The 114,755-nt window shown below is 61.6% G+C and carries 102 protein-coding genes, 1 tRNA gene, 1 pseudogene and 1 riboswitch (1 of these 105 cut by a window edge); of the genes and pseudogenes, 43 read left to right on the forward strand and 61 right to left on the reverse strand.

What is annotated here, in order from left to right; genetic code table 11:
• The first annotated feature begins 49 nt into the window (after positions 1 to 49).
• Entirely contained in the window at positions 50 to 271 is a 222-nt protein-coding gene (locus D1223_RS15460; protein ID WP_119377348.1) for a helix-turn-helix domain-containing protein, read from the forward strand.
• Entirely contained in the window at positions 264 to 638 is a 375-nt protein-coding gene (locus D1223_RS18765; protein WP_147372873.1) for a hypothetical protein, read from the forward strand. The genes D1223_RS15460 and D1223_RS18765 overlap by 8 nt, the downstream gene beginning before the upstream one ends.
• 591 nt (positions 639 to 1,229) lie before the next feature.
• Here the strand turns inward: D1223_RS18765 and D1223_RS15465 are convergent.
• The 12 genes from D1223_RS15465 to ccoN form a co-directional block, all read right to left on the reverse strand.
• Positions 1,230 to 1,721: a hypothetical protein gene (locus tag D1223_RS15465; protein ID WP_147372874.1), complete on the reverse strand. Its 492-nt coding sequence runs from the start codon at positions 1,719 to 1,721 to the stop codon at positions 1,230 to 1,232.
• A complete protein-coding gene (locus D1223_RS15470) occupies positions 1,714 to 2,916 on the reverse strand; it encodes a ParA family protein (RefSeq protein WP_119377350.1) in 1,203 nt (400 codons plus the stop codon). The genes D1223_RS15465 and D1223_RS15470 overlap by 8 nt, the downstream gene beginning before the upstream one ends.
• Before the next feature lie 297 nt (positions 2,917 to 3,213).
• Positions 3,214 to 3,304, reverse strand: a tRNA-Ser gene (locus D1223_RS15475).
• A gap of 71 nt (positions 3,305 to 3,375) precedes the next feature.
• On the reverse strand, positions 3,376 to 5,358 hold the full coding sequence (locus D1223_RS15480; protein WP_119377351.1) for an alkyl/aryl-sulfatase: 1,983 nt from the start codon (positions 5,356 to 5,358) through the stop codon (positions 3,376 to 3,378).
• A gap of 105 nt (positions 5,359 to 5,463) precedes the next feature.
• Entirely contained in the window at positions 5,464 to 5,613 is a 150-nt protein-coding gene (gene ccoS, locus D1223_RS15485) for a cbb3-type cytochrome oxidase assembly protein CcoS (RefSeq protein ID WP_119377352.1), read from the reverse strand.
• On the reverse strand, positions 5,610 to 7,835 hold the full coding sequence (locus D1223_RS15490) for a heavy metal translocating P-type ATPase (RefSeq protein WP_119377353.1): 2,226 nt from the start codon (positions 7,833 to 7,835) through the stop codon (positions 5,610 to 5,612). The genes ccoS and D1223_RS15490 overlap by 4 nt, the downstream gene beginning before the upstream one ends.
• Positions 7,832 to 8,347, reverse strand: coding sequence for a FixH family protein (locus D1223_RS15495; protein WP_119377354.1), 516 nt, complete (start codon positions 8,345 to 8,347; stop codon positions 7,832 to 7,834). The genes D1223_RS15490 and D1223_RS15495 overlap by 4 nt, the downstream gene beginning before the upstream one ends.
• Before the next feature lie 2 nt (positions 8,348 to 8,349).
• Positions 8,350 to 9,807: a cytochrome c oxidase accessory protein CcoG gene (gene ccoG, locus D1223_RS15500; RefSeq protein WP_119377355.1), complete on the reverse strand. Its 1,458-nt coding sequence runs from the start codon at positions 9,805 to 9,807 to the stop codon at positions 8,350 to 8,352.
• A gap of 12 nt (positions 9,808 to 9,819) precedes the next feature.
• Entirely contained in the window at positions 9,820 to 10,707 is an 888-nt protein-coding gene (gene ccoP, locus D1223_RS15505) for a cytochrome-c oxidase, cbb3-type subunit III (RefSeq protein WP_119377356.1), read from the reverse strand.
• Positions 10,700 to 10,861 carry a cbb3-type cytochrome c oxidase subunit 3 gene (locus tag D1223_RS15510; protein ID WP_119377357.1) on the reverse strand — a complete coding sequence of 54 codons (162 nt, stop codon included), beginning with the start codon at positions 10,859 to 10,861 and terminating at the stop codon, positions 10,700 to 10,702. The genes ccoP and D1223_RS15510 overlap by 8 nt, the downstream gene beginning before the upstream one ends.
• Positions 10,862 to 10,870: 9 nt before the next feature.
• Positions 10,871 to 11,638: a cytochrome-c oxidase, cbb3-type subunit II gene (gene ccoO, locus D1223_RS15515; protein ID WP_119377358.1), complete on the reverse strand. Its 768-nt coding sequence runs from the start codon at positions 11,636 to 11,638 to the stop codon at positions 10,871 to 10,873.
• A 12-nt stretch (positions 11,639 to 11,650) separates the two neighbouring features.
• Entirely contained in the window at positions 11,651 to 13,300 is a 1,650-nt protein-coding gene (ccoN, locus tag D1223_RS15520; RefSeq protein WP_119377359.1) for a cytochrome-c oxidase, cbb3-type subunit I, read from the reverse strand.
• Positions 13,301 to 13,495: 195 nt separating this feature from the next.
• Here ccoN and D1223_RS15525 point away from each other — a divergent pair, with 195 nt between their 5' ends.
• The 4 genes from D1223_RS15525 to D1223_RS15540 all read left to right on the forward strand — a co-directional run bounded on the left by D1223_RS15525 (position 13,496) and on the right by D1223_RS15540 (position 16,701).
• Positions 13,496 to 13,759, forward strand: coding sequence for a hypothetical protein (locus D1223_RS15525; RefSeq protein WP_119377360.1), 264 nt, complete (start codon positions 13,496 to 13,498; stop codon positions 13,757 to 13,759).
• A 111-nt stretch (positions 13,760 to 13,870) separates the two neighbouring features.
• Positions 13,871 to 14,998 carry a sensor histidine kinase gene (locus D1223_RS15530; RefSeq protein ID WP_119377361.1) on the forward strand — a complete coding sequence of 376 codons (1,128 nt, stop codon included), beginning with the start codon at positions 13,871 to 13,873 and terminating at the stop codon, positions 14,996 to 14,998.
• Positions 14,991 to 15,623, forward strand: coding sequence for a response regulator transcription factor (locus D1223_RS15535; RefSeq protein WP_119377362.1), 633 nt, complete (start codon positions 14,991 to 14,993; stop codon positions 15,621 to 15,623). The genes D1223_RS15530 and D1223_RS15535 overlap by 8 nt, the downstream gene beginning before the upstream one ends.
• 253 nt (positions 15,624 to 15,876) lie before the next feature.
• The gene (locus D1223_RS15540) at positions 15,877 to 16,701 is read left to right on the forward strand and encodes an alpha/beta fold hydrolase (RefSeq protein WP_158588515.1); all 825 of its coding nucleotides are present in this window, start codon (positions 15,877 to 15,879) and stop codon (positions 16,699 to 16,701) included.
• Positions 16,702 to 16,715: 14 nt separating this feature from the next.
• On the opposite strand, the gene D1223_RS15545 is transcribed toward D1223_RS15540, so the two are convergent.
• From D1223_RS15545 to D1223_RS15565, 5 genes are all read right to left on the reverse strand, one after another.
• Complete coding sequence (locus D1223_RS15545) at positions 16,716 to 17,306, reverse strand: ATP-dependent Clp protease proteolytic subunit (protein WP_119377845.1); 591 nt, start codon at positions 17,304 to 17,306, stop codon at positions 16,716 to 16,718.
• Between the two features lie 94 nt (positions 17,307 to 17,400).
• Positions 17,401 to 19,383: a hypothetical protein gene (locus tag D1223_RS15550; RefSeq protein ID WP_119377364.1), complete on the reverse strand. Its 1,983-nt coding sequence runs from the start codon at positions 19,381 to 19,383 to the stop codon at positions 17,401 to 17,403.
• 20 nt (positions 19,384 to 19,403) lie between these two features.
• Positions 19,404 to 19,931, reverse strand: coding sequence for an adenine phosphoribosyltransferase (locus D1223_RS15555; RefSeq protein ID WP_119377846.1), 528 nt, complete (start codon positions 19,929 to 19,931; stop codon positions 19,404 to 19,406).
• The gene (locus D1223_RS15560) at positions 19,931 to 21,055 is read right to left on the reverse strand and encodes a hypothetical protein (protein WP_119377365.1); all 1,125 of its coding nucleotides are present in this window, start codon (positions 21,053 to 21,055) and stop codon (positions 19,931 to 19,933) included. Before D1223_RS15560 ends, D1223_RS15555 begins: the two co-directional genes overlap by 1 nt.
• Positions 21,056 to 21,157: 102 nt before the next feature.
• Positions 21,158 to 22,030 carry an S-methyl-5'-thioadenosine phosphorylase gene (locus D1223_RS15565; RefSeq protein WP_119377366.1) on the reverse strand — a complete coding sequence of 291 codons (873 nt, stop codon included), beginning with the start codon at positions 22,028 to 22,030 and terminating at the stop codon, positions 21,158 to 21,160.
• Positions 22,031 to 22,149: 119 nt separating this feature from the next.
• On the opposite strand from D1223_RS15565, the gene D1223_RS15570 reads away from it, so the two are divergent.
• Entirely contained in the window at positions 22,150 to 22,950 is an 801-nt protein-coding gene (locus D1223_RS15570; protein WP_119377367.1) for a DUF1206 domain-containing protein, read from the forward strand.
• 89 nt (positions 22,951 to 23,039) lie between these two features.
• Here D1223_RS15570 and D1223_RS15575 read toward each other — a convergent pair whose 3' ends face one another.
• Genes D1223_RS15575 through petA form a run of 3 tightly spaced genes read right to left on the reverse strand, consistent with a single transcriptional unit; the run spans position 23,040 to position 26,070 of the window.
• Complete coding sequence (locus D1223_RS15575; protein ID WP_119377368.1) at positions 23,040 to 24,014, reverse strand: cytochrome c1; 975 nt, start codon at positions 24,012 to 24,014, stop codon at positions 23,040 to 23,042.
• Positions 24,015 to 24,025: 11 nt separating this feature from the next.
• The gene (locus D1223_RS15580) at positions 24,026 to 25,483 is read right to left on the reverse strand and encodes a cytochrome b (RefSeq protein WP_119377369.1); all 1,458 of its coding nucleotides are present in this window, start codon (positions 25,481 to 25,483) and stop codon (positions 24,026 to 24,028) included.
• A gap of 17 nt (positions 25,484 to 25,500) precedes the next feature.
• On the reverse strand, positions 25,501 to 26,070 hold the full coding sequence (petA, locus tag D1223_RS15585; protein WP_119377370.1) for a ubiquinol-cytochrome c reductase iron-sulfur subunit: 570 nt from the start codon (positions 26,068 to 26,070) through the stop codon (positions 25,501 to 25,503).
• A gap of 305 nt (positions 26,071 to 26,375) precedes the next feature.
• Here petA and hemF point away from each other — a divergent pair, with 305 nt between their 5' ends.
• A complete protein-coding gene (gene hemF, locus D1223_RS15590; protein ID WP_119377847.1) occupies positions 26,376 to 27,248 on the forward strand; it encodes an oxygen-dependent coproporphyrinogen oxidase in 873 nt (290 codons plus the stop codon).
• Between the two features lie 4 nt (positions 27,249 to 27,252).
• Here the strand turns inward: hemF and D1223_RS15595 are convergent, their stop codons facing one another.
• Genes D1223_RS15595 through D1223_RS15620 form a run of 6 tightly spaced genes read right to left on the reverse strand, consistent with a single transcriptional unit; the run spans position 27,253 to position 30,860 of the window.
• Positions 27,253 to 27,639 (reverse strand): type II toxin-antitoxin system death-on-curing family toxin, encoded by a 387-nt coding sequence (locus tag D1223_RS15595; protein ID WP_119377371.1) that lies wholly within the window; start codon positions 27,637 to 27,639, stop codon positions 27,253 to 27,255.
• Positions 27,636 to 27,929 carry an AbrB/MazE/SpoVT family DNA-binding domain-containing protein gene (locus D1223_RS15600; protein WP_407646990.1) on the reverse strand — a complete coding sequence of 98 codons (294 nt, stop codon included), beginning with the start codon at positions 27,927 to 27,929 and terminating at the stop codon, positions 27,636 to 27,638. Before D1223_RS15600 ends, D1223_RS15595 begins: the two co-directional genes overlap by 4 nt.
• Before the next feature lie 56 nt (positions 27,930 to 27,985).
• Positions 27,986 to 29,182: a CCA tRNA nucleotidyltransferase gene (locus D1223_RS15605; protein ID WP_233350080.1), complete on the reverse strand. Its 1,197-nt coding sequence runs from the start codon at positions 29,180 to 29,182 to the stop codon at positions 27,986 to 27,988.
• Positions 29,179 to 29,619 carry a DUF6111 family protein gene (locus tag D1223_RS15610; RefSeq protein WP_119377372.1) on the reverse strand — a complete coding sequence of 147 codons (441 nt, stop codon included), beginning with the start codon at positions 29,617 to 29,619 and terminating at the stop codon, positions 29,179 to 29,181. Before D1223_RS15610 ends, D1223_RS15605 begins: the two co-directional genes overlap by 4 nt.
• Complete coding sequence (locus D1223_RS15615) at positions 29,616 to 30,254, reverse strand: CoA pyrophosphatase (RefSeq protein ID WP_119377373.1); 639 nt, start codon at positions 30,252 to 30,254, stop codon at positions 29,616 to 29,618. The genes D1223_RS15610 and D1223_RS15615 overlap by 4 nt, the downstream gene beginning before the upstream one ends.
• Before the next feature lie 6 nt (positions 30,255 to 30,260).
• Positions 30,261 to 30,860 carry a DUF1285 domain-containing protein gene (locus tag D1223_RS15620; protein WP_119377374.1) on the reverse strand — a complete coding sequence of 200 codons (600 nt, stop codon included), beginning with the start codon at positions 30,858 to 30,860 and terminating at the stop codon, positions 30,261 to 30,263.
• Between the two features lie 111 nt (positions 30,861 to 30,971).
• On the opposite strand from D1223_RS15620, the gene D1223_RS15625 reads away from it, so the two are divergent.
• The 5 genes from D1223_RS15625 to D1223_RS15645 all read left to right on the forward strand — a co-directional run bounded on the left by D1223_RS15625 (position 30,972) and on the right by D1223_RS15645 (position 38,167).
• Positions 30,972 to 31,961 carry an AAA family ATPase gene (locus tag D1223_RS15625; protein ID WP_119377375.1) on the forward strand — a complete coding sequence of 330 codons (990 nt, stop codon included), beginning with the start codon at positions 30,972 to 30,974 and terminating at the stop codon, positions 31,959 to 31,961.
• A 2-nt stretch (positions 31,962 to 31,963) separates the two neighbouring features.
• Entirely contained in the window at positions 31,964 to 32,413 is a 450-nt protein-coding gene (locus D1223_RS15630) for a hypothetical protein (protein ID WP_119377376.1), read from the forward strand.
• On the forward strand, positions 32,410 to 33,276 hold the full coding sequence (locus tag D1223_RS15635) for a DUF58 domain-containing protein (RefSeq protein ID WP_233353204.1): 867 nt from the start codon (positions 32,410 to 32,412) through the stop codon (positions 33,274 to 33,276). The genes D1223_RS15630 and D1223_RS15635 overlap by 4 nt, the downstream gene beginning before the upstream one ends.
• Positions 33,273 to 36,131 (forward strand): DUF4159 domain-containing protein, encoded by a 2,859-nt coding sequence (locus D1223_RS15640; RefSeq protein WP_119377377.1) that lies wholly within the window; start codon positions 33,273 to 33,275, stop codon positions 36,129 to 36,131. Before D1223_RS15635 ends, D1223_RS15640 begins: the two co-directional genes overlap by 4 nt.
• Before the next feature lie 62 nt (positions 36,132 to 36,193).
• A complete protein-coding gene (locus tag D1223_RS15645) occupies positions 36,194 to 38,167 on the forward strand; it encodes a DUF7408 domain-containing protein (RefSeq protein ID WP_233353205.1) in 1,974 nt (657 codons plus the stop codon).
• Between the two features lie 126 nt (positions 38,168 to 38,293).
• Here D1223_RS15645 and D1223_RS15650 read toward each other — a convergent pair.
• The 3 genes from D1223_RS15650 to D1223_RS15660 all read right to left on the reverse strand — a co-directional run bounded on the left by D1223_RS15650 (position 38,294) and on the right by D1223_RS15660 (position 41,350).
• Positions 38,294 to 39,474, reverse strand: a protein-coding gene (locus D1223_RS15650) for an IS3 family transposase (RefSeq protein WP_112074356.1) whose coding sequence is annotated in 2 segments (ribosomal slippage) — positions 38,294 to 39,225 and positions 39,225 to 39,474 — 1,182 coding nt in all. Because the reading frame shifts where the segments join, the coding sequence is not laid out codon by codon here.
• Between the two features lie 34 nt (positions 39,475 to 39,508).
• The gene (locus tag D1223_RS15655; protein WP_119377379.1) at positions 39,509 to 40,807 is read right to left on the reverse strand and encodes a Shedu anti-phage system protein SduA domain-containing protein; all 1,299 of its coding nucleotides are present in this window, start codon (positions 40,805 to 40,807) and stop codon (positions 39,509 to 39,511) included.
• Positions 40,808 to 41,092: 285 nt separating this feature from the next.
• The gene (locus tag D1223_RS15660; RefSeq protein ID WP_119377380.1) at positions 41,093 to 41,350 is read right to left on the reverse strand and encodes a hypothetical protein; all 258 of its coding nucleotides are present in this window, start codon (positions 41,348 to 41,350) and stop codon (positions 41,093 to 41,095) included.
• Positions 41,351 to 41,671: 321 nt separating this feature from the next.
• Here D1223_RS15660 and D1223_RS15665 point away from each other — a divergent pair, with 321 nt between their 5' ends.
• Positions 41,672 to 42,412, forward strand: coding sequence for a hypothetical protein (locus D1223_RS15665; RefSeq protein ID WP_199288224.1), 741 nt, complete (start codon positions 41,672 to 41,674; stop codon positions 42,410 to 42,412).
• A gap of 78 nt (positions 42,413 to 42,490) precedes the next feature.
• A complete protein-coding gene (locus tag D1223_RS15670) occupies positions 42,491 to 42,856 on the forward strand; it encodes a hypothetical protein (RefSeq protein WP_147372875.1) in 366 nt (121 codons plus the stop codon).
• An 84-nt stretch (positions 42,857 to 42,940) separates the two neighbouring features.
• Here the strand turns inward: D1223_RS15670 and arsB are convergent, their stop codons facing one another.
• From arsB to D1223_RS15685, 3 genes are read right to left on the reverse strand one after another with little or no spacing between them, the layout of a single operon-like run.
• Positions 42,941 to 43,966 (reverse strand): ACR3 family arsenite efflux transporter, encoded by a 1,026-nt coding sequence (arsB, locus tag D1223_RS15675; protein WP_119377382.1) that lies wholly within the window; start codon positions 43,964 to 43,966, stop codon positions 42,941 to 42,943.
• Between the two features lie 6 nt (positions 43,967 to 43,972).
• Positions 43,973 to 44,422 carry an ArsI/CadI family heavy metal resistance metalloenzyme gene (locus D1223_RS15680; protein WP_119377383.1) on the reverse strand — a complete coding sequence of 150 codons (450 nt, stop codon included), beginning with the start codon at positions 44,420 to 44,422 and terminating at the stop codon, positions 43,973 to 43,975.
• Entirely contained in the window at positions 44,419 to 44,781 is a 363-nt protein-coding gene (locus tag D1223_RS15685; protein ID WP_119377384.1) for an ArsR/SmtB family transcription factor, read from the reverse strand. The genes D1223_RS15680 and D1223_RS15685 overlap by 4 nt, the downstream gene beginning before the upstream one ends.
• A gap of 151 nt (positions 44,782 to 44,932) precedes the next feature.
• Between D1223_RS15685 and D1223_RS15690 the strand changes: the two genes are divergently transcribed.
• Positions 44,933 to 46,069: an Acg family FMN-binding oxidoreductase gene (locus D1223_RS15690; RefSeq protein WP_147372876.1), complete on the forward strand. Its 1,137-nt coding sequence runs from the start codon at positions 44,933 to 44,935 to the stop codon at positions 46,067 to 46,069.
• Positions 46,062 to 46,553, forward strand: a complete 492-nt coding sequence (locus tag D1223_RS15695; RefSeq protein WP_233350091.1) for a MarR family winged helix-turn-helix transcriptional regulator — start codon at positions 46,062 to 46,064, stop codon at positions 46,551 to 46,553. Before D1223_RS15690 ends, D1223_RS15695 begins: the two co-directional genes overlap by 8 nt.
• Here the strand turns inward: D1223_RS15695 and D1223_RS15700 are convergent.
• The 6 genes from D1223_RS15700 to D1223_RS15725 form a co-directional block, all read right to left on the reverse strand.
• On the reverse strand, positions 46,550 to 47,041 hold the full coding sequence (locus D1223_RS15700) for a GNAT family N-acetyltransferase (protein ID WP_119377387.1): 492 nt from the start codon (positions 47,039 to 47,041) through the stop codon (positions 46,550 to 46,552). The two genes, D1223_RS15695 and D1223_RS15700, sit on opposite strands and share 4 nt — an antisense overlap.
• A gap of 48 nt (positions 47,042 to 47,089) precedes the next feature.
• Complete coding sequence (locus tag D1223_RS15705) at positions 47,090 to 48,073, reverse strand: alpha/beta fold hydrolase (protein ID WP_119377388.1); 984 nt, start codon at positions 48,071 to 48,073, stop codon at positions 47,090 to 47,092.
• On the reverse strand, positions 48,073 to 48,519 hold the full coding sequence (locus D1223_RS15710; protein WP_119377389.1) for a PaaI family thioesterase: 447 nt from the start codon (positions 48,517 to 48,519) through the stop codon (positions 48,073 to 48,075). Before D1223_RS15710 ends, D1223_RS15705 begins: the two co-directional genes overlap by 1 nt.
• 76 nt (positions 48,520 to 48,595) lie before the next feature.
• Positions 48,596 to 49,339 carry a CPBP family intramembrane glutamic endopeptidase gene (locus tag D1223_RS15715; RefSeq protein WP_119377390.1) on the reverse strand — a complete coding sequence of 248 codons (744 nt, stop codon included), beginning with the start codon at positions 49,337 to 49,339 and terminating at the stop codon, positions 48,596 to 48,598.
• A 57-nt stretch (positions 49,340 to 49,396) separates the two neighbouring features.
• Positions 49,397 to 49,576 carry a rubredoxin gene (locus D1223_RS15720; RefSeq protein ID WP_119377391.1) on the reverse strand — a complete coding sequence of 60 codons (180 nt, stop codon included), beginning with the start codon at positions 49,574 to 49,576 and terminating at the stop codon, positions 49,397 to 49,399.
• A gap of 10 nt (positions 49,577 to 49,586) precedes the next feature.
• Positions 49,587 to 50,225 (reverse strand): TetR/AcrR family transcriptional regulator, encoded by a 639-nt coding sequence (locus D1223_RS15725; protein WP_119377392.1) that lies wholly within the window; start codon positions 50,223 to 50,225, stop codon positions 49,587 to 49,589.
• Positions 50,226 to 50,320: 95 nt separating this feature from the next.
• On the opposite strand from D1223_RS15725, the gene D1223_RS15730 reads away from it, so the two are divergent.
• Positions 50,321 to 51,595 (forward strand): cytochrome P450, encoded by a 1,275-nt coding sequence (locus tag D1223_RS15730; RefSeq protein ID WP_119377393.1) that lies wholly within the window; start codon positions 50,321 to 50,323, stop codon positions 51,593 to 51,595.
• Here D1223_RS15730 and D1223_RS15735 read toward each other — a convergent pair.
• The 5 genes from D1223_RS15735 to D1223_RS15755 form a co-directional block, all read right to left on the reverse strand.
• Positions 51,592 to 52,956: an ABC1 kinase family protein gene (locus D1223_RS15735; RefSeq protein ID WP_119377394.1), complete on the reverse strand. Its 1,365-nt coding sequence runs from the start codon at positions 52,954 to 52,956 to the stop codon at positions 51,592 to 51,594. The two genes, D1223_RS15730 and D1223_RS15735, sit on opposite strands and share 4 nt — an antisense overlap.
• 10 nt (positions 52,957 to 52,966) lie before the next feature.
• Positions 52,967 to 53,440 (reverse strand): VOC family protein, encoded by a 474-nt coding sequence (locus D1223_RS15740; protein ID WP_119377395.1) that lies wholly within the window; start codon positions 53,438 to 53,440, stop codon positions 52,967 to 52,969.
• The gene (locus D1223_RS15745; RefSeq protein ID WP_119404558.1) at positions 53,437 to 53,904 is read right to left on the reverse strand and encodes a hypothetical protein; all 468 of its coding nucleotides are present in this window, start codon (positions 53,902 to 53,904) and stop codon (positions 53,437 to 53,439) included. Before D1223_RS15745 ends, D1223_RS15740 begins: the two co-directional genes overlap by 4 nt.
• A gap of 53 nt (positions 53,905 to 53,957) precedes the next feature.
• Positions 53,958 to 54,842 carry a methylated-DNA--[protein]-cysteine S-methyltransferase gene (locus D1223_RS15750; RefSeq protein WP_119377397.1) on the reverse strand — a complete coding sequence of 295 codons (885 nt, stop codon included), beginning with the start codon at positions 54,840 to 54,842 and terminating at the stop codon, positions 53,958 to 53,960.
• A 128-nt stretch (positions 54,843 to 54,970) separates the two neighbouring features.
• Positions 54,971 to 56,419 (reverse strand): sigma-54-dependent transcriptional regulator, encoded by a 1,449-nt coding sequence (locus tag D1223_RS15755; protein ID WP_119377398.1) that lies wholly within the window; start codon positions 56,417 to 56,419, stop codon positions 54,971 to 54,973.
• A gap of 189 nt (positions 56,420 to 56,608) precedes the next feature.
• A riboswitch (cobalamin riboswitch) is annotated at positions 56,609 to 56,800 on the forward strand.
• A gap of 163 nt (positions 56,801 to 56,963) precedes the next feature.
• Between D1223_RS15755 and D1223_RS15760 the strand changes: the two genes are divergently transcribed.
• The 5 genes from D1223_RS15760 (at position 56,964) to D1223_RS15780 (ending at position 62,223) form a co-directional block, all read left to right on the forward strand.
• Positions 56,964 to 58,808: a TonB-dependent receptor plug domain-containing protein gene (locus tag D1223_RS15760; RefSeq protein ID WP_233350093.1), complete on the forward strand. Its 1,845-nt coding sequence runs from the start codon at positions 56,964 to 56,966 to the stop codon at positions 58,806 to 58,808.
• Between the two features lie 3 nt (positions 58,809 to 58,811).
• Positions 58,812 to 59,657, forward strand: coding sequence for an ABC transporter substrate-binding protein (locus tag D1223_RS15765; RefSeq protein ID WP_119377400.1), 846 nt, complete (start codon positions 58,812 to 58,814; stop codon positions 59,655 to 59,657).
• The gene (locus D1223_RS15770) at positions 59,654 to 60,646 is read left to right on the forward strand and encodes a FecCD family ABC transporter permease (RefSeq protein WP_119377401.1); all 993 of its coding nucleotides are present in this window, start codon (positions 59,654 to 59,656) and stop codon (positions 60,644 to 60,646) included. Before D1223_RS15765 ends, D1223_RS15770 begins: the two co-directional genes overlap by 4 nt.
• On the forward strand, positions 60,639 to 61,400 hold the full coding sequence (locus tag D1223_RS15775; protein WP_119377402.1) for an ABC transporter ATP-binding protein: 762 nt from the start codon (positions 60,639 to 60,641) through the stop codon (positions 61,398 to 61,400). The genes D1223_RS15770 and D1223_RS15775 overlap by 8 nt, the downstream gene beginning before the upstream one ends.
• An 85-nt stretch (positions 61,401 to 61,485) precedes the next feature.
• Positions 61,486 to 62,223 carry an SDR family NAD(P)-dependent oxidoreductase gene (locus D1223_RS15780; RefSeq protein ID WP_119377403.1) on the forward strand — a complete coding sequence of 246 codons (738 nt, stop codon included), beginning with the start codon at positions 61,486 to 61,488 and terminating at the stop codon, positions 62,221 to 62,223.
• Here the strand turns inward: D1223_RS15780 and D1223_RS15785 are convergent.
• Together D1223_RS15785 and D1223_RS15790 are read right to left on the reverse strand one after the other, a co-directional pair.
• On the reverse strand, positions 62,220 to 62,753 hold the full coding sequence (locus tag D1223_RS15785; RefSeq protein WP_119377404.1) for a VOC family protein: 534 nt from the start codon (positions 62,751 to 62,753) through the stop codon (positions 62,220 to 62,222). The genes D1223_RS15780 and D1223_RS15785 overlap by 4 nt on opposite strands.
• Position 62,754: 1 nt before the next feature.
• Positions 62,755 to 63,405 carry a carboxymuconolactone decarboxylase family protein gene (locus D1223_RS15790; protein ID WP_119377405.1) on the reverse strand — a complete coding sequence of 217 codons (651 nt, stop codon included), beginning with the start codon at positions 63,403 to 63,405 and terminating at the stop codon, positions 62,755 to 62,757.
• A 265-nt stretch (positions 63,406 to 63,670) separates the two neighbouring features.
• Between D1223_RS15790 and D1223_RS15795 the strand changes: the two genes are divergently transcribed.
• The 6 genes from D1223_RS15795 to D1223_RS15825 all read left to right on the forward strand — a co-directional run bounded on the left by D1223_RS15795 (position 63,671) and on the right by D1223_RS15825 (position 81,528).
• On the forward strand, positions 63,671 to 66,508 hold the full coding sequence (locus D1223_RS15795) for a phosphoenolpyruvate carboxylase (protein WP_119377406.1): 2,838 nt from the start codon (positions 63,671 to 63,673) through the stop codon (positions 66,506 to 66,508).
• 283 nt (positions 66,509 to 66,791) lie between these two features.
• Positions 66,792 to 68,210, forward strand: coding sequence for a PfaD family polyunsaturated fatty acid/polyketide biosynthesis protein (locus D1223_RS15800; RefSeq protein ID WP_119377407.1), 1,419 nt, complete (start codon positions 66,792 to 66,794; stop codon positions 68,208 to 68,210).
• A 36-nt stretch (positions 68,211 to 68,246) separates the two neighbouring features.
• Positions 68,247 to 72,215 carry a type I polyketide synthase gene (locus D1223_RS15805; RefSeq protein WP_158588516.1) on the forward strand — a complete coding sequence of 1,323 codons (3,969 nt, stop codon included), beginning with the start codon at positions 68,247 to 68,249 and terminating at the stop codon, positions 72,213 to 72,215.
• 194 nt (positions 72,216 to 72,409) lie between these two features.
• Complete coding sequence (locus D1223_RS15815) at positions 72,410 to 73,705, forward strand: SDR family NAD(P)-dependent oxidoreductase (RefSeq protein ID WP_147372877.1); 1,296 nt, start codon at positions 72,410 to 72,412, stop codon at positions 73,703 to 73,705.
• Complete coding sequence (locus D1223_RS15820; RefSeq protein ID WP_119377411.1) at positions 73,698 to 80,951, forward strand: beta-ketoacyl synthase N-terminal-like domain-containing protein; 7,254 nt, start codon at positions 73,698 to 73,700, stop codon at positions 80,949 to 80,951. The genes D1223_RS15815 and D1223_RS15820 overlap by 8 nt, the downstream gene beginning before the upstream one ends.
• Positions 80,944 to 81,528: an N-acyl amino acid synthase FeeM domain-containing protein gene (locus D1223_RS15825; RefSeq protein WP_119377412.1), complete on the forward strand. Its 585-nt coding sequence runs from the start codon at positions 80,944 to 80,946 to the stop codon at positions 81,526 to 81,528. Before D1223_RS15820 ends, D1223_RS15825 begins: the two co-directional genes overlap by 8 nt.
• On the opposite strand, the gene D1223_RS15830 is transcribed toward D1223_RS15825, so the two are convergent.
• Entirely contained in the window at positions 81,518 to 82,153 is a 636-nt protein-coding gene (locus D1223_RS15830) for a 4'-phosphopantetheinyl transferase family protein (protein ID WP_119377413.1), read from the reverse strand. The two genes, D1223_RS15825 and D1223_RS15830, sit on opposite strands and share 11 nt — an antisense overlap.
• Before the next feature lie 268 nt (positions 82,154 to 82,421).
• Between D1223_RS15830 and D1223_RS15835 the strand changes: the two genes are divergently transcribed.
• The gene (locus D1223_RS15835; RefSeq protein ID WP_233353206.1) at positions 82,422 to 84,266 is read left to right on the forward strand and encodes an autotransporter assembly complex protein TamA; all 1,845 of its coding nucleotides are present in this window, start codon (positions 82,422 to 82,424) and stop codon (positions 84,264 to 84,266) included.
• Positions 84,266 to 88,558, forward strand: a complete 4,293-nt coding sequence (locus D1223_RS15840; RefSeq protein WP_119377414.1) for a translocation/assembly module TamB domain-containing protein — start codon at positions 84,266 to 84,268, stop codon at positions 88,556 to 88,558. The genes D1223_RS15835 and D1223_RS15840 overlap by 1 nt, the downstream gene beginning before the upstream one ends.
• A 12-nt stretch (positions 88,559 to 88,570) precedes the next feature.
• Here the strand turns inward: D1223_RS15840 and D1223_RS15845 are convergent, their stop codons facing one another.
• The 3 genes from D1223_RS15845 to D1223_RS15855 form a co-directional block, all read right to left on the reverse strand.
• On the reverse strand, positions 88,571 to 89,773 hold the full coding sequence (locus tag D1223_RS15845) for an acyl-CoA dehydrogenase family protein (RefSeq protein ID WP_119377415.1): 1,203 nt from the start codon (positions 89,771 to 89,773) through the stop codon (positions 88,571 to 88,573).
• 208 nt (positions 89,774 to 89,981) lie between these two features.
• On the reverse strand, positions 89,982 to 90,923 hold the full coding sequence (locus D1223_RS15850; protein ID WP_119377416.1) for a nucleotidyl transferase AbiEii/AbiGii toxin family protein: 942 nt from the start codon (positions 90,921 to 90,923) through the stop codon (positions 89,982 to 89,984).
• Positions 90,920 to 91,513, reverse strand: coding sequence for a hypothetical protein (locus tag D1223_RS15855; protein ID WP_084394437.1), 594 nt, complete (start codon positions 91,511 to 91,513; stop codon positions 90,920 to 90,922). The genes D1223_RS15850 and D1223_RS15855 overlap by 4 nt, the downstream gene beginning before the upstream one ends.
• Before the next feature lie 173 nt (positions 91,514 to 91,686).
• Here D1223_RS15855 and D1223_RS15860 point away from each other — a divergent pair.
• Positions 91,687 to 93,035 (forward strand): IS3 family transposase gene (locus D1223_RS15860; RefSeq protein ID WP_112073798.1). Its coding sequence is split into 2 segments (ribosomal slippage): positions 91,687 to 92,020 and positions 92,020 to 93,035, totalling 1,350 coding nucleotides; the frame shifts between segments, so codons are not numbered across the junction.
• A gap of 73 nt (positions 93,036 to 93,108) precedes the next feature.
• Here the strand turns inward: D1223_RS15860 and D1223_RS15865 are convergent.
• A pseudogene (locus D1223_RS15865) lies at positions 93,109 to 93,354 on the reverse strand (MerR family transcriptional regulator); the annotation flags it as partial.
• Positions 93,355 to 93,491: 137 nt separating this feature from the next.
• Between D1223_RS15865 and D1223_RS15870 the strand changes: the two are divergent.
• Together D1223_RS15870 and lspA are read left to right on the forward strand one after the other, a co-directional pair.
• On the forward strand, positions 93,492 to 94,151 hold the full coding sequence (locus D1223_RS15870) for a cation diffusion facilitator family transporter (protein WP_084391393.1): 660 nt from the start codon (positions 93,492 to 93,494) through the stop codon (positions 94,149 to 94,151).
• On the forward strand, positions 94,148 to 94,651 hold the full coding sequence (lspA, locus tag D1223_RS15875; protein ID WP_084391394.1) for a signal peptidase II: 504 nt from the start codon (positions 94,148 to 94,150) through the stop codon (positions 94,649 to 94,651). The genes D1223_RS15870 and lspA overlap by 4 nt, the downstream gene beginning before the upstream one ends.
• Positions 94,652 to 94,739: 88 nt before the next feature.
• Here the strand turns inward: lspA and D1223_RS15880 are convergent, their stop codons facing one another.
• Together D1223_RS15880 and D1223_RS15885 are read right to left on the reverse strand one after the other, a co-directional pair.
• Positions 94,740 to 96,116 (reverse strand): multicopper oxidase family protein, encoded by a 1,377-nt coding sequence (locus D1223_RS15880; RefSeq protein ID WP_198943683.1) that lies wholly within the window; start codon positions 96,114 to 96,116, stop codon positions 94,740 to 94,742.
• Positions 96,117 to 96,629: 513 nt separating this feature from the next.
• Positions 96,630 to 96,956 carry an ArsR/SmtB family transcription factor gene (locus D1223_RS15885; protein ID WP_119377418.1) on the reverse strand — a complete coding sequence of 109 codons (327 nt, stop codon included), beginning with the start codon at positions 96,954 to 96,956 and terminating at the stop codon, positions 96,630 to 96,632.
• 68 nt (positions 96,957 to 97,024) lie between these two features.
• On the opposite strand from D1223_RS15885, the gene D1223_RS15890 reads away from it, so the two are divergent.
• A complete protein-coding gene (locus tag D1223_RS15890; RefSeq protein ID WP_119377419.1) occupies positions 97,025 to 97,879 on the forward strand; it encodes an MBL fold metallo-hydrolase in 855 nt (284 codons plus the stop codon).
• A 305-nt stretch (positions 97,880 to 98,184) separates the two neighbouring features.
• On the opposite strand, the gene D1223_RS15895 is transcribed toward D1223_RS15890, so the two are convergent.
• From D1223_RS15895 to D1223_RS15935, 9 genes are all read right to left on the reverse strand, one after another.
• Positions 98,185 to 99,063 carry a sterol desaturase family protein gene (locus tag D1223_RS15895; protein ID WP_119377420.1) on the reverse strand — a complete coding sequence of 293 codons (879 nt, stop codon included), beginning with the start codon at positions 99,061 to 99,063 and terminating at the stop codon, positions 98,185 to 98,187.
• Positions 99,064 to 99,195: 132 nt separating this feature from the next.
• Entirely contained in the window at positions 99,196 to 99,906 is a 711-nt protein-coding gene (locus D1223_RS15900; RefSeq protein ID WP_119377421.1) for a helix-turn-helix transcriptional regulator, read from the reverse strand.
• On the reverse strand, positions 99,906 to 100,547 hold the full coding sequence (locus D1223_RS15905; protein ID WP_158588518.1) for a class I SAM-dependent methyltransferase: 642 nt from the start codon (positions 100,545 to 100,547) through the stop codon (positions 99,906 to 99,908). The genes D1223_RS15900 and D1223_RS15905 overlap by 1 nt, the downstream gene beginning before the upstream one ends.
• Positions 100,548 to 100,699: 152 nt before the next feature.
• Positions 100,700 to 101,701 (reverse strand): MBL fold metallo-hydrolase, encoded by a 1,002-nt coding sequence (locus D1223_RS15910; RefSeq protein WP_119377423.1) that lies wholly within the window; start codon positions 101,699 to 101,701, stop codon positions 100,700 to 100,702.
• 22 nt (positions 101,702 to 101,723) lie between these two features.
• Entirely contained in the window at positions 101,724 to 102,710 is a 987-nt protein-coding gene (locus D1223_RS15915) for a YeiH family protein (RefSeq protein WP_158588519.1), read from the reverse strand.
• Positions 102,711 to 102,771: 61 nt separating this feature from the next.
• Positions 102,772 to 104,214, reverse strand: a complete 1,443-nt coding sequence (locus D1223_RS15920) for a DUF3703 domain-containing protein (protein ID WP_119377425.1) — start codon at positions 104,212 to 104,214, stop codon at positions 102,772 to 102,774.
• A 52-nt stretch (positions 104,215 to 104,266) separates the two neighbouring features.
• Positions 104,267 to 105,019, reverse strand: a complete 753-nt coding sequence (locus D1223_RS15925; RefSeq protein ID WP_112063340.1) for a transglutaminase-like domain-containing protein — start codon at positions 105,017 to 105,019, stop codon at positions 104,267 to 104,269.
• Between the two features lie 81 nt (positions 105,020 to 105,100).
• Positions 105,101 to 105,832: a helix-turn-helix domain-containing protein gene (locus D1223_RS15930; RefSeq protein ID WP_051594923.1), complete on the reverse strand. Its 732-nt coding sequence runs from the start codon at positions 105,830 to 105,832 to the stop codon at positions 105,101 to 105,103.
• A 68-nt stretch (positions 105,833 to 105,900) separates the two neighbouring features.
• Entirely contained in the window at positions 105,901 to 107,289 is a 1,389-nt protein-coding gene (locus D1223_RS15935) for a tyrosine-type recombinase/integrase (protein WP_034827484.1), read from the reverse strand.
• Between the two features lie 454 nt (positions 107,290 to 107,743).
• On the opposite strand from D1223_RS15935, the gene D1223_RS15940 reads away from it, so the two are divergent.
• The 8 genes from D1223_RS15940 to D1223_RS15975 all read left to right on the forward strand — a co-directional run.
• Entirely contained in the window at positions 107,744 to 108,130 is a 387-nt protein-coding gene (locus tag D1223_RS15940) for a hypothetical protein (protein WP_034813575.1), read from the forward strand.
• Between the two features lie 58 nt (positions 108,131 to 108,188).
• On the forward strand, positions 108,189 to 110,030 hold the full coding sequence (locus D1223_RS15945; protein ID WP_034827486.1) for a copper resistance system multicopper oxidase: 1,842 nt from the start codon (positions 108,189 to 108,191) through the stop codon (positions 110,028 to 110,030).
• Positions 110,027 to 110,830, forward strand: coding sequence for a copper resistance protein B (locus tag D1223_RS15950; protein WP_034813580.1), 804 nt, complete (start codon positions 110,027 to 110,029; stop codon positions 110,828 to 110,830). The genes D1223_RS15945 and D1223_RS15950 overlap by 4 nt, the downstream gene beginning before the upstream one ends.
• A gap of 9 nt (positions 110,831 to 110,839) precedes the next feature.
• Positions 110,840 to 111,934, forward strand: coding sequence for a DUF2231 domain-containing protein (locus tag D1223_RS15955; protein WP_034827457.1), 1,095 nt, complete (start codon positions 110,840 to 110,842; stop codon positions 111,932 to 111,934).
• Between the two features lie 92 nt (positions 111,935 to 112,026).
• On the forward strand, positions 112,027 to 112,431 hold the full coding sequence (locus D1223_RS15960; RefSeq protein WP_084397004.1) for a copper resistance protein B: 405 nt from the start codon (positions 112,027 to 112,029) through the stop codon (positions 112,429 to 112,431).
• A 27-nt stretch (positions 112,432 to 112,458) separates the two neighbouring features.
• Positions 112,459 to 112,665, forward strand: a complete 207-nt coding sequence (locus tag D1223_RS15965; RefSeq protein ID WP_084397002.1) for an SHOCT domain-containing protein — start codon at positions 112,459 to 112,461, stop codon at positions 112,663 to 112,665.
• Between the two features lie 40 nt (positions 112,666 to 112,705).
• On the forward strand, positions 112,706 to 113,821 hold the full coding sequence (locus D1223_RS15970) for a nuclear transport factor 2 family protein (RefSeq protein WP_143435347.1): 1,116 nt from the start codon (positions 112,706 to 112,708) through the stop codon (positions 113,819 to 113,821).
• Positions 113,822 to 113,863: 42 nt separating this feature from the next.
• Positions 113,864 to 114,755 carry the 5' portion of an acyltransferase family protein gene (locus tag D1223_RS15975; protein WP_233350154.1) on the forward strand. Its footprint extends 143 nt past the window's final position, so the window shows 892 of its 1,035 coding nt (coding positions 1-892); the start codon lies at positions 113,864 to 113,866; its stop codon lies beyond the right edge, outside the window.

The raw sequence follows: 114,755 nt of genomic DNA on the forward strand, positions 1-114,755 counted from the left end.
AAAAAAATTAGTGTACTAGGCTCCTTCGGCACTAACCGAAGGAGATCCCATGTCGGATGACGAAGATAAAGAATATTTTGACCTTCTCACGCCGGACCAGGTCTCAGAAATACTCGGGGTGAAGAAGCAGCGCCTGTCTGAATGGAGAATCGGACGTGGAAACGTCACGATCCCTTACATCAAGGTCGGAAAATACGTTCGATACCGCAGGCGGGACGTGCTCGACTTTCTCAAGTCGCAGAAGAAAAACTACACCATCGAAAATGACTGATTGGCTGCCTGGGTCTTATCTGGGTCTTGGACCTGAATTTGCGCTGGAGCAGAGGAAACTGACCTCAGCGACATCACGTCAATTCATCGAAAGTCTGCCTCATCAGCATGATTTTGGGAGCACAAAGTTTGCCGATAATCAGAAAAAATGGGGTGAAATTGCGGGTCAAATTCGGGGCAAGAGAACTTTCAAGGACCAAATTCCTAATTCACAGCAATCGCTGTGGAGCTTGCAAATCGTTGATTTTATTAGGAAAAAGAGTGGCACACCCGAGAGGATTCGAACCTCTGACCCCCAGATTCGTAGTCTTAGGATAAAACCAGATATGCAGGCTGGGTTGCCGCCAGATATTCTGGAAGGATGTTAGCCTCCCTTCTAATTTGTAAGCCTGACAAACGACTGAAAACGATAAGATGTCCCATTAGTCAGCACTATCCACGGACGCTACCTTCGCTTCATCAACTCACTGATGGAGATAACAAATAAACCTCGATTTTAGAAAATACGCCGGTCGCCGGCTGCGGAGCGGGATCGACCACATGCCGCTTATCGCTGAGTTTCGGTTCCAGTAATTATGGTCACATTAGCTGGCGCCGCACTTCGAAGATCTGAAACCGACACAAACAGAGTTTGTGGGGCTCAGGAACACCGCGTGAATTGAATTTCGCATACGCTGAACGCATTCTCGCTGCGCGGTGCTTAGTCACACAGCACTTCTTAAAGATCGCGCTGGACAGCGTTCTGAATTGATCCTGGCCTTAGTAAGATGCCAAATGAGAGCCAATTCCACGAAGCAGATATAGAACCCTCGGTGTCGGTAATTTCACACCGCATTATTTCGAAGTGCGCTTGATAACCCGTCTCTACGAATAACACTCTGAGGAACTGAAGATAGCCTTCATTCATCGCTGGATCCGGCGAAATATGAAGGTCGTTTGGAACGCCATGGTTGGCGAACTCACCATGGTGTCACCTGACCTGATTCTTTCATCTTACGTTCGGTCCTGATCCTATTTGCACGCTCACCCCTCAGAAGCTCGATAGCATCTGCTTTTGTTTTCGGGATGCTTGAGGCCGCGTACTCCGAGGCCACCGACTTAATGGTCTTGGCGGTGCACGCCTTATCGAATTTCTTTAAAACGGCATCAAAGGCCGACTCATCGTTCTCTGCCGTTTTGAGCTCTTCAATGATCTCTTCAACAAGCGCTGCAGTGTGAGGCCGTTTAGTCGACCTGCTAGGTTGGGATGAGCGGCTTTTGCTTTTTGGTTTGGGTGGAGATGAGATGAAGTTGATTAGATCGTCTAGCTTGTTGCCTTCGAACCCCTTGGCACGCTCCAAAATACGTTTGACCCCATTGTGTAATGCGGCCGGCTTGCTCGATTTAGTCTGATCACGAAGGCGCTCTAATGCCTTCAGAAACTGTTTTGAGTTCATCGATGATTCAAACAACCGCCTTGCTCCTTATCCCAATTTCTCGAGCTACGAAGTTTCCAAAGTCCCTCAATACCGACTTGATTGTTTTGCTCGCGACGTTGTCGTCCAACATGTACGCGAGCGTTTGCTGTGAAAGTGCCTTGCTGAATGCCACCCGGTTCGGAATGTTCTGAGGAATGATTTTCAGGATGCCATTCCACCTCTCTGCATCCGTTATGGCGCGGGCTATCAGTCTCTGTTCGTTTGGAGTTAACTCTGTGCGATCCGAACGATTTACTGCGATCAAGAGCTTTTGAAGAGCTGGGTTCAGTGTCGGTCCCAGTGAGTTTAGCTGGCTAACGAAGTTCCCAACCGCTTCGGTAGACATCAAGTCCGGTACGGTCGGAATAATCAAATGACGGCAGGCGGTAATTGCATTGATCGCGCCGAGACTTAGTCGCGGCGGCGCATCGATAATCACGACATCGAATTGATCGCAAAACTCCTTCGAATACAACACTGCGGCGAGGCAGTATCGTGGGTCATAGCTTAGCTCCTGAAACAACCATGAAACCATTTGCCGGTTTTCCAGCGCCGCGAATTCATAGCTGCATGGCGTCAGGAAGGTACGAGGAAGATGGGGTCTGAGTGCTAGAGCCAGTTCAGGAGGCGACGGAATGTCGTTGGTTGAAGTGAATATCCGCTTTGCATGCTGATAGGGTAGCTCTTCATATTGCGACATCCGCATGAGCGCGGCCGATGCAGATCCCTGATAGTCCAAATCAACAAGTAAAACTCGCTGCTTGAGTTCGAGGTCGAAGTGAGCCGCCAGGTTGGCTGCAATCGTTGTTTTGCCAACCCCACCTTTCAAGTTCATCACAGTCAGAACTTTAATATCATTTTGTTGAATAGCTTTATCGTATCCCTCGAAGGGCACAGCGTCATGTGAATTCCACAATGCTCGCTCGCCATTGAGGAGCGCTTCCTTAAGCTTCATGTATCGGCGAATATCACTCGAATGCTGAGCGTTCTTGGCTCGAGCTTCGTCGCGCTCGGTTTCAGCCTGCTCTGCTAGCTTTTTATAGTTCTTAACCTCAACGGCCGCTGGGCTCTTCCCCTCACCTATTCGTTGGCCAATGTTAAAACCTAAACCAAACAAGCCGATTAGCACCGACAAAGCGCCAAAAGCGATCGGGAATATCCATAAGTTGTTTTCGATGAATTCGATCACTTCACCCCCAGCACAATTCTAATTGAATGCAGAACCAGCAGATCGATTCAACCAAAATCTGAAACCGACCGATTGGAGCTGAAATCGAGGCTTTCAAATTGGAGGCGTACTCGGTCGCCAACACGATCCGTCATTTCAGTCCCTGTTGCATTGTAGGGAATCCTAGAAATTCAGCCTGACGCAAAATTTTGCTAGCATCAAATTTCACACATTTTTTCACACATGCGTATTACTGAAAAAAGCCATTTTCAAATTTTAATGTGTAAATTCAATGCGCTGGCTCGGGAGCAAAATGGCTGGCGGAGAGGAAGGGATTCGAACCCTCGATACGCGATTAACGTATACTCCCTTAGCAGGGGAGCGCCTTCAGCCACTCGGCCACCTCTCCGCGCAATTGTGCTGACTAACCGCATGCTCGCGCCCGGGCAAGAGGCCAATCTCCTCTGATCGCAGATCGCCTCAGGGCGTGACCACCGGGAACCAGAAGGCCGGCTGGTCGAGCGCACCCAGGAAGGCCGCCGGCGCCGTCATCTGCCCTTCCAGCGTCATCGCCTCGGACTCGATCAGCGCGCGGGCGCTTGTCTGCCCCAGGATCAGCCGGTTGAAGTCGCCCCGTGTCAGCGACAGGCGGGCCGCGCCCTCCCCGTCTGCAAGCCGCGGCACAGCGACATCGCGGCCGACCTCAACCGTCACGACCTCGCCGGTATCGGTGAACGCGAAGACAAGCGAGAACGGGTCGATGGCGAGCTTCTCCGGATTGTAGCGGCTGGCCAGCGCATCGAAGAGGTCGAGCGTGGGGACCGCCTTCAGGAAGTCCGCATTGCCGAGATTGGGCGCGCCGGCATCCGGCACGCCATTGCGCAATTCGGAAGCGGCCGTCAGATAATAGCTGCGCCAGGCGCCGCTCTCGGCCTGGAAACCGAGCTGCTCATAGGCGCCCGCCAGCCAGTCCTTTGCCGGCTGGCTTTCCGGCGCAGCGAAGACAGCCTGGTTGAACAGCTCTGCCGCCCAGCGATAGTCGCCGTCTTCGAAGGCTTCAGCTCCGCGCGACAGGACCGCGTCCAGTCCGCCCATCGCCTCGACATAGCGGCTCGCCGTCTCCTCGCGCGGCAGGGCGTGATAGTCGGCCGGCACCCCGCTCCACCAGCCATAATAGAACTGGTAGACCGCCTTGGAATTGTGGTTCAGCGTGCCGTAATAGCCGCGCGTGGAGAAGTCCTCGGTGCTGAAGCCCGGCTCGGGGATGGTCTCGGCGGCTTCCGTCATTGTCGCCCCGGCATTGGCGCGCCGCAGGGTCTGGTCATGGACATAGCGGTAGACGTCGCGCTGGTGCTTGAGGAACTGCTGGACATTCGCCTGCCCCCAGGTCGGCCAGTGGTGGGAGGCGAAGACGAGGTCGGACCGGTCGCCATAATCGGCGAGCGCGCGGTCGATGACCCGGCTCCACTTGCGCGCATCGCGGACCTTCGCGCCGCGCGGGGTCAGCACATTGTGGAAGGTCGCTGTCGCCACTTCGGCAGAGCAGAGCGCGCGCTTTTCCGGCAGGTAGAACATGAATTCGGCGGGCGCCTCGGTGCCGCCCGCATCCATGAATTCGAAGGTCACCCCGTCAATCACGCGCACCGTGCCCCAGCCGCCGACTTCCTCGGTCGGCAGGACGAGGCCGGTCGTGCCCTGCGGCAGGCCGGGGCCAAGCCCGGTGCCGACCACCGCCTCGGCCGATCGCGGAATGGTGTTGCCGAACATCAGGACGGCCCGGCGCTGCATGAGATTACCCGCCAGCAGGTTCTCGGCGACGGCGCTCTCGGTGAAGCCTTCCGGCGCGATCACGGGTACGCCGCGTTCGGCAATGTCCGCTTCGGAGACGACGCCCCGCGCGCCGCCGAAATGATCGGCATGCGAGTGGGTGTAGATGACGCCCGTCACCGGCCGTTCGCCCAGCGTGTCATTGACGAGCTTGAGGCCAGCCGCAGCGGTCTCCCTCACGGTCAGCGGGTCGACGATGATCCAGCCGGTCTCACCCTCGATCACGCTCATCACCGACAGGTCATAGCCGCGCACCTGCCAGATCCCGTCGGCGACCTCGAACAGGCCATGTTTCGCGGCGAGGCCCGACTGGCGCCAGAGCGACGGATTGACGGTGGCCGGGGCCTCGCCCTCGATGAAATCGAATTGCGGGATAGACCAGACGACGCCGCCTTCATCGTTGAGGATGGCATCGGCCTCGATGGCTGCGAGGAAGCCGCGCGCCGCGTCCTCTGCGTCACCCTCATCGCCGAGCGGCAGGCGGGCTGCCACGGCCGCATTCGCATCGGCTGTGGCCTGTGTGGCCTGCCCTGCGGGCGGCGCATCCGGGGCCTCGCCCGCGTCCGGGGCATCGGGCTGCGGCTGTCCGCAAGCCGCCAGTGCAACGGTCAGTATCGCAAGCCATCCAGCTTTCATGGCTGGTCCTCCCTCTCTATCGTTTGGGAGGGAGACTAATTGGCATTGCCGGTGTCAGGAAGCCCTGACGTTAGAGCACGTGCGATCGAACGCGCGCGCTTCGTGCTAGAGCGGGTGGTCCTCATCGATCAGGATGCGCTGGCTGGCACCTTCCGGATCGTCGAACTGGCCCGAGTTGACAGCCCAGAGAAAGGCCCCGAGGCCGGTCGCGCCGAGCAGAAGGGCAAGCGGGATGAGATAGATGAGCCCGGTCATGAGATTGGCTCCTTCGATCTGGTGGGTCGTATCGCGTTCAGCGTTACTATAACCGATGAGGCCGACATGGCGATGGCTGCGACCAGCGGGGTGGCAAATCCGGCCACCGCGATGGGCACGGCAACCATGTTGTAGAGCGCGGCGAGGCTGAAATTCTGCAGCATGCGGATACGGGCACCGCGCGCTGTATCGATGATGGCGAGAATCGCGCCAAGCCCGGTGCCGGTATAGACCGCATCGCTCGCCGACTGGCTGACATCCATCGCACCGCCGGGCGCCAGCGAGGCATGCGCGAGGGCAAGCGAGCCTGCATCGTTGAGCCCGTCACCAATCATCAGCACCTTGCGGCCTTCCGCCTTCAGCGCATCAAGGCGGGCGGCCTTCTGCGCCGGGCTGGCCCCTGCCGTCCATCGCTTGATGCCGAGGCGGTTGGCAACATCCTCGACGGCCGGTGCACGGTCGCCGGACAGGATTTCAAGGCCGAGGCCCCGCGCCTTCAGGCTGGCGGCGATCGCTTCGGACTCGGGCCGCAGCGCATCCTCGAAGTCGAACCGGCAGAGCAGGCCGCCGGCTTCGCTGTACCAGATGTGCAGCTTTCCATCCTCCGGGGCATCGTCCGCACCGACCCAGTCTGCAGACCCTAGGCGAGCGGTCTCGCCGTCAATCTCGGCTTCGAGGCCGAGGCCGGCATGTTCGGTCACATGATCGGCAACCGGTCCCGGCCCGGCTGCGGCGACGATGGCCCGTGACAGCGGATGGCGCGAGGCGCGTGCCAGGCGGGCCGCCTTCAGCACGATCTCGCGCGGGGCGCTGCCTGCAATGAGTTTTGCATCGCCAAGCGTGAGCGTTCCGGTCTTGTCGAAGACGACGTGATCGGCTGTTGCCAGCCGCTCGAGCGCATCGCCGGACTTGAGGTAGACGCCCTTGCGGAACAGGCGCCCGGCGGTCACGACCTGCACGACCGGCGCGGCCAGGGCGAGCGCGCACGGGCAGGTGATGATCAGCGTCGAGACGGCAATCAGCAGCGCTTCGCGCACGCCTGCGCCCGCCAGCATCCAGCCGATAAAGGTCAGCGCGGCGGTGGTGTGGACCAGCGGCACGTATAGCGAGACGGCCTTGTCCGCGATCCGGCGATAGGCCGAGCGGCGCTGTTCGCCCGCTTCCAGCATGCGGCCGATATCGGCCAGCAGGGAGTCGCTCGCCGGTGAGATGGCGCGGCCGCGGATGGACTGGCCGAGATTGACCGACCCGGCGAAGATACGCGCGCCCGGCGCGATGGCGCGCGGCAGGCTCTCGCCGCTCACCAGGCTCTCATCCACCTCGCCCTTGCCGTCGATCACATCGATGTCGACCGCCAGGCGCTCGCCGGGTGCGATGAGGATCGTGTCACCGGCGGAAACCTCGCTCGCCCGGACAGAGCGCGCAACGCCAGTTGCATCAAGGCGCGTGACCGTGTGGGACTGCAGCGCCGCAAGGTCATGCGCAGCCGCATGGGTCCGCCGGCGCAGGCGCGCATCAAGGAAGCGGCCGATCAGCAGGAAGAAGAGCAGCATCACGGAGGCGTCGAAATAGGCATGCTCGCCGCCGCGGATTGTCTCCGCCACGCTGACGCCGAGGGCGAGCAGGACGGCCAGCGAGATCGGCACGTCCATATTGGCGTGTCCGCGTTTCAGCACGTTCCACGCCGACTTGAAGAAGACCCGGCCTGAAAACAGCGCCGCAGGAATGGCAATCGCGCCCGAAATGGCGTGCATGGCGCGGCGGGTGGTTTCGCCCATCTCACCGTGGCCAGCCCAGACCGACACCGACAGCAGCATGACATTGGCCGCCGCGAAGGCCGCAACGCCCATGGCGATCAGCAGGTCGCGCTCTTCCTTCTTGGCGGCCGCATCGCCCTTGTCCGGATCGAAAGCGGAGACGCCATAGCCAAGGTCGGCGACCTTGGCGGCGATGGCATTGGCATCGAGATCACCCGACCAGCGCACATCCAGCCGGCCGCTCGACAGGTTAAGGCGCGCGGTGCTGACGCCCGGCATCGCGCCGATGCCGCCTTCAATCTTGGAAAGGCACCCGGCGCACTTCGCCCCGCGCACCGAAAGGCTGAGCGATTTGACGCCGCCCTTCTCGCTGACAAAGGCAGAGACATCCGTCCCGGTGCCAGCCGTGGCCGGCGCCAGCCCGCTCGGGCAGCCGGCCTCGTTGACGTCAGTCAGCGTGGTCATGGCACGACAATCGACTTGGTCGCCGTGAACACCTGATCGCCACGCGTCGAGTGGGCCTCGATATCGACATCCCAGAGGCCTTTGGCGAGGTCTGCAGGCAGGGCGATTTCATAGGTCCCGCGCAGGCCGGACGGCTGAAGGGTCAGATGGACGTCGTCGGCTGTCGTCGCCTGGCGGCGTAGCCGGGCCGAAATCTCGAGCGCGGAGAGCGGTGCGTCATAGGCATCGCTCGCCTCGACCCGAAGCAGGCGCTCGGGCCCTTCGACGAGCCCTACCCGCAGCGTCCAGCCAAGCTCGGCCTGCTCGCGGCGTGCTTCCAGCGTGTCGTTATAGTGCAGGCCCTGCAGGTAGGACTTCTCGACATCCTCACCCGGGAAACTGGTGATGGCCGAATAGAGGAAGATCCCGTTCACGGTGAACATCACACCGAAAAAGCCGAGCATGATCAGAAGGACATGCCAGCCTTTGAGTTTCGCGTCGGGGCCTTGCTTGTATTGAGGGGCGGCCATCATGTTCAGTCTCCTGCAGCCATGAAGCTGGTACGGTTGGTATGCACTTCGCCGGTTTCGGTGTCGGTGAGAACCAGCTGGAAGTAGCGCCGGCCATCGGCAGCCCCTTCGGGCACGGTGACCAGCATCCGGTAACGGTCGACGCCATTGGACGCGACGGGCAGGACCAGGTCTTCACCCGGCTCGGCTTCAAGGCCGACAACCTCGATCTCAAGCCCTTCGATGCCATTCGCCGTCAGCGTCATCTCGCGTGCTTCGCCGGCCTTGTTGACCAGTTTCAGCGCATAGCCGTTGCGGATGTCGCCATTCGACAGGCGCACGAAAGGCGGCGAACGGTCCTTGAGGACGTTGACCTCAAACGTACCGCGATTGAACAGGCCGAAGGCGATCAGCGCGGAAATCATCCCGATCAGCAGCGCATAGAGCACGGTGCGCGCGCGGATCAGCCGGTATTTCGGCGTCTGGCCGCAGGCGCGCTGGGCAACGGCCGTATCGGTATCATAAGCGATGAGTCCCGTCGGCCGGCCGACCGTCTTCATCATCTGGTCGCAGGCATCGATGCACAGCGCGCAGTGAATGCATTCCAGCTGCGGTCCGTCGCGAATATCGATGCCCATCGGGCAGACCTGGACGCACTGCTTGCAGTCGATGCAGTCGCCGCGTCCTTCCCAGCTTTCGCCCTTGCGGTGGGGGCCGCGCGGCTCGCCGCGGTCATAGCGATAGGTAACGTTGAGCGCGTCCTCGTCGGTCAGCGCACCCTGGATACGCGGCCATGGGCAGAGATAGGTGCAGACCTGCTCGCGCATGGTGCCGGCAAGCGCATAGGTGGTGAAGGTCAGGATGCCGGCAAACCAGTAGGCCGACAGCGGCGCCTCGCCGATGAAGAAGGTTTGCAGGATCATGTGGGAGTCGTGGAAGTACAGGATGAACGCGCCGCCCGTCAGGAAGGCGATGATCAGCCAGACAATGTGCTTGCCAACCTTGCGCCACAGCTTGTTGAAGCTCATTGGCGCATTGTCGAGCCGCATGCGCTTGGCGCGGTCGCCCTCGAAGGCCCGCTCGACCCAGATGTAAAGGTCGGTCCAGACCGTCTGTGGACAGGCATAGCCGCACCAGACCCGCCCGAAGAGCGACGTCACCAGGAACAGGCCCAGCGCGGCGACGATCATCAGGCCGGCAAGGTAGTACGCCTCCTGCGGCCAGATCTCGATGCCGAAGAAGAAGAACCGCTCGCCGCCAAAGTCGGCCAGGACAGCCTGGTCCGGCACACCCTCACCCCGGTCCCAGCGCAGCCAGGGCACGAGATAGTAGATCCCGAGAAGCACCGCCATCGCAGCCCACTTCACCGTCCGGAACTTGCCATGGGCGAGCTTCGGATAGATCTGCTTGCGCTTCGAATACAGGTCCTGCGGCGGCGGGACCGGTGGCGGCGACTTCGACGAGATGAGGGTCACGCGGTTCATGTCTCGGGTCCTTTATTCCCCGCCGCCCAGCGAGTGGACATAGACGGCAAGCGACTTGATCGTGGCATCGTCCAGCCGCTCGCCCCAGGCCGGCATGTGCGCGTTCCGGGCGTTGTAGACGGTATTGTAGATGTCACGGTATTCGCTGCCGAACAGCCAGGTCTGGTCGGTCAGGTTGGGTGCCCCCTGTGTGCGGTCACCGGTACCATTGGGCCCATGGCAGAGCGCGCACTGGGCGGCGAAGATATCGGCACCGCGGCCAGCGGCCTCTTCGCTTTCGGCCTCGCGGCCAGACAGCGTAAGGACGTGGTTCACGACATCGTCGATCTGCGCGCGGGTGAGCAGGCCGTCACGACCGAAGGCCGGCATCTGCGAGAAGCGGGTCTCCGGGTCTTCCTCATGACGGATGCCGTGGCGGATCGTGTATTCGATTCCATCCAGCGTGCCGTCCCAGAGCCAGACATCGTCGGCCAGGGTCGGATAACCGATCGCCCCGCGTCCGCCGGCACCATGGCAGGTCGCACAATTGTCACCGAAGGCGCTTTCACCGGCCGCCATGGCGAATTGCTGCAGCGAGCGGTCGGTCTCGATTTCCTCGAGACTTGCACTCAGCAACGCCGTGCCGGCGGCCATCCGGTCGGCCCGCATCTTGTCGACCTGCTCGGCCACTGCGACCCGGTCGGACGCACCGAGTACGCCGCGGGTATTGGTGCCGAGGCCCGGCAGCGCCGGAAGGGCCGGCATGGCGATCATGTACGCGATCGAAAAGGCGATCGTGCCGTACCAGATATAGAGCCACCAGCGCGGGAGCGGGTTGTTCAGCTCCTTGATGCCGTCCCACTCATGACCGGTGGTTTCAACGCCGGTCGTCTCATCGATATCCTTGGTGTGGTCACTCATCTCCGGGCTCCCGGTCTTGAAGTGGAAGTTGGGCTGCCTCGTCGAAGCGCTTCTGGTTTCGTGGCCAGAGGGCGTAGGCGAGGACGACGGCGAAGATGGCGAAGAAGTAGATCAACCCGCCAGTCTGCGCGAAATGCGAGAGTTTCTCGTACATGTCCGCCTCCTAGCGCCGGTTCATCAGGTCTTCGGCTTCGTAGGTGGAGAAATCCACCAGCGTGCCGGTCATCTGAAGGTAGGCGATGAGCGCATCCATCTCGGTGATCCGGTCAGGATCGCGGTCGAAGTCACGGATCTGGACCGTTCCTTCGCGCCCGGCCGCTTCGGTGTAGCGGGCGACCAGGGCATCCTGCTCGTCGAAATAGATGTCCGGGTCGACCTGGGCCTCGAGATCGATCACAGCGTTCTCGATCATCTCGTCGGTATAGTCGACACCGACCATGCGGAGCGCCTTCAGGTCCTGCGCGATGTTCTCATAGTCGAGCGACTTCTCGGCAAGGAAGGCATAGGGCGGCATGATCGATTCCGGCACCAGTGCGCGCGGATCGATCAGGTGATCGAGGTGCCACTCGTCGGAATACTTGCCGCCAACGCGGGCAAGGTCCGGACCGGTCCGCTTGGAGCCCCACTGGAAGGGGTGGTCGTACATGCTCTCGGCCGCCAGTGAATAGTGGCCGTAGCGTTCCACCTCATCGCGCAGCGGGCGCACCATCTGCGAGTGGCAGACATAACAGCCCTCGCGGATATAGATGTTGCGGCCAGCCAGCTCGAGCGGGGTGTACGGGCGCATGCCTTCCACCTTCTCGATGGTGTTCTCCATGTAGAACAGAGGCGCCATCTGGATGATCCCGCCAATCGACACCGTAATCAGGATGCCGATGGTGAGCAGGAGCGAGTGGCGTTCGAGAACGCCGTGATTGTTCATGAGTCCCATCTCACTAGGCTCCTATTCAGCAGGTTGGAGGGATGCAGCGGCCGGCGGACTGCTGACCGACGGCGCACTGGCCGGCTGGTTGATACGCTCATGTCCGATGGCTGTGCGGACCAGGTTGTAGACCATGATCGCCGCCCCGGAGAAGTAGAGCAGACCGCCCGCCATCCGGATGATGTAGCTGATATGCTTGGCTTCGACGGTCTCCACGAAGGAGTATTCCAGGAAGCCGAACTCGTTATAGGCGCGCCACATCAGACCTTCGGTAATGCCGGCGAACCACATCGAGACCATGTAGAAGACGATCCCGATTGTCGCGAGCCAGAAGTGCCACTCGACCAGGGCGACCGAGTAGAGGCTCTTGCGCTTCCACAGCCACTGCGTGAGGCAGTAGAGCGCGCCGAAGGAGATGAAGCCAACCCAGCCGAGCGCACCGGAGTGCACGTGGCCGATGCCCCATTCGGTATAGTGGCTGAGCGAGTTCACGGCGCGGACCGACATCAGCGGGCCTTCGAAGGTCGACATGCCGTAGAAGGCCAACGAGACGATCATCATGCGGACAACCGGGTCGGTGCGCAGCTTGTCCCACGCGCCCGACAAGGTCATCACACCGTTGATCATGCCACCCCAGCTCGGCATCCACAGCATGATCGAGAAGGTCATGCCCAGCGTCTGCGCCCATTGCGGCAGCGCGGTGTAATGCAGGTGGTGCGGCCCGGCCCAGATATAGATGAAGATCAGCGACCAGAAGTGCACGATGGACAGCCGGTAGGAATAGACCGGACGCTCAACCCGCTTCGGAATGAAGTAGTACATGATCGCCAGGAAGCCGGTCGTCAGGAAGAAGCCGACGGCGTTGTGGCCATACCACCACTGGGTCAGCGCATCCTGCACGCCCGCGAACAGCTGGTAGCTCTTCGAGGAGCCGAGCGAGACCGGCAGCGACAAATTGTTGACGATGTGCAGCATCGCGATGGTCACGATGAAGGACAGGTAGAACCAGTTCGCCACATAGATATGCGGCTCCTTGCGCTTCCACAGCGTGCCGAGGAAGACGAGGAGATAGGCCACCCAGACCACGGTCAGCCACAGGTCGGCATACCACTCCGGCTCGGCATATTCCTTCGACTGGGTGATGCCCATCAGATAGCCGGTCGCGGCAATGACGATGAAGAGCTGGTAGCCCCAGAACACGAACCAGGGAAGCATGCCCCCGAACAGGCGCGCCCGCGTGGTGCGCTGGACAACGTGAAAGCTGGTCGCCAGCAGCACGTTGCCGCCAAACGCAAAAATCACCGCAGAGGTGTGCAGCGGGCGCAGGCGGCCGAAATTGGTGAAGCCCCATTGCTCGAAATAGAAGATGTTCGGCCAGGTCAGCTGCAGGGCAATCACGATGCCGACGAGGAAGCCGGCGATGCCCCAGAACATCGATGTGAAAATGCCGAACTTGACGAGCGTATCTTCATACTTCGTCTGGTCGAACGGATCACGGTCGCCGAGCTTGCCTGCCCAGAGACCAATGCCGAGCAGCCAGGCGGCGACGGCGGCGAAGAAGACTGTCGCATGGATACCCATGAGACGATCCGTGGCGTTGCCGGCTATGAAGACGGCGAGAATGGCGAAGATGCCGAGCATTGTGGCCACAATGACCGTGCTCGTATCCATGCCACCCTTTCGGAGTGTGGTCGTGCTCAATTTCCCTTCCCCTCAATCAATGAACCCGCATTAACCATTACAGCAGGTTGGGTGCGTGTTCGAGGGATTATCCGGGACCGTCCAGTTTGGTTATACGGGCTCCTACGTATGGGCCAGCACGTCGCACTGTGGCTTAATCCGCCTCATCAGGGAGGCAGAGCAGCCATGTACAAGATCGCATTTTTCCTTGCAGGACTGGTCACTACGGTGGTTTCGACACCGCAGGTGCTGGCCCATCATGCCCGCGCAGAAATCATGCAGCTGGCCTGGTGTTCCTCGGCAGGAAATGCAGCGCCGGATGCCGGCATCTTCGCCATGCATTGTGCTGCCTGCCCGGCCCTGCTGGCGGGAATCACCGCCATGACGCTCAGCCTGGCGCTTCCTGTTCACCGGCTCAGCCGCCGCCTGGTGCGCGTGCGCCTGTCATGACAAGCAGATTCCGCCGCCTGCGTGTATTGACCTCGGGGTCCAGCTTGCCGCATTCCGGTAAGCTGGAAGTCGGAGGTTTGTGCGCTGGATCGTCAGCAACTCATATACGACATGGCGGAGATGGACGTTGACGCGCTCCACCAGCACTTCCGGTCCATTCTCCAGTCGGTTCCGGATGCCATGGTCGTCATCAATGACGCCGGGATCATCACCGCTTTCAGCAAGGCGGCGGAGACCCTGTTCGGCTATGATGCCAACGACCTGCTCGGCCGCAATGTCAGCGTCCTCATGGCGCCCTCCGACAAGGCCCAGCATGACGGGCATATCTCGCGCTACCTGCGAACGGGCGAACGGCGTATCATCGGCATCGGACGGACGGTCACCGCGCGCCGCGCCGATGGTTCACTCTTCCCGATCGATCTCAAGATCGGCGAAGCGAAGATCGGTGACCACTTCCTCTTCACGGCATTCATGCGAGACCTGACAGAGCAACGGCGAAACGAATCGCGCATGAAGGCGCTGCAGGCCGAGCTCGTCCATTTCTCGCGGCTGAGTTCCGTCGGCACCATGGCGTCAGCCCTCGCGCATGAGCTGAACCAGCCGCTGACCGTTGTTACCAACTATCTCGAGGCGGCCCGCGACCTGCTCGAATCGCCTGACCCCGAAACCATGGACATGGTGCAGGAAGCCCTCAACGAGGCTGCCAAGCAGTCGGTGCGCGCCGGCCAGATCGTGCGCAAGCTGCGCGACTATGTCTCCCGCGGGGAGATCGAGAAACGCCCGACACAGCTGGTCCCGCTGATCGGCGATGCCGTCGCCCTCATCCAGGCCGAGATGAGCAGCACCAATGGCGAGATCGCCGTCAGCGTCGAGGAAGGCATTTCCGACATCATGGCGGACCCGATCCAGATCCAGCAGGTCATCATCAACCTTGTTCGCAATGCGCTCGAGGCGATGGAAGGCCAGGATGACCCGAAGGTCGAGATCCGGGCGGCCAGCGTCAGCGGCGGCCTGGCCATGGTCACCATCGAGGACAATGGCCCCGGCATCGACCGGGAAGTCGCCGACCAGCTCTTCAAACCGCTCGCCAGTTCCAAGTCGACTGGGATGGGGCTGGGTCTGTCTATCTGCAAGACTATTGTCGAAGCCCATGGCGGCACGATAGAAGCAATGCCAATGGAAACGGCAGGGACCCGGTTCGTCTTTACCGTCGAGCTGGCAGACAGGACTGATGAGTGAATCGGAAAAACCCCTCGTACATCTGATCGATGATGATGAGGCCATCCGCCATTCGGCGAGCTTCATGCTTCGGCTGGCGGGATATCGTGTGCAGACCCACAAGGATGGCGTGAGCTTCCTTGAGGCGCTGCCCGGTCTCGAATCGGGCTGCATCCTGCTTGACGTGCAGATGCCCAAGATGAATGGCATTGCCGTCCAGAAGGAGCTGAATGTACGCGGCTGCGAAATGCCGGTCGTTGTCCTGACCGGGCATGGCGATGTCTCCGTCGCGGTGCAGGCCATGAAGGCCGGCGCCGTCAATTTCGTCGAGAAGCCCTATGAGAAACAGGTCCTGCTGAAGGCCCTGGAAGAGGCCTTCGAACAGCTGGCAAACCAGTCGCGCGGCGCGCTGAAGAAGGCGGACGCTGAAAAAAGACTGGCCCATCTCACACCGCGCGAGGCGGAAGTGCTTGAAGGTCTGGTTGACGGGCTGACCAACAAGGCGATTGCCAATACGCTCGATATCTCACCACGAACGGTCGAGATACACCGCGCAAATCTGATGGAAAAACTGGGCGTCGACAATTTGTCGGCGGCCCTGCGCCTGGCATTTGCCGCCGGGCTTGAAGGACGGGCAAATCCCTGACTTTCAATGCCAGCGTTAATTACGTCCATGTAACCGTTCAGGATTTACACAATCCTTTGCAAGCGAAGGGTTGGCAAAGCTCGCGACTGTGCGTACTTTACCTGTATTGGTAGAGTAAACGCGTAGAGTGTTGAAGGGAGACCTGTCTGGTCTCCCTTTTTCTTTTGGTCCTCTTCTTGCACTCGAGCACCCTGTCAAAGGGACCTGCACCTGGTGGGAGCCGCGCAGGTCCGAATCGAACCAAGGTATGCCGGTGCTGAATAAAACACGCTCAGACAATCTCGATGAAGGGGGTCTTCCGCCAGACTACTGGTGCGAGACCGGCGGCCTTCTGTTGCGGGCGAAAGTCTGGAACGAGGACCGTCAGGGCCTGCCCATCGTCTTCCTGAACGGTATCGGCACGAGCCTCGAAATCGCGGCGCCTCTGGCCGAGCAGTTTTCCGGCCGGCGCTTCATCGCGATCGAAATGCCGGGATCGGGCCTGACGGCGAACACCTCCATTCCCCTGCCCCCGGCCCTGCTCGCCCGATTCGCGGTGGAAGCCGCCAGCCAGCTCGGCGCCTACCAGTTCGACCTGATTGGCCTGTCGATCGGCGGCGCGCTGGCCCAGCAGATTGCCTGGCAATATCGCGACCGTGTCGCCCGGCTGGTCCTGGCCGGCACGTGCAGCGGCTATACCATGCTGCCGCACGACTGGATGGCCGACCGCCTTATGTGGACGATGAACCCGCTGGCCGTCGTCATGAATGACCTGATCAGCGACCTGATCGGGCCTCATCTCAACACTCTGATCCAGCCGACGCCGGCCTCTGTCGCCAGCCAGTTCGCATCCTTTGCCGGCTGGACGAGCCTGGCATTCCTGCCAATGGTGAAGTCACCCACGCTGGTGCTCGCCGGGTCGCGCGACCGGATCATACCGCCATCGAACGCCGCGCAGCTCTCGGCCTTCCTGCCGAATGCCGATCACCGCATCCTCCCGGATGCCGCACACCTCTTCCCCTTCTCGGAACCGGAACGCACGGCGCGCCACATCATGCGCTTCTATGAGAAGACGCCGCACGCTGCCATGGCTGACTGAGTGTCAGCCGAAGGTCAGGTGATCTCTTTCTTGCTGGTGACGATCTTGCCAACGAGGCCGTATTCAACCGCTTCCTCGGCGCTCATCCAGTAGTCGCGATCGGTGTCAGCCTTGATCTTTTCGAAGGGCTGCCCGGTGGCGGCAGCGAAAATCTTGTTCAGCCGCTCGCGCATCCGCACGATCTCGCGGACCTGGATGTCAATGTCGGAGGCCTGGCCGCCAAAGCCGCCGCGCGGTTCATGAAGCAGGAAGCGCGTATTCGGCAGCGAGTAGCGGTTTTCCTTCTTGGCCGCCGCATAGATCAGCGCGCCTGCAGACGCGACCCAGCCGGAGCCGAGTACTTTGACCGGCGCATCGACGAACTTGATCATGTCATGGATCATGTCGCCGGATTCGACGTGGCCGCCCGGCGACGAAATCACCAGCAGGATCGGCTTGTCGCTGTCGGACCCAAGCGCCAGCAGCCGTTCGCAGACGCGGCGCGCCTGCTTGTCGTCAATGCCGCCCGTCAGGAGGATGGTGCGGGCCTTGAACAATGCCTCTTCAAGAAAGGCGTTCGGCTCGCTCATCGGCTTGGCATCTTGTTCGTCGTCAAGCGTCGGCATCGTTTGGTAGTCGAGCTGGGGCATCATCCCTCCGTCAAAACAGTCTTTGCCATAGGTGAGACGCCCCGCGCTTCCGGTCAAGCGCCTTGCTGCCCTATTCGGGCGTATGCGTGACCGAGAGGCCCAAATCCTCCACAATTTGTTCGGGGGCCACGTCCGGATCGAGGGCGTCGAAGTATTCAACGGTGACCGGAGTGGGTGGGGCCGACTTCAGTTCGATGCTGCCGCCGGACGCCTCATAATACTGCGCCACCGACTCGATCCAGTCGACGGCGGGCGGGAATTCCTGCGCCGCCGGCTGCTTGCCAGCGCGGATCATGGTGGCGATGAAGGTGCGCATCTGCTGCGGCTCCATGCCGCCCAGCGTCGCGCCCCAGCCTTCCTGCGGGTAGAGCTTGCCGATCACGCTGGCATAGGCGAACAGCTTGTCATAGCCGCCATCATCGGACTCGAAGAAGCGCGCCCCGCGGAACGCGAACGCCTCTTCGAAGGCTTCCTCGAAGGCGGTTTCCTTGTCCTCGGACTCGAAGGCGGCCTGCGCGCGGGCATAGTCCGGAAGGGTGACGTCGACGGAGAAGGCGCCCGTGCCGAAGCCTTCTGAGCTGCTGTCGAAGGAGAGGGCCGTCTCGCCCGTATCGGCGCCCCAGCGCCAGTTGACCGCAATATCGAAGGGCAGCGTGTCCAGCCCGGTTTCCTCGAGCTTGCTGATCGCTGTGCGCAGGCTTTCCTTCATGTCCTCGCCGGACGCTTCGGCCTCGTCGGTTCCGTCGCCCTCGGCCATCTCCTCGACGGCCTCTTCAGGAATGAAGGCCAGCACCACCTCACCGACTTCCTGGATGTCCAGCTGTGCGCCGGTCATGTCGAGGCTGATCGCTTCGGGGAAGAACCAGGCGAACTGGTCGGCACTGAATTCAGCGTGGTCAACTTCGAAGACGTCGCCATCATTGAACCGCAGCTTGTAATCGCGCGCTTCCCAGCTGCCGAGGCTCATCAGGTCGCGCTCGTCCATACCGGGAAACTCGGCGCGCGCCAGGAAGCCGGCCAGCTTGTCGAGCCGGAAATCCTTGTAGGCCATGTAGGCGGTTGTCTCGAGTTGGTCGAATTCGACATCCTCAAGGTTCAGCTCGTCGAATTCGCCGTTCTCATTGGTGAATTCCATGGTCTGCGCCTGGCGCGTATTGACCATCACGACGCGGCCAATGTCGAACCCGCTCATATTCTCATAGCCGGAGAAGTCCCAGCTGACATCGACGGACTGCTTCATGCCAGGCTGGTCCATCACGAAGGTCGCCTTGGAATCGTATGACGCCCCGCTCTCGACCGAAAGCGTGCGGACAACGGCGACCACTTGCTGCGCAAGGCGCACAGCCTCTGTCGCAACCGCCATCTCCTCGCGGTCCTCATCACTGATTTCCTCGTCCGGAACCAGGTCTTCAAAGAAGGTGTCGGAGATGGGAACCAGCTCATAGGGGCGCAGCGAGACATTGCTCAGCACCATCTCGGCGGTATTGGATTCGAAGGTGTCGAAGCCGAAATCCACGTCGGTGCCGGAATCGTCCTCAATGGATTCTTCCATGGCATCGAACAGGGTGTTGAAGGCGTTCGCGACGCCGAAATAGGAGACATTGCGGGCTTCGAGACGGTTAAAGGCGAGGCCCGTTTCGTCCAGCCGCTCGCCCCGCAGGCGGGCTGAAACTAAATCGGTATTGAGGCCCCAGAGCTCTGCTTCCTCGGCCTGGATGCCGAATTCAGGCTCGGTGGCGATGGTTACCTTCAGGCCCGTGAAGACGGTTGCGCCAGAGGTCGGGTCGAGGGACTTGTCGTCCCAGCTGATCGACAGCAGGTCGGGCAGCGCATCATTGATCGGCTGGAGGTCGGCCTCCAGCTGGTCCTCAAGGCTGAAGGCCTCGCCAGCGAGCGCCTGGAGGCTGGCGATCGATTCCTGCCATTCACCGGCCGACACGTCGGATTCGGCTGGCGGGGCCGGGGCATCAGGGGCCGGTTCGTCCTTGCCATTGCCGCAGGCTGCAAGCACCCCGGCGAGAAAGAGCGCGCTCAGCGATGAGACTGTCTTCATGGGTGCGGTCCTTTTCCTGTTCAGTGACCAGTAAACGTTACAAGGCTCATGACTTCAACGCCAAGTTCGCGAAGGGTGCGAGCGCCGCCAAGATCCGGAAGGTCGATCAGGAAGGCAGCGGCGACGATATCTGCCTTGCCCTTGCGCAGCAGTTTCACGCCGGCCTCGGCCGTTCCGCCTGTCGCAATCAGGTCATCGACAAGCAGTACCTGTTCGCCCTCTTCCACGCCATCGGTATGCATGTGCAGCGCGTCACTGCCATATTCGAGGGCGTAGGACTCGCTCCAGGTTTCATAGGGAAGCTTGCCGGGCTTTCGAAGCGGCAGGAAGCCGGCGCCGAGCCGCACAGCCATCGCCCCGCCCAGGATGAAGCCGCGCGCATCGATGCCCGCGACCTTGGACACGTTCATGCGCTCGAACGGCCGGCACAGATCCTCGATGGCGGCGGCCAGCGCCTCGCTGTCGCTCATCAGCGTGGTGACGTCCCGGAACATGATGCCCTTGGCGGGATAGTCCGGTATGGTGCGGATCTTCGACTTGTAGTCGATCAAAGACCGCTTCCTCGCTGGGGCGTGGTGTCCGATGCCTCTTCGTCATCATGATCGTCTTCGCCCGCCCGCTCGTCTTCAACGGCCGTCTCTGCCGGCTCCTCGGCCGGCTCGGCCTCGCCTGCTTCAGCCTCACCGCGAAGCGGGGACACGTTGGAAGCAGGCTCCTCAGGCGACGCTTCTGCGGCAACCGGCTCTTCGGGTGCCGGTTCTTCTGGTGCCGGTTCTTCAGCGGCAGGCTCTCCATGAACCGGCGCCTCTGGCTCTGGCGCCGCTGGCGCCTCGTCTTCTGCGGCAACCGGCGCTTCGCTCACGGCTTCCGCAGACGCTTCGGCCTCGGCAGGCTCAGGCGCCGGCTGGAAGTCGGCATCGGCCTCGATCTCGGCATCGGCTTCGGCTTCCTCATCCATCGCCGCTGGCGCGGCCTTCGGGGTCTTGCGCCTGCCGAACACCCCGCGCGGATCGGCTTTGCGGTCATAATGGCGCGAATAATATTCGTGCGCGCTGAGCATCAGCGGCTTTGGCGTCAACACCATCCCGGACTCGCGAAGGTCCTCGACCACCGCATCGCGCAGGTACAGGCCGGGCAGCAGGTCCTGGTGGAAGCCGTGCTTCTTCATCCAGTCGCGCACCCACCAGCTGCGGGTCGACCGCGCCCGTTCGGGCGGGCGGCCTTCATGCTTCTCCCAGAGATACAGGGTCGAAATGCCATTGACCGCCGCGGTCTTCGCAGCCTCAAGCGGCTCATCGATCGCCTCGCCCTGGTCCATCGCATAGCGCAACCGGCGCTTGGCCGCCTCGATGGCCTGATAGGTCGCCTGCACGGCGGCCAGCGGGCGCTTGTCGGTGGCCATGATGGTCGCCAGCACCGCATTGAGCTGCGGGTGCTCGATCACCGGAATATCGCGCGACAGCCGGATACGGCCTTCGCAGACATCGGCCAGCTCGCGCACCGTCTGGAACATGTTGAACCGGAATTCGTGCCCGATGCCTTCCAGTGAAAGCTTTATGGCTTCCTGGCGCGTATCGTCCTGGCGCCAGAGCAGCCAGGTTATCGCCAGTGCGGCTGTAACGAGCAGTCCCAGCCCGCCAACCAGAAAGGTCTCAAAATATGTCCCGCTCATCATCTCTCACCCGATTTGGTGAAAGGTTAGCAAATGGTGACTCGGGCGTCGACAATTCCTTTTCGTTGAAGCCCCCGCCAGCCATCCGCTGTAGCAGGACGATCACAGAACGCGGCCGGCGACAGCATCCAGCCGGGCCAGGATTTCCGGATCGCGCGCCTCCGGCGCGGTGATCATCGCAAAGTCGAGACACGTCTCGATCCCCTGCGGCGAGGGTGAACGCTCCACCCCGTTCAGGCCGCTCGCCAGCTCCAAAATCGCCTGCTTTGCCCGCTCGGTATTCTGCCGCATGACCTCCAGGACATTCGACACCGAGACCGCCTCGACCTCGTCGAACCAGCAGTCATAATCGGTCACCATGGCAATCGTCGCATAGGGCAGTTCGGCCTCGCGGGCGAGTTTCGCTTCCGGCATGTTGGTCATGCCGATGACGTCGCAGCCCCACTGGCGATAGAGGTTGCTCTCGGCCCGCGAGGAGAATTGCGGCCCCTCCATGGCGATGTAGGTCCCGCCGCGATGGACCGTCGCACCGACCCGCTCGGCGGCGTCACCGGCCAGGCCGGACAGGCGCGAACAGACCGGGTCAGCCATGGAGACATGCGCCACCATGCCCGGGCCGAAAAAGGATTTCTCGCGCGCAAAGGTGCGGTCGATGAACTGGTCGACCATGACATAGTCGCCCGGCGCATAGGCCTGCTTGAGCGAGCCGCAGGCGGAAATGGACAGGACATCGGTGCAGCCGGCCCGTTTCAGGGCGTCGATATTGGCGCGGTAGGGAACCGCTGTCGGGGTGAGCCTGTGGCCCTTGCCATGCCGCGGCAGGAAAACCAGCGTGACATCGCCGATACGCCCGCGCATCAGCGGGTCGGACGGCGCGCCCCATGGCGTGTCGATCGAAAAGGCCTCCGCCCCCTCCAGCCCGTCGATTTCATAGAGGCCCGAGCCACCGATCACACCGATTGTCCACTTGCTCATGCTGTCACTTCCCTGATGTCCTGCGTCCTGTTGCAGAAGCAGGCCCGCGATGGGAAATCAAGTCGGCGTGATGGCCGTCGCCGGGGAACCGGGAGGCCTGCCCCTGCGTCTCTTGGAGGATGGCAGACAAGGCAATTCCTGCGCCGGCGACGGAATGGATCGCGCGGACCGGCCTCGGCGCACGAGCATTTGTCTATCTTGCCGTGGCCTGGCTGCTCGCCCTGGGGGCGGTTGGCGCCCGGCCGGATGACGGCGCCAGCCCCGGCGAAGCCTTCCGGGCCATCGAAACCCAGCTCGGCGGACGAATCCTGCTGGTCGCGCTCGCCGCGGGTCTGTTTCTTTACGCGCTATGGCGGTTCCAGCAGGCCATCCTCGATACCGATGCGCGAGGGCGTGACGCCAAAGGCATGCTGGCGCGCCTCGGCATGATGTCCTCCGGCGCAAGTTACCTGCTCGTCGGCATTGCGGCATTCGCCGTCACGCTCGGCGAGAATGATCGCGGTGGCTCGACTGGCGGCAAGACAGCCGAAACTGCCCGCTGGCTGATGGAACAGCCCTATGGGCGCTGGCTGGTCGCCCTTGGCGGGATAACGCTGATGGCGATTGGCTGCGCACAGGCCTGGCGGGCAAGCTCCGGCCAGTGGAAACGCGGTCTCGACCTTTCGGGCTGGGCCGCCTCCCTCACTGGCTTCATCGCCTTCGCGATTGCAGGGCGCGGCATGCTTTTCCTGCTGGTCGGCCTGTTTCTCCTGCTCGGCGGGGTGACTGCCGACGAAAGCGATATTCGCGGACTGGCGGCGACGCTGGGCTGGATTCGCGGCCAGCCCTTCGGTTTCCTGCTATTCCTGGTCTCGGCAGCCGCCATCGGCATGTACTGCATCTACTCCGGCGTCCAGTCGCTGCGCTACACCTTCGACTGATGGGCGCGAGGCCTGCCCCTGCCTGAAACGGAAAAGGCCACCCGCATGATGCGGATGGCCTTGATGTCCTGGACTGTTCCGGCAGGCCCCTAGTGGTCGACCTTCCGCCAGATGCGATGGAAGGAGAACCAGAGCAGCACGGCCAGGATGGCGAGATAGATCATCGCCGCAAGACCGGTCGACTTGCGCTGGGTCTGCTTCGGCTCGCCGGCCCATTGCAGGAAGGCGGCAACGTCTTCAGCCATCTGGCTGACGGTCGCTTCCGTGCCGTCGAGATATTCGACGCGGCCCGGTGTCAGCTGCGGCGGCATCGCCAGGAAGCCGCCCGGCGGAGCATGGCGCGGATCGCCCTGCCACTGGGCCGAGGTGTCACCGGCGAAGTAAGGGTTGTAATACTGGCCGACCGGCTGGACCAGCTCGCCTTCATAATGGCTGTCGCCATGTTCGAAGACGGACATTTCAGCCACTTCGATGAGGGTCTGCTGTTCTGTGACGGTCTCGCCATCCTCGCCGACGCTCTCGATCGTATGGGTCGTGATCGCCGCCTCTTCCGGATAACCGGTCATCAGGCTGTAGATGTAGCTGGCACCGCCCGCGCGGGCCTTGGTGATCACCGAAAGGTCCGGCGGATAGGCCCCGCCATTGGCTGCGCGCGCGGCCTGCTCATTCGGATAGGGCGACTTGAACGGATCGGACGTGCGGGCCGGACGGTAGTCGTAATCGCCGACATCGTTCGGCTCGGTCGAGAGGATCTCGTCCTGGGCGGCAAAAGCCTTCACGAGCGGGTTGTCGTTCGCGTTCGGATATTCCGGATCGTAGAACGGGCCGCCCGGCTCACCGAGGTTGCGATAATGCAGCAGGCGCATCGAGTGACAGGAGGCGCAGACCTCGCGATAGACCTGGTAGCCGCGCTGGACACTGTCCATGTCGAGCTCGCCCAGCGGGCCCTGGAAGTCCCAGCCGCCTTCCGGCGCGTGGGGGTGCTTGGCGCCACCGGCAGCCTGAGCGCTGAGGGCCAGCGCCGCCGCACCCAGTCCAGCAGAAATGAAACGCATGAATTTCATGTCCAAACCTCTTATTCGGCGGGCGCAGGCGCTGCACGGTCATGTGAGCCGAGCACAGCCTTGTGGATGGAAGTCGGCTCGTCCTTCGGCTTCTCGCGCAGGCCGAGCAGCGGCAGGATCACGAGGAAGTAGGCGAAGTAGTAGAGCGTCAGGATCTGGGCGAGGTGCACGAAGCGGAAGGCCGGGGCCTTTTGCACCGCAATGGACGCATCCACGCCTTCCTCGACCTTCTGGTCGCGGAATGTCGCCGCCGGCTCGTACTCGTCATAGGTCTGCGTGGCTTCGTTGCCGTTCGCATCGGTGTAGCTGACCACCAGCTTGTCCGAGCCCATCGGAATGATCGGATCGTCCGGGTTGGACGCACCGCACCAGCCGAGCAGCAGGCCGGCAACGACAAAGCCGAAGAAGAACTGACGGGCAACCGGACGGTAGCGCATCGACTTGACCTTGGACGTGTCCAGCCAGGGCAGCACGAACAGGATGGCAATCGAGCCGAACATCGCGATGACACCGAGCAGTTTCGCGTCGATCGGGCCGATGTCGAAAGTGATGGCGCGCAGGATGGCGTAGAACGGCAGCAGATACCATTCAGGCACGATGTGCGCCGGCGTCACCAGCGGGTTGGCCTCGATATAGTTGTCGGCATGGCCGAGCACGTTCGGCATGTAGAAGACGAAGGCTGCGAAGATCAGCAGGAAGACGACAATCGCGAAGGCGTCCTTCACCGTGTAGTACGGGTGGAACGGGACGGTGTCCTTCTTCAGGCCTTCCGGATCCTTGCGGGCTTCGACGCCGGTCGGGTTGTTGTTGCCCGGCACGTGCAGCGCCCAGATGTGCAGGATAACCACACCGGCAATCATGAACGGCAGCAGGTAGTGCAGCGAGAAGAAGCGCTGGATGGTCTGGTTACCGATTGACGGTCCGCCCATCAGCCAGGCCTTGATGCTGTCGCCGACGACCGGCAGGGCGCCGATCAGGCCGGTGATGACGTTGGCGCCGTGATAGGACATCTGGCCCCATGGCAGGACGTAGCCGAGGAAGGCCGTGCCCATCATCAGGAAGAAGATCACGCAGCCGAGAATCCAGAGGATTTCGCGCGGGGCCTTGTAGGAGCCGTAATACAGGCCGCGGAACATGTGGATGTAGACCGCGAGGAAGAACATCGAGGCGCCATTGGCGTGGATGTAACGGATCAGCCAGCCAAAAGGCACGTCGCGCATGATCCGCTCGACCGAGGCGAAGGCCCCGTCGACGGTTGGCGTGTAGTGCATGGCCAGGACGACGCCTGTCAGGATCTGCGTCATCAGGCAGACCGCGAGAATGCCGCCGAACGTGTACCAGTAGTTCAGGTTCTTTGGCGTCGGGAAATCGACAAAGCTGTCATAAGCCAGCCGGACAATCGGCAGGCGCGAATCGAGCCACTTCGTGAAACCGGTTTTCGGCTCGTAGGTAGAGGGATGTCCGCTCATCTGTCTGGCGTCCTCTCTTAAAGCGAAATGTTGATCACGGTGGGGCTGACATAGCGATAGTCAGGCACCGGCAGGTTGGAGGGCGCAGGCCCCTTCCGGATACGGCCCGACGTATCGTAGTGCGAACCATGGCACGGGCAGTACCAGCCGCCATAGTCACCCGTATTACCCTGGGCCGGGCCGACCGGCACGCAGCCAAGGTGGGTACAGCTGCCGGAGGTCACCAGGATGGCCCGGTTCAGCGAGCCGTCCTGCATAGGCACGAGGCGCTCGTCATCGGTCTGCGGGTCGCGCAGGCTACCGACATCGACACTTTCGGCCGAGCGGATTTCCGCTTCCGTACGGTGGCGGATAAAGAAAGGCTGTCCGCCGATCAGCACCCGGATCTCACCGCCCAGCGGGACCTTGGAGATGTCCACCTCAAGGCTGGATGCCGCCTTGGTGTCGCTCGCCGCATTCATCTGGTCGATGAACACATAAGCCAGCGCACCTGCGCCGGCAGCAGCAGTCGCGGCTGTCGCGATGTGGATGAAATCACGGCGATCTTCGTCGATCGTCTCGTGGGTAGTCGTTTGCGCTTCGCTCACTCTTCCGGTCCTCTGGCCAAGGATTACTCCGAGATGCATACAGTATCGGGCAAGGATTTCATTGCGGCGCAACGCCGCAAAAAATGCCCTCCCCGAGCACGTCTGCGGCTGCGGTTAGCGCGCCCGCTCCAGCAATGCAAGCCACGCATGTCGGCCTGCGACGCCAAGACGCCATTGAAGCTGCATTTGGTACAGCCCCGGACAAGCGGCATCGCGTCGCATATGTATCTGTCCGTAGGCGTTTTTTGCCGTTCGCGGCCATCGTGGCCTTTACCGCAGCCGGCAGAACGGCCATCACCTCCCTCATGTTGGAAGACCGCAAGCAAAAAGCCCGTGCGTGGTTCGAATCACTTCAGGGCGACATCATCGCCCGGTTCGAGGCGCTGGAAGACGAAGCCCAGCCGCCGCTCTATCACGGCGAACCCGGCCGATTCGTGAAAACGCCCTGGACGCGCGGCGACGGGTCTGAAGACCTTGGCGGCGGCACCATGGCGATCATGAAGGGCAAGCTCTTCGAGAAGGTCGGCGTGCATGTCTCCTGCGTCTATGGCGACTTCTCCGAAGCTTTCCGCGCGCAGATCCCCGGCGCCGACAAGTCGGGCGGCAAGTTCTGGGCCTCCGGCATCTCGCTTATCGCGCACATGCACAATCCGCGCGTGCCGGCCGTTCACATGAATACGCGCATGCTGGTCACCGCCGACAGCTGGTTCGGAGGCGGCGGTGACCTGACGCCCCTGCTCGACTATCAGCGCGAAGAGGATTTTCCGGACACGGTCGACTTTCACGCCGCCTTCAAGGCCGCCTGCGACAAGCACGATCCGGAATATTATCCGCGCATGAAGCAGCAGTGCGACGAGTATTTCTACCTGCCCCACCGCTCAGAGCCGCGCGGCACGGGCGGCATCTTCTACGACCGCCACAATACCGGTGACTGGGAGGCAGACTTCGCCTTCACCCAGGATGTCGGGCGCGCCTTTGCCGACATCTATCCGCAGCTCGTGCGCCGGCGCATGGTCGAAAGCTGGACGCCGGAGCAGCGCGAGGAACAGCTGATCCGGCGCGGACGCTATGTCGAGTTCAACCTGCTCTATGACCGTGGCACCACCTTCGGGCTGAAGACCGGCGGAAACGTGAACTCGATCCTGTCCTCCATGCCGCCCGTGGTGAAGTGGCCTTGAGGCGTCAGGCAGGCTCGGTATTCTCCCGCAGCCAGTTGGCATAAGGCTGGTAATCGATTTCACCCGCTGCCAGCATCAGCGTCCAGGCGAGCCGGTCGGCCATCGGCGCAACAAGTTTCAGGCCATTTGCCCGCAGGAAAGTGAGGCACGCGACATAGCCCGTCCGCTGGTTGCCATCGATGAAGGGATGGTTCTGGATAATCCAGCCAGCATAGAGCGCCCCGAGCGTGCAGAGGTCATGTTCCCCGTAGCCGAACGCGTTCAGCGGCCGCGCAAGGGCGCTATCCAGGAGACCTTCATCGCGTGTCCCTCCAGCACCGCCATGCAAGGCGAGCTGTCTGTCGTGAACTTGCAGGATGAACGCCTTGTCGAGCCATCGCGGCTCCTTCATTTGGCGATCGCCCTCAGGACGGCGCGATTCTCCGCCATGATCTCTTCCGCCATGGACATGAGATCGTCCGCTTCGCGGTCGACTACGGCCAATTCGATCCGGCCATCCTCCGTCTGGACGATATCGACCGTATCGCCTTCCTCAACACCAAGGGTATTGAGAATGTCGCGCGGCAGGATCACGCCCAACGAATTCCCGATCTTGCGGACTTTCATGCTGGCAGACACCGGCGGCGTCAGCGGGGCCTTGCCAGCTTCCCTCAAACCCTTGTCTGTCTTGCGATCCGTCATGGCGAGCGTCCTTGAGTTAGAACAAAAGTTATAACACGCTCATCTTTAACGAGCAATCAGCTCAACTTGCCCAGCCGCTCCAGCAGCTGATCGCGGCCTGGCTGGAAGTCCTCGGCCATCCACCACTCTTCGAGTTTGCGCAAAGCCTGTCCGATTTCCGGACCCTTGAGGCCGGCGGCCAGTGCGTCGTCCCCGCCGACGGGAAACTCCGGCCGCTTCCAGGCACGCACCGCAAACAGCAGGTCGCGCACATCCCGGCCCGAGGTCAGCGCCCGGTCGACGACGGCCTGCTTGCCATGCCAGTAGAGCGCCTGCCTCAGCTGGCGCCCGTTCATGCCTGACACATCGGGCAGGTTGTCGGCGGCCCACATGGTCAGCCGGTTGGCCTCCGCATTCGACAGGCGCAGGCGTTTCGACACCGCCAGCACCGAATTGGCGCTGCGATGGATCAACGCCATCAGGCGCAGCATCGGGTCGGCCTGCACGCCAGCCAGCGTCTGGCTGACGCGCAAATCGTGCAGCCCGTCCAGCGTTTCGGCTTCCGGCAGGAAGATCGCCAGCACGCCGCTATCCTGCATCGCGGTGACCGCCTCTGTCGGGTCGGGCGCGGCGAGCAGCTTGTGCAGCTCCTTCCAGATTCGCTCAGCGGCGATCTTCTTCAGGCCCTCTTTCTGGCGCGCGCAGGCGGCCAGGCCGTCCGCGTCGATGCCGGCGCCATACCAGGCATTGAAGCGGAAGAAGCGCAGGATGCGCAGGAAATCCTCACGCAGGCGCATGTCCGCATCGCCGATGAAGATGACGCGGCCTGCCTCGGCATCCTCGATCCCACCGCCGACCGGGTCGTGCACCGTCCCGTCGCGGTCGGCATAAAGCGCATTGAGGCGGAAGTCGCGCCGCCCGGCATCCTCGGCCCAGTCCTCGGTGAAGGCGACGACAGCGCGGCGCCCGTCCGTCTCGACATCGCGGCGCAGCGTGGTGATCTCGAACGGCTTGCCATCGATGACCGCCGTGATCGTGCCATGGTCGATCCCGGTCGGTATGGCGCGGATGCCCGCCGCCTCCAGCGCCTTGATGACGCTCTCGGGCTCGATCTGGGTGGCAATGTCGATATCGTCGACGGGCCGGTCCATGATCGCATTGCGCACGCAGCCGCCGACAAATCGCGCCCCGCCCGGCCGGACAGCCTCAAGCGCAGCCATGACGGCGAGGGTTCTCGGATCGGTCAGCCAGTCCTGTCCAGAAATGGAGATCATTCTGGCAATTCGGAATTGTCAGGTAGCGTATCCGAGGCCGGCGGATCGCCTTCCGGGCGCTCTTCTACCGGCCCGGCCGGGATATTCGGGCCTGCCGGATCTGTTTCGCCAAGACCGTGCGCCTGCCCGCCCGGGTCGCGGCTTGCCGGACGGCCAAGGTCGTTCTTGATCTTCTCGCACGGCACTTCCTGCCCGCCGACCATCTTCCCATCGACCAGCCGTCGCGGCTCGTAGCACATCTCGCGACCGCCCCGGTCCATGAAGATAAGGACAACCCAGGCCGCGATCGCCAGGAACGCCCCGACACCGAACAGCACCGCAATCGGCCAGGGCTTGCGGCCCTCCTCAATCGCTTCCTGCGTGGCCAGCCGCCAGAGCCCGAAAGCCGCGAAGGGCGACAGGAAAATGACCAGTTCGAATATCAGCCTGTAAGTCACGCCTCGGTTTCCTCCTCCGACTCGTACAGCCGTTCATATAAAGCGCGTATGATCCCTGCCGTCACGCCCCATATCCGGTGGCCCTCATACGGCATCTCGAAATAGTGCCGGGTCTGCCCGCCCCAGTCGGCGGACCGCTTGTGATGGTTGCGCGCGCTCATCAGGAAGGAAAGCGGGGTTTCGAAGACATCGGCCACCTCTGTCGGATCCGGCTTCGGCTCGAAATCCGCTGGCAGGACGCCGATCACGGGCACGATCCGGAAGGCTGTCCCTGTGAGATAGGGCGATCCGCGCGCAATCAACTGCACGGTCGACGGATCGACGCCGACCTCCTCCTCGGCCTCACGCAGCGCGGCCTCGATTTCGTCGGCATCGGCCGGGTCGACCTTGCCACCCGGAAAAGCCACCTGACCGGGATGGGTTGGCATCGTGTCGGGGCGGTGGGTGAGCAGGGCTGTGGGCCCGCCAGGCCGGGGAATGATCGGCACGAGCACCGCCGCCGGGCGGATATTCTCGATGGCGGATGCATCCAGGAACTCGATGTCGCCACCTTCAGGCAGGCGCTCGCGGCCCTCGACCGGGTCGAGGCGCAGGCGCGCACGCGCAAGAAAGTCATCGAGATCGACAAAGGACATGGGCGTCTATTCAGCCGGGCCGAGCGGAAAGAAAACCCCTTTTGACCAGACGCCCAGCATCTCGCCGCCGTCCGGGTCCGGTTCGGCCAGCCCGGCCAGTTCATAGAAGACAGGCCGTGACAGCTTGGCCTCCAGCCGGCCTCTTATGTGGATGTATGGCGCCGGTTCGCCTGTCTCCCCGTCTGTTTCGATGCGGATCGGGTGGTCCGGGCCGGCTACGGCGATATCGCCGAGATTGGTGCTGAAGGCGAGGCTCTGGCCCGTGCCTTCCTCCTCGGCCCGGTCGACCCGCACTGCGACAAAAGGCGCGTCCTCGACATGCACGACGACTTTCTCATACGGCGTCACCAGCCAGTACGAGCCATCCTCATCGCGGCGCAGGATGGTCGAGAACAGGCGGACAAGCTTCTTGCGGTTGATTCGCGAGCCTTCATGCCACCAGCTGCCATCGGCCCGGATTTCCATGTCGATATCGGCCGACCGCTCCGGATTCCACTTGTCCACGGGAGGCAATTTCCGCCCGGACGGATCGGGTGCGATCTGTTTCAGCAGCTCTTCGAGACTGATTGCAGTGTTCTGATTGGATTTCACGTCGCGCTCCGCCATCATTTTGCCTAGGGTCCATATTCAATTCTTTTGTCGGAGTGACAGGCCAAAGAATGAAGTATCGACCCCAGACCTAGGTCTGTTGTAGGCGGGAGTGAAGACGGAGACCTTATGGCAGACGATAATCAGGCCATCGTACAAGACGCAGAAGCCGCGAGCGAAACGCTTGCGAAGGTGAAGGAAGAGATCGCCAAGGCGGTGTTCGGACAGGACCGGGTGATCGAGCTGGCGCTGTCCGCCATCCTGGCCGGCGGGCATGCCCTGCTGATCGGCGCGCCGGGCCTTGCCAAGACACGCCTCGTCGAGGCGATGGGCACCGCGCTCGGCCTCGATGAAGCCCGCATCCAGTTCACGCCAGACCTGATGCCATCGGACATTCTCGGCTCAGAAGTGCTGGACGAAACCGCCAGCGGCGAGCGCAGCTTCCGCTTCATCAAGGGCCCGATCTTTACCCAGCTGCTGATGGCCGACGAAATCAACCGCGCCAGCCCGCGCACACAGTCGGCCCTGCTGCAGGCCATGCAGGAGCGCCATGTCACCGTCGCCGGCGTGCGCTACGACCTGCCCGCCCCGTTCCATGTCCTCGCCACCCAGAACCCGATCGAGCAGGAAGGCACCTATCCGCTACCTGAAGCCCAGCTCGACCGTTTCCTGCTGAAGATCGACGTCACCTATCCCGATATCGACACCGAGCGGAAAATCCTGATCGAGACGACCGGCGCGAACGAGGCCGAGGTCGAGGCGGCCCTTTCCGGAGAAGAATTGCAGAAACTCCAGGCGCTGGTGCGCCAGATGCCGGTCGGGGAAAAGGTGCTCGCGGCGATCCTCGCAACCATTCGTGAGGCCCGGCCCGAACAGACATCCGACGAGCGCGTGAAACGCTTCGTCGACTGGGGGCCGAGCCCGCGCGCCGGTCAGGCGCTTATGCTGGCCTGCCGCGCCCGCGCCCTGCTGCGTGGACGCCTTGCGCCGTCTCTGGAAGACGTCGAGGCACTGGCCGAACCCTGCCTCGGACACCGTATGGCGATGCGCTATGACCCGACCGGACAAGCCCCGCCGCTGCGCGACCTGATTGGAGATCTCGCAAAGGCCGCTGTCTGAAGATGAGCTTCGCGCTGCGTTCCACTTGCATGCTCGCCGGCATCGGCCTCGCAGGCGCAAGCGCGCTGCAGGGCTGTGCACGCGGCGATGACGGCGTGGACGCGCAGGCCCTGGCCCAGTGCCACCGCACGATCCAGCGGGCGACCCTCGCGGTGCAGGTGGCGGGGCCGGTCATGACTTATGAAGAACGCTCGGCGGCGCGCCGCCAGCTGGAAGACGCCGATCACCGCCTGCTGCATGTCTGGGCACAGGAAGAGGGCCTTTCCATCAGCGCGGCCCAGTTTGCTGAAGAGGCCCCCAAGGCGGTCGCCTTTATCGAGGGTATAGATGCCGAAGCCGGCCTCAGCGAGCAGGAGAAGCTCTCAGCCCTCTCGGCTGCCGCAGACGCGCCGGAAGCCTGGCGGGACCATGTCAGCCGGGCGCTCAACTGCGCCGGAAGGCTGGCGCCATGATGGATGCCGCCACCCTGCGCGCCGAAGCCGAGGCCCTCGCCCGCGCCCTGCCGGGCGTCGGTCTCAACGCCCGCGCCGCCGATACCGCCCATCTCGGCGCAGCTGGCCGCAAGCGGGCCGGGACCGGCGAACAGTTCTGGCAGTACCGTCATTATGCGCATGAAGACGCTGCCCAGCGGATCGACTGGCGCCGCTCCGCACGTGGTGACGACCTCTATGTCCGCGAGTCCGAACTGGAAACCTCGCGAACGGTCCTCTTCTGGAGCGATCCGCATCAGGGCTTCGACTGGTCGGGCGAGCCGACCCGCCTGCACAAGGCCGATGCCGCGCGGATCTGCATGCTGGCCGCCGGCCTCATCCTGTCCAAGGCCGGCGAACGCATCGGCGCGCTGGCCGGCAGCCGTGCGCCCAGCTTCGGCAAGGCCGCTGTCGACAAGCTCGCCGAGGACCTGACCTCGGGCAATGGCGAGGCTTTCCCGCCGCCGCCGCGCTACCAGTCCATCTTCGTCATCGCGAGTGACTTCTACGACCCGATCGACGTCTGGCGCGACCGGCTGGCCCCATTGGCGGCAAAGTCGAAGGAAGGCGTCCTGATCGCTGTGCGCGACCCGATCGAGGAAGCCTTCCCGTGGAAGGGCCGCGTGCGCTTTTCCCGGCCCGGCGCCTCGCTGTCCCGGATTTTTGGCCGCACCGAGTCGATCCGTGAGGACTATCTCGCCCGCTACAAGGCGCACTTCGAGGCTCTTGAAGCGCTGGCCGCTGGTATGGGCTGGCAGCTCATCCGGCATTCGACAGGCACGCCGCTGCAGCGCTGCGCCTCCGATCTCAAACAGGCGCTCGAACTGTTCGGAGCGCGGCTATGATGCTCGGGCCGTTCCTGTTCGGCGCACCGCTGGCGCTGCTGGGCCTGATCGCCCTGCCGGTGGTCTGGTGGGTGCTGCGCGCGACACCGCCCGCCCCGCAGGAAGCGGCCCTGCCCTCGCTGCGCCTGCTCGACGACGTCACCCCGCGCGACGAGACCCCGGCACGCACGCCATGGTGGATCCTGCTGCTGCGCCATGTTGCCGCCGCCGCTGTAATCATCGGCCTCTCGCAGCCCGTCTATGCGCCCGGCGCAAGCCCCGAGGGCGAAGCGGCCGGACCGGTTCTGATTGTTGTCGACAATGGCTGGACCAGTGCGGCCCGCTGGAGCGAGATCCGCTCTGCGGCCGCTGGCGCGCTCGACGGTGAAGGCCGCAACACGGCGGGCCACTTGCTGCTGACCGCCCCGAAATCGCTGAATGCCGACCCGGCCGAGCGGCTGTCCAAGACCGAGCTGCCGCAGCGCGTGAATTCGCTCGACCCGGTGGCCTGGGGCGTTGACCGCGAAGACGCGCTGGAGCGGCTTGAAGCCTCCGGCGTCGAGCCGGGGCGCATCTTCTGGGTGACGGACGGGCTCGACCCGCAGACCGCCGAACCCTTTGCACGGGCGCTCGCCGCCATGGCGCCGCTGACCGTTTATGCCGCCCCGCCGCGTGGCCCGTCTGCGATTACCGGCCTCTCGTCAGATGCCGAGGGCGCGAATGTTGTGGTGACACGCGCCGATCCGGACGGTACGGCGGACCGCTATGTCTCGGCCCTCACCCTCGATGGCGCGGCGCTCGCAACCTCCGAGGCCAGCTTTGCAGATGGCGAGGCCGAAGCCACCGCCGTCTTCGATATCCCGGCGGCCGCGCTCGCCCGGATCGCGCGATTCACCATCACCGGATCGGAAGGCGCCGGCAGTGTCTGGCTCTGGGATTCGGCAGCCCGCTCGCGCCGCGTCGGCCTGGTGTCCGGCGATGCAACCGCCCAGCCGCTGCTTTCGGACATGCACTATGTGCGCAAGGCGCTGGAGCCGTTCGCCACGATCACCGAAGGCGAGCTGGCAGACCTGATCGCCGCCAATCCCGACGCCATCATCATGACCGATATAGGCCAGCTGGCGCCCGACCTTGAAACCAGTGTCGAGGAATGGGTGCAAAAGGGCGGCGCGCTGATCCGCTTTGCTGGCCCGCGCATGGCCACGCATACCGACACGCTGGTGCCGACGCCGCTGCGGAGAGCCTCAAGGGCCATTGGCGGGGCGCTGACCTGGGAGGAACCGCAATCGATTGGCGGCTTTCCTGACACCTCTCCCTTCATCGGCCTGAAGGCCCCGGCCGACATAAAGGTGCGCCAGCAGGTGCTCGCCCGGCCGGACCCGGAGCTCGCCAATCGCACATGGGCGCGCCTCACCGATGGCTCACCGCTGGTGACCGCCGCACCGCGCGGCCAGGGCATGCTGATCCTCTTCCACGTTACCGCCGGGCCGGACTGGTCGGACCTGCCTTACTCCGGCACCTTCGTGGAAATGCTCCGCCGCGCCATCGCCGCTGGCCGGGGCGAGGCCGTCAATGATGGCGACGGCACCTATTCGCCAGACATTGTCCTCAACGGCTATGGGCGGCTAGTCTCGCCCGACTCCAATGCAACGCCGGTCGCCGCCAGCGACTTTTCCGGGATCGTGCCGTCGGAGACCCATCCACCCGGCCTTTATCGCGGGCCCTCCGGGACGCGCGCGATCAATGCTGCGGCGGACTATGAGGCCGAGCTGATGACCGACTGGCCCGCCGGGGTCCGCCTGCTGGGCGACGCGGAAGCGAAATCCATGCGCCTTGCCGGGCCTCTGCTCGGGCTGGCAGGCCTGCTGCTCGCCATCGACCTCATCATCGCCCTCGCGATTGCCGGGCGCCTGCCCTTCTTCAACCGGACCGCCATGGCCGCCTTTGCCGGACTGGTCCTCATACCGGCAAGCGGCGTGATGGAGCCAGAGGCGCAGGCCCAGCAATTCGACCTCAATCCCAGCCCCTATAGCTACCGCACCAGCCCCGGCTATGGCGTCGACATGAACGTCACCGGCGAGATCGACAAGGCGACCGAAGCGGCGCTGGAAATGCGCCTTGCCTATATCGAGACGGGCGACACAGCGGTCGATGACGCCACGCGCAATGGCCTGCGCGGCATCTCGCTCATCCTCTACCGGCGCACCTCGGTCGAGCCGGCCGAGCCGCATGCCGTCGATCCGGAAACCGATGCGCTGGACGTCTACCCCGTGATCTTCCTCGGCTTGCCGGACAATGCCACGCCGCTGAGCTCGCTCGCCGTCGAGCGGCTGAACGCCTATCTGCGCAACGGCGGCGCGCTGGTGATCGACACGCGCAATGGCGGCGACATGGCAAGCGGTGACAGCTTCGACGACCTCGACCGCGTCCTGCCGGGCCTCGACACGCCGCCGCTCGCGCCCGTGCCGCAGGACCATGTGCTGACGCGCAGCTTCTACCTGCTCGACAGCTTCCCCGGCCGCTACCAAGACCGCCGCCTGTGGATCGAATCCTCGGGCGTTGGCGAGAAGACCGAGCGGCGCGGCGATGGCGTCTCGCGCCTGATCATTGGCGATGCAGACTATCTCGCCGCCTGGGCCGTGGATGAACGCGGCCGGCCGGTCTATTCCGTCGATGGCGGGGATGAGCAACGCGAAATGGCGCGCCGCTTCGGCGTCAATCTGATCATGTATGTGCTGACCGGCAACTACAAGGAAGACCAGGTCCACCTGCCTGCCTTGCTCGAACGCCTCGGCGAGGGCACGGGGGACACGCCCTCGCCCGACCAGTTTGACTTCAACAATATTCCGCCCTCGCCCGACGGAGGTCCCAACTGACCGAAGCTGGACGCATAAGCCTCGACCCGCTGCTCGGCTGGCCGGTCCTGTTCGCGCTGCTCGTGCTGTGCGCGCTCGCCTATCTCGCCTATCTGCGCTGGCGCGGGCGGGCCTGGCTGACAAGGGCCGCCGCCCTCACCGCCCTCGCCGCCGCGCTGGCCAATCCGGCCTATGTCCGCGAGGAGCGCGAGCCGCTGCCCTCGGTCGCCGCGGTGGTTGTCGATGGCTCCGAAAGCATGAGCTTCGGCCAGCGCACGCAGATCGCCGAGACCGTGCGCGAGCAGCTCCTGACGGAAATGGACGCGGACGCTTCGCTTGAAGTCCGGATCATCGAGACCGACAGCCGCACCGACGGCACCAACCTCATCGGTGCCCTCGAAGGCCTGATGGCGGACGTCCCGCGCGACCGGATCGCCGGGGCGGTGCTGATCACCGATGGCCAGGTCCACGACGTGCCCGAGGACATGGCCCGCCTCGGCGAACTCGGCCCCGTCCATGCCCTCATCACCGGCGACCCCGACAGCGGAGACCGCCGGATCTCGCTCGTCCAGTCGCCCGATTTCGGCATCGTCGGAGAGGAAGCGCAATTCCTGGTGCGTGTCGACGATCCGGTCTCGCAAACGGCAACCGTCACCGTTTCGGTAAATGGCGGCCTGCCCCGGCGCATGACGGTCGCAACCGGCGAGGACACGCCGCTGCCTATCGAGATCGAGCGGCGCGGCGACAATATCGTCGTGGTCGAGACGCCGGCCGGCGAGCAGGAGCTGACGCTCGCCAACAACCGCACCGCCGCGACCCTCTCAGGCGTGCGCGACCGGCTGCGCGTGCTGCTGATCACCGGCAAGCCGAACGCTGCGGGCCGGGTCTGGCGCGACCTGTTGAAATCCGACCCGTCGGTCGATCTCGTCCACTTCACCATCCTCAGGCCCCCCTTCAAGCAGGACATCACTCCGCTTGAGGAAATGGCGCTCATCGCCTTCCCGACCGAGGAACTGTTCGAGGGCAAGCTCAATGAGTTCGACCTCATCATCTTCGACCAGTATGAGCGGCGCACCGTCATCACGATGAGCTACCTCGCCAATATGGCGCGCTATGTCGCCGATGGCGGGGCGCTGCTGATCGCGGCCGGCGAGGACTTTGCCGGCCCGGCCAGCCTCGCCAACACGCCGCTCGCCGGGGTGCTGCCCGCGCTCCCGACCGGCACGATCGAGGTCGGCGCCTTCACGCCGGAACTCTCCGACACGGGCAAGCGCCACACCGTGACCCAGTCCCTGGACGGGCAGAGCTGGGGCGGCTGGGTGCGCTATATCAAGGCGACCGCCGAGGCCGGCGACGTGCTGATGACGGCGCGCGATGGCGACCCGCTGCTGGTCGTCGACCGGGTTGGCGAAGGCCGGGTCGCGCAGCTGCTCTCAGGCCAGATCTGGCTCTGGGCGCGCGGCCATGATGGCGGCGGACCCTTCGCCGAGCTGATCCGCCGCATGGTGCACTGGCTGATGAAGGAGCCGGAACTGGAAGAGCGCCAGCTGCGCCTCGAAGCCCAGGGCGACACGCTGCGCGCGACGCTGCGCACCCTGTCGGACAATGCCCCGCCGCTCTCGATCGAGACACCGGACGGCTCGATCATGGAGCCCACCTGGCAGGCCGCCGGGCCGGGCGAGTTTGTCGCCGAGGCGCCGATTGACCGGCTCGGTCTCTTCCGGGCGCGCTCGGGCGGGCTTGAGGCCGTGACGCTGAATGGCCCCGCCAATCCGAAGGAATATGCTGCGCTGGAGGCGACCGGCGAGGTGCTTGAACCGCTCGCCAGCCTGACCGGCGGCGGCGTCTGGACCCTGGACCGCCCCGGCGACCGCATCCCCGACATCCGCCGCGTCGGCCGCGGCGCCGATGCCGAAGGCGGCAACTGGCTCGGCCTCAGGGAACGCGGCGCCTATGCCGTGCGAAGCTCCACCAGCCTGCCGCTCCTGCCGGGGCTGCTCGCGGCGCTGGCGATTGTGGCCTTCCTGCTGCTGGCCTGGCGGCGTGAGGGGCGGTAGTTGCTCTCGACACTCAAACGACATCAGCAAGAATTTGCCGCAGCTGCTTCAACCGCGACAGCAACTCATCAAACGTAACCACTGTGACGTGTTTAAAATTTGACCCAGCCCCGTGATCCGGGCCGTTCATTCGGAGAGTCTGTTCGCCTTTCTTTCTGTTGTTGATGGCGTGGTCAAGGCCCGGGGAGTGGAGCTTCCCCGCGGCTCAAGCGAGCCGGGCCTTCGGCGGCGCAGCCGCCGTTCGTAGGTTACGGGGCTGAGGCCGCCGAGTGATGTGTGTGGCCGGACCGTGTTGTAGTCTATCCGCCAGGCTTCGATGATGCGCCGGGCGTCACCGAGACTGTCGAAGAGATGCTCGTTCAGGCACTCGTCGCGCAGCCGGCCGTTGAAGCTCTCGACGAAGGCGTTCTGTGTCGGCTTTCCCGGCGCGATGTAGTGCCACTCAATGCCGGCCTCGCGCACCCATTTCAGGATCGCATGACTGGTCAGCTCCGTGCCATTGTCGGAGACGATCATCTTCGGAGCACCCCGCCGGGTGATGAGCCTGGACAGTTCCCTGGCGACCCGCACGCCGGACAGGGAGACATCGACGACCACGGCCAGGGCTTCCCGGGTGAAGTCGTCGACCACGCAGAGCGTGCGGAACCGGCGGCCATCGCTGAGAGCGTCCGATACGAAGTCCAGGCTCCATCGCTCATTCGCCTGTTCCGGCAGGAGCATGGGTGAACGTGTGCCTGTCGCCCGCTTTCGCCCACGTCGTCGTTTCACGGCCAGTCCCTCCTCGGCATAGATCCGGTAGATCTTCTTGTGATTGGCGCTGAGGCCCTCGCGGTCCAGCAGGATGCCGAGCCTGCGATAGCCGAACCGGCGGCGTTCACCGGCCAGCTCCCGTAGCCTCTGGCGCAACTTCTCGTCACCGCCATCGCGTTTTTCATACTGGAAGGTGGACCGATCGAGATCGGCCAGCCGGCAGGCCCGACGCTCCGACAGGCCATGCACTTCCATCACGTGGTGCACGGCCTTCCGTTTGGCGTCGGGCGTCAGAAGTTTTTTGTCGCCAGGTCCTTCAGGGCGGCATTGTCCAGCATTGCATCGGCCAGGAGGCGCTTCAGCTTCGAGTTCTCCTCCTCCAGCGTCTTCAGCCGCCGGGCGTCCGACACCGTCATGCCGCCGAACTTCGCCTTGTACTTGTAGAAGGTCGCATCCGAGATGCCGTACTTGCGGCAGATATCGGCTGTCTTCACGCCAGCCTCGTGCTCCCGGATCATCCCAATGATCTGTTCTTCGGAAAATCGTGATTTGCGCATTTGTCATCCTCTTCGTGTCGAGGACTCTGCAAATTCATGGCCGGAATTTACGGGGCTGGGTCAAATTGTCGCGCACATGTTCAAAACTTTTTTTCCGATCGTCCTCAAGTGGAACCGTGCCGATTACAGCGTAACATCGGATCGCATAGCTTGTGAGTTGCTTGTCCGGAGATTTCAAGAAAAGCGTAGCGAACTCATCTTGAAACTTATTTCGCTGGTCGATCACTTGGCTGACCGCCAATGAAAGATCGCTATGGGCGGGATACATTCCGTTGCTGTAATCGTCGCGCGCACTGACAACTTCCTTTTGAGGCGTCTTGATTTCAATGAAGCTAAGATTCCCGGTTAGATAATTTTTGAATAAAAAGTCAGACTTTTTTCCGCCTCTACCCTCGATGTCGGTTCCACCAACAAATGGTCTGTCACTTATCATCAGTACGGAACTATTGAACATCGAGGAAAGTGCAATCGGATTATCGATGAAGAATTTCTGCCAGTCAGCCTCCGGCAAGTTTTCCGTGATGCGATTTTCAAATTTCTCGATGAATGCATCCAAGAAGGCTAATTCGACCCGTTCTCTAATTACTTTTATTCGTTCCGGAATCCGGTCGATTAGCGTATTTGCCGAGCTGCCAATGAAGCCTGCGAGCTTTGATGTTGCCTCTATTGGTTCATTCTCAAATACTGATTCGATATCTTGAATGACGCGAGCTTTGGATAGTTGTCGAGGCTTATCTTGTCGCGCCAAAAACGGTGCAAAGTGATTGTAAACTGCATTGCGTTGGTCGGAGTAAAGTTTCTGCTTTGACCGATAACGAAGATCGTCGATTTGCCGACATACTTCTTGGAAGTCTCGCTCCGATAGCACAAGAGCATTAATTTTGCTGTCGAGTTGAGAAGGTCTGTTCCTTGAAACAATCATTCGGTGCGCGCTGCAACCATCTTCAATTTCCTCGACCAAAGAAGTGTACTGGTGTTCTAAACCAAGTCCGTCTCTTAGGCTTTGCCTAAACTGGCTTGGCAACTCAGATTCAACGAAACGCAGCGCCGACTCCTCGTCTCGAATGGCCGCAGTACCAAAGCCTTCGAGTATAAGCTGTCTAATTTTTCTATAGCGAAAATTTAGATGGACGAGAGGTGGGCCAGCCGCAATATCTCTTGCGTGCAGTACTATGTGATCATTCTTCAAATCGACTGATAAGGCAGGACAGTCGTACAAATCCAGTTCTATATCGTGCGGGGTTGGGGAACCGTCAAAGTCGATTAGGTAGTGTAAGTGGCCACACCCATCTGATGACAGTCTAAAGTCGTATTCATCTAACAATTGGGCCACGAAGAATTCCTACATTCTCAGACTTAACGTGGCACAATACTGCCTGAGAAATGCGGAGGGAGAAACCTGCCATTGCGTCCTACGCATTACATTAGGCCATCAGCACTGTCGCCCTCAACTCACGCCCCGTTCTTCCCAAGCTACTAGATGGCTTGATGGTCTCCAGATGCCGTCTCTACGTGCTGGGCCCAGCTTCGCGCCTTTCCCTCTCGCTAATTGCGGGAGCGGGGTCAGGGCAGCGGGATCTGGTCAAGCGCGGTTGTAAAAGGATTTTCGCAAAAGCAATCAGTGCCTTGCGCGACTGGCGCGGTTCTTCAGTCCAATAAAGGCGAGCGTGATCAGTACGGCCAGGATGGCCCAGACGACCGCGATGACGACACTCAAAGGCAAGACCGTCGAAAGCAATGACGGGCCCGTGCCCGTCACGAATTCCATATACAGCGTGTAGATGACAAGGGTCAGCTCAAAGGCACCAACGCCCCAGAGGAAGAGGGGCTGAAAAACCTCACTGAACCGGGTTTCGAAGTCTTGAGGTTCTTCCATGAGGTAGCGTTATCCGAATGGTTCGAGCCAAGGCAAGAGCGAAACCATGTTTCAGTCTGGAAGACTAAACTGGTTCTGCGCCCAAGGCGGACAGATTTCGATCACGAATTCCCCCCTCCATCCCCTCCCCTGACCCAGCTCCCCTCGCCCGCTTTCACGCTCCTTGGCAGTCACGCGGCCGTCGAAAGTCGCTTCGAATGCCTCCGGTTGCCAGCCCGGTGCGGCGGGCGGACATAGGCGTATCTCCCTATTTCCAGCCCCGGCCGCGCCGGTTTAACTGCACCCAGGACGAGCCGGACCCGGAACAGGAGGAAATGGGCCATGAAAGCGGGACACGAACTGAAGGAAGCCGTTGGCGTCTTCGACAGCGAGAAGAGACTGGAGCAAGCCATCGACACCCTGTTGTCGTCCGGTTTTGATCGGGGCGAGCTGAGCCTGCTGGCGGGCCAGAAGGCCATCGAGGAAAAGCTCGGCCATGCCTATCGGCGGGTTGAAGAGCTTGAAGACGATCCGGCAGCGCCCTCGGTGGCCTTTATCTCGAGGGAAACCCTTGGCGATGCGGAAGGCGCGCTGATTGGTATCCCGATGTACATATTCGGCGTGACCGCTGCCGGCATGGCGGCCGTGGCCGGCGGACCGCTGGCGATAACGCTTGCTGCGGTCGCGGCCGGCATGGGCGCTGGCGCCGCCGTGGGGGCTGTCCTTGCCCGGTTTGTGGACAAGCAGCACGTGGACTTCATCGACACCCAGCTCGAACATGGCGGCATCCTGCTCTGGGTCCGCACATGGACACCGGAGGATGAGCGCACGGCGACGGACATTCTTAAAGCCGCCGGTGCGCGCGACATCCATATCCACGATATCGGCGCGGATGCAAAAGCGCTGGCCACGCCGGAAGCCGTGGCTCAGGTCTCCTGGCTGTCGGATGCCGAAAAGATCACCCTGCTGCGGCAATGGGAGTTCGACACGCTGGCCATGCTCAGGGGCGAAGACGAAGGGCTTCGCAATGGCGAAGGTGAAAAGCTGACGAGAATCCAGAAGTTAATTGCTTCTCTGGGTTGATATGGGTCCAGGGGTTCTCCCCGACTTTCCCCCTCCCCCTGAACCGGCCCTATCCTCTCCGTCATGCTCGATGGGCGGATGATCCTCAGATGCCACCTTTTCGTGCCGGTCTGGTATTGGCCGGTGCTGTGGCATTACCTCGCCCGGCTTGAGGCGACCGCCGCGCTCGCCCGCGCCGAGGGGCGCAAGGGCTTCATGTGGCATCTTGAGAAGAACGGCGTCATCCGGGTCTCGTACATGGATGCGAGCGCCGCCGAGCGCGCGGCCCGGGGCGAGCTGCCGGCCGGGTTTGACGCCGCGCCCTGGGCCCGCCTGCCGCTCGATGCGCCGGCTTTTGCGGGCGAGATCCAGCCAGGCTGGAATCGGACCGGAATTGTACTGTTTCCGTACCGCCATCAGACTGTCTTCGTACTGTCTGGCACCCGCGTGCGCGCCCCGCCCTGACGCTGCCCTTTCCGAACCCAATCACACCGCCGCTGGTCCCCGGGATCGAGCGGCCGCACGTGCTGGGGCGGGACGCCCGCCCTGTCAGGCCGAAGCGGGAAACCGCGCCTTCGTCCGGTTGGCGAGCGCCACCAGTGACAGCATCACCGGCACCTCGACCAGCACGCCGACAACGGTCGCGAGCGCGGCGGCCGAGTTCAGCCCGTAGAGGCTGATCGCCACGGCGACGGCCAGTTCGAAGAAGTTGGAGGTGCCGATCAGGGCGCAGGGCGCGGCGATATTGTGCGGCACCCGCAGCGCCATCGCGGCGCCATAGGCCAGGGCAAAGATGCCGTAGGACTGCAGGAGGATCGGCACGGCGATCATCGCGATCACCAGCGGGCGCGACAGGATCACATCGCCCTGGAAGCCAAACAGAAGGATCACGGTCACCAGCAGGCCGGCGACCGAAGCCGGTTTGACCCGCGCCATGAAGCCGTCCACCGCCGCCTGCCCGCCCCGCTGGATCAGCAGCGAGCGGGTCACGACCCCGGCGATCAGCGGCACCACGACATAGAGCACGACCGACAGGATCAGCGTCTCCCACGGCACCGCAATGTCCGTCACGCCCAGCAGGAAAGCGACAATCGGCGCGAAGGCGAGGACCATGATCGCATCGTTGAGACTGACCTGGACAAGCGTGTAGTTCGGGTCGCCGCGCGTCAGCTGTGACCAGACGAAAACCATGGCGGTACAGGGCGCCGCGCCGAGCAGGATGAGCCCTGCCAGATAGCCTTCCGCCTCGGCTGGCGGGATGAATCCGGCGAAGACGTAGCGGAAGAACAGGACCCCCAGCGCCGCCATGGTAAAAGGCTTGATCAGCCAGTTGACGGCCAGCGTGATGAGAAGCCCTTTCGGCTTTTCGCCGACGCGCCGGAGGCTGGAGAAGTCGACGCCGATCATCATCGGCCAGACCATGGCCCAGATGAGCACCGCGACGGCGAGGTTCACGCTGGCATATTCGAAACCGGCCAGGGCGCCGAAGACGCCGGGCAGAAGCTGGCCGAGCGCGATACCGGCGGCAATCGCCAGCGCTACCCATAGCGACAGGAAACGTTCAAAGGCCCCCATTTTCGATCAAGCCCCGCAGCAGGCGCTTTTCGGCATTCCGGTCGGCGTCTGGGACAGGCGTCCGCCCTCCGCCTCGTCTCCGCCGCCATAGGTCGCCGCGTCGCCATGTGTGAGGAAAACCTCCCAGGGGACACCGGCCGGATCGCTGATCCAGCTCTTGTTGGAGTTGGCATAGCAGCACGTGGTCTCGCCTTCCTCGAAAACGGGCGCATCGGCATCGGCGAGGCGCTGATAGACCTCTGCGAGTTCGGCATCGTCCTCGACCTGGATGCCCAGATGCTCGACCCCGGCCTTGGCCCCGCGCTGGCTGATCGCAAGGTTCAGGCGCGGATCGTCGAGCATCCATTTGGCATAGTCCGGCTTGCTGACCGCCGGTTCGGCCGCAAACAGCGTCGAGTAGAAGCGCGTCGCCTGCGCGAGGTCGTCAACGGCGATATGGACGTGAAGGCGTTTCATTGTGGGGCTCCTTGGAAATTCGTGGGGAAGCAGCATCGACTGGCAGCCTGCTCGACCGGTCCGGCAATGGCCGCATCACCGGCGCAGCAGTCCTCCATCAGCCAGACGATCAGGTCGCTGACAGCCTCGAAATTCACCGAGTAGATGATTGACCGGCCGTCACGGCGCTTCTCGAGTAGTCCCGCCTGAGACAGGATGTTGAGCTGGGCCGACAGCGTATTGGCGGGAACGCCAACGGCGTCAGCGATTGCCCCGGCCGCAAGCCCGGATTTGCCGGCTTTGACCAGTCGGCGGAACACGGCAAGCCGTCCCTCCTGGGCCAGCGCTGACAATCCCGAAATAGCTGTTTCAACTCTCACATTTCTAATATCGTTGAATTATCGAAATGTGTCAAGCGATTGTGTTCACGACCCTCCATAGCGCCCGAACCACGCGTTACGCACTGAACTGAGCTTGACTAGTTTGATATCATACAATATTCGCTTGATATCAAACTAAATGGAGATTGTCATGGTTTCGCGGCGAGGTGTGCTGAAACTGGTTGGAGGCGGAACCGTGCTGGCCGCAGGCAGCGTGGGCACTTTCGTCGCAATGAATGGGCCGTCAAGGGCCGCGCGCGAACCATGGCGGCAGGCAGGCCTGTACGAGTCCTATCGCAAGCGAGCACTTTCGTACGCCTTGCTCGCGCCCAATCCGCACAATCTGCAGCCATGGCAGGTCTCGCTCGATGGAGAAGACGCGCTTACACTCTACCATGATCCGGAACGGCGCCTTCCGGCGACCGATCCATACGATCGCCAGATCACGATTGGCTGCGGCGCTTTTCTTGAACTGCTGTCCATCGCAGCGGCAGAAGACGGTTACAGGACGGAAATCACAGCCTTTCCTGATGGAAGCGACCTGCAGGCACTCGACCGCCGCCCCGTGGCGCGCGTGACCTTCCACGCCGGACGAGCCAGGCCAGATCCGCTCTTTGCGCACATCCTCGCCCGCAGGTCCAACAAGGAAGTCTATGAAAACAGGGACGTTGATACCGACAAGCGCAATGCGCTGGTAGCGGCTGGCGCCGTTTATGGCCAGACAGCTGGCTGTATCGGCAATGACCTCCTGGCAGTAAAGTTGCGGGACCTGACATGGCGAGCGCATCAGGTGGAAGTTATGACTGACTATACCTACCAGGAATCACTCGACCTTATGCGCATCGGTGCGAAGGAAGTCACAAACAGTCCGGACGGTATCGAGCTGGAAGGACCAATGATCGCGGCCGGCAGGCTGCTCGGCCTGGTCAATCGCAAGACGTTGGCCGATCCGTCATCAAGCGCTTTCCGTCAGGGCCTGGACATGTACCGCGCCATGGCGATGTCTGCGCGCGGCTTTGCCTGGATCAGCAATTCCAACGCGACGCGTCAGGACCAGATCAATGCGGGGCGCGCCTATGCGAGGCTCAACCTGAAAGCCACCGAACTTGGCATTGGCATCCACCCCTGGAGCCAGTCCCTGCAGGAATATCCAGAAATGGCTGAGCTGTACCGTGAGGTCCATGACCTTGTCGGCGGTGGCGAACGCTTGCAGATGCTGGTGCGGATTGGCTATGGCCCGAAGATCATGCCAACACCGCGACGAGGACTGGACGCTCATCTTGTCTGACACTTCAGGAACGCCGACGGACTCCACGCCCACAGAGGCGCTCTATTTCCAGTTGTTCAACGAGATCGGCATCATCAGCCAGCTGTCGTCCTCGGCCTTCGAGAAGGCCCTGCCGCATGGCCTGACCGCGGCGCAGTTCGGCGTGCTAAATCATTGCGTGCGACTGGGTGATGGACAGACACCGGCGCGGCTGGCTGCCGCCTTTCAGGTCACACGCGGAACAATGACATCGACGCTTTCACGCCTTGAATCCAAAGGCTTTATCCGCACCGAGCCAGATCCGAAGGATGGCCGCTCGAAGCGCGTCTACCTTACAGAAGCGGGGAAGACGGCGCGCGAGGATGGTGTCGCCGCGGCCGCCCCGCTTTTCCGGGACGTTACAGGGGCGCTCGATCGGGCGCAGGCTGAAGCACTACTCCAGCCGCTGCAGGCTCTTCGCAAGTGGCTGGACGAGAACCGTAATACAGATTTTGACGGTCTTTAGGGAGCCGTTACCAGGCCTTCGAGCGCACTGGCGTCGCCGGCGAGATCGCAGACCATGACACGCGACTGGTCTTGCGGGCCGGGGAAAGTGAGCCGGTTTCTGGGCGTGACGGTAAAACCAATCCGGCCGAAGTATTCCGGCGCGCCAATCAGCACCGCCGCTGGCCAGCCGGCTGCCTTACCGGCCTCCATCGCCGCCTCGGTGACCTGCAGGCCCAGACTCGCCCCCCGCCAGGCCGGAGACACGGCCACCGGTCCGTAGAACAGCGCCCGGTCGCGGCGCTCGCCGACCAACAGCGGCCAGACACGGCAGACCCCGACAACGAGATTGTCGACCACGGCCACGCGGTTCACCTCAGGTATCGAGGCAGAATACTCACGCAACCGCTCAGCCGTCTTGGCAAAGTGGCCAGGACCGAAGGTGCGGTCGAACAGGTCTTCAATCGCTTCGGCGTGGATGTCCGGCGTTTCTGGGAGGATTTCGATCATGGGGCGGGTGTTTAGGGCGCAGCGGCCCCGCTTGCAAACGGCTTTTCCCTAATCGTGCGGCCATCCGGCCAGTAGGCCGCGCACCGCCGATACAAAGGCAAGCGGCTGGTCGAGCATCACATGGTGGTAGGCAACCGGAATTGTGATCATCGGGATGGGCGGGTCCTGGATTGCCTGCATCCTGGCGGCCGCTGCAGGCGGAACCAGCTCCGAGAGTTCGCCGCGCATGAAGGCGATCGGACATTTCGTGTCGAGCCGCGTCAGGTCCATCTTGTCCCATTCCGCGATCAGTTTCGAGAAGATGAAGGGGTCGAACTTCCAGGTCACACCGTTTGTGCCGTCGTCGGCCGTTGCCTCTCGCAGGCTGTGGCGGGCGATATAGTCGACAACGAAATGGTTGGCGCAGGGCTGCAGCGGCGCAAGCCTGAACCGGGCGAGCGCAGCGGTGACATCAGGATAAACCGGGTTTGGATTGCGGCGCTGCGGCGGGCGCGGCCGGTCACTGCCCGGAGGCTCGATATGAGTGTCCACGACAACAGCACCGGCGAAGCGGTCTCCGTGCCGAATGGCCGTCGTCATGGCAACAAAACCGCCAAAGCTGTGCGCGACGATGATGGGCTTGCGGGCATGGTCGAACAGGCCGGCCGCCTCGCTGACCGCAACCTGCTCATTGGCGAATGTCGAGAAGGTATAGGATTCGCGCCAGTCGCTGTCGCCCATGCCCGAGAAGTCCGGCGCGACAACGTTCCAGTCCTCGGCCAGAAAAGGCGCAATAAAGTCCCACCAGTGGGCGTGGGCGCCATTGCCGTGCGCCAGCAACAGGCCTGGTTTCGACGGATCGCCCCACTGACGCCATCGGATCACCGCGCCATCGACTGTGGTCTCGCCGGTACGGACAGGCGCGGCCAGGGCCCGCCTGAACCAGTCCGGCGCGGCGGGACGGGCCCCGCCATAGGGTTTCAGCAGGAAATCTGCCTCACTGGGCGCTGAACGCGTGCGGACCGGCGCCGTGTCGTCGGAAGGGTTTCGCATCAGGCTACCCCGCCCGGACGGCGCTCGATGACCTTGAAGACGCCCGTCCCGGTCAGAAGTGTGCGCTCACCCGCCCAGATCCGGCCTTCAACCGTGTAGATGCCATCAACCTCACCGACGACTTTGCCTGCGCCCTCGACCCAGTCTCCTAGCTTCGCGCCGGACAGGAAGTCGCAAAGCAGGCGGACCGTCACCCACCAGGTGCTCTCATCATTCTCGATGGCCGAGCCCCAGGCCATGTCTGCGAAGGTCATCAGCATGCCACCGTGCGCATTCATCATGCCATTGGTATGGTGCTCCTCGACCCGGAAGCCGCGCGTCACATCCGTTCCATCGCGCTTCTGGAAAAGCGGGCCGACCTGCCGGCCAAAGCCCCGGTGCCAGGGCAGGAGTTCGAATCCGTCGGGAACGTCGAAACTCTGGGATTTTGTAAAATCGTCAGTCATCAGGCGACGGGATTTGCCGGAGGTGCACGGAACCGGCAAGCCCTGCCCCGGCGAAAAGGCTGCGCGCGACCCTGGTTCAGGTCGATGGCGGTGCCAGGCTGGCCAGGAAGGTTATGAAACCGTTGGCCGAGATGTGAGCCAGGATCGGCACCAGGATCGTTCCGCTTTTCAGCCGCAGCCAGGCAAACCCCATCCCCGCAATGAAAACCACCACCAGCGCCGCGACCGAGTATTGCAGATGGATGAAGGTGAAGGCTGCGCTTGAAATCGCCATGCTCATGACAGGCGGCACGCCGCGTACCAGCAGCGCCCCCATGGCGACACCCCTGAAAGTCACTTCCTCGATAAACGGCGCGAGCAGGAGAACATAAACGAGGTAGGACGCGCCCCAGTTTTCCGGTGCGAAAAGCGTCTCGTTCACGTCCCCGCTATACTGCCACTCCTCAGCGCCGCCGAAAAAAGCCGCGATGAGGAATTGCGGCGCCAGCAGCACGACAGGCCCCAGCAGGATGGCTGCAATGATCCAGTTCTGCGACGCTCGCATCTGGCCGGCAAAGGCACCGGCGCCGACATGTTCGCTCCACAGGCTGAGCAGGCCGAAATAGATGATCTGGATCCCGGCCAGCGCCATCCAGACCTGGCCGATGGCCTCGCGGCTGGCGGACTTGTTCTGGATCACATCGAAATAGCCCGGCCACGCCAGGACGATCAGCGCGGACCCGGCGACGGGAATGAGAAAGGGAGCGCAGAGGACCCAGAAGACCGCACTGAACGGCTCGCGGTGCAGCGCCATGGGCGTGTTGTAGGGACCGGATTCCATGCGGTCCGGCTTATCCAACGAGACCGGGTTTGGAAAGCGCTTCCTGCTGAAAGCGCTCTACATCTCGATCATGTCAAAATCGGATTTGGGCGTTCCGCAAAGCGGGCATACCCAGTCCTCCGGTATGTCGCGCCAGCGCGTCCCCGGGGCAAGCCCTTCGCTTTCGTCACCCTCGGCTTCATCATAGATGTAGCCACACGTTCGGCATTGCCACGTCTTGAAGGCTTCCTCGGCCATGGCCCTCTCCTTAGTCCAATGAAAGTCGCGCCCGCAGCGAGCGGATCAATTCGTCCCTGATCGGCGCGATGTCGGTGTTCGGATCGATCAGGCTCTGCATGCGAATGCCAATCAGGGAACAACCCGTCATCAGGGCGGCGGCGTCCGCGTCAGCATCGGCCCTGATGCTGCCGTCCGCCTGCCCCCTTTCGATGATCTGGCGGATCAGGACCCGCTCGATCTCGTGCTCGTCGGCAAAGGCCTCGCGCGTTTCGAGCTGGTCCGCGACGGCGGCCGAAAGCAACATGTAATAGGCGGTGACCTCTTCATGACCGTCGAGAACCTGGCAGTGAAGGTCGACGAAGGCACAAAGCGCGGAGAGACCGTCCATACTGTCCACCCGGTCGCGGTCGAGTGCCGCTTGCTGCCAGGTATGGAGGTGCGCGATCAAGGCGCGGATCAGGCCATCCTTTGACCCGAAACGCTGCGTGACGAGGCCGCGCGAATAACCGGCCTCCTTTCCGATCGTGTCGAATGTCGCCGCGGACACACCCTGCCCGGAAACCACGCGCAATGTGGCTTCCAGCAATTCCTGTTCAGACCGCTCACGCCGCTCTGCCTGGGTGGGCCGGCCATCATGTTTACGGGTGAAGGTGCTCGATTCAGCCATGCTCACTGCTAACATATTTGTTGGCTGTATAGCAAGTATGTGTTAGTGACCCTGTCAGAGGCGCCGCCAGCTGCGCACATTTCCGGAGGGATCAAATGACAATACCTGCCCATATCGCCGAATCCGTGGTCGACCCGAAGGCCTATGCCGACTGGGACCGTTCGCACGAAGCCTTTGCCTGGCTGAGAAAGAATGCCCCGCTCGATGTGGCTGAAATAGAAGGATTTGATCCGTTCTGGGTCGTCAGCAAACATGCCGACATCCAGGCCATCGAGCGCCAGAACGATCTCTTCCACAATGAGGACCGCTCGGCGACGCTGACCAATATCGAGACCGACAAGAAGGTCCGCGAGATGATGGGTGGCTCACCCAACCTCCTGCGCTCACTGGTGCAGATGGATAATCCGGACCACATGCAGTATCGCCGCCTGACGCAGGCCTGGTTCATGCCGCAGAATTTGCGCAAGCTGGAAGACCGGATTCGCGAGATTGCCCGCGGCTTCATCGACAAGATGGCGGACAAAAACGGCGAGTGCGATTTTGCCCGTGACGTCGCCTTTCTCTATCCCCTCCACGTCATCATGGAAGTACTTGGTGTGCCGGAAATTGATGAGCCGCGCATGCTGAAGCTGACGCAGGAACTGTTCGGCGCGCAGGACCCGGAGGTGAACCGATCCGGGCAGGAAATCTCAGATGCCGATACCGGCCTCGCCAACATCCAGGCCACGGTCGCGGACTTCTTCACCTACTTCATGGAAATGACCGAGGACCGCCGCCGGAACCCGCGCGAAGACCTCGGCAGCGTCATCGCGAACGGCGAAGTCTATGGCAAGCCGCTCGGCCATCTCGAAGCCATGAGCTATTACATCATCGCCGCAACGGCCGGCCATGACACGACGTCCAACACCACTGCCGGGGCACTCTGGGCTCTCGCGGAAAATCAGGACCAGTTCCGCAAGCTGAAGGAAGACCTGTCGCTGATCCCGTCCATGGTGGAAGAATCCATCCGATGGGAAACGCCGGTGAAGCACTTCATGCGCACCGCCACCGACGACACGGAGGTCCACGGCAAGAAGATCAGGAAGGGAGACTGGCTGTTCCTGGCCTACCCGTCGGGCAATCGCGACGAGGACGTATTCGACGACCCCTACAGCTTCAGGATCGACCGCTCACCGAACAAGCACGTCGCTTTCGGGTATGGCGCGCATGTCTGTCTCGGCCAGCATCTCGGCCGGATGGAAATGCGGATTCTCTGGGAAGAATTGCTCCCGCGTCTTAAATCCGTGGAACTGGCGGGCAAGCCGACCCGCGTGAAGGCAAATTTCGTCAGCGGACCGAAATCGATCCCGATCCGGTACGAAATGAACTAGGCTTCTAGCTCCGCCAGACCGGCACGCTGCAAGGCTTGCCGCTGGCGGTCCGCCACGGCCGCTTCGGAAAAGCCTTCAAGGCTCTCCTCGAACAGCCTGTGGAAGTTCAGCTCTGCCCCAAGGCGCAGATAGGCTGCACCGAGGCCGATAGCGGCCCGGTCGAGGAAGACGAACTCACGCGGAATCCGGACCGGCCCCTTTTCCTTCAGCCGCTTGCGAACCTCGAAGGCCTGTTTGCGGCCATACTCGCCCGGCGCGACCCCATCGGCGACAGTCCGCACCCGGTCTTCCAGCAATGGACCATAGATGAAGCCCGCCCAGATGTTCAGGATCTCGACCAGGTCCTTGTTGAGGTTGCGGAAGCCCCACTTCTCATAGGCCGCATAGGTCGCATCGAAATCCTCGGCGAGCATGGCGCGGTAGAGATCGACGACACCACCGACAAAGTTCGGCGGGAAGATGCGGATGCAACCAAAGTCGAGGAGGTTGAGCCCAGCCCCGCCATCGCGCACCTGGTAATTGCCGAGATGCGGGTCACCATGGATGACGGCATAAGAGTTCACCGGCAGCCACCAGGTCCAGAACAGGCGCTCGGCAATTCCGTTGCGGACGTCCTGAGAGGCGTCCTGATAGTCGACCAGGCGTTCGCCGGTGACCCATTCCATGGTCAGGAGGCGGTCGGTGGACAGCTCTGCAACGGGTTCAGGAATGTGCACGAAGTCCTTCGGCTCCAGCATTTCGCGATACAGCGACATGGCCTTGCGTTCACGCTCATAGTCGAGTTCCTCGCGCAGCCGGTCACCGATTTCCTCGATGATCTCCTCGGCGTCGATCGAGCCATCCATGCGCTTGAAGAGGCCGAGCAGGTTTCTCAGCTGGGCGACATCGCTTTCAACCGCGCTGGACATGTCGGGATATTGCAGCTTGCAGGCGACCTCGCGGTCATCATGCAGGCGCGCACGGTGGACCTGGCCGAGCGAGGCGGCATGAGCAGCCTCCTTGCCGAACTCGGCGAACCTGTCCTGCCAGCCCGGCCCGAGTTCGGCGCGCATGCGGCGCTTGACGAACGGCCAGCCCATGGCCGGCGCGTGGGCCTGCAGCTGCGAGAGCTCATCGGCATATTCGGACGGCAGGAAATCGGGAATGGTCGACAGGATCTGCGCGACCTTCATCAACGGGCCCTTGGTCTTGCCGAGCGCCGCAGCCAGGGCCTTCGCATTGCGGTTCTGGCTATCGTCGCCGCCAAAAAGCCGGTTGGCCGCAAAGCTCAGGCCTGCGCCGGACAGGTTGCCGCCCACCTGCGCGGTTCGCATCAGGCGCGCGGAAAAGCGGTTGCGTTCGGGATCGCGGTCTTCGGTCATATGCCTCCGCTCACCACGTCCCGATGTTCTCGGCGCTGGCCCATGGTTCCTTCGGAGGCAGCGGGTCGCCCTTCTGCAGCAGCTCGACGGAAATGCCATCCGGCGAACGCACGAAACACATGCGCCCGTCACGTGGCGGGCGGTTGATGGTGACGCCAAGCTTCTGGAAACGCTCGGTGGCGGCGTAGATGTCATCGACCTTGTAGGCGAGGTGGCCGAAATTGCGCCCGCCTTCCAGCTCTTCAGGGTCCCAGTTGTGGGTCAGCTCGATCATCGGCAGGCCGGGCGGCAAGCCCTTCTCGTCGCTCGGATTGGCCTGGAAGCGGGCAAGATCTTCAGGCGACGCAAGAAAGACCAGCGTGAAGCGACCGCCCTCATTGTCGACGCGGCGAACCTCCTGCAGGCCAAGGCCGTCGCAAAAGAACTTCAAAGCGGCATCGACATCACTGATACGGATCATGGTGTGCAGGTATTCAACGCTCATTCCTGGTCTCCTTCCAGCCGCCGGATCTCGGATTTCAGCGAGGGCGGCGCGTTCCTGTAATAATGGGACGTCACGAGATAAAGGAAACCGACCACCACACCCATCACGACCAGAAAGGTCATGAAGATGTGGAACATGTAGCCACTTTCCAGCGGACCCGGCTGTGCGCCGCTGAACCGCCAGATCGAATCCCAGAGGAAGTTGAAGCCGGACACCAGCATGGGCAGACCCGACAGGCTGACCAGCGCTGCGAACCAGCGATAGCTCGCGGCGAGCGGCGCTTCGCACTTGATGAAGGCTTCCTGGAAGTCCTCGCGTTCGACCTTTTCCGATAACAGGCCCTTTTCGCGCATCGAGTTGTACACAGCGTTGGAGAAGTGCGGCAGCTCGCGCCACTTCATTAGCAGGTACGCCCCCCAGATCCCCAGCGCCGCAAACATTAGCGCATAGATTGTGAGTGTCATCTCCGGTCCCGTGGTCTCTGGCGCGTGCCGCGCGCCGTCACCCGGAACAGGCGTCAGGCCGCGTGGGCACGCTCGAATGTCAGCATGGCGCGTTTGCGCGCCACACCCCAATGGTAATTATGTAACCTTCCGTCCGAAGCAAGAGCGCGGTGGCAGGGGATGAGCCAGGAGATGTTGTTCGCCCCGATGGCCGTACCAGCCGCCCGCGCCGCTTTTGGCTGGCCGGCAGCGGCCGCCACCTCGCCATAGGTCCGGGTCTCGCCGGCCGGGATGTCGAGCAGGGCGCGCCAGATCTGGCGGCGGAAGGGCGTCCCGTAGAGAGCGACGGGAATTGGCTTATCGGACTGGAAGATGCGGGCCGCCCAGCGGGCCGCCTCGGCGTCGTCGCGCCGCGTCTCTGCGTTCTCATAGCGGCTGGCGAGGTCCGCGAGCACGGCGTCCTTTGTATAACCGGGATGTTCGAAGCCGGTCTTCGACGCGGCGGCATCATCGGCAAAGCCGAGCCCGCAAAGCCCCCGGGACGAGACCAGGAAGACACCGGTACCAAACGGCGTCGGCGCCTCGCCAATCGTCAGCTGCGCGCCCGCTCCGCCGGTTTTCGCTTCTCCGGGGCTTAAGCCTTCATGCGCGATGAAGAGGTCGTGCAGGCGCGATGGGCCGGACAGGCCAGCTTCAAACGCCGCATCCATGACGCTCGCCCCCTGCCTCAGCAGGTCTCCCGCTTCGGCATGAGCCAGCGCGGCCTGGAACTGTTTCGGGCTTACCCCGGCCCAGCGTGTGAATTCGCGCTGGAAGTGGTGCGGCGAGAGGCCCATGGCGCGGGCACATTGGGTCAGGTCCGGCCAGTCGCGCCAGGTATCGCCGAGGTGCTCGAGGGCTTCGGCCATGCGCTCATAGGCAGCCGATCGCTCCGAAAGGGATGAAAGCGTCGTCGTCATGGGCCGAATGTGGCGCGTTCAAAGGCGCGCCGCCACCCGTTTCTTGCGGCATTGAAATGCAATAGCCGCAATTAGAATGGCGGCACGCCAGAACGCACCGCCAATTCCGATAGATCTGTACCGGACGTTTAGCCGACCTTCTTCGCTTCAGGCTCCAGCTCATACTCACGCAGCTTGCGGTAGAGCGTCGAACGGCCGATGCCGAGGCGGCGGCTGACTTCGGACATGTGGCCCTGATAAAAGTCGATCGCATATTCGATCACATCGCGTTCGATTTCCGACAGGGTGCGCAGCTCGCCTGTGCCGTCCTTGATCGCGACCGGGCTCGGGGCTTCGCTATATTCCGACTGGTCATTCGCCGGCTTTGCCGATTGCGGCACCGGTGGCAGGTCCGCCATTTCCGGCATGACGCCCGAGATTTGCGGGAAGTCGTGCGGCAGAAGCTCATTGCCTTCGCAGAGGATCATCGCGCGGAAGACCGCGTTTTCCAGCTGCCGGACATTGCCCGGCCAGTCATAAGCGCAAAGCACCTGAAGCGTTTCCTCGCTGACCCCGGCAATGTTGAGCCCTTCCGACGCATTGAAGCGGGAGATGAAGTGCTCGACGAGGGCCGGGACATCATCCTTGCGCTCGCGCAGGGACGGCATGTCGATCGGGAAGACGTTGAGGCGGTAATAGAGGTCCTCGCGGAAGCCGCCGGACTTCACCTGCTCTGCAAGGTCCTTGTTGGTCGCCGAGATGATCCGGACGTCGACCTTGGTCGGGCGGCGCGAGCCAACAGCATCGACCTCGCTTTCCTGCAGCGCCCGCAGCAATTTCACCTGCATGTCGAGCGGCAGTTCGCCGACCTCGTCGAGGAACAGCGTGCCGCCATCGGCCTCGACGAACTTGCCAAGCGACTTGGAGACAGCGCCCGTAAACGCGCCCTTCTCATGGCCGAACAGGATGCTCTCGACCAGGTTCTCCGGGATCGCGCCACAGTTGACGGTCACGAACGGCTTGCCTGCACGGTCGGAGGCGCCCTGGATGCAGCGGGCGACGACTTCCTTACCCACACCGCTCTCACCGAGGATCAGCACCGGAATGTCCGAACTCGCCGCGCGCTGGCCCAGGCGGATCACCTGGCGCATCGCGGTCGCCGAGCCGATCATGTCGTCGAAACTCATGCCGCCTTCGGTCTTGCGGGTCAGGCGTTTCACTTCGCCGGTCAGCGACGACATCTTCAGTGCATTGCGGATCGAGACGACCACACGTTCCGGATTGGCCGGCTTGACGATGAAGTCGACAGCGCCGGCGCGCATGGTGGTGACGATTGTGTCGATGCCGGACGTCGCCGTCAGCATGATGACCGGCACGTCGGGAACGCGTTCCGACAGGCGCTCAAGCGTTTCCATCCCCGAAAGGCCCGGCATGGTGAGATCCAGCAGGATGACATCGGCGCCCGCTTCGGTCGCTGCGGTGAAGCCGGTCTCGCCATCCGGCGCGGTGCGGCAGGCAAAGCCGGCCTTCTCGACAGCAGCCTGGATCAGCCTGCGTTGCGTCGGATCGTCGTCGATTACAAGGACTGTCTTCGCCATCATCTTCACCCGTGTTGCCGCCCGTTTGGGTCATTTCGCTACGACCCGATATGGCACACAGAGATGGAGTTATGGTTCAGTTGAATGGATGAATTTTAATCTAATTTCCAAGACGCAGAGCATCGGTCGACGGGCGCTGGCGAAGTCGCTTCCCTTGCGGCACTCTATTGACACAACCGCCCGCCTGAAACATCAGGCAGATCAGATGGTGCCCGCCCGACAGCGGGCTAAGAGGGAAGCCGGTTCGAATCCGGCGCTGTACCCGCAACTGTCAGCCAGGAGCTGATGGCCACTCATGCCACTGGAGCCCCATGCTCCGGGAAGGCGGCCAGAAAGCGTTGATCGGCGAGCCAGGAGACCTGCCATCGCGTCGTTTGCCCAAGGCCGGGGATAGCCAGCGGGCGGCGGAGCACTCTCCGTTTCACGACAATTCGCCGGCTGCGCCCTCATGAGGTCCAGTCACGCATTGCATCAGGCGCGCCCGCAAGGCGCGCAAAACGGAGTATGAAGATTGTTCAGATCCTCATTATTGGCCGGATCGGCCATGCTTGTCCTTTCCGGAACTGCCTCAGCCCAGACGCTGGCCGAAACAAGGCTGGACACGGTGACCGTATCTGGGCTCAGGCCCGTCGCCGATGACAGCCTGACCGAAGATGTCACCGTCCTCGATGAAGACGATCTTGCCATTCGCGCCACGCCTTTCGCGGTCGATCAGCTGCGCGCCGCGCCCGGCATTGGCGTTTCGCGATCCGGCTCGGTCGGCGGGCTGACGCAGGTCCGCATCCGCGGCGCCGAGGCAAATCACACCCTTGTCTTCCTTGACGGTATCGAGTTCTCCGACCCGGTGACCGGCGAGACCGATTTCGGCCTGCTGTCAGGGCTCGACATTGCCCGCATCGAAGTTCTGCGCGGAGAACAGTCCTCGCTTTATGGCTCGGACGCGATTGGTGGCGTCATCGGCATTTACACCTCCGGTCAGGACGGCCTCGACGCCGAAGCCGAAGCTGGCTCACGCGGGACCGTCCGCGGATCAGCCGGCTTCAGCGCGGGCGATGGCCCGTTCCGCGTCGGCGGCTCGGTCGCCGGCTTCGCAACCGACGGCGTCGACAGCGCCGGCCTCGATGGCGAGAAAGACGGCTCGGCCAGCGGCTCGGCGCTGCTGCGCGGCGCCATCGCCCTGCCGGATGACTGGGACCTTTCGCTCCTCGCGACCTACCGGGAGTCGGACTCCCAGTTCGACAGCGACACCGATTTCGACGGTCTCCTGGACAATGTCGACCGCGAAACCGACAGCGAACAGTCGATCCTCGGCGCCTCTCTTTCGGGCGAGACCGGCCCGGTCAGCCACCGCTTCGGCGCCAGTTTCAACCGCGTCGACCGGACCAACCGCGCCGATGGCACCTATACGGACTCAACCCTTGGCGAACGGACCAAACTGTCCTGGAGCCCCTCGGTCTCGACCGGCAGCGAAAGCTTCACCCAGACCTTCAGCGCCCTGCTCGATTATGAGCAGGAAGACTATGAGCGCCGCTCCACTGACCTTGCCTTTGGCGACCCGAACCAGAGCCAGAGCTTCGAAACTCTCGGCGTGGCCGGCGAGTACCGGCTGCAGCTGGACCGGTTGCGGGCCAAGGTTTCCGCGCGGTTCGACGACAATGATGGCCGTTTCGACGATGCTGAGACCTGGCGGGCCGGGGCGGCCTGGCTCTTCGACTTCGGCGGCCGCGCGCGGGCCTCTGTCGGAACCGGGGTAAAGAACCCGACCTTCACTGAACTCTTCGGCTTCTATCCCGACAGCTTTGTCGGCAATCCGGACCTGACGCCGGAAAAGTCGACCAGCTGGGAAATAGGCTGGGACCAGGACTGGGAGACGTTCAGCGGCTCCATCACCTGGTTCGAGGCCGAGCTTGAAGACGAAATCTACACTGCCTACACGCCGGACTTCCGGTCGACGGCAGCCAACCGGGCCGGCGACAGCAAGCGCTCCGGCCTCGAATTCGCTGCGCGCTGGACGCCGACAGATAGCCTCTCGGTTTCCGGCCAGTTCACCAGCCTCTCCAGCGAGTCCGATGATGGCAGCGACGAGATCCGCGTACCCGAAAACACGGCCAGCCTCGCAGCTGACTGGGCGGTGAATGACAGCGGCCTGCGTATTGGCGCCGCGTTCGACTATGTTGGCGAGCAGGACGATTTCAATTTCGGCACCTTCCCGTCTACCCGCGAGACGCTGGACGCCTACGTCCTGGCCTCGCTGACGGCGCAAATCCCGGTCAGCGAGCGCCTGGCCATCACGCTGCGCGGGGAAAACCTGTTCGACGAGGAGGTCACCGACGTCTTTGGCTATCGCGGGCCGGGCGCAGGCGCCTTTATCGGCTTGAGGCTAAGATAGGCGATGGCGAGACTGGCGCTCCTCATCCTTGGCCTGATCGGGCTTGCTGCCTGCGGCGCAACGCGGGCCGAGCAGGTGCGGGCCAATGACAAGCCGATGCGGATCGTCAGTCTCGACTATTGTGCCGACCAGTACGTCCTGAATCTTGCCGACCGCGAGCAGGTCCTTGCCCTGTCGCCAGACGCATCGAAGGACTTCTCCTATATGCGCGATGCCGCCAAAGGGCTGCCGACTGTGCGGCCGACGGCGGAGAACGTCCTTGTCCTGAAGCCGGACCTGATCGTGCGCTCCTATGGCGGCGGACCGAATGCGCAAGCCTTCTTCGAGCGGGCCGGCATCCCCGTGCTGAATGTCGGCTGGACGTCGAGTATCGATGGCGCCGGGATGACGTCCATCCCCGGCGTCATCCAGCACATGGCTGACGGGCTTGCCCAGGGTAAACGCGGCGAAGCGCTCGTCGCCGACTTCAAGGCCCGTCTCGCCGCCATCGAGCCGCAAGGCGAGGGCCGCTCGGCGCTCTACATGACGACAGGCGGGGTCACCACCGGCCCCGGTTCGCTCGTCCACCAGATGCTGCAGGCTGCCGGTTACGAGAACTTCCAGCAGGCGCCCGGCTGGCACCCTATCCCGCTTGAACGCCTTGCGCATGAGCAGCCAGACCTCGTCGCCCCGGCCCTCTTCGGCAACGGGCTGGAGACGCCGGACGCCTGGAGCCCCGCCAAGCATCCGATTGCGCGCGCGCAGCTAGAGCAAAGGCCGGTCGTCAAGCTGGAGGGCGCCTGGACAGCCTGCGGCGGCTGGTTCCTGATTGATGCCATCGAAGCGCTCTCGGAAGGCGGCGCGCCATGAGCCTTTCCCGCCTTCTTCTGCCCGGCCTGATCGGCGCATCCATTCTGGCGATCTTCGCCGCCTGCCTGCTCGGCTCGACGCCGATGCCGGCCGGGCGCGTCCTGGCCGCCCTGTTCGGCGCCGCCGATGCCAGCGACGAACTGGTCGTCTGGTCGATCCGCCTGCCGCGCGCTCTGGCGGCTTACGTCGCCGGTGCCGCGCTCGGCCTCAGCGGGGCCGCGCTACAGGGCCTGTTACGCAATCCGCTCGCCGAACCGGGCGTACTCGGCGTGTCGGCCTCAGCCTCGCTGGTCGCGACCTTCTCGCTCTATTACGGCCTCGCAGCGCTTTCGCCCTGGGTCCTGCCGCTCGCGGCCATCATCGGCGCTCTGATCGCGACGGCCCTCATCGCCGTTGCCGCCATCGCCACCCGGTCGGTCGTCACGCTGATCCTGATCGGCGTCGGTATCTCGTCCTTCGCGGGCGCGGCGATGAGCCTGCTCATGAACCTCGCTCCGACGCCCTTCACCCTGTCCGACATGATCAACTGGATGCTCGGCTCGGTCGCCAATCGCAGCTTCCGGGAGATCGGCTTTGCCGCGCCTTTCCTGCTCGCTGGCGCGGTCATCCTGCTTGCGTCGCGGCGCGGCCTGTCTGCCCTCACCCTTGGAGAGGAAGCGGCCAGCGGCATCGGTCTAGACCTTCGCCGCCAGCGCATCCTCACCGTCCTCGGCGCGGGGATCGCAACTGGCGGATCGGTCGCGCTCGCGGGTGCCATCGGCTTTGTCGGCATTGTCGCGCCGCACATTGTCCGCCCCTTCGTCGGCCACGACCCGGCCCGCTCGCTTGTCCCGTCCGCCCTGCTGGCCGGGCTGATCCTCGTCCTTGCCGATATTGGTGTGCGCCTCATGCCAACGACGAACGAGCTGAAGCTCGGCGTGGTGGCCGCCCTGATCGGCGCACCCGCCTTCGTCTGGATCGCGATGAGGAGGCGCGCGCTGAATGGCTGAGCTCTGCACCCATGGCCTCAGCGTCGAGGCTGGCAACCAGCGCCTGGTCGACGGCGCCAGCATCCGCCTCGTTCCGGGTGAGTTCGTCGCCTTGCTCGGCCCAAATGGCGCGGGCAAGACCAGCTTGCTGAGGGCCAGTCTCGGCCTGGAGAAAAAAGTCATCGGCCGCGCCACGATTGACGGTTCCGACACGGCCGCCCTCTCGCCCATGCAGCGCGCCCGTCACATAGCCTACCTGCCACAGCAGCGCCCGCTGGCCTGGCCGAATACGGTGCGCGATGTCGTCTCGCTCGGCCGTTACGCCTATGGCGCCGCGCCGGGCCGGCTGAGCGCCGAGGACGCCGCCGCCGTCGACGCCGCTATAGCGCGCTGCGACCTCACCGCCCTCGCCCAGCGCCAGACCGATACGCTTTCCGGCGGTGAGCTTGCCCGCGTCCACTGCGCTCGCGCCTTTGCCGCCGAGGCCCCGCTACTCATCGCCGACGAGCCGGTCGCAGCCCTCGATCCGCGTCACCAGTTCCGCATCATGGATATCATCGCCGACTTCGTCGCCGCCGGTGGCGGAGCGCTTGTCGTCTTGCACGATATCACGCTCGCGGCGCGATATGCCTCGCGCATGATCTGGATGAAGCAAGGCCGGATTGTCGCCGATGGTGCACCGGAAGAGACACTGACTGCCGCGCGCATGGCCGAGATCTATGGTGTGCAGGCGCGCGTGGACGGCCGGCGTGTGGAGATCGAGGGGGCAGTCTAGCGGACCCTGCCCCTGCGGGACGGGCTGTCAGCCACGGCTACACACGCTACGACTTCAAAAAAAAGGATAATCAGGGAGGCCAGACATGGTTGAGGATACCGATTTCACCGGAAAGACTGTGCTTGTCGTGGGCGGCTCGAGCGGCATCGGCAACGGTATCGCGCATGGCTTCAAGGCGCGCGGCGCCGATGTGCACGTCTGGGGCACGCGGGCCAGCGCAAGCGACTATAGCGCCGAAGACGGCAGCGACCTGTCAGGCCTCACCTATACGCAGGTCGATGTCGGCGACCCCGACCAGATCGAAGCGGCCAAGGCAACCTTCGACACGCTCGATGTGCTCGTGCAGAGCCAGGGTATCGTGGCCTACAAGCGCGCCGAATTCGAGCGGCCGGGCTGGGACAAGGTGATGAGCGTCAATATCGACAGCCTGATGCACATCTCCCGCAAGTTTCACGACATGCTCATGAAGACCAAAGGCTCGATCATCATCGTGAGCTCGATCTCCGGCCTCAGCGCCAATATTGGCAACCCGGCCTATGCCGCCTCGAAAGCTGCGGCGATCAGCCTGACCAAGACACTGGGCCAGGCCTGGGCGCGCGACGGCATCCGCGTGAACGGCCTCGCGCCGGGGCTGGTCGATACCAAGCTCACCAAGGTGACGACGGAAAACCCCAAGCGCATGGAAGGTGCCCTGCGGGCCATACCGGTTGGCCGGGCCGGTGAGCCGTCCGACATGGCGGGCGCGGCGATCTTCCTGGCGTCACCGCTCGCCGCCTATGTGTGCGGCCATACGCTCATCGTCGATGGCGGGCTGTCGCTCTAGGCGTCCGCCTTTTCTGCCTTGTGAACCTGCATGCTCGCCGGCGGCTTTGAGAAGTTCGGGGCCTTGGTCTCCAGCTCGGCCAGGGCCGTCTTGCGGTCCTCTTCGCTGAAGCTGCCCGTGGTCAGGCAGAATTCGACGAGATTGTCGTTCGGGTCCTTGGTGTAGATCGACTTGCACCAGTTGTGGTCGACTTCCATCACATCCAGCCCGGCGCCGAGCCATTGCTGCTTGCGGCGCTCATAGTCGGCCTCATCAGCCACGTCGAAGGAGATGTGGTTGATATGGTCCGGCAGGCCGGCGGCTTTCGAGATGTTGGACTCGAAATTCTCCGTCCCGGGCATGTCGTGCATTTCCCAGAAGGCGATGAACTTGTTGTCGTCTTCCATCCGGTAGAAGAAGTGCTTGGCCCAGCCGCCGCCCGGTGACGGGCCGACCTCGACCTTCACAAGCTCAAAACCCATCACGCCCTCATAGAAGGCGTGCAGCTTCTTGATGTCACGCGCCGCCAGCGCGAGGTGATGATAGCCCATTTCAGTCCTCCCTTTTCTTCTTGTCGTCGACCATGCTCATCACATCGTCGCTCGATCCGTCCGGCGCGGGGACTTCGACAATGCGCTCATCGACATCGTCATATTCCAGCCGCAGCGCCCGGCTCATTGTCGCATGCATATCATAGGTCGCCGTCACATAGGTCAGCTCGAGGATTTCCTCGTCCGACAGGTTCGCCTTGAGGGCGTCAAAAATTCCATCGGGCACGCGTCCGCCCTGCAGGACCAGACAATCGGTATAGGCCAGCACGGCCCGCTCGACGGGTGACCAGCAATCGGCGACCGGCCAGTGGGGGATCGCCTCGATCTGCTCCTCCGACAGGCCGACATCGCGGCAGGCCTTGCAATGCTGCGAGAAGACGAATTGCGACCCGCGCGCCCAACCGGCCCGGATCTGGCCGAGTTCGCGCAGCTTCGGGTCGATCTTGCGGTTCTTCGACCGGTAGAACTGAAAGCCTTCCGTCGTATGCCTGAACGCATCGGGGACCAGGGCGAACACCGTCCACCAGTTGCCCGGCGTGCCTGTCGCGGTACCTGGCTGCTCGACCGGATCGCGGTCGCCAAACAGGACGTCATAGAGTTTCTGCGCAAACGGATCGGCATCCTTGCGGGCGACCTGCTTCAGCCTGGGCATCTAATCCTCCCCTTTCCGGCCCCGTCTTTGCGGGCTTTTCTACCCTATACAGCCATGGATTGGCCTGAAGCGCCATGCTGACATGGCGTCAATCGCGAAAGGAGACAGAATCCTCCGAACCAGCCTCTTGTCGTGCAACCAAACTGGTCGCACCCGGTTATTCAGGACAGCCATGCGGGCGCCGCGCTTGACAGCTTTGCACTCATCGACGCACTGCTGGGTCACGTAGCGGCAATGCTTGCCCGACCAACTCAATGGAGACCGGATGCCAGACGTGAACGGCCAGACGACATCGCCCGTGCCCCTCGACCTAGACGCCTTCCTCGACAGGCTTCGCGGCTATGCGGGCGAGATCGGTACCGATCCGCTGACCAATTCCGTCTTCTCGCTGGCTCAGGCCCTGCTGCAGGACCTTGATACGGGCGCGCACTCGCTGGACGAACTGACCGGCCTTGTCGATACGATCCACTTCCAGCTGCTCTGCGACCGCGCCGAACGGTTCCGAAAGCAGCATGCCGAGGTTGGCGGCGGCGCACCGTGGAGCACCGTCGAAGCCCGGCTTGAAGCGGCTGCCAGCGAGGGCCTCGACGCTTTCACCGCCGCCGCGTGCAAGGCGCATGGCGGGATCGTCTTCACCGCCCACCCGACCTTCGCGCTGTCCCGCTCCCTGAGGGAAGCCTTCGCCGCGTATGTCTCCAGCGATGACGAGACCAGCCGGGATGACCTGCGCGCCGCTGCCAACGATCCGAACCGGGACTGGCCGAACCAGATCACCCTGCTGAGCGAACATGAAGAAGCCCAGCTGGCCATCGCCAATGCCCGCGATGCGGCGCGCAGTTATGCCGGCCGCGTCCTCAAAGTCGCGCAGAAGGCCTTCCCGGACCAGTGGCGCGCGCTGCGCCCGGTGCTGCCGACGATTGCGAGCTGGGTCGGCTATGACCTGGACGGCCGGACCGACATTCACTGGTCTCAATCCATCGCGCTGCGCCTGCACGAAAAGGAAGCCCAGCTCGGCTATTACGAGTCGCGCCTCACCGAGGTGGTAGCTGCCGACAAGCTCTCGGACCTGCGCGCAAAACTCGCCAGCGCCCGCGCCCACACAGCCGAGGCGGCAAAGCGGTTCGAGGGCGACCTTTTCGATCCGGAAATCCTGGTCGATGCCGCAAACTTCCTCACCGCCGAGAGCGCCGACAAGCTGGTGAGCTCCGCCGAAATCACCCGCGCGCTCGATGCGCTGATCGCAGACGCGGCAACTCCCGATGCGGCCGCCGCCGAACTCATGGTGCTCCGCGCGGAAGTCGAGGCCCTGCACCTTGGCACCGCCCGCATCCACCTGCGGGTCAACGCTGCCCAGGTGCGCACCGTCCTCTCGCGTGACCTTAACCTTGAGACCGAGGACAATGACCTTGGGCGCCAGGCGTTGAGCCAGCTGTCGGAAATGGCCGGCTCGAACCAGATCCGCCCGGTGAACTTTGCCGACCTGTTCCTCGAGCAGTCGACCGCGCGCCGCCAGTTCATGATGTGCGCGCAGATCCTGAAACATATCGATGCGGATTCCCCGATCCGGTTCCTGATCGCCGAAAGCGAGAATCCCGCAACCGTCATGGGCGCGCTGCACCTTGCCCGCCAGTATGGTGTTGACCATGCGCTCGACATCTCACCACTCTTCGAGACGCCGGAAGCGCTTGAAACCGGCGGACGGTTCGTTGAACGCCTGCTGGAGGAGCCGGCCTTCATCGACTATGTGAAGGCGCGCGGCTATCTCTCCATCCAGCTCGGCTTTTCGGACTCCGGCCGCTTTATCGGCCAGATCGCCGGCAATATGGCGATCGAGCGGATTCACAACCTGATCGGCCGGGCGCTCGGTGAAAAGCTGCCTGGCGTCGGCCTGCTCTTCTTCAACACGCACGGCGAGTCGATGGGCCGCGGGGCATATCCCGGCAGTTTCGAGCAGCGCTTCGATCACCTCCTGACCCGCTGGAACCGGGCGGGCCTCGTGCGGCGCGGCCTGCACCCGATGCACGAGGTCAGCTTCCAGGGCGGCGACGGCTTCATGCATTTCGGCACGCCGGAACTCTCGCAGGCCACCTATGCCGCCTTCTGCGAACACATCCTTTCGCCGACCGAAAGTGCCAGCAACGACCCGTTCTACGAACAGACGGACTTTGTCTGGGACACCTATCGCGCCCTGCGCAGCTGGCATGAGACGCTGTTCGGCGAAAGCGACTACGCCAAGCTTCTGGGCGGCTTTGCGTCCGGTTTCCTGGTCAAGGCCGGGTCGAGGCCGGTCAAGCGCGCAGGCGGGATTTCCGGCCCGTCCTCCATTCGCGCCATCTCGCACAATGCGATGCTGCAGCAGCTCGGCGTTCCGCTGAACTCGGCCTGCGGGATCGGTTCGGCCATGCCGCGCGAGACCGAGCGGCTGAAAGACCTCATCAACGCCTCGCCACGCCTGCACGCGCTTGTCCTGCTGGCGACGCAGGCCCGCATGCTGACCAGCCTGCCCTCGCTGCGCGGCTATGCGAACGTCTACGACCCGGAAGTGTGGCTGGCCCTCGCCAAGCATGGCCGGATCAAACATGACGACGCGCTGCGCCGTGTGGCGCAATCGCTTACCGGCTACGAGACCAATACCAGCATAAAGCGGATCACGAACATGCTGGCGGTCGATCTCATTCATTTCGACCAGCTTCTGGCCTCGCTCGACGATGCACCATCCGTCGAGGCGCGCCATGAAGCGCGTCTGGAAACCCATGCATTGCATGGCATCCGGCAAGCCGTGATGATGTATGCGCTCAGCCTGGTCGGGCGGCTCCGGAACCTCTCCACCCGGCATGACACCAGCCTCGAGGATATTGTCGGCCTGGTGCTCAATCTGCAGATCGACGACGCGGTGGACATGCTCGAAACCATCTATCCGGCGTCCCGTGACGATACAGCCCTGATCTCCGGTGTTTCAGAACAGGGCTATGAGCAGGCCCGGTCAAGCGCGGCCGGCTACGATCAGCTCCACAAGGAAATCATCGAACCGCTTCGTCTCTCGGGCGAACTTGTGCGGCGGATTTCGGTCGCCAATTGTCACGCCTTCGGTGCGTGGGGCTAACAATGACGGGCTTGTCGACAAATTAGTGTCATCAAGCTGCAATCTGTAATCGATATTACGAATGCAGCAGCCTTCAGGCAGTCCTGCCGGAAAATGCGGCAGTTGGGCGCTGCCCGCCCGTACTTGTGCGGAATTTGCATTGCTATGCAGCAGCAAAACAGCATAGGTTTGCAACCAGAAGGGGAATCGAAGTCACGTGATCAGCTCACCGTCACTTCATTCGGGAAAAGAAGGCTCAACCGGCAAGGTTGAAGGCAGGCGCTCATTTGCTGAAGACGCTGCCATGACGGGCCCCTACACCGTTCACCCGGAGTGGCTCGGAGACCCGACCTTCACCCGCCAGCATGGTAGCCGCTTTGCCTATGTCGTCGGCGAAATGGCGCGCGGGATCGCGACCCCGCACATGGTCGTGGAAGCCGTCAGGGCCGGGCTTGTCGGCTTTTATGGCAGCGCTGGCCTCCGGCCAGAGACAATTGCCGCCGGCCTTGACGAGATCGAAGCCGGCCTCGGCAAGGGCGCGTCCGCCTGGGGCGCCAATCTCATCCACTCGCCGCAGCAGCCCGGTTATGAGCGCGCCGTTGTCGATCTATTTCTTGAGCGCGGCGTGACCCGCGTCTCGGCATCCGCCTTCATGACCTTGTCGAAAGAGATTGTCCGCTACAGTGCACGCGGGCTTTCGCGCGGCGCCGATGGCCGCATCGCCCGGTCGACGCATGTTTTCGCCAAGGTGTCGCGCGCTGAGGTCGCGAAACACTTCATGGCGCCTGCCCCAAGCAAGCTGCTGCAGGACCTCGCCGCAGCCGGTGACATCACGGCCGAGCAGGCCGAACTCGCCCGACAGGTCCCTGTCGCGGCCGACATCACCGGCGAATCCGATAGCGGCGGTCATACCGACAACCGCCCTGCCGGGCCGCTCTTTTCGTCACTTCTACGCACGCGCGAAGACGTCTGCGCCGAACATGGGCTATCCGCGAACGATATCCGGATCGGCCTGGCCGGCGGCATCGGCACGCCATGGGCGGCCGCCGCCGCTTTCCAGATGGGCGCGGCCTACATTCTTACCGGCTCGGTCAATCAGGCTGCCGTCGAGTCCGGCCTGTCGCTGGCGGGCCGCAAGCTGCTCGCCGAGGCCGGCCCGGCCGACGTCGCCATGGCGCCCGCCGCTGACATGTTCGAACAGGGCGTCGAAGTACAGGTTCTCAAGCGCGGTACGCTCTTCGCGATGCGCGGCAAGCGGATGTGGGAAATCTACAAGACGCGCGCAGGCTTCGAGGCGTGCACGCCGAACGAACGGAAATTTGTAGAGACTGCGCTCGGTGAAAGTTTCGAGGCCGCCTGGGCACGAACGAAAGCCTATATGCAGGGCGCCAATCCCAGGGAACTGGCGCTCGCCGAAGCAGACCCGCGCCGCCAGATGGCGCTTGTCTTCCGCCGCTATCTCTTCTTCGGGGCGCAATGGGCCCGCGACGGCAAGACGGCGCGGCTTCGCGACTTCCAGATCTGGTGCGGCCCGGCCATGGGCGCGTTCAACGAGTGGGTGAAGGGCACACCGCTCGATCCGCTGGAGAACCGGACGGTCCGCCAGATTGCCTGGAACCTGCTGGATGGCGCGGCGCATCTAACGAGGATGCAAGGCTTGCGCGCCACCGGACACGATGTGCCTGCGTCAGCATTTAGTTACCAGGCAGGCCTATTTGAGTAACCTTTGATTAGTGAGAGGCTGGTCAGAATGAGCAGCATGAGCAAGAAGCCCGCCGATATCGCGATAGTCGGAATGGGCGCCATGTTTCCGGGACGCGGTGATACGCTCGGATTCTGGCGCGATATCGCCGAGGGCGTCGACACGCTGGGGCCGGTTCCGCCGACCCATTGGCTGATCGAGGACTATTACGACGCTGACCCGCGCACGAAGGACCGCACCTATGGCCGGCGCGGCGGCTTCCTTTCGCCCAAGGGGTTCGACCCGCTCGCCTTCGGCATTCCACCGAACCAGATCGAGGCAACAGATACCGCCCAGCTTCTGGCGCTGATCGTGGCCCAGCAGGCGCTGGATGAAGCCGAAGCCGCATCGAACGGCGTCATCGACCGCTCGCGCACCAGCTGCGTGCTGGGCGTCGCCTCGGCGACCGAGCTTGTCGGCCACATGTCCGGGCGCCTGCAGCGGCCAGCCTGGATCAAGGGCCTGCGCGAAGCTGGCCTGCCGGAAGACCAGGTCCAGGATATTGCCAGCCGGATCGAGTCCAATTTCTCCGAGTGGAAGGAAAGCACCTTTCCGGGCCTGCTCGGCAATGTCGTCGCCGGACGCATCGCTAACCGGATGGATCTTGGCGGGGCAAACTATGTGACCGATGCAGCCTGCGCCTCATCTCTGTCAGCGGTGCAGGTCGCGCTGCATGAGCTGCATGCGGGTGACAGTGACATGGTGCTCGCCGGCGGCGTCGACACGCTGAACGACATCCTGATGTATATGTGCTTTTCCAAGACGCCGGCCCTGTCGCCCACCGAAGACTGCCGGCCGTTCTCGGACAAGGCCGACGGCACGATGCTGGGCGAAGGGATCGGCATTCTCGCCCTGCGCCGGCTGGAAGATGCCGAGCGCGATGGCAACCGCATCCATGCCGTCATCAAGGGGATTGGCGCCGGTTCGGACGGGCGCGCCACCGCGATCTATGCCCCGCTGCCCGAGGGCCAGGCCAGGGCGCTGCGCCGGGCCTACGTACAGGCTGGGTACGATCCACGCACCGTGGAACTTGTCGAGGCGCATGGCACAGGCACCAAGGCTGGGGATGCGGCGGAACTTGCCGGGTTGAAACTCGTCTTCTCGCCGGATGGCGAGGCGGTCGATGAGCCCTGGTGCGCCATCGGCTCTGTGAAGTCGCAGATCGGCCATACCAAGGCGGCCGCCGGGTCGGCCAGCCTAGTAAAGACCGTAATGGCACTCAACCGCAAGGCCTATCCGCCGACGCTGAAAGTCGATGCACCCGCCCCGGCGCTGGCAGGCTCACCCTTCTATGCCAACCGGGAGCTGCGCCCCTGGGTTCGCAAATCGGACCATAAGCGCCGCGCCGCCGTCAGCTCATTCGGCTTTGGCGGCTCGAACTTCCATATCACCCTTGAAGAGTATGACGGGCCGAATGCCGCGCTGCCCGAGCGCACCCTGTCATCTGAACTCTTCATGATTTCCGGCGATACACCGGCCAGCCTCGAAGCCGGCCTCGAAGCCGTGGCCCAGCGCCTCGAGCATGAGGAAGACCTCGCCATCATCGCTACGGAGACGCACGCCGCCTTCGATCCGGACGCAGCCTGCCGCGCCGCCATCGTCGCGAGCGACAATGAGGATTATGCCGAGAAGGCCGGAAAGCTCGCCTGGCTAATCAGCTCGGGACAGGCCGAAAAGGCGCCGCTTCCAAAGGGGGTCAGCGTCTCACTTTCTGCTGCAAAGCCGGGCAAGCTGGCCTTCCTGATGCCCGGCCAGGGTAGCCAGTATGTCGGCATGGGCCGGGATCTTGCGCTCGCCTTCCCCGAAGCACGCGCCGCCTGGGACATGGCCGCCAGCCACAAGAAAACCGGCAAGCAGGCGCTGCACAATCTCGCCTTCCCGCCCTCGGCGTTCACGCCCGAAGCCGCCGTCGAGCAGGCCGACCGGCTGACCGCGATGGAAAACGCGCAGCCTGCCCTCGCCGCCGCATCGCTGGCCGTGCTCGCCGTGCTCGACAAGGCCGGGGTCAGCCCCGACATGGCCGCCGGCCACAGCTTCGGCGAGATCATGGCGCTGCAGGCGGCCGGCACGCTCAGTACGAAAGACGCACTCACCGTCGCCCACAAGCGCGCCAGCCTGATGGCGAAGGCTGCTGCGTCTAATGAAGGCGCAATGCTCGCCACCCAGGCTGCCGCAGAGACCCTCGCGCCCATCCTGGAAAGCCATCCGGACGTCGTTATCGCCAATGACAATGCGCCGACCCAGACTGTCCTCTCCGGCCCCGTGCAGGCCATCGAGGCGGCGCGTGTCGCGATCGAGGCCGCCGGGATCAAGGCGCGCCGCCTGCCGGTCGCCTCGGCCTTCCATTCGCCGATTGTCGCCGGCGCGGTCGATCCGTTCCGCAAGGCGCTGGACAAGGTCGACTTCGCCAAGGCGCGCTTCCCGGTCTATGCGAACGTGTCGGCAAAGCGCTATCCGCTCGCCTATGCCAAGCAGCGCGACGTGCTGGCGACACAGATCGAGAGCCCGGTCCGCTTCCGCTCCATTATCGAGGCGATGGCCGAAGACGGCGTGACGACCTTTGTCGAGGCTGGCCCCGGCACAGTGCTCACCGCGCTGGTTGGGCAGATCCTGCCGGGCAAAGCCAACGCCGTCGCGCTGGATGACCGCAAGGGCGACGGGCTCGCCGCCTTCCTCGCCGGTCTCGGAAGGCTTGCCGTGCTTGGCCACAAGGTCGACTTCAAGGCGCTGTTTGCGAACATGCCGCCGCCCCAGCCGCGCGCACCGCGCTCGAAACATGCAATCGACCTGACCGGCGCAAACTACAAGAAGCCCTATCCGCCCGCTGGCGGCGCTGCAGACCTGCCACCGCCCAATCCGGCCCGGCCACAGCCCGCCCAGGCTGAAACACGCGCCTCGCCAGAAGCGGTCTCCAGACCCGCACCGCAGCCCAGCCAGCCCGGCTCGCCCGACCTGGCCGCTACACCGCAGACACCGACACACTCTCCCTCAGGAGCCACCACCGTGACCCAGCCCACATCTCCCGCCAGCGACGCTGCAGAGCGCATCCATGCCAATATGTCCGCGGCCCATGCCGACTATATCGAGGCACTGCGTGCGGCTCATGCGCAATACCTGCAGGCAAGTGCAAGCCTCCTTGGCGCGGCCTCGGCGGGACAACTCATTGAGCACGCCCCGCAGCAACGCCGCCAGCTCGCACCGCCGCCTGCCCCGGCTGCGGCGCCTGCTCCAACGCCGGCCCCGCAGGCCCAGCCGCAAGCGCCTGCTGCGGCCGCGCCCGAGCCAGCACCAACACCGCCGGCGCCTACGCCTCAGCCCGCCCCGGCGCCCGCTGCACCAGCCGCGGCCGCCCCGGCACCGCAAGCCGCAGCGCCTGCGCAGGACTTCAGCGGCCTCGTCGCATCCCTCGTCGCCGAGAAGACCGGCTATCCAGTCGACATGCTCGAACCCGACATGGATCTAGAAGGCGAGCTTGGCGTCGACTCCATCAAGCAGGTCGAAATCCTCTCGGCCCTGCGCGAGAGCATGCCGGACCTGCCGGAAGTCGAGCCTGAGCAGATCGCCGAGCTGCGCACGATCCGCAAGATTGCCGATTTCCTCGCCCCCGGCGGCGGCAGCCCCGCCGCACCTGCGCCCAACGGCAATGGAAACGGCCACCACACCAATGGCAACGGGAATGGCAATGGTTACCACGCCGCGCCGGCCCAGGCGCCAGCAGCCCCTGCCGCGCCATCGCCCGCGCCCGCCGCGGCCCCGCAAGGCGACATGGCCGAGCTGGTCCGCAGCCTGATCGCCGACAAGACCGGCTATCCGCCTGAAATGCTGGAAGACGACATGGACCTTGAAGGCGAGCTTGGCGTGGATTCCATCAAGCAGGTGGAAATCCTCTCAGCCCTGCGCGAGGCGATGCCGAACCTGCCGGAAGTCGAGCCCGAACAGATTGCAGAGCTCCGGTCGATCCGGAAAATCGCCGATTTTTTTGGCTAGGGGGCGCGCCGGCGCCTGAACGCGCTGCCCGCCCCGTCGCAGACATTGCCAAGCCCGCGGACGCGCTGGCACTGCGCGCTGTTAACTATGAGCCGCAAGCCGCCATCGGTCGGGTAACCCCCGGTCTTCGCGACGCGCGGCTGATCGAATATGTCGGCAATGACGCCGAGATTGGGCAGGCTTTCGTCCAGGCCATGCTCGAAGCCGGACTGGTGGTCCGCGAGGTCACAGCGCCCTCCGGAAAAGCAGACGCGCTGGTGCTGGCCCACGGCCTTGCCGGTGCCACCTTCGACTGCCACGCTGGCGCGCTCGAAGCCCTCTCGGCCGAGGCGAAGCGCTTCGAAGCCCGCGGTGGCACGCTGGTCCTCCTACAGGACACAGGCGGAGCCTTCCAACCGCTCGACCATCGCGCCTGGCGCGGCGGCCTGACAGGCCTTGCCCGCACGGCCATGCGCGAATTCCCGAAGGCGACGGTCCGGTCCATCGATATCGATATTTCCGGACTCGGCCTGAAGCCGGCGGCGGACAGGCTGATCGAGGAGTTGCTGAGTGGTGGTGCGGCGCCTTGCGTCGGCCTCTCGGCGCAGGGCCGGCTGGTCCCCACCGATGGCCTGCTCACACTGCCCGGCAACCGGCCCGGCCTGATCGGCCCGCAGGATGTCATCCTGGTGACCGGCGGCGCGCGCGGTGTGACGGCGACCTGCATCATCGAACTGGCGGCACGGACGAAAGCACGCTTTGCCCTGCTCGGGCGTTCGGCGATTACGCCCTGGCCAGACGATCTTGAAGCGGGCCTGGATGAGAAGGCCTTGCGCGGCGCGCTGGCTGCCCGCGCCAAGGCAAAGGGAGAGAAAGTCTCGCCTGCTGCCCTGAACAAGCAAGCCCGCGCCCTGCTCTCGGGCGCCGAAATCCGCGCCACGCTGACGGCCATCGAACAGGCCGGCGGACAGGCGCTTTACGTTCCAACGGATGTGGCTGACCCGGCCGCGCTGAAGGCGGCCCTCGACAATACTCAGTCGACCCTTGGGCCCGTCACCGGCCTCGTCCATGGCGCGGGCGTGCTGGCCGACAAGCTGATCCGCGAGAAGACGCGTGCGCAGGTCGAAACGGTGTTCGCACCGAAGATTGCCGGGCTCGAGGCGCTCATGTCCGTGCTCGACACCGGCCAGCTGAAGACCATCGCCTTCTTTTCCTCGGTCGCTGCGCGCTACGGCAATGCCGGACAGGCCGACTACGCCATGGCCAATGAGATCCTGAACCGGATGGCGCACTGGCTGAAGGCTGCGCATCCGGATGCCGCGGTCACCTCGATCGGCTGGGGCCCTTGGGATGGCGGCATGGTCGATGACAGCCTGAAAGCGAAGTTCGCCGAAATGGGCGTGGCGCTCATCCCGCGTGATGCTGGTGCGCGGCTCTTCGCCGATGCGGTGCTCGCCGGTAGCAGCTGCCCGGTCGAACTGATCGTCGGATCAGAGATCGCGCATGGCTGATCGGGACTTCGAACCGATCGCGATTGTCGGCATGGGCTGCGCCCTGCCCGGCGCGCTGTCGCCTGCCGCGCTCTGGGACGCGGTCCTCGACAATCGCGACCTGCTCTCGCCCGCACCGCCCGGAAAATGGGGCGTCACCGACAGTGAGCAGCAGGCCATGGGCTATCGCGGTGGGTTCGTCTCCGGTTTCGAAACCGTCTTCGACCCATCCGCCTTTGACCTCGGCGAGATCGATGCCGCCGGTCTCGATCCGCTTTTCCAGTGGCTGCTCTATGCCGGACACGAGGCCTGGGCTGATGCCGGCGCGCCGAAAGTGAAGCGAAAGAAGCTCGGTGTGATCGCCGGCAATCTCGGGTATCCGAGCCGCGCGCTGAGCGATTTTGCGAGCGATGTCTGGGAAAACGGCACGTCCGGCATCGACCCGTTCAACCGATTCAATACGGGCGGACCGGCCCGGCTGCTGGCCCGCGCCCTCGGCGCCAAGGGGCCGGCCTTCGCCCTCGATGCCGCCTGCGCCTCCTCACTCTATGCGGTGAAACTCGCCTGCGACCGGCTGCAGGATCGCTCGCTCGATGTCGCGGTGGCAGCAGCCGTGAACGGGGCCGACAATCTCATCCTTCACCAGGGTTTCTCGGCGCTGAATGCGCTCAGCCCGAGCGGGCGCTCGCGGCCCTTCGTCAAGGGCGCCGATGGCCTCGTCCCGGCGGAAGGGGCCGCCGCTGTCGTCCTGAAACGGCTGGCCGACTGCACGGTTGGCGAGACCATACACGGCGTCATTCGCGGCATCGGCCTCTCCAATGATGGCCGCCGCAAATCGCTGCTCGCGCCGGATGAAGGCGGACAGGCCGAAGCGATGGCGGCGGCATGGGCGATGTCTGGCTTGGATCCGTCCCGCGACATCGGCCTCATCGAGGCCCATGCCACCGGAACGCCGACGGGCGACAAGGTCGAGCTGATGGCGACGGCGAAGCATTTTGCAGGTGTCGAAGGCCTGCCCATCGGCTCCCTGAAAGGCAATCTCGGCCACCTCATCACGGCCGCCGGCCTGGCCAGCCTGATCAAGATGAGCTTTGCGATCAATGAGAGCGTCATCCCGCCAACGCGGCTCGATGGCGAAGCGCTGGACGGGTTTGCCGGCTCGACCACGGTGCCAGCGCAAAAAGCGGCCTGGCCCAAGGATCGCCCACGCATCGCAGCCATCAGCAATTTCGGCTTTGGCGGCAACAATGCCCACCTGATCCTCGCCGCCGATGACGGCACGCGCCCGAAGGCCCGCAAGCGCAAGGCCGCAAAGACCGAAGCCGTGATCTGCGCCACCGGCCTCTGCATGGGGCCTGACCGGGGTGTGACGGCGGTGCTGCAACGCCTCGCGCGTCCACCGAAGCAGCCGCGCGGGCCGATGTCCGAGGTGACCGCTCGTCCGAAGCCGCTGCGCACACCGCCGTCAGAGCTTGGCGCGGCACAAGGCCAGCAGCTTGCGCTCTATGACGCCGTCGACGAAGCCCTCGCCCGCCATCCGTTGGAAGACGGCGCTCGCGTCGGCGTGTTCACCGGCTTTGCCTGCGCGCCGGAAGCGGCCCGCTGGATGCTGCGCGCGCGGATTGCCAAACGGCTCGGCCTCGACCCGCAGACGCCGGAGACGGATGCCGCGCGCAATGGCGTCGCCCCGCCGCTCAAGGCTGGCGACGTGCTGGGCGCGATGCCGAATGTCTCGGCCAACCGCATCAATGTACGCGGCGACTGGCGCGCCCAGGGCTTTGCCGTGATGGAGGAAGAGGCCTCCGGCCTGCGCGCGCTGGAGCTGGCCATGCGGGCGCTTGAGGCGGGAGAGATCGATGCCGCGATTGTCGCTGCGGCCGACCTCTCGGCGGACCCGGTGCACGAAGCGGCCACAGGCGAGAGCGGCGGAGACGCGGCGGCGGCGCTGATCCTGAAACGCGTTGGCGAAGCGGACGGTGTCACCCTCAAGGCGCTCAAGCTCACCGGCAAACCGGCCCCGGACACTTTGCTCGAGCGGCTCTACGGCCATTCACATGCAGCAGGCGGGCTTGCGCGGCTGGCCGTGGAAACGGAACTCGCCGCGCGCGGCCACCGGCTGGAGAGCGACGGCCTTGCCCCGGAACTCTACCGCGACGCACGCGGCATCGAGCTGTCCGGCGGCAAGCTCAAGCTCAAGGCGAGCCCCAAGCCCGCCCCCGACCTGCTGCGCCCGGCACCGCTGCTGGAAACCTATGGCGCCGCGACGCCTGAAGCGCTGGCCAAGGCAATAGATATTGGCCAACAGGGCACATCGGGAGCGTGCCGCATCGCCTTGATCGCAAACGATGAAACAGCCCTCGCCGACCAGCGCAGCAAGGCTATTGCCGCTCTCAAGGCTGGGCACGACCCGTCTGGCGATGGCATACATTATGGCGCGGGCAAGCCGGCTGGCGATCTCGCCTTCGTCTTTACCGGCGCAGCGGCGGCCTATTCCGGAATGGGTCAGGGCCTGTTTGCCGGTGTCCCCGAGCTTGGCCCCATGATGACGGCGAAGTTCCCGGCTGCGCAGCATGTTGCCCGCCTGCTCGCCAGCGACCTCGCGCCCGCCTACGACCAGCTGCGCGCCACCACGCTGATCTCCCAGGCCCAGCATCTCTTGCTGACCAGGCTGCTTGGCATGAAGCCATCCGTTGCGATGGGGCTTTCCTCCGGCGAGACCAATTCGCTCATCGCCTTCGGGGCGTGGGCCGATGCCGACGGGCTGATGGGCACGATTGGCGAGAGCGGCATGTACACCGACGATCTCGCCGGCGCCTTCAAAACAGCGCAGGCGGCCTGGAAGGATGACGCACCGGTTCATTGGGAGACGTGGCGCGTCCGCGCCGCCGAGCGTGATTTCCGTGCGGCCCTCGCGAGCGAGCCGCGCTGCGACCTCACCATCCTCTACAGCCCGAGCGACGGCGTCATCGCCGGCGATGCGGGCGCCTGCCAGCGCGTGCTGAAACAGCTCGGCGGACAGGCCATCCGCGTGCCGCATGACCTTGTCGTGCATACGCCGATGATGGCTTCTTACGAGCAGACCTGGCGCCGGCTGCACCATCGCAGGACGAAGGCGCCGAAGGGCGTGCGATTCTATGCCAACGCAATCAATGGCGCCTACACGCCTGACGCGGACATGGTCGCAGACATGCTGACCGGGCAGGCCGTTGCGGAGGTCAACTTCCCGAAGACGCTTGCGCAGGCCCATGCGGACGGCGTGCGAACATTCATCGAGATCGGCCCGCGCGACACGCTGACCGGCGCCATCCGCGAGACGCTGGGTGAGGGCGTTCAGGCCGTCGCCATGGACCGGTTCGGCCAGCCCGCGCAGAACGACATCGCAGCCGTTGCGGCGACGGTCTTCGCTGCCGGGCATGGTGTCGACATAGACTGGCTGAAAACGCGCCTCAGCGATGCCCGCAACAATGCCATCCGTCTTCGGACAAAGGCGTTAGACGAGTTGACCTTCCCGGCGCATCCGACCGCACCTGTCCTGCCCAGGCGGCGGGGTGGCCAGAGGCAACTGCCGCTCGCACCAAAGACAGCGCTGAAGCCCTTCATGCCGCCGCCGGTCAAACCCATGACAGGCCGCGTGCTGCCGCCTGCACCCGGCACAGACTGGACCGCTCCGCGCCCGGCAGGCGGCGCCGGGACGGCGGTCCTCGACCGGCCAGACCGCGCGCCGCTACGCCGCGTGGCCCCCAAGCCTGCACCGGTCGCAAAACGCCCGGTCCAACCGCTTGAGCGCCGCACGCCAACCGGCCCTGCCTTCTCACGCGCCGAGCTGGAACAGGCCGCAGCGGGCAATATCTCCGAGGTCTTCGGCGACCAGTTCGCAGCGCAGGACGGGTTCCGCAGGCAGGTGCGCATGCCGCGCCCGCCGCTGCTGCTCTGCGACCGGATTACCGGCATCGACGCCGAAGCGCTGGTGCAGGGCAAGGGCACGATCTGGACCGAAACCGACGTCACCGCGGGTCACTGGGCCGTCAGCGATGGGCGCCTGCGCCCCGGCCCACTGATCGAGGCCGGACAGGCGGATCTCGCCCTCATCTCATGGATGGGCGCGGACATGCTGAACTGTTCGGACCGCGTTTACCGCCTGCTCGGCTGCGAGCTGACCTTCCATGAGGGCGGCCTGCCAAAGGTCGGCGAAACGGTCCGCTTCCAGATATCGATCAAGGGGCATGCGGAACTCTCTGGCGTTCGCATGTTCTTCTTCGAATATGACGGCTATGCCGATGACCGGCTGGTGCTGTCCGTCCGCAACGGCCAGGCCGGCTTCTTCACTGATGAGGAACTGGCCAATTCGAAGGGCGTGCTCTGGGATGCCGGCACCGACGGAGCACCAACGGCAGACCCCGTTCTGGACCGGACGGCCCCGAGCGCGAAACGCACCTTCAGCGCCGCCGATGTGGCGGCCTTTCGTGCCGGCGATACCTTCCGCTGCTTCGGTGATGGCTTCGAGCGCGCCGCGCCGCAGACCCGGCCAGCCCGCCTGCCGGGTGGCCGGCTTGCCCTGTTCGACACAGTCGAGACCTTCGAGCCGGAGGGCGGGCCGTGGGAGCGCGGTTACCTCAAAGCGGACCAATCGGTCCCTAAGGACGCCTGGTTCTATGACGGGCATTTCCATGAAGACCCCTGCATGCCGGGCACGCTGATGGCCGAAGCCGCCGTACAGGCGCTGGAATTCACCGCCGCCGCCATGGGCCTGACCATCGACCGCGACAGCCATGTCTTCGAGCCCATGCCCGGCGAGGCGGCAACCTTCTATTGCCGCGGCCAGGTGATCCCCGATGCCGACCATGACGTGACCTATGAGGTCTTTGTGGACGAGGTGATCGATGGCGAAGAACCTGTTGTTTTCGCAAGCCTTCTGGCACGGTCCGATGGTCGGAAAGTGTTCTACTGCCCGCGCTTTGGCGTACGCCTGCGCCGCGCCTGGCCGCAGATGAAAAAGGCGGCCAACATCCCGCACTACGTCAATGACGAGTGCGATGTGCGCGGTGACGAGGCGGCCATGATCGAATGCGGCTCCGGTGCACCAAGCAACGCCTTCGGCTCGATGTATGCGCCATTCGACACGCGCGGCGCCGTGCCACGCTTGCCTCAACCGCCCTACCACATGGTCAGCCGCGTCCTCTCTGTCACAGGCCCGTCCGGCCAGCAGAAAGCCGGGCTGACGGCGATTGCCGAATACGATGTGCCGCCCGACGCCTGGTACTTCCTCGACGGCGGTTCGGGCACGATGCCCTTCTCGGTGCTGACCGAGGTCATCCTGCAGCCCTGCGGCTGGCTGGCCTCCTATTCAGGCTTTGCCCTTTCAGGCGAAACGCGGTTCCGCAACCTCGACGGCAGGGGCACAACGGCCCGGCACATCAAACCCGGCGACGGGACAATCCGCACCCGGACGACACTAACCCGCTGCTCGCGCGTCGGGCCGATGACGATCGTTTTCTTCGAGCTGGAGGCGACGCTCGCCGACGGAACGCCCGTGGTGTCGCTGGAGACGAGCTTCGGATTCTTCACCAAGGCCTCGCTCGCCGCACAGGCGGGCCTGAAATCAAGCGACGAGGCCCGGGCCTTCCTCGACGCGCCGGCCGATCCGCCCAGCGAGGAAGCGACCCGCCTGCCGGTCTCGTCCGGCCGGCTGGCCCTGTTCGACCTGATCGACCGGTTCGAGGCTGACGGCGGGGCCAGCGGCCTCGGCCGCATCCGCGCGCGCCAGAGCGTTGATCCGTATGCGTGGTATTTCAGGGCGCACTTCTTCTCCGATCCTGTCCAGCCGGGTTCTCTCGGCCTCGACATGCTCGTTCAGCTGCTCGCCCGTGCCGGTGACCTGAAAGGGCTGGGGGAGCGTTTCGACCATCCCGTCTGGGAACCGATCGCGCCCGGTGAAGAAGTCACCTGGACCTATCGCGGCCAGGTTACACCCACGGCGAAACAGGTGACGGCAACCGTGGAAATCGACAGGGTCGAAACGGGGGATGAAGAGACGATCATCCTCGGGACGGGATCTCTCTGGGTCGATGGTCTGCGGATTTACGAGATGCGCGGCATGAGCGTCCGCCTTCGCGCCAGAACCAGACTGGAATCATACCGGAATTGTACTGTTTTAAGACCCTCCTATCCGGCCTGGGTCGGTGCCCATCGCCCAACCCATACAGTCCCGGCCCTTCCGCTTCTCTCACAGGCCGGCATGCTGCTGCGGCAAGCCTGGACAAGGAACGTCAAATCCTACCCCATTGAAATCAATGGCTTTTCGCCTCGCCAGTGGGCGAATGTGACGGAGGCTGGCCTGTTTGTCGAAGCCCATGTTGGCGCGGATGGCGCTGCGCGGCTCAGGGGGCGGGATGCAGACCAGCCCGACCAGGCTTTCCGCATTCTCTCCTCTGGAACAATTGTCGGCCGCACCCGTCCGTCTGCCCCGCGCCTGCTCGAGGCTGATCACGGAAAACCACTGCCCGACCCGTATGAAACAGCCGATCTTTTTCATGGGCCCGGCCTCAGGCCGGTCACCGAAATGCGCCGTGACGCCAGGGGATTCGAGGCGGTGGTGGACCTGTCGCTGGCCGCCAGTCCGGGGGATGCCTTCGACGCCGTCATCCTCGATGCGCTGGTCCATGGCCCGCCGCATGAGCGCCCGGAAGTGTGGTTCGATGGTGTGGAGGATTGCGCGATCTATCCCGTCCGCATCGAACGCCTGATCATCTGTTCTGACCTGCCGGAGACCGGAGCGCTCGTCATCCGCGGCGTCCCCGGCCAGCGCGACCCGGCAACCGGCGACCTGCCCGTGACGATCGAGGCTTTCCTCGGGAGCGATCTCTGGGCACGGCTCGACCTGATCGAGAAGGCCTATCCGAAAGGCCCGCTTGCAACGCTTAACCCGCTGGAACGGCGCGATTTTCTGACGGGCGCCAGCAACGACCATCCCGCCCCGCTGAGCCGCTTTGACGGGACATGCACGCGGCTTTCCCCCGCCGATGTCATCGCCTGCGACTGGCTGCCCGGCACCGTCGCCACCGCCTGGGGCTGCGAAGGACTAACCGGCAGCGAGCTCGTCCGGGCCGTCGCCGTGAAGGAACATTTCGCCCGTAAATGGGGGATCCACCCGCGCAAAGTCCGCTACGAGCCGCCATTCGCCATTGGACCGGATGGCCGCCACCGTTACGCTTTGCGCTTCGATTCCAAAGCCCGCGCATGGGCCGTCATGGATGATGCGTATGAGTAATATCGAACTGATCGTGGTGGATGATCGCACGCGCCCGCTGGTTCAGCACCTGCGCTACAGGGTCTATTGCGCCGAAAAGCAGTTCGCCATGAAAGGCGCCGACCACGAAGCGCGCATGCTCTATGACGAGACCGATACGCTCGGTGTCACCTTCGCGCTTTTCGATGGCGCAGAGCTTGTCTCCAGCGCGCAGGTCATCCCAGTTGATCCGCTGCAGGCCCCTGAAAGATTTTCGGTTTTTGATCTTCGTCATGCCCTGCCCCGCCCGGACCATGGGGCGGTTATCGTGTCCAAGCTCGTCACCGCTCCCGATCGGCGCGGCTCCAAGACCCTCGGCCCTGTCATGCGCGCCATCCTCGACTTCGTCGCGCAGGAAAACCGCCGCTACATCGCAATCCTGGCCGAGCCAAGCATGCGGGAATTCTACGCCTCGATGGGCTTCGACGTGATGAAGGAAGGCATTGAGGCAGCGCCCTTCGGAACGGTCGCGCTGATGGTGTTCGACATGCGCGATGAGCGTCACACCAGCGGCAAGTCGCTTGCTGGCTGGATGTTCAAATCCGTTTTCAGCCGCTGAAGGCCAGCACAGCGACCCAGTCATCTGAAGGCTGTATGGCCTTCAGGTGCACTTGCCGGCCCGCCTCTTCAAAATCCATGTCTGGTTTCTCGCCGGATATGAAAGGCCCCGGCACCACGACGGATTTCGGCCCGCCGCGAAGGCCTTTTCCCCGCCATTTCAGTACCGCTTCCTTGGCGCACCAGAGGCGGTAGAAACCGCAAAGCGCCGCATCACCATTGCCCAGCGTCTCCAGGACGCGGCGCTCGTCCTCGTTTGCAATCATCTGCAAAACTGGTCCGGTATTCAGCGGCCGCAGCTGTTCGATATCCGCCCCGACGCGTCCGTCGCGCAGCAGGGCTGCGAAGGCGTGCGGACCTGATCGTGACCAGGAAACACTAATCTTATCAATGCCCTTCACCGATGAACGAGCATCGTCATAGGCACGAAGCTGCACCTCATCGGCCGCGAGTCCGCACTCATCGGCCACCAGCTTGCGCATCACATTGCGCGCGTGCAGGAAGTTCTGGGCGGTCTCAGGACTGATCAGCCGCGCTGCACGCGCCTGCTCGCTATCGCCCACCGGTTGGTATGCGATATCATCCGCCGATCGTTCCGAATGGACCCAGACAGGTAAGCTTGTCATGTGGCCCCGCTAACGCCCTGCTGGCCTGCTGGCAACGCCTTCAATCCCGGCTGCCTTGGAATCGACCCATGTTTTCAAGACTTTCGACACAGCTTTGTGCGTAAGACCGTCGGTATGAACGACTGCGCGCAACCGCCCCGGTCAACCGGTGCCTCACTGCTGATAATGCAGGCGAAACACGCGTGGGCGCCTTACATTTGCAGCGTCCTTTCGCAACGCCGGACTGGAAAAGGCGTTGTTGGAGGGCAGGTTCGGTTTGAAGTAGAGAATGGCCGGTCCGGGTGCATCCGATCTCGTGCAGATTTTGCATGAGACAACACGGATGTGCCAGCACGGCTCGAAGTGGATGACGATACGCACAACAGTCCTTGTCGCTGCTGTGACGTTGCTGGCATTGCCAGCAGCGGCTGCGCCCGTGCAGGTGCAATTCGTCGGCGACGACGCCAGCGACGAGGTCATGTCGCAAGTGCGCAGCGCCATGCCGGACGAAAGCAGTCCGACCACGGTTCTTGAAGCCCGCCGACAAGGCCGCCGCGCCGTCAGCGCAGCCCGCAAGACACTGAACAGCCTTGGCCATTACGCCCCCCGGATCGACCTTGGGATCGAAAGCAGCGAGCCGCCTTCAGCCCAGTTGAGGATCGATCCCGGCCCGCGTTTTTCGCTCGGTCCGGTCGCCGTGGATTTCAACGGCTCACCCCCACTTGAAGCGATTGCCACCGATATCCGTGCAGACCTGCCGGTGAGCCAGGGCCAGCCTGCCATTCCGGCCCGGGTCCTCGATGCGGAGCGCTGGATCGTCTCCCAACTGCGCGAACAGGGGTATCCCTATGCCGAGATTCGCGAAAAGCGCGTCATCGGAGACCGGGAAGCCGAAACAATCGAGGTAACCTATCTGGTCCGCTCGGGTCCGCGCGTGCGCATCGGCGAGACGATCCTGCCCGAGCATGAGATGGTCACCAAGGCGACGTACCTGGAACGCTTGATCCCCTATAAAGCTGGCGAGATCTACAGTCCGGGCAAGCTCTCCTCCTTCAACACACGCCTGGTCGAAACGCGTCTGTTCCGCGTGGCGCGTGCGTCCCTCGCTGATGAGCCGAGCGCGATCGACGAAGATGGCACCGAAACGCGAGACGTGATCGTGACCGTCGCTGAGCGCCAGCGCAATACGATCGCCCTGGGGACAAGCTATTCCACCGCCGAAGGCTACGGCCTGCAGGCGGAGTACGCCCGCCGCAACCTCAGCCGGCGTGGCGACTCGCTGATTACCAGCCTGACCCTGGCCGAGCTTGAACAGTCGCTCAACGTCCTCTGGCGCCGTCCGAACGAATTCGGTTATGGCCGCGGGCTCGTCCTGAATGGCGGCCTGATTGCCGAAACGACCGACGCCTATGAGCGCGAAGCCGTAATGCTCGGCGCGAGTTTCGAAGTCGCCAGAAGCACCGACTTCACCTATTCCTATGGCGTCAATGCCGAGTTGGTGCGCGAGCAGGACGAGCTGGGCGAACGCGACCTTCAGATTTTCTCTGTCTTCACCGATGCGCGCCTCGACAAGAGCGACAGCGTACTGGACCCACGCGAAGGCTGGCGGATCAATGGCCGGGTAGAGCCGAGCTATACCTTTGGCGACGAGTCCAATCCCTATGTGCGCTCGGTCGGTCAGGTCAGCGCTTATGTTCCTTTCGACGAGGACAAGCGTTTTGTCCTCGCCGGACGATTCAAGGCGGGCGCCGTGCTCGGTGCGAACGCGGCCGACATTCCGGTGGACGACCGTTTCTATTCCGGCGGCGGCGGCAGCGTTCGGGGTTTTGCCTACCAGGCGATTGGCCCGCGCGGAGCGGACAACACGCCGCTGGGCGGCAAGTCGGTCGTCGAGGCATCGCTGGAAGCACGCTATGCCTGGCGAAAGAACATAGGCCTCGTGGCCTTCGTTGATGCCGGCAGCGTTTCAACCGACGAGTTCTCCAATTTCGACGACGCGAAGTTCGGCGCCGGTATCGGGCTTCGCTACAACACGCCTGCAGGTCCGATCCGTCTGGATATCGCGGCCCCGCTCAACCCGTCGGACTTCGATGACCCGGTCCAGATCTACATCTCATTCGGGCAGGCCTTCTGATGAGCGACGAGACCGCCCCCACCAAGGACAGAAAGCGCAGGCCCATCCTGAAATGGAGCCTGATCGCCCTTGGCGCGCTGCTTGGCCTTGTGCTGGCCTTCCTGCTCGCCCTGCGCTTTGCTGCACAATCGGAGTTCGGCCGCCAGTTTGTCGAGAAACGTATCGAAGCCGCCGATCCCTCCGGCCAGGATATCGAACTCGAAGGCCTTTCCGGGGACCTGCTCGGCACGTTCAGGATCAGGCGTCTGTCAGTTTCTGATGATGAAGGCGTGTGGCTGGTCGCCGAGAATGTCCTGGCGGACTGGAAACCACTCGCCCTGCGCAAGCGAGCCCTGCTTGTCGAAACGCTGGAAGCTGATCTTATCCATGTCCAGCGGCGCCCGCACATTGTCTCCAGCGGATCATCATCCGACGGCGGTGGGTCGATGCCGCTACGTGCTGGCGAGCTGGACAAGCTGCGGATCGGTGAATTGCGCACCGAGGCCGGTGTCCTGCCGCGCGCGCTCAGCCTCGAAATCAATGGCCAGGGCCGAGTCGGCCAGGATGGCGGCAACACAAAACTCTCTGTCCTGCCGACCGAGGGAGACGGGGATACGCTGACTGCGGACCTGACCTGGTCGCACGATCTGCGCCTGCAGGGCACGCTGGACCTGGACGGACCGGCCGGAGGACTGTTCGCATCCCTCGCCCGGCTTGAGCCCGGCCAATCCATCGCTGCGCAGCTGACCGCGAATGGCACGCGCGACGACTGGTCGGGCGATGCGAGGATCACAATCGATGATGAACCGGCGATCACGGCAGACGCTGGCACCCAGGAGGACGCGATTGCGTTTGACCTGGTCGCCTATCCCGGCCGCCATCCGCTTGCCCGCGCGATTTCGAACACGCTCGGCGATACGCTGACAATTGAAGGCAGCCTGCTCAGAGATGAGGAGGACCGCGCCTTGCTGGACCTCACTGCCAGTGCCGAGGGCCTGAAGCTGCGCGCCCAGGCTGGCCCGCCCCAGGACGGCGCCTACAGCGCCGATGTACAGCTGACCGTCGACGAGCCAACACGTTATGCCGGGCGCGAAAGCATCAAGGTCGACCGGGCCCTACTGGACGGCGTCTTGGTCTATGGCGACGGCGCGGCCCGGTTCGAGGGCAATATCGAGGCGACGGGCGTCGATGTGCCGTCCTTCGAAGCCGATATGGTGTCAGGTCCTCTGAGCGCGGTTTACGACAGGCCCACCGTTCTCATCCGCTCCACGCTATCCGGCGAGAGCGCCGTCCTTCCGGGCGTCGCGGGGCGGGTTGCCGGCGCGCAGCCAACGCTCAAGCTGAACGCGCTGTACAGCCTCGAAAACCGCTCGCTCGACCTGCGCGAGACCATTGTCAACGGCAAGGCCGGCCGGGTGAGCGCTGCGGGCACGCTGCGGTTCAGCCCGGCCTTCACGGCAAATCTTGCCGGGAGTTTTTCCATCGATGGCGCCGCCGCCAATCTCGCAAGACCGGTCAAGCTGAATGGCCAGTTCAAGGCGGACCGGGCTGGCCCCGGACGCACAGGTTTCTCGCTGAACTCGCAGCTGACCCGGTTTGGCTCCCTGCCAACGCCGCTCAACCAGTGGAGCGACGGAACGGCCCGTATTTCCGCGCGCGGGGCGTTCGCCGGCGGCGGCGTGCAACTGTCTGCCTTTTCGCTGCGCTCGGGCACGCTGCGGCTCGATGGTGCCGGCCAGCTGAGCGGAGGCGTCCTCTCAGCCGATGCCGACCTGAGTGCGGGCGAGGCCAGTTTCGCCGGGCTGCGGCTGGAGAGCGTGAGCGGGCGTACAAGCCTCAACGGTCCGTTCTCGGACCTCGCCTTCGACACCCGCCTCACGGCGCCTTCTCTGGCGAACTCCAGTATCCGGTTCAGCAATATCAGCCTGCTGGCCGACGGGCGCTATGGCCAAGGAAAGCTGTCAGCCGATGCAGAGCTGGAGTCGGAGACCTCCAACAATGGACCGATATCGCTATCGACCGCCTTCTCGCTCGACGGTGCCCGCTGGCAAGTCAGCGGGTTTGAAGGCCAGTGGGGCGAACTTGAAGCCGTTGCGAACCTGTCGGGACGCGGTGGCAGGATTGGGGAGATTCGCGGCGAGCTGGCCCTTAGCGGGGACCTGCCACCGGGCCTGCCGGCACGGTCTGTATCCGCCGATGCGCAAATCGCCGGCGAACAGCTGGTCCTCGATGCCTCGCTCCAGACCGTTGCCTTCGGGCCGACAGAAGCTGATGCCTTCGTTCTGCGCGCCAACGGGACACCGGACGATATCGACTTTGTCGCCGAGCTCGAGGGCAGTACCAGGATTGATGCGCTGAGCTATGAGACAGCTTTCAACATGGACGGCAAGCTGAGCGGACTGACAAGCGGACAACTCGATCTTACAACGTCCCTGTCGGCCGTTCTTGGCGATATCGGACTGACCACGCAGGATCCGATCCGGTATACGCAATATGACGATGGTTTCGAAGCCAGCGCCCGCTTCGCCGCACTCGGCGGAACGCTCAGCCCCAATGTGACTACACGCGGCGAGACGGCCATCCGCCTGAACGGGGAAAATCTCAAGATTGCGCCACTGCTCATCATTGCAGGCCGCCCCGGCCTGGATGGCACCCTAAATATCGATGTTGCCTTCGACGAGGTGGACGGCGGTCTTGCCGGGCCGTTCAGCGCAGAACTGATATCGGTCGGCCGCCCTGATTCTCAGCTTCCACCGATCGACCTCATCCTTTCCGGAGATCTGCACCCGACCGAACTCGTGACGGATATTCGTGCGGGCGACAATGAGAGCCTGGAAGCGGCGTGGGATTTCACCATCCCGGTACGGACGATGCCGGCAGCACCGCTCATCCAGCTGCAGGACAATGCTGAGATTCCCTTTCAGGCGTCCGTCAATGGCCAGATCGAAGCCGTTTCTGCACTGATCGTTCCGCCGAACATGCTGCTGCGCGGCATCGTGGACCTCGAAATGTCGGGCCGCCTGCCGGACCTCAATGAAAGCTTCACCGGTTCTCTCGCCTTCTCCGACGGCCAGTTTGAGCATGGCGACCTCGGCATGGTGCTCAATCAGATCGATGCAGCCGCGAAGCTCGGCGGCGGCACGGTCGATCTGACAAGCCTCAGCGCCAAAGGCCGTTCAGGCGGTACGCTGACCGGCAGCGGCACGATGGCTGTCGATGGGTCCGCGCAAAGCGATGTCAGCATCGAAGCGCGCCAGCTTGTCGTGACTGAACGGCGCGAGGGACGCGCTACCGTCAGCGGCACGATGCAGCTGCGCCAGCAGCCAGATCTCCTGGAGATCATCGGCGATCTCACCGTCGACAAAGGCGAGATCAATATCGAGAATCTGCCGACCGGCGGCCCGCCAACCCTGGACGTCAATTTCTCCGAGCCGGTCGCACCGGCCGATGAGGAAGAAGACGAGGCGGCTACCCGGCTCGATATCCAGCTCACAGCGCCCGGCCGGATCGACGTGCGCGGGCGCGGCGTCAATGCTGAGCTGTCCATGGACGCAGAGATCCGCGGTTCGCTGGGCAAGCCCGTCATTACCGGGTCGGCGTCGATTGTTCGCGGACGTTTCGACCTGATCGGCAAGCGCTTCCAGTTTGCCGACAGCACCGTACGGCTGTCGCCCGATATCGGCGCATCCCCGCTCGATATTTCCGCCACACATGAGACGCGCGACGATATCACCGCAATTCTCAACGTGGACGGCACGATCAACCGTCCGGAAGTCTCCCTTACATCAGATCCGGCCCTGCCCGAGGACGAGGTGCTCTCGCGGGTCCTCTTCGGGCGTTCCCCGACCCAGCTGAGCGGGCTCGAGGCCGCCCGGCTTGCGGCCGCGCTGGCACAGCTGTCGGGTGGCGGCGGGTTTGACCTGCTGGGCGGCCTCGAACGCGCGCTCGGCCTCGATACGTTCGATGTCGGCTCCGGCACGAATGGCGACGTGCAGGTGACGAGCGGCAAGTATCTGACGGAAGACGTCTATCTTGAAGTCCGCTCGGGCGCGACGGGCGCGCCCGGCGTCGCGATCGAGTGGGAACCGGTCACAAATATCGAAGTCGAAGCGGCGACCAGTACTGAAGATGGCCAGCATATCTCCATCCAGTGGAAGCGCGATTTCGATGACGGTGTCTTCCCCGGCATTTCGGGCAATACGACCGGGCCGGGCAACGGGACGGACAGCCCTCCGGACGCCCAAAGCGATCAGCCCTCACAGCCTGAGGGCGAGGGACAGGAAGACGCAAAGCAAAGCGACCGCGAGGAATGACCGCGCCGCCTCTCAGAGCTGCGAGGTATCGGTGGGCTGGTTCATGAACAGCCGGCCGGCGAGTTCATAGGTCTGCTGCTTGACCATCATGTGCAGGGTTGCGACGTGCACGTCACGAAAGCGGCGCTGGATGGGAGATGTCCGGTAAACGGCCGTTCCGCCTGCCAGTTCATAGATGAGGTCGACCGATTGTTTGGCCGACTCGACAGCGCTGGTCGTCGCCAGCCTGAGATCCCGCTTGAGCGCAACAGGGACGGCGCCAGACTGCGCTTCGTACCAGGCCGCATCGATCGCCTCATGCAGGAAGGCGCGGCCCTGGCGCAAATAGGCCTCAGCGCGCGCGACATCCCGGTGTGTGGAGGACTTTTCCGCCAGCGGGCTGCGTGAGCCTGCCGGGACCTTGCCGACTGCAAGCTCATAGATGTCGTCGAGCGCGCCGCGCGCAGCGCCAAGTGCCACAGCGCCAATCCCGATGGCAAGCATGCCGAAGGCCGGGAAACGGAAAATCGGCGCGTCGCTGCGGGCCGTGCCGAGCCCTCGGACAATCCTGTCTTCGGGAACAAAGGCATCGCTGACCTCGAAATCCGTCGATCCGGTTCCCTGCAATCCGGTCACTGTCCAGGTATCGATGAAGGTCAGCTGGTCTGCGGCGAAGATTGCCGAAAGATGCTGCGGACGGCCTTTCTCATCAGGCACGATCTTCCCGCTTTCGTCCGCAAGGAAGCACCCCGCACTGATCCAGTGCGCATTCTGCGAACCAGACCCCCAGGCCCAGCGGCCATTGACGACATAGCCGTCAACGCCCTCGTGGAGCGTCGGGGTGGCAAGGCCTATAGGGGCAAAGATGCCGGCCGCGATCACACCGGGCTCTTGCAGCAGCCGCTGTACCGCCTGCGTATTCGCGAAAGACATACTGTAGGCGGCCGTCGTTGCAATGAAGGCGCACCAAGCCGCCGAGGCATCGGCGCGCGCGAGCGTCTCGATTGTTTGGGCATAGTCGAGCGGCGACGCGCCGGCACCGCCCCATTCGGGCGGGTTGCACATGGCATAGAAGCCGTCTGCGGCCAGCCGGTCGGCTATATCCTGCGGGAGCTTGCGCCCCTGCTCGATTTCGTCGGCGCGGCTGGAAAGTTCGTCGTACCAGTTGGAGGCTCGTTCCAGCAGGACTTGCTCCGTAACTGTTTCCTTGAGGTCTGTCTCTCCATCTGCAGGCATCGCAACAGCGCTCCTTGTTATCACTCAGGCAACTGGCGTGAGCCTAGCACAGGGGCGTGAGGTGTGTCCGGCATTTCCGGCAAAAGAAAACGCCCCTGGCCGAAGCCAGGGGCGCTATTGGGTGCGGGAGGGCGCACCCAACAAAAGAGTAAGCTAGTAATTCCTTTTATTTCAGAGGGTTAGAGGTTTCCCTGCGAGCAACGATCATTCAAAGTTCCGGCAGGCGCCGGCTGATGCGTGCCAGAATATCGTCAAAGAGTGCAGGCTCCCTGTAGTAAAGCGCTCGTGACTTCGCATAAGCGTCCGCGTACGCCTTTCGCGTTTCTGCGTCGCTCAACAGAAAGGCTTCGTTCCTGGTGAGGTCCGGTTCATCTGCCTTGCGGAACCTTTTGGCCTTGTGGTCCTTGTACGCGTCTGTTCCGATGAACTCTTTCACTGAGGCGTCAGCGAGCAGGCAGTACACGTCATAATAGTGGCGCATGAAATTGATAGGCATGTCGCCGTCCGCCTGCTGCTTTCGGAATTTCGTTGAGATGGTCTGGAGCTTTTCGACAAAAGTATAGCCCGGCTCATAGCAAGGCACATCGACCGCGCGGGTGTCGGTCAGGTCTGCAATCCCACTCTCGACTGCAAGTTCGTAAGCCCAGGACGAAATCGTACATGGCCGGTTCGGCGCCACCTGGTCGAACCCGACTTCGAGCAGGATGCCTGCCTTCAGCCCTTCTGGCAGTGGATTCACCGACTCATACTTCAATCGAATGCCTGCGCCGCGATAGTGGCGTGTGTCGTCGAACTCTTCGTCGCGGACCACTTCGATAATGCCAGGAATTTTGATGGCTTCGGCCAGACCGTTGAAGAATTCGAGACGCGCCTTTACCTGCGCAGGCTTGTTGTGGTTTGGGCCATACTGGAGGTCGGTCTCTGGGTGGATCAGGATGTCGATGTCTTCCGAAAAACGGTCGATGAGGCCGTATCCCTTTGACAGCGAAGTTCCGCCTTTCAGCTCAAACTTATAGTCAAGCTGCTGCAGTCCCCAGAGGCAGTGCATCAACCAGTAGTCTTTTTCGATGAGGCCCGGATCGATAGTGTTGTTTCGCGCAGCAACAGCGATGAGGTCGGCAAAATCAGGCAGTGCGTGCAGGAGGGTCACGCGGCGGTTGCCTGATCAGGGTTCAATACAGGCTTGAGGAGCCTTGCAGCCCGCGCCGATCCGAAATCCTTCACCGCACGTGACAGTCGCGCGCGGTCCATACGTCGCGCACGCCTAAGTGCCTTGGGAAGCACTGCTGCCTTTTCCTCGGGAAGCCGATCGAGGTTGTGCAACAGATCCACCAGGAGGAATTCTTCGCTGAGGTTTGAAGGAACAGAGGTCCGCATGCGGAAGTCATAGCGTCGGCCATCCAGCTCGAAATGGCCGTGCCGTTTGCGATTATAAACTACCGGCTCATTGTAGAGCTGCGTCGTTCCCAATTCGAGGCTGTTATAGGCGTTTGGCGAAACCATAAGAAACCGGTCATCCCCCAGGAATGACTCAACCAGCTTCTCCGGCTTGGCGGGTGCCTGCCCGAACCGAGTTTTCTTCGGAGCCATATAGAGCCCTGCCCCAACCTTTTCGAGGCGTCCTTCGTCAAGCAGCTGTCCAACATGTCGATCGACAGCGTTTGACCAGGTCGCAAGCTCCTTGCGCCGGTACACCTGTCCGGGGCGCAATTTCCTTTTTAGTTTTGCAAGCGCGGTCATGTTCTGTCTCCATCACCCACAATATAGGGGTCATGCTCCATATTATGCAACATTTCTTATTAAAAAGTCATGCACAACAAAGACAATTGTCCCCCGTCAGCGACCATGAGACAGATCGGGAAAATTGCTTAAGGAGGATTTCTGGCACATCGTAGCCCGCCAAGGGGACGAAGATGAGACAGAAATCCGGGCCGGAGGGATCGGCCGAAAAACATGTGAAGGAAATCCGCCGCAAGACCCGGCGTAAATTCTCCGCCGAAGAGAAGATCCGCATCGTACTGGAAGGCCTGCGCGGCGAGTATTCGATTGCCGAACTGTGTCGGCGTGAGGGGATCGCTCAGGGGCTGTACTACACCTGGTCGAAGGAGTTTCTCGAAGCTGGCAAGAAGCGCTTGTCGGGCGACACGGAGCGGCAGGCGACATCCGGCGAGGTGAGTGGCCTGAAGCGTGAGATGCGCGATCTGAAGGAGGTCGTTGCCGACCTGACGCTGGAAAACCGCATCCTCAAAAAAAGCGTGATCGGGGATGGGGAGGATATCGAATGAGATACCCCGCGTCCGAGAAGCTGGAGATCATCCGGCTGGTGGAGCAATCGCATCAGCCCGTGAAAAGAACGCTGGAACAGATCGGCGTGTCACGTCCGACCTTCTATCGCTGGTATGACCTTTACCGGCGGTTCGGTGAAGCCGGGCTTGAGGATCGGCGCGGCGGCTCTGGCCGGGTCTGGAACCGCATCCCGAATGAGGTGCGTCAGCAGGTGCTGGAAATGGCGCTCGACCGGCCGGACCTTTCTCCCCGCGAACTGGCCGTGACGTTCACGGACGAGAAGCGCTACTTCGTCTCGGAAGCCAGTGTTTACAGGCTTTTGAGGGCGCACGACCTGATTACCAGCCCGGCCTTCATCGTGATGAAAGCGGCCGATGAGTTCAGGGAGAAAACCACCGCGCCCAACCAGCTCTGGCAGACCGACTTCACCTATCTGAAAGTGATCGGCTGGGGATGGTTCTACCTCTCCACCGTGTTGGACGACTTCTCCCGTTACATCATCGCCTGGAAGCTCTGCTCGGGCATGGCGGCGAGCGATGTGCAGGACACGCTGAACCTGGCGCTTGAAGCTTCCGGACTCGATGAAGTGAATGTGGTTCATCGCCCGAGACTACTCTCAGACAACGGACCGTCTTACATCTCTGGCGATCTGGCTGAGTATCTTGCCGACAAAGGCATGCAGCATACGCGCGGCGCGCCGTATCATCCCCAGACGCAAGGAAAGATCGAGCGCTGGCATCAGACGCTGAAGAACCGCATCCTGTTGGAAAACTACTTCCTGCCCGGAGACCTTGAAGCGCAGATCGATGCGTTCGTCGGTTACTACAACCATCAGCGCTATCACGAGAGCCTGAACAATCTCACTCCGGCAGATGTCTATACGGGCCGCGGCCAGACCATCCTGCTCGAACGTGAGAAAATCAAAAGGAGGACGATGAAACTACGGCGCTTGCAGCACGCCCAATCCGCTGCTTAACTCAAACCAGATGCGCCAGACCCTCCTTAAGTCAGGCAGCCTGAAGTCTCAAATTACCTGACGACGGACACAGGCAATCTGCATTAGGAGTCAATTGAAGGTCAATGAGTTCCCTAATGGCTTCGATTGGAAAGCCGAGATCACGGCATTGCCGAATAAAGAGCAGCCTATTGGACGACGCTTCGTCATAAACTCGCTGTCCACCTGATGTGCGTCCCGGTTCAGGGAGCAGTCCGATAGACTCATAATACCGTATTGTCGTGATTTTTACCCCGGAGAGTTTTGATAACTGCCCAATTGAACGGTTTTGGTCTGGCATTTCATTTTTCCCCTTGAACCTATAGCAGCTATAGGGTGCAACGAACTAAATCAATGAATGAAACAGACAAGTTTGACGGTCGTAACGCCGTTCCATGAAGCTGTTTTCGCTCAAATGTTAGGAGGAGAGGATAGGCTATGGCGGATGATGATTGCTGCGGAGTTGATGAAGAACAGATCCGTTCACCCGGTTATCGCCGAGCCCTATGGATCGTTGTTGCCTTGAATGTGGGCTACGGCGTCATAGAGCTTTTCGGGGGCTTCATGGCCAATTCTCAGGCGCTGAAAGCAGATGCCCTCGATTTTTTAGGCGACGGGTCGATCACATTTCTCGGGCTACTTGCGATCGGTTGGTCGCTGGCCTGGCGGGCGCGGTCTGCATTCATTCAAGGCATCTTTCTCGGCCTGCTCGGGCTTTGGGTGCTCGCCTCTACCGTTCTCAAGACCCTCACGGACACACCTGTTGAAGCCGGCTTAATGGGACTTTTCGCGTTAGTTGCCTTGATCGTGAATCTCATCGCTGTCCTGCCTTTGCTGCCTTATCGCGACGGTGACGCCAATATGCGCGCTGTGTGGCTTTTTTCACGCAATGATGCGATCGGCAATGTGGCTGTTATCATCGCCGCAGGTCTGGTTGCCTTGACGTCTACTCGCTGGCCCGACCTCATCGTGGCCTTCCTGATTGCGGCTTTGTTTCTTCATTCGGCGTGGAACATTTTGCGCGATGCGCGTCGCGATCTAAGTGTCGTCACGTCCCGCAAGACAGACCCGTTGGCGAGTGAGGCAAACCCAGAATGACGCAGCACGTTCGTTGGCTGGGAACCTCTATCGCGGTAGTGATCCTGATCGCCGACCTATCCACAAAAGCCACTATGATACCCTATTTGACCGAGTCCGGCGGCTTGGTTGAGCTGCTCCCGTTTGTAGATTTGAGACTGGGGTATAATCGCGGCGTCAGCTTCGGTCTGCTAAGTTCAAACAGCGAGTGGGCGCCATGGGCACTGGCTTTCATCGCGTTCATCGTGTCTGCTTATTTGGCGATGCGGTTGTGGCGCGCCACGTATAAGCATGATGCAATCTGGGCCGGATTGATCATCGGCGGCGCTCTGGGCAACGCCATTGACCGTCTGATTGACGGCGTTGTTACAGATTTCATTGATATTCATGTTTTAGGATTTCACTGGCCAACCTTCAATCTCGCTGACATCGCCATTGTTCTTGGTTTAGCAATAGTGATGTTGAAAGGTATGAGACCTTCAGAGAAACAGATAGTTGCAAATCAAGATACTATCGGTTGAATAGGTTGGGTGAGCGCTCATATGAAGCTTCCAATCAAACAGGATAGGAGATCGGGATAACCACTCGGTCTGTTAGGTATTGTATGGATTATGTTTCGACGACGAACTGCCCCATCATCCCGGCATCTTCATGTTCGAGTATATGACAATGGTACATGTAAGGTGTATCCGGGTCTGCATAATCTTTAAATGACAACAGCAACCGCACGCGCTCGCGCGGCGCTAGCAGTACAGTATCCTTTAAGCCGGTTTCGTGCTGAGCAGGGGGCCTACCATTGCGGTCCAAAATTCTGAATTGGACATCATGTACGTGAAACGGATGAGGCATCCAAGAAGCGTTTTGGACTTCCCAAATTTCCGTCGTATTCAACTTCACGCGCTCGTCAATACGGCCCATATCCATAGAACGGCCATTTATCGTAAACCCATTTTCTGCCCGCATACCCATCCCCATTCGGAGCACAAATTGACGCATTTTTACGGCACTTCCTGGATCGATAGCGGCGTGTTTCTTGAAGGTTGTGGGTACTGGCGGAGAGGAGTCTAGGTTTGCGTTGGGGACGATAAGTAAGACGTTGAAAGCTGATGTGTCTGTATCCCTGCGATTATTACCACGCCACCATCGGTCGCCCATCATAGCGCCATCCATCATACCCATTCCATTCGTTGTGGATGCAGCTATCAACTGCCGTGGCTGACCATAGCGCATATCAACGAGGATCTCTGCACGCTCTCCCGGCGAAAGCCTTAACTGCGACATTTCTAAAGCGGTCTCTAAATGCCCCCCGTCGGATCCAATCATCAAAAAGGTTTGTCGGTCCGCGAACTTAAAGTCATAAATGCGAGCATTCGAGCCGTTAAGCAATCGTAGGCGCAAAAGCTCAGTCTTGCTCTCAAAAACAGGGTCAACCACACCATTGACGAGCAAGGTGTCGCCCTGCATTCCCATCATGATGTCATGCATAGATCTTAAATACACTAGCTCGCCATTATTCCCGAACAGTCTGTCCTGAACGATCAACGGCACGTCATCGACGCCGTAGGTATTAGGTAAGTCAGGTTCAAGTCGATTGGGATCTTTTACGATAATGGGACCCGCAAGGCCGCGATACACTTGCGGACCGGCTTGTTTGTGGGCGTGAGAGTGGTACCAGAAAAGGGCGGGCTTTTGGCGTACTTCAAACTGCGCGGTCCAGGTCTCACCCGGTGTTATCGTCTGGTGTGGTGTGCCATCATATTTGGCCGGCACGTGGAAACCATGCCAGTGAAGTGTAGTATCTTCTTGCAGCGTGTTGTTGACATTGATTTTTACAATAGATCCGACATCCATTTGAAGCGTTGGACCGAGATAGGCCTGATTTACGCCGATAGTGGACGTCGAACGGCCTTCAAAAAATGTTGAAGTTCCATTTTGGATTTTCAGATTATATTCTGTGTAAGCGCCATTCTTTGTTCCGGAAAGCAACTGAGGTATTTTGAGAAGGTTCCTATCAGAGTTATGCGGACTTTGGGGATAGCCTGCTTGCCCACACGCTGCTAAGGACAATGAGAGCCCGCCCATACCCCATAACGTGTCTCTTCGAGTCAGCACAATTTAGTCCTTTTTGATGGACTTACGGTTCTACGCTGTGTTCCCTGTGTCATCTGGCCTATCGTTTCCGATTGAAAAACAAGTATTTCGCGAACGCGGCGATCCCCAGAATAAGGAATATAAAAACCAATATTCCAATCAAGCCGCCAAATGGCATCATGAACCATTCGTCTCGCATCATCATGTCATTAGAATTCATTTTTCATTGTCCTTTCGATTGTCTCATATACTTGTGAAAAAATATCACTTTCACGCACTTTGTACGCTTAATCTCAGATCTTAACATCTACAGCCGCTGTAGCCTCAATAGTTAACCCGCCTGATCTGACTGGCCCAGCCTTAATTTTAGTGCCGCCGCTACTTTCGGGGTGGGTTTCGTTAGTGACGTCATTTCAACATTTCTGGACAGTAGATTTTCATCAAGGTTTCGATCACCTGGCGCACTGCGGGATCGGACAAACGGTAATAGATGGTCTGGGCTTCGCGCCGGGTGTCCACCAGCTCCCGACCGCGCAGCAACGCGAGGTGCTGGGACAGGGCCGACTGCGACAGCCCACTATCGACCTGTAACTCTCCTACAGACGCTTCCGAGGCGCCGAGGCGACAGAGAATCATCAGCCGGTGCGGATTGGACATGGCTTTGAGCAGGCTCGCGGCCGCTTCAGCCTTGGCTTCCAAAACGCGGGGATCAAGCAGTTCAGCAGTGTTCTTCATGACCGATAGTATATTAGGTATTGTTTATTTAGCAAGTGCTAATATATAAAAATCAAAGGAGACGTACGATGATCCATGTTCAGGCTTACTTTGATGACACCACCAATACGGTGTCCTATCTGGTTGAGGACACCGCCACACAGCAGGCCGTCCTGATCGATCCGGTGCTGGACTACGAGCCAAATCGCGCCGCGCTACAGACGCTATCCGTTGACGCAATACTGAAAGATGTACACGCTCGGGGACTGACCCTCACCTGGGTGCTCGATACCCATGTCCATGCGGATCATTTGTCCGCAGCAGACTATGTCCGCAAGGAAACCGGCGCGAAAATCGGCATCGGAGCAAAGATCACTCAGGTGCAGAAACTGTTCGGTCCGGTGTTCAATGCCAAGGATGTCTGCGCAAACGGTACCGTGTTCGATGCGCTACTTGAGGAAGGCGACGAACTCCCTTTCGGGTCGACAGCGATCAAAGTGCTGCACACGCCAGGGCATACTCCCGCTTGCGTCACTTATGTTATTGAAGATGCGGCTTTCGTAGGCGACACGCTATTCATGCCTGACTATGGCACCGCACGCGCAGATTTTCCGGGCGGTGATGCGAGGACACTATACCAATCGATCCAAAAAATTCTGAGTTTGCCTCCCGCAACACGAATCTTTGTTGGGCACGACTACCTGCCTAAGGACCGAAGCACGATCGCTTGGGAAAGCACAGTTGCGAAACAAACCGCATCGAACGTCCACATATCCGGTAATGATGAGGACGCATTCGTTGCGATGCGCGAAGCCCGGGATGAAACCTTAGCTGCACCGCGCCTCATTTTACCGTCCTTGCAAGTCAATATTCGCGCCGGCGCACTCCCGCCGCCAGAACAAGATGGGCACACATATTTGAAACTTCCCATCAACCAGCTATGAGCCAAAGAAATTGTTGTTCGCATACTTAAACCGGCGCGCCGTCCTCTTCGAGATGCTAGGTATAGAAATCATTTCGTAGCCGAATATGGGCTGGCTCATAGCCCACGCAGCACAATACGGGTTACGTGGTGGCGTGATGCCAGTCTCTGGCGCAACGCCACGATTTGCGTATAGTTTAAACTATTGGCACGCGTTGGACCGAACGCCTGGAGTGGGATTGACATAATCTGCCCAGGAGCGGCGACGACAAGACCAGCGCGCCTATTGTGCAAACCAACAACTATACCCTCCGACTCCGCCTTGGACTATTCAGCCAGCTGAGTGTTTTTGCTGCGATCCCATCTGCGGAACGGTTCGACAAGCTGTGCGCTATACCCCACCGGATAGTCGGGGCGTCCAGCGACACCGAGTTCGCCATCTCGCGGTTGCGGGCGGTCCTTGACGAAGGTGCCGAGCAAATGGTCCCATAGCATTGTGAACAGGCCGAAATTGACATCGCCCTTGACCTTGTGAGCGAGGTGATGGTGGCGGTGCCCCGGCGCGACGGCCCAGAGGTAGATCAGTGGACCGACGCGCATGTCCGTGTTGGAATGCTGAAGCAGAAGCTGGATCGCCGCCGCAAAGCCGAGCAGCGCGCCAATCTCCAGCGGCATGCCCATCAGCAGGAGAGGTGTTGTGCCAGCGGTGAGTTCAATCGCCTGGTGCAGCGGATGCTTCATCAGGCCATTAAACCCATACATCCGTTCGACGCTGTGATGGACAGCATGCAGCCGCCAAAGGGCTTCAATCTTGTGGCTCGCATAGTGTGCCATAGTGATCCCGAAATCCGCGATCAGGATCGTCATCACGAGTTGAGCCCAAAGCGGCCACTCGCCCGGCCAGACATCGAAGCCATGGGTCATCGCCGCTAGGATCGGAATGGCGGCGATGGAAGCTGCGTTCGTGAGTTCATTGATGACCGCGTGCAGCGTGTCGCGGGTTGTGTCGCCTTTAGAGTGGTTCCAATTCTCTTCAAACGGCGCGATCCGTTCGGCGATGAAAGACAATGCGATGGCGGGCAGCAATAGCCCGGCAAGCCAGATTTTGCTCGCGCCATTTGCAACCATCCAAACGGCGGCCCCAATAAAGCCAATAAAGAAAAGGGGTGCATAACCGTAACGCACCAAAAATCGTAATATGCCCATGAAGCAGATCTCCTCTCGAATTCATTGAGAATTAGCGAGACACCGAGAGATCATCTTGAACAAAACGGTTGGAACCGAAACTCGGCGCGAGAAAACCCGCAATTTGTCGTCGCAAGCGTTTTGGGCGCTACCCTAAGACCGTCCTGTAAGCGAGCGAGACGCTACGCTTGGCGTTATGCCAAACATGCGTCTCATTGCCCGGGTGAAGTGCGCTTGATCGGAAAAGCCGCCGGCGAATGCGGCTTCGGCGAGACTCGCTCCTGCCGCGAGCGCCTTTGCAGAACATTCTAGTTTTCGCCAAACGAGCCAAGTCGAAAGCGGAACGCCGAACTGCTTGCGTGCCAGAACCCGCAGCCGGGATTCAGACAAGCCGACCCGCGCTGCAGCTTCAGTGATTGACCAACGTCCTGGTTCGTCGCGAAGCTCTGCTAGCACTGCTTCAAGCCTCGCGTCCAAATTGCTGGGAGTTGAGACGGATAAATCATTGAGCTGTGCAAACAAGTCGTCTGAGTTCGGAGGCACCCGAAAAGGCATATCTTCAAGATCCAATGCGGCGATATCGTCCGGGTCCAGTCGGTTAGCCAAATCGAGCGCAATTCCGGATTGTGGATCTAAGTAGATCAGCGCGATGTCACTATCGCACTGCACCGCATGCGGAATCATCGGGCGAATGAGAAACCCTCGGCCGGCATGCTGATCGCCCGTTTCATCGATGACAATCGCGTCGGCCTCTGCGCTTAAGACGATCTGATAGGCTGCGTGCTCGTGCAGGTCATTATCGTCTGAAGGCCCGAAATAGGCTGCGAATGCGTCACCAAAGACGAATTGTCCGCCCCAGGCCATTACGCAGCCTTCCAACCGGAATATAGCGATATCGACCCTGTTGGTGTATGTGTGAGCTTGAGTTCCTCAACGCGTTCAAGCCCGGCATCGGTCATGAAACTCGGAATCATACTGTCCTTATTTGGCTTTGTGTTCTCACATCCGTCGACTTCGCGCACTTGTTTAAAGAGTAAATGCATTAGCAGCGTACGCTGTTCGCCATAGTCTGAAATCAGGAGCCGCCCGCCGGGTTTGAGCAAACGATAGGCATTCTTCAAGATTCCCATCTTCGCCTCGATCGGACACTGATGTAGCACCAAGGAACAGGTGACCGCCTCGACCGTCCCTTCCGGCACAGACGCAATAGGCTTGTCGCCCATCGCGGTTATGAACTCGATCTGTCGGTCGCCTGCCTTGTCTTCAGCGATGGCGCGGACTGCAGGGTCGGGATCAACCGCGATCATCCGAACGGAGGGCTCGGTGTCTTTTACCAGGATTGCGAAACTTCCCGTTCCTGACCCGAGATCGACAATTGTCTGGTTCGGCGATGGCGCCAGCACCTCCAGCATACGGCTTCGCCAGCGTCGCTCCCGCGTCATCACGGCGATCACGCGGTCATAGTCCGCCGTGTGCTCATGGGCACCAAGCGCGGTTGTAAACATTGGCTGAGCTGAGTTCGTCATATCCCTATTGTAACGCAGATAGCGCCATAGTCTTGAACAAATCGCGCGTTATCCCTCACGATGGAATCGCCTTGTTCATATCCCGGATCAGGATTGCGAGTATCGAAGCACAGTGCGCAACGTGACCGAGATTATTGCACCTCTCTTGGCCCACCGAACTTGATGGGCGCGCCCACCTTCACACGCTCAAACCGCTCACCCAATACATCCTCAAACTGATCAAAAACCGCATCATGTGTGTCGTGGCCGCCGAGAGCCAGGAATGAGAGCTCTCGACTGAGCAACTCAATCTCATTTTCGATGATGCTTTGATCGATGGGGGCAAACACGCCATTGCCGGACGCAAGCCGTCGCTGGGCGTCTATTCCAGCGACATACAAGCGCCCCTCGGGCACAGGGTAATGGAGGTCGCCGATAATCGCATAAAGCGGAACATCGAATGCGGCCTCAACTCGCTCAAGCAGCTTCGGAACCGTCTGGTGCCCGCAACCAACAATCACAACAAGACCGCGCCCTTCTAGGTTTATCACCAGCGCCTGCTCATCGATTTGGCCAATGAACAAGCGCCGAGGGATAGGCCCTGTCGAAGCAATGCCATTTGATAGCGCTCGGGGCGACGTCACCGTTTGGACTGTCAGTCCCGGATAATTCATCTCGGTTGGTGAATAAACTGAAGCATTGCCCAGGTCCGCTTGCTGGGTCCCAAAAGAAAAAGATCGCGCCCTCGCCCAATCCACGCCCCCAACATGATCGCGGTGAAGATGACTGATGAAAATCGTATCAATGTCGGAACGCTCAACGCCGAGGCGCGCCATGTTGTGTTCCAAGGGCGACGGAGTTTCACCAAACCGATTGAAACCGAGATCGAAAAGAATGGTCTCCGAGTCGGTTCTGATCAAATAGGACACACCCGGCTCGGTGCGCAAATCATCTCTGTCACTATGCCAATTCACGAGTGGCAAAACTTCAAGGCTGCGCGTCGTTCCGAACTCAGGAACCTTATCCACAGTGGCAAGCGCCCACGCCTCATCCAGGCGCTTTGCATCTTTTGCGCGTTGACCGTCAACAATTGCTATTCCGATCAGGGGACCAAGCAGCAAAAGCAGGAGTAGGATCAGCAAAAATCGTCTCATAATATTGGCCTCATAAAAGGGTTCAAATCGAAGTCGTCTCAAAGAATAGAAGAAGTGATCCGAGAACGCCGCCACCGAGCAAAACGGTCACCACAGCTAGAACCAGGAAGACGCGACCACTCGTCATCAAAAGCTGAGAGAATGAGGTTTTTATGCCGATGGCCGCTACCGCCAAGATCAGGCAACCTTGCGAGAGAGCATTGGCCAGGGAGCGCGCGTATTCTGGCACAAGGCCAATGCTGTTAATCCCGACGAGAACGGCGAAAATTATCAAGAATATTGGGAAACGGGGTAATGTGATCTGTTGATCCGTCTCAACGCTTTCACATGAGAACAGTATTCCCACAACTAAAGCCACTGGCATCAGACAGGCGACCCTTAGCAGTTTCACGATGGCCGAGGTTTCCGTGGCCTCAGAAGAGAAAAGCGCGCCCGCACCGACCACTTGGGCAACATCGTGTATCGCCGCGCCAAACAATATTCCGGCCTGCGCGTCATTCAGTCCCAGCGTTTGGGCAAGAGCCGGATAGGCAATCATCGCAGCGGTGCTGAGGGTGGTCACGCCGATGATCGACAGAATTACGGTGTCGTCTTTTGCCTTTCGAGGCAGCACGCTTGCAATCGCCAAGGCAGCGGACGCCCCGCAAATGGCAACTGCGCTTGCGGCGATGATTGCACTTTCACTTTTGAGGCCAGCCCATTTTCCAATCTGCCAGCCTATGGCGAGGGTCATCACCAGGCTGGTCAAAACCAACAGCGCCGTTGCCCAACCGAGCGCTGCAATCTGAGATAGGGTTATCTGCATCCCCAAAAGCGCGACACCGGCTTTCAGAATTGCGTCACCTGCCAAATTGAGACCAGCAGATTGCGTGTCGTTCGCGCTCGGCGCTTTGAGCATCAGTCCAATAACAAGCACGAGTAACAGAACAGGCGCGCCGGTGATGTTTGACAGAAAAACGCCGCACAGAGAGACGATTCCTGCCAGCAAGAGTCCGTCCCAATTCATCATGGGTCGTGCAAGCCAACGCGGCCATGGCGCAGCTATCATTTCATTTCTTATGGCCATTGCTCTAAAGCGCAGCGTTAGCGGCGTGGCCAAACTCACAGCTTAAAATGTGCGGACCAAAGGCCGACCCGATCAGCATTCGGCCTGACGCGTCATCAACGATGGCGACCGATCCACCAGAGTGTTCCGAGCCATCATTGACATAAAGCCGTTCGACAGTCTCGCGCGATGGATCGTAGACCAGCACTTCAGATGGCGAAGGCGATGTCTCCGAGCGTTGATACCCCATGGCAAGTGTCAAAAGCTTTGGGTGACCCGCAATGAATACGCGGCCATCGGGATTGACGGTTATATTATCAACGCCTGTCTCTAGGGGCACATGACGGTTGAAAGAAAGTGTTTTCGTTTGAGGATCGTAGTCAAAGACAGACAGTCTTTGGGCGATGGTTTCACCAACATAAAGCACTCTTTGTGATAGACTGAAGGCTATCCCATTGGCCATCTGTAAGTCTTCAGCGACATACTCGGCCGTCTCGGTATTGATGCGCAAGACTTTGCCGGTGCGAAGCTGGCGCGCGCCCTCAAGGATTTCGCCCAGCGTTGCCGCGTCTGCCTTTTTATCGAGGGTCACGAGCGCTTCTGTTGGTCCAATCGCGACCAGATCATTCGGATTGCGCAGAAGCGGATGTTTCAGCGTTCGCTCCAGCAACAAGTCCCCCGAAGCGGTCACGCGAAAGACTTCGATCGTGTGCCCGTCGCTGGGACGGTTGGCGACAAATAGGCGGCGGGTTCCCATTTCATCGATGTGAAGGTCCATGCCAAAGCTGCGAAATACCTCTGGTTCTGCTGGGGCAAGGTCGTTTGGCACGGCCAAGTCTGGTGACGCCATGGGCAGTGACCAAATCTTGGCGCGGCCGGGTCCTCCAGAGCGGAAGGATCGACGGTCTCCGCCAACCGCGTAAACCGTTCCAGCCTCGCGGTCCCACACGAGATCTTCCGGCCCTTCAAATCCCACAAGAGGACTGCAGGTTCCATCAAAAGCAGAGACAATATTCCGGGTTTCTCCGGCTCTAACATAAGTCGACCAAGCGAACATCCCGAACCAAACAAGAAGCGCGACCACAGCCCATATGAGAACCCGCAAGAGCACATCGGTCCAAACATTATAGCCCTTCAATGGCGTTGCGAGATCATCTGGAATGGGCATAGGTTTGAGCGCCGACACATCGGCGCCGCCGGTGTTTCCTTTGGGCACCCATCCGAAGAGGTATCCGGGAATCACCGCAATGATCCGGAGAATTTGACCTCTGATTTCACGCCAGTCAGTTTTACGTATGCCCACTTTCAGCATCCACCAATGCGTGATGAAATGCGTTGTGAAGTATCGCTGACCGAGTATGTGTGCTCGCTCCAATAACCGGAACGCTTCATCCAATTGATCACGCTTGTAGGCGTCTCTGGCCAAGGACATCTCTTGTCCGAACGCGGTCTTTATAGCGGCTTTCATAATTCAACCTTCGATTAGAATTTTCGATGGTCTTCTTCAGCGATCTATTTTTCTACGTATTGAACGAAACGCTTGTACCGCTTTGAGCCGTCCGACGCGAAAGAGCTGTATCGGACTTTGCTCTCAGTGCTTCCACGCGGCGATTGATGGCTGCGACACTGATCCGATAAAGCAAGAGTTTGATCGGACCGGGTCGGTTTTCGTAAAGTGCAGATTGAAAATACTCGGCGGGCTCGTCGAAAACGCCATGATCATCAGTGACCGCGGCCATTTGCTGAAAAGTCCCAAAAGTAGAGCAAGTTCCGCAATCTTTATAAGGTGATGACAGTGCAACCGAGAAACCTGTTTTCCAACCGCGTCGCTTTAACTCTCCCTCTGACGAAGCTTGAAGTGAGGTATCGTTGATAAATCCGTCCGTCCGTTTCCATTCGCCGTCGATTTCGATTTCAAGCCAGGAATGAGAAATTTCATCGGGCATTAGCCGATAGGCGAGCCCCTTAAAGAAGCCTTTTTGGATCTCTTTAGAAATCAGCGAGAAATGTATCCGCGCCGGAATGTCTGTGGCCTTGCATAGGGCTAGAAGCAAGGTCGCCTTCGTGTTGCACTGCCCCAAACCCAATTTGATGGTTTCCGACGCCTTCGTCAGGTCGCCACTCGCAGGAAATCCAAACTTGATGTCGTCTCTGACATAGTTGAGCAGTCTGCTGAACTTCTCTTCCGCGTTGTCAGCGTTGCCGACAATTCGATTTGCGGTGCTTCGAACCAGATCATCGTCGAAATCTGCCAAAACGGTGCTCTTCGCCATGTCTGTATCTCCCAAATAAGAAGAGGATACTTGATGCTTGTCTTGTGCGTATTGAACGAAACGCTCGCTTGCCAATTGCCGCTATTGACCAGCGTTCAATGCCTGCAGGGGCGTGACCCCCATAATCTTTCCCATTGTCCGGGTCAGATGCGCCTGGTCGGCAAATCCGCCAGCATAGGCAGCCTCGGCCAGCGATGTGCCTTGTGCCATTGCCTGTGCTGATCGCCGGGTGGCCTGCCATATGAGCCACTTAGACAGGGGCACACCAAGTTGCTTTTGTGCGATTGCACGCAACCTCGGTTCCGATAGGCCGCATGATTTCGCCGCAGCGGAAATCGCACCATTTAGCTGCGCTGTCCGCAAGAATTTGAGGGCCTCCATCAGACGCAAATCCATTTGGGAGCCGACGTCACCAAAGTCCAAGTCCAAGGAATCAAGGAGCGTACCAAGTTCACCCTCCCAGTTCACTTGAGCGATGAGGTTCGGATCCACCCTCGAGACATCATCATCCCCGGCAAAGCTTTGAACATATCGCGCAAGCTGCGATTGGGGTTCAATCAACACAAGCACGGCTTTGTCTGATGGATGAAGCGTGTGGCGTTTTCCCGCCTTCACACAAAGCGCTGCACCAGAAATGACCTGCTCACTCTGATCACTAATAGAGATGTCTGGACCAAGGGACACGGTGAGTTGGAGCGTCGCGTGGGCATGTGGGCGATTGTCCGCGGCGCGTCCGCGATAAACAAGCCAAGTCTCACCAATGTAGAATTCACCCTTCCAGTCCATAAGTTCCAGTACTGTGCTGAGCCACATCAGGCAATCGTTACGGTTCAGACGACGTCTGGACCTTTCGACCGCAGTCGCAAAGGTGACCTCAAGACCTAAAAAAGCGCCGCTTGGACGGGATGCGCAATTTTCAAAAGCTCGCTTCTCCGGTAATCGAGTGAGCCGCCTTGGCCGTACTCAGGACGGTTATTCTTATGCCCCATCAGGGCGCATCTTAGGCCATAATCGAGACCGCCTTCGAGCATTCGGTCCTCGAATGAGTGTCGGAATGAATAGATAACGTGATCCGAGGATGGTAATAGTTTCCGCTGCCGGAACGCTTTCATCAGGTTCGCTGAGACCAGCGTGCTTTTGTCGTAATAGTACGGGAAGCCTTCCGGGCACGACCGCATTGCGATCTCTGCAACGCCAACAAGCGGAATTTCCCGCCTCGAGTCTTCGGTCTTGAGTTCTCTGTTTTGCTCGGGACGAATGGCGATATGAGGAACCTTATCGTTTAAGCGAATGTCCTCAGCACGAAGGTTCACGAGTTCACTCAAGCGCGCGCCAGTTTCAATGAGCAAATAGATCAAAACGCGCAGCTCGACCCGCAAACCGTCAAATAGGCCTGGGACGAGAATGCGTGAACGCACCCAGTCATCTGTGATAGAGGCGCGTTTAGCTTCGGACTTGCCTGAGAAATAAAAGTCGCGAAACGGGTCTTCAAAATCTGCCGCACCAATATGTTTGTAGTATCGCTGCAAGAGCGACCGCACATTTCCGATGTGCCGGTTAGCCGTGTTAGGCGTGACCGGCTTTTGGTCTCCATCTTGTGGTTGCATCCGCTCAACCCACCAATCACGATATTCCAACGCTTTGTCTCGCGTGATGTCGCTTAGAGGCAGGTCGCCCATTTGTTCGATAAAATAAGTGATCGACGTGCGCTTTGTTTTCTCCCAGGATCGCCGCTGTGCTTCGGATTTGTTATATTGATCATCGAAGGCAATTTTTGAGACATAAAGTTCGAAGGCTTCAGAGACTGGAATTCTCGCTGCCGGATCAGGAGCACCTCCTAGAAGGGCTTCACTATCAGCCCGGTTAGGGTCGCCGCCAGCTCCGGACTGGACTTCGAGTGTTTTGATCCGATCCATCAATTCGGCAATCGAACGCGTTTCCGCCAGGGGCTCGGCGGGCTTGTAGGAAAACCCGTAAGCCATGGCCCGTGAGATTGCAGATTTGTAGCGATGCTCCAACGCCGCACGAACGGTTGAACCGTTGGCGTTTTCCTCTGCTAACTCAACCGCCAGCGCCATCCAGTATTCGTCATCGGCTTCAGCAAGCTGATCTCGCCGAACACGCGCGATTTCGAGTGACTCGGTCTTGAGCGAGACCTTGGCAAACCGTCTTTGATCAAAATGTGAAAATTGTCCGGGCACACGACGTTGATAGTACCAACGCTTACCACGCTTGAGCAAAAATCTGTCGGGATCGCGCATGATCGTCATGCGCTCTTGTATCCCAATTTGTATCCCATTTGTATCCCATTTTTGGAGAAATGCGGACGGGGCGCACCATTTTCAGGCCTAAGTCCTTGATATTTTTGAGGAATTATTTTTGAAAATGGCGCGAGTGACGCGCCCAGTAATCGTGCTTGAAATTAAATTAATTCAACGCACTATGGCACTCAAAACTTCGCTTGTTGTGCAGATTGTTTGAAATTTGTAGTGCAAACTGTGGTGCAGCCCTTTCGTGTTGTCAAAGTTCGACGCTGCCTATCAACGACATTCACATCGCTAACATGATTTGCTGGCCGTTCAAATTCGCGCTGGAGCGTAGCCATGCAACTTTTCGCTCGGGACTGACCCGCGGGTCTGGGTTGATCCTGCTCCGTTACGACAAACCTTGAGTGCTCAGAGGTTCTTTCTTGATTTAAACCCCTATGGGGTATAAGTGGTAGTCATGAACTTTGTTGTCGCAACTCTCGTGACGGTATTTTTCAGCCTGTCGCAGGTGCTCTGCGCGTGTCCCGTCGATATGTCGGCGACGAATAGCATGGCAACCGAGTTCACCGCTCATTCTCACCAGGCGCCCGCCGATGGGCCTGAGGCGCCCTGCGATGATGAGACTGATCACTGCAAGCTTCAGACAGCAACGGTCGCCCAAGCCGACAAGACGGCGAACCCGGTCCAGCACGTATTAGGCGATACGACGCCCATCGGGCTTGCTACACCCTCATGGCAACACGCATGGAAGCGCGTCGTCAATGTCCGCACGCCCTGGCCTGAGGTCCGAAGTTACCTGCTGCAACAAACGCCAGTCACATTGAAGGTGCGTTCCCTGAGCTGATTTCGTGCGTCGCTGCATTAGCAGCCCGATTGCATAAATTCACCTCATGGAGACGATTATGTTGAACAGACGACGTATGTTGCAGACGGTGCTCGGCACCGGCGCAACCTTGGGGGCAAGCAGCCTCCTGCCCGCTTGGGCAAAATCTTCCAGCAACGGAAACCTTGGTGTGCCCTCACTTTCGGGCACGCGCTTCGACCTCGAAATCGGGCAGTTCCCGGTCAGGCTCAACGGCAAAGTCGGTATGGCAACCGGAATCAATGGCACACTTCCCGGTCCGCTCTTGCGGTTGCGCGAGGGCGATGACGTTACAATGAACGTCACCAACCGGCTTGCCGAAGACACTTCGATCCATTGGCACGGACTGCTTGTCCCCTTCCATATGGACGGCGTGCCGGGCGTCAGCTTCCCGGGCATCAAACCGGGCGAAACGTTCAAATATCAGTTCAAGGTGCCGCAAAATGGCACTTACTGGTATCACTCCCATTCTGGTCTGCAGGAACAACTCGGCCATTACGGTCCGATCGTCATAGATCCGGCAGGTACAGACCCAGTGGCTTATGACCGGGAATATGTGCTCGTCCTCAGCGACTGGAGTTTCACGCATCCGCACCGGATCTTCGACAAGCTCAAGAAGAATGCCGAGAGCCTGAATTTCAACCGCCCGACCCTGTCGAACCCAACCGGACTTGGCGGCATGTGGGGGCAGATGCGAATGAGCCCGCGCGATCTCGCAGACGTGACCGGCGAAACCTACACCTACCTGATCAATGGCCATTCGACGGCCGATAATTTCAATATGGTCTTCCAGCCGGGCGAGCGGGTTCGCCTGCGCATTATCAACGCCTCCGCCATGACCCTCTTCAATGTCCGCCTCCCGGGCTTGCCGATGACGGTGGTCCAGGCCGACGGTCTGAATGTCCAGCCGGTTGAGACCGACGAGTTCCAGATGGGCGTGGCCGAAACGTATGATGTCATCATCGCGCCGACCGAAGCGCGCGCCTACGCCTTTGTTGCCGAATCGATCGACCGCTCCGGCCAGGCCGTCGCCACGCTCGGCCCGCGTGCCGGTATGCGGGTCGATGCGCCTGCGCTTCGAGCTGTGCCGATGCTGACCATGCGGGACATGGGAATGGCCCATGGAGACATGGCGGGCATGTCAGGCATGGGGAGAATGGATCATGGTCCGGACACCGCGACGGCCGGGGACGACATGAAAGGCCACGACATGGGTGCCATGTCGATGATGCCCGATCCTCATGGTCCGGCGGTCCAGCCCGTCAAGATTGAAGCAGATATAGAGCGCGGCCCCGGTGTCGCAAAAGTATCAGGCATGACGATGAGCCGCTTGGGCGAACCCGGTCTCGGGCTTGATGATGTCCCCCACCGCACGCTCACCTATAACCAGCTTCGCGCGCTCGACATGAATGAGGACCATCGCCCGCCTGGCCGCGAAATTGTCATTCATCTGACGTCGAACATGGAACGCTACATGTGGTCGTTCGACGGTGTAAAATTCTCCGAGGTAACCGAGTCAATCAAGTTCTACGAGGGTGAACGTGTTCGCCTGACGCTCGTAAACGATACAATGATGCCACACCCGATCCATTTGCACGGCATGTTTTTCGATCTCGTGAATGGCGGTGGTCATCACATGCCTCGAAAGCACACAGTAACGGTCAAGCCTGCAGACAGGGTCAGCGTCGACATCACCGCAGAACATGTCGGTGACTGGGCGTTCCACTGCCATCTGCTTTACCACATGCACGCTGGCATGATGCAGGTCGTCAGCGTCATTCCGCCAGCAGACGATACGACACCAGCTGAAAAAATGCCGGCAGGTCAGATGAATATGCCCATGGACCATCACGGCATGAACCATGGGGAGGGAAAATCATGATGAAACCGAATTTGGCAGCCCCTCTCCTCCTCGGCTTCGCGCTCTACGCGACCGGCAGCGCGTTCGCGGAAGACACAAATCAAACCCCGCCCTGGGATCAGGCCGACGCCATCTACGGCGAGGATGCAATGGCGGACGCTCGCCGGGACGTTCTTGCGGAAGGCGGAGACCAGAAGAGCTTCTACATCCTCTTCAACCAGCTCGAGGCTCAGATGTCTGACGAGGGCGACAGTTTGTACTGGAACGGACAGGCTTGGTATGGGGGCGATATCAACAAGCTCTGGTTCAAGAGCGAGGGCCGCGCCTCTCTGAATGGAGAGGGCGTGGATGATGCCGAGATCCAGGCGCTCTATTCCCGCGCGGTTGCGCCTTTCTGGAATGTTCAGGCGGGCGTTCGCTACGACATCGAACCGGATAGTCTCGCGCATGGGGTCGTCGCACTGAATGGTCTGGCGCCCTACTGGTTCGAAGTCGACGCTTCCGCCTTTCTCAGTGAAAAAGGCGATGTAACGGCCCGCATCGAGGCTGAATATGAGTTGCTCCTGACCCAGCGGTTGATCTTGCAGCCTCGGATCGAAGCAAATCTTTCCGCGCAGGACATACCGGAAAGGGAAACGGGCGCGGGACTTAGCACACTCGATGCCGGCTTGCGGCTTCGTTATGAAATCAGGAGGGAGTTTGCGCCTTATGTCGGCGTCGAATGGCAAAGCGCCTTCGGTGAGACACGCGACATGATCAAAGCCGCAGGCGGTGAAGGCGACGATATCGTCTTTCTCGTGGGCCTGCGGACCTGGTATTAGGAGAACAAAATGGGCGGTTTCATAGAACCCAATATTCACCCCGTGCTGGTGCATTTTACCTATGCCCTCGGCACATCTGCAGCCTTGGCATATGTGGCTGGCCTCCTCGTACCTGCAGGCCGCTGGCGCGACAGCCTTCGACCGGCCGCCGACTGGATGCTGGCATTGGCTGCCTTGGCGGTTCTGGCCACCATCGCGGCCGGGTTTCAGGCCTATTACAGCGTTGCTCACGATGCGCCGTCCCATGAAGCGATGACAACCCATCGCAACTGGGCTGTTCCCACGGGCCTCGCATTACTGGCCCTCGCCGGTTGGCGCTGGCTGAGAAGGGCCTCGTCGCCCGGCCCGGTATTTGCGATCAGTGCCCTGGCGGTGGCAGGTCTTTTGACGGTTACAGCGTGGTGGGGAGGCACAATTGTCTACAAGTACGGACTTGGCGTGCAGACCCTTCCTGAAGCCAGCGGGCCAGGCCACGATCATGATCATGGCGGCGGAGCCGGTCATGGCGACCAAGGCACCGTAAATTCAACAGACGATCATCAAGACGCTCACGGAGCGCCTCCATCCGACACGATGGATGGATCATCGGCGAGCGGCGATGGACATGATCACGACCATACCGACGGTGCAGCTGATCGAGAAATGTCAGGCACGGTCCCCGCCGGACACGACAACTCCGACGGCCATCACGACACCAAACCGGTCTCGACTGATGAACAGGCGATCCTGGATATCATGGCCGCGATCGAAACCGGTTGGGAGACCGGCGATGGCGAACTGTTCCGACAGAACTTTCTCGACTGGTCAGGCGCCCGGTACTTTGAGTCAGGCGGCGAGAATACTGGCCTGCTCGACCTTGTCGAAAATCATGTCGAGCCCGAAAAAGATACCATTCCGGATCTCGAACTCGACTTCTCGAATATAGACGTGCAATTCGAGGGAAGTGACTTTGCATGGGCTGTCGCGGACACAGCGATCAGTGGAACGTTCAGCTCCAATGGCGAACGCCTGGAGCGTATCGGGAAACAAACGGTGCTGTTCCGCAAGGTCGCCGGCACCTGGCAGGTCATTCACACGCACTCGTCCTCTCGTGCGCCGCGATAAGGAGGAAATCCAAACTGCCGCGTGCTGGCCAAGTTGAAATGCAATCGGCAAGCGGCGATGATATTGAGTATACCCCATATGGGTATTAGGTCATGACTGTCCTGTCCTTCCCCCAGAAACCCTACTTCAAACTGGCCCATAAAGTGCGGGCTGGACATTGGTTTGAAGCTGACGCTGCTGCCTTTGTAAGCACCGAAGGCGACGTCACGGCACGGGTCGAGGCCGAATATGAGTTGCTGCTAACCCAGCGTCTGATCCTTCAACCCCGCTTAGAAGCGAGCCTTTCTGCTCAGGATATGCCTGACCTGCAACTCAGTTCTGGTTTAACCAGCGTCGATGCCGGCCTGCGCCTTCGCTACGAAATTGTTCGCGAATTCGCGCCATATATTGGCGTCGAATGGCAAAGCGCTATTGGCGATACCGCAGACTTCATTGAGGCGTCTGGAGGCGAAAAAGATCAAACGGCATTGCTCGTCGGTGTGCGAACCTGGTTCTAAACATGATGGAGATCTAAATTGGCCGATATGGGGCATATGATTTTCGGCAATCTTGGCGCGCTGATTTTTTGGGGCGTCCTGGCATTGCTGATCTATGTCGCTGTGCGTGCGACCATCAATCGGGACGGGGCGGACTCCAAGTCCAACGACCCGGTCGATATCCTCCGGCGACGATATGCGCGCGGCGAAATAGACAAGGAAGAATTTGATCGTCGCATGAAAGACCTGAGCTAACGCCGCTTGCAGACCCCACAATTCTTGAGGGGTCAGGCAAGTGTCCGGCGTATCACCCAGACAATGCCAGTCGCTGAAGATAGCGACGCTCACGCATATGGCTAACTGGGAGGCGCTTTTGGGCGATTTGATTGAACCGAACCTGCATCCGATTCTGGTGCATTTTGCCTATGCGCTTAGCCTCACGGCTTTGGCCTCTTATGTGTTGGCCGCCTTTTCGCCTGTCGAGCGATGGCGAGAGACTCTGCGCCCGGCCGCGGACTGGATGCTGGCCTTTAGTGCGATCGCAATCGTGCTGACAATCGCGGCAGGATTTCAAGCCTATTACACGGTAGATCATGACGCGCCGTCGCATGCAGCGATGACCACCCACCGCAACTGGGCTGTACCATCCGGCCTCGCCATCCTCCTATTGGCGGCCTGGCGATGGACGGGAAGAGCAAAAGCCGCCTCAGGCATTTTCGTCACAGGCTTGGCTGCGGCCGCGCTCGCCTTAACCGTCACGGCCTGGTGGGGCGGCAAAATCGTCTATGGCTACGGCCTTGGGGTCAAAAGCCTGCCGCAGGTGACAGGAGATGGCCACGACCATGATCATGGCGGCGGCGGCGTCACGGCAGATCATGATATGGATCCCATGCCAGATTTAGCGCCGACCGCGGCTGCCCATGAAAACTCCGATGGCCATCACGACGTCGCTCCAATCAGTCATGACAATAGTGATGGGCACCATGATGGAGACAGCCCGTCCACAACACCCGCGCCACAAGCTGGATCGCCGGCGAGCGTCGCTGACGCTTTCGGCGAAGCGTTAAAAGCAGGTGATGAGGCGGCGCTGCGCGCGCTGTTTTCCCCCGACGTCGTGATCGCTGAGGGCGGCGGCGCCGAGCGCTCATTCGAAGAGTATGCCGGCCATCATATGCCCGCAGACATGGCTTATACAGCCGCGGTTTCATTCGATCTCAAAGACCGAAACATTCTCGAGAATAGCGATATCGCTACGGTGATCTCTCAATCGGAGATTAATGGCGCCTATAGAGGCGAGCCCGTGCACCGCCAAGCTATGGAAACCATGGTTCTCAAACGCGACGCTGGGGTCTGGAAGATTCACCATGTCCATTGGTCATCCGCGCCGATCACCGAAGATCACGAGCACTGATAAATGGCTGGGGGTGGCCAAACACAGCTTGCGGACCCGCTGATGGGTCAAAACCACTTCACCGCGGTGCGGTGGGTGTTGGCGATCGCTGTAGTACTCGGTCATATCTGGCTCCTCACGACAGGGTTCGAACCGTTTCGCATCCACGAATGGACTGCCAGCTATATGGCCGTGAACGGGTTCTTCGTCCTGTCAGGCCTCTTGATTGCCAAGAGTCTTCATACAAGGCGCGATATGAAGGCTTATGCAGTTTCACGGTTTCTGCGGATCTACCCAGCTCTGGTGATTATACTTGCGGCTTTTGTCCTCGTCTTCGCGCCTGTCTATTCGGCCGAGGGCGGCGGATCATTGTTTCAGCCGGAGACCTGGCAATACACCTACAAAGTCTTGGCGCTTGGCGATCCCGACAGCGCGCCCGCACAGATATTCTCTCAGAATTTGGAAACCGACTTTAACGGGCCGCTCTGGACCATTCGGTTCGAGCTAGCAGCGTACATCCTAGCGGGCATCGCGTTCATGTTTGGCACCGTCAACGGCCCATGGCGTGTTCTTAGCGTCTTCTTGCTTGTGCAATCGGTCTATCTTAGCGCGCCTTTGTTCATCGATACGAGTGCGCTCCCGCCGAGCGTGATGTCCTTGCTCCGCCTCTCATCGGCCTTTCTGCTCGGAATGACGCTTTGGCAGTGGCCTATTTTGCGCAGACCGCCCCTCTTGGCGGTCGCAGGTCTGATTGCAGCGTTCGCGCTCCTTGGCGGCGGCCCCCTCGGCGAATTGTTTGCGACCCTTGCCCTCACAAGCCTAATGCTTCGAGCTGGATTGCCAAAACGTGCGTCCGTCCGCATCGCCAAAATTCCGGACTATTCGTACGGGATTTATATCTGGCACTACCCGCTTTTGCAGGTATTTCTGGTTGGACAACCAGATGTTAGCCCCG

The organism is Henriciella mobilis, assembly GCF_003576285.1.
Lineage (GTDB): Bacteria > Pseudomonadota > Alphaproteobacteria > Caulobacterales > Hyphomonadaceae > Henriciella > Henriciella mobilis.

Bases quoted from the DNA above. Each gene is read 5' to 3' on its own strand.
- D1223_RS15460 (WP_119377348.1), top strand. From the start codon at position 50: ATGTCGGATGACGAAGATAAAGAATATTTTGACCTTCTCACGCCGGAC.
- D1223_RS18765 (WP_147372873.1), top strand. From the start codon at position 264: ATGACTGATTGGCTGCCTGGGTCTTATCTGGGTCTTGGACCTGAATTT.
- D1223_RS15480 (WP_119377351.1), bottom strand. From the start codon at position 5,358: ATGAAAGCTGGATGGCTTGCGATACTGACCGTTGCACTGGCGGCTTGC.
- ccoS (WP_119377352.1), bottom strand. From the start codon at position 5,613: ATGACCGGGCTCATCTATCTCATCCCGCTTGCCCTTCTGCTCGGCGCG.
- D1223_RS15490 (WP_119377353.1), bottom strand. From the start codon at position 7,835: ATGACCACGCTGACTGACGTCAACGAGGCCGGCTGCCCGAGCGGGCTG.
- D1223_RS15495 (WP_119377354.1), bottom strand. From the start codon at position 8,347: ATGATGGCCGCCCCTCAATACAAGCAAGGCCCCGACGCGAAACTCAAA.
- ccoG (WP_119377355.1), bottom strand. From the start codon at position 9,807: ATGAACCGCGTGACCCTCATCTCGTCGAAGTCGCCGCCACCGGTCCCG.
- ccoP (WP_119377356.1), bottom strand. From the start codon at position 10,707: ATGAGTGACCACACCAAGGATATCGATGAGACGACCGGCGTTGAAACC.
- D1223_RS15510 (WP_119377357.1), bottom strand. From the start codon at position 10,861: ATGTACGAGAAACTCTCGCATTTCGCGCAGACTGGCGGGTTGATCTAC.
- ccoO (WP_119377358.1), bottom strand. From the start codon at position 11,638: ATGGGACTCATGAACAATCACGGCGTTCTCGAACGCCACTCGCTCCTG.
- ccoN (WP_119377359.1), bottom strand. From the start codon at position 13,300: ATGGATACGAGCACGGTCATTGTGGCCACAATGCTCGGCATCTTCGCC.
- D1223_RS15525 (WP_119377360.1), top strand. From the start codon at position 13,496: ATGTACAAGATCGCATTTTTCCTTGCAGGACTGGTCACTACGGTGGTT.
- D1223_RS15530 (WP_119377361.1), top strand. From the start codon at position 13,871: ATGGCGGAGATGGACGTTGACGCGCTCCACCAGCACTTCCGGTCCATT.
- D1223_RS15535 (WP_119377362.1), top strand. From the start codon at position 14,991: ATGAGTGAATCGGAAAAACCCCTCGTACATCTGATCGATGATGATGAG.
- D1223_RS15545 (WP_119377845.1), bottom strand. From the start codon at position 17,306: ATGCCGACGCTTGACGACGAACAAGATGCCAAGCCGATGAGCGAGCCG.
- D1223_RS15550 (WP_119377364.1), bottom strand. From the start codon at position 19,383: ATGAAGACAGTCTCATCGCTGAGCGCGCTCTTTCTCGCCGGGGTGCTT.
- D1223_RS15560 (WP_119377365.1), bottom strand. From the start codon at position 21,055: ATGAGCGGGACATATTTTGAGACCTTTCTGGTTGGCGGGCTGGGACTG.
- D1223_RS15565 (WP_119377366.1), bottom strand. From the start codon at position 22,030: ATGAGCAAGTGGACAATCGGTGTGATCGGTGGCTCGGGCCTCTATGAA.
- D1223_RS15570 (WP_119377367.1), top strand. From the start codon at position 22,150: ATGGCAGACAAGGCAATTCCTGCGCCGGCGACGGAATGGATCGCGCGG.
- D1223_RS15575 (WP_119377368.1), bottom strand. From the start codon at position 24,014: ATGAAATTCATGCGTTTCATTTCTGCTGGACTGGGTGCGGCGGCGCTG.
- D1223_RS15580 (WP_119377369.1), bottom strand. From the start codon at position 25,483: ATGAGCGGACATCCCTCTACCTACGAGCCGAAAACCGGTTTCACGAAG.
- hemF (WP_119377847.1), top strand. From the start codon at position 26,376: ATGTTGGAAGACCGCAAGCAAAAAGCCCGTGCGTGGTTCGAATCACTT.
- D1223_RS15595 (WP_119377371.1), bottom strand. From the start codon at position 27,639: ATGAAGGAGCCGCGATGGCTCGACAAGGCGTTCATCCTGCAAGTTCAC.
- D1223_RS15600 (WP_407646990.1), bottom strand. From the start codon at position 27,929: ATGACGGATCGCAAGACAGACAAGGGTTTGAGGGAAGCTGGCAAGGCC.
- D1223_RS15605 (WP_233350080.1), bottom strand. From the start codon at position 29,182: ATGATCTCCATTTCTGGACAGGACTGGCTGACCGATCCGAGAACCCTC.
- D1223_RS15615 (WP_119377373.1), bottom strand. From the start codon at position 30,254: ATGTCCTTTGTCGATCTCGATGACTTTCTTGCGCGTGCGCGCCTGCGC.
- D1223_RS15620 (WP_119377374.1), bottom strand. From the start codon at position 30,860: ATGGCGGAGCGCGACGTGAAATCCAATCAGAACACTGCAATCAGTCTC.
- D1223_RS15625 (WP_119377375.1), top strand. From the start codon at position 30,972: ATGGCAGACGATAATCAGGCCATCGTACAAGACGCAGAAGCCGCGAGC.
- D1223_RS15630 (WP_119377376.1), top strand. From the start codon at position 31,964: ATGAGCTTCGCGCTGCGTTCCACTTGCATGCTCGCCGGCATCGGCCTC.
- D1223_RS15635 (WP_233353204.1), top strand. From the start codon at position 32,410: ATGATGGATGCCGCCACCCTGCGCGCCGAAGCCGAGGCCCTCGCCCGC.
- D1223_RS15640 (WP_119377377.1), top strand. From the start codon at position 33,273: ATGATGCTCGGGCCGTTCCTGTTCGGCGCACCGCTGGCGCTGCTGGGC.
- D1223_RS15660 (WP_119377380.1), bottom strand. From the start codon at position 41,350: ATGGAAGAACCTCAAGACTTCGAAACCCGGTTCAGTGAGGTTTTTCAG.
- D1223_RS15665 (WP_199288224.1), top strand. From the start codon at position 41,672: ATGAAAGCGGGACACGAACTGAAGGAAGCCGTTGGCGTCTTCGACAGC.
- D1223_RS15670 (WP_147372875.1), top strand. From the start codon at position 42,491: ATGATCCTCAGATGCCACCTTTTCGTGCCGGTCTGGTATTGGCCGGTG.
- arsB (WP_119377382.1), bottom strand. From the start codon at position 43,966: ATGGGGGCCTTTGAACGTTTCCTGTCGCTATGGGTAGCGCTGGCGATT.
- D1223_RS15680 (WP_119377383.1), bottom strand. From the start codon at position 44,422: ATGAAACGCCTTCACGTCCATATCGCCGTTGACGACCTCGCGCAGGCG.
- D1223_RS15690 (WP_147372876.1), top strand. From the start codon at position 44,933: ATGGTTTCGCGGCGAGGTGTGCTGAAACTGGTTGGAGGCGGAACCGTG.
- D1223_RS15700 (WP_119377387.1), bottom strand. From the start codon at position 47,041: ATGATCGAAATCCTCCCAGAAACGCCGGACATCCACGCCGAAGCGATT.
- D1223_RS15705 (WP_119377388.1), bottom strand. From the start codon at position 48,073: ATGCGAAACCCTTCCGACGACACGGCGCCGGTCCGCACGCGTTCAGCG.
- D1223_RS15710 (WP_119377389.1), bottom strand. From the start codon at position 48,519: ATGACTGACGATTTTACAAAATCCCAGAGTTTCGACGTTCCCGACGGA.
- D1223_RS15715 (WP_119377390.1), bottom strand. From the start codon at position 49,339: ATGGAATCCGGTCCCTACAACACGCCCATGGCGCTGCACCGCGAGCCG.
- D1223_RS15720 (WP_119377391.1), bottom strand. From the start codon at position 49,576: ATGGCCGAGGAAGCCTTCAAGACGTGGCAATGCCGAACGTGTGGCTAC.
- D1223_RS15725 (WP_119377392.1), bottom strand. From the start codon at position 50,225: ATGGCTGAATCGAGCACCTTCACCCGTAAACATGATGGCCGGCCCACC.
- D1223_RS15730 (WP_119377393.1), top strand. From the start codon at position 50,321: ATGACAATACCTGCCCATATCGCCGAATCCGTGGTCGACCCGAAGGCC.
- D1223_RS15735 (WP_119377394.1), bottom strand. From the start codon at position 52,956: ATGACCGAAGACCGCGATCCCGAACGCAACCGCTTTTCCGCGCGCCTG.
- D1223_RS15740 (WP_119377395.1), bottom strand. From the start codon at position 53,440: ATGAGCGTTGAATACCTGCACACCATGATCCGTATCAGTGATGTCGAT.
- D1223_RS15745 (WP_119404558.1), bottom strand. From the start codon at position 53,904: ATGACACTCACAATCTATGCGCTAATGTTTGCGGCGCTGGGGATCTGG.
- D1223_RS15750 (WP_119377397.1), bottom strand. From the start codon at position 54,842: ATGACGACGACGCTTTCATCCCTTTCGGAGCGATCGGCTGCCTATGAG.
- D1223_RS15755 (WP_119377398.1), bottom strand. From the start codon at position 56,419: ATGGCGAAGACAGTCCTTGTAATCGACGACGATCCGACGCAACGCAGG.
- D1223_RS15760 (WP_233350093.1), top strand. From the start codon at position 56,964: ATGCTTGTCCTTTCCGGAACTGCCTCAGCCCAGACGCTGGCCGAAACA.
- D1223_RS15765 (WP_119377400.1), top strand. From the start codon at position 58,812: ATGGCGAGACTGGCGCTCCTCATCCTTGGCCTGATCGGGCTTGCTGCC.
- D1223_RS15770 (WP_119377401.1), top strand. From the start codon at position 59,654: ATGAGCCTTTCCCGCCTTCTTCTGCCCGGCCTGATCGGCGCATCCATT.
- D1223_RS15775 (WP_119377402.1), top strand. From the start codon at position 60,639: ATGGCTGAGCTCTGCACCCATGGCCTCAGCGTCGAGGCTGGCAACCAG.
- D1223_RS15780 (WP_119377403.1), top strand. From the start codon at position 61,486: ATGGTTGAGGATACCGATTTCACCGGAAAGACTGTGCTTGTCGTGGGC.
- D1223_RS15785 (WP_119377404.1), bottom strand. From the start codon at position 62,753: ATGGGCTATCATCACCTCGCGCTGGCGGCGCGTGACATCAAGAAGCTG.
- D1223_RS15790 (WP_119377405.1), bottom strand. From the start codon at position 63,405: ATGCCCAGGCTGAAGCAGGTCGCCCGCAAGGATGCCGATCCGTTTGCG.
- D1223_RS15795 (WP_119377406.1), top strand. From the start codon at position 63,671: ATGCCAGACGTGAACGGCCAGACGACATCGCCCGTGCCCCTCGACCTA.
- D1223_RS15800 (WP_119377407.1), top strand. From the start codon at position 66,792: ATGACGGGCCCCTACACCGTTCACCCGGAGTGGCTCGGAGACCCGACC.
- D1223_RS15805 (WP_158588516.1), top strand. From the start codon at position 68,247: ATGAGCAAGAAGCCCGCCGATATCGCGATAGTCGGAATGGGCGCCATG.
- D1223_RS15815 (WP_147372877.1), top strand. From the start codon at position 72,410: ATGCTCGAAGCCGGACTGGTGGTCCGCGAGGTCACAGCGCCCTCCGGA.
- D1223_RS15820 (WP_119377411.1), top strand. From the start codon at position 73,698: ATGGCTGATCGGGACTTCGAACCGATCGCGATTGTCGGCATGGGCTGC.
- D1223_RS15825 (WP_119377412.1), top strand. From the start codon at position 80,944: ATGAGTAATATCGAACTGATCGTGGTGGATGATCGCACGCGCCCGCTG.
- D1223_RS15830 (WP_119377413.1), bottom strand. From the start codon at position 82,153: ATGACAAGCTTACCTGTCTGGGTCCATTCGGAACGATCGGCGGATGAT.
- D1223_RS15835 (WP_233353206.1), top strand. From the start codon at position 82,422: ATGGCCGGTCCGGGTGCATCCGATCTCGTGCAGATTTTGCATGAGACA.
- D1223_RS15840 (WP_119377414.1), top strand. From the start codon at position 84,266: ATGAGCGACGAGACCGCCCCCACCAAGGACAGAAAGCGCAGGCCCATC.
- D1223_RS15845 (WP_119377415.1), bottom strand. From the start codon at position 89,773: ATGCCTGCAGATGGAGAGACAGACCTCAAGGAAACAGTTACGGAGCAA.
- D1223_RS15855 (WP_084394437.1), bottom strand. From the start codon at position 91,513: ATGACCGCGCTTGCAAAACTAAAAAGGAAATTGCGCCCCGGACAGGTG.
- D1223_RS15870 (WP_084391393.1), top strand. From the start codon at position 93,492: ATGGCGGATGATGATTGCTGCGGAGTTGATGAAGAACAGATCCGTTCA.
- lspA (WP_084391394.1), top strand. From the start codon at position 94,148: ATGACGCAGCACGTTCGTTGGCTGGGAACCTCTATCGCGGTAGTGATC.
- D1223_RS15885 (WP_119377418.1), bottom strand. From the start codon at position 96,956: ATGAAGAACACTGCTGAACTGCTTGATCCCCGCGTTTTGGAAGCCAAG.
- D1223_RS15890 (WP_119377419.1), top strand. From the start codon at position 97,025: ATGATCCATGTTCAGGCTTACTTTGATGACACCACCAATACGGTGTCC.
- D1223_RS15895 (WP_119377420.1), bottom strand. From the start codon at position 99,063: ATGGGCATATTACGATTTTTGGTGCGTTACGGTTATGCACCCCTTTTC.
- D1223_RS15900 (WP_119377421.1), bottom strand. From the start codon at position 99,906: ATGGCCTGGGGCGGACAATTCGTCTTTGGTGACGCATTCGCAGCCTAT.
- D1223_RS15905 (WP_158588518.1), bottom strand. From the start codon at position 100,547: ATGTTTACAACCGCGCTTGGTGCCCATGAGCACACGGCGGACTATGAC.
- D1223_RS15910 (WP_119377423.1), bottom strand. From the start codon at position 101,701: ATGAGACGATTTTTGCTGATCCTACTCCTGCTTTTGCTGCTTGGTCCC.
- D1223_RS15915 (WP_158588519.1), bottom strand. From the start codon at position 102,710: ATGATGAATTGGGACGGACTCTTGCTGGCAGGAATCGTCTCTCTGTGC.
- D1223_RS15920 (WP_119377425.1), bottom strand. From the start codon at position 104,214: ATGAAAGCCGCTATAAAGACCGCGTTCGGACAAGAGATGTCCTTGGCC.
- D1223_RS15925 (WP_112063340.1), bottom strand. From the start codon at position 105,019: ATGGCGAAGAGCACCGTTTTGGCAGATTTCGACGATGATCTGGTTCGA.
- D1223_RS15930 (WP_051594923.1), bottom strand. From the start codon at position 105,832: ATGTGGCTCAGCACAGTACTGGAACTTATGGACTGGAAGGGTGAATTC.
- D1223_RS15935 (WP_034827484.1), bottom strand. From the start codon at position 107,289: ATGACGATCATGCGCGATCCCGACAGATTTTTGCTCAAGCGTGGTAAG.
- D1223_RS15940 (WP_034813575.1), top strand. From the start codon at position 107,744: ATGAACTTTGTTGTCGCAACTCTCGTGACGGTATTTTTCAGCCTGTCG.
- D1223_RS15945 (WP_034827486.1), top strand. From the start codon at position 108,189: ATGTTGAACAGACGACGTATGTTGCAGACGGTGCTCGGCACCGGCGCA.
- D1223_RS15950 (WP_034813580.1), top strand. From the start codon at position 110,027: ATGATGAAACCGAATTTGGCAGCCCCTCTCCTCCTCGGCTTCGCGCTC.
- D1223_RS15955 (WP_034827457.1), top strand. From the start codon at position 110,840: ATGGGCGGTTTCATAGAACCCAATATTCACCCCGTGCTGGTGCATTTT.
- D1223_RS15960 (WP_084397004.1), top strand. From the start codon at position 112,027: ATGACTGTCCTGTCCTTCCCCCAGAAACCCTACTTCAAACTGGCCCAT.
- D1223_RS15965 (WP_084397002.1), top strand. From the start codon at position 112,459: ATGGGGCATATGATTTTCGGCAATCTTGGCGCGCTGATTTTTTGGGGC.